108 protein-coding genes (2 of these 108 cut by a window edge) are annotated in these 113,370 nt (G+C 69.5%); 57 read left to right on the top strand and 51 right to left on the bottom strand.

What is annotated here, in order from left to right; translation table 11 throughout:
- The 4 genes from recF to dnaA form a co-directional block, all read right to left on the bottom strand.
- Positions 1–235, bottom strand: partial view of a DNA replication/repair protein RecF gene (recF, locus tag ACWGLC_RS01845; RefSeq protein WP_452098311.1) — the start only. It extends 1,064 nt beyond the left edge of the window; the window shows 235 of its 1,299 coding nt (coding positions 1–235); its start codon is at positions 233–235; its stop codon lies off the left edge, out of view.
- A gap of 18 nt (positions 236–253) precedes the next feature.
- Positions 254–1,429, bottom strand: coding sequence for a DNA polymerase III subunit beta (gene dnaN / locus ACWGLC_RS01840; protein WP_452098310.1), 1,176 nt, complete (start codon positions 1,427–1,429; stop codon positions 254–256).
- A gap of 453 nt (positions 1,430–1,882) precedes the next feature.
- Positions 1,883–2,986 carry an alpha/beta hydrolase gene (locus ACWGLC_RS01835; RefSeq protein ID WP_452098309.1) on the bottom strand — a complete coding sequence of 368 codons (1,104 nt, stop codon included), beginning with the start codon at positions 2,984–2,986 and terminating at the stop codon, positions 1,883–1,885.
- A gap of 124 nt (positions 2,987–3,110) precedes the next feature.
- Positions 3,111–4,616, bottom strand: coding sequence for a chromosomal replication initiator protein DnaA (dnaA, locus tag ACWGLC_RS01830; RefSeq protein ID WP_452098308.1), 1,506 nt, complete (start codon positions 4,614–4,616; stop codon positions 3,111–3,113).
- A gap of 547 nt (positions 4,617–5,163) precedes the next feature.
- Between dnaA and rpmH the strand changes: the two genes are divergently transcribed.
- The 9 genes from rpmH to ACWGLC_RS01785 all read left to right on the top strand — a co-directional run bounded on the left by rpmH (position 5,164) and on the right by ACWGLC_RS01785 (position 11,636).
- On the top strand, positions 5,164–5,307 hold the full coding sequence (rpmH, locus tag ACWGLC_RS01825; RefSeq protein ID WP_230929658.1) for a 50S ribosomal protein L34: 144 nt from the start codon (positions 5,164–5,166) through the stop codon (positions 5,305–5,307).
- An 18-nt stretch (positions 5,308–5,325) separates the two neighbouring features.
- The gene (gene rnpA / locus ACWGLC_RS01820; RefSeq protein WP_452098307.1) at positions 5,326–5,688 is read left to right on the top strand and encodes a ribonuclease P protein component; all 363 of its coding nucleotides are present in this window, start codon (positions 5,326–5,328) and stop codon (positions 5,686–5,688) included.
- Positions 5,688–5,984: a membrane protein insertion efficiency factor YidD gene (gene yidD, locus ACWGLC_RS01815; RefSeq protein WP_344995606.1), complete on the top strand. Its 297-nt coding sequence runs from the start codon at positions 5,688–5,690 to the stop codon at positions 5,982–5,984. The genes rnpA and yidD overlap by 1 nt, the downstream gene beginning before the upstream one ends.
- 12 nt (positions 5,985–5,996) lie before the next feature.
- Positions 5,997–7,205, top strand: coding sequence for a membrane protein insertase YidC (gene yidC / locus ACWGLC_RS01810; RefSeq protein ID WP_452098306.1), 1,209 nt, complete (start codon positions 5,997–5,999; stop codon positions 7,203–7,205).
- Positions 7,206–7,334: 129 nt separating this feature from the next.
- A complete protein-coding gene (locus ACWGLC_RS01805; protein WP_452098305.1) occupies positions 7,335–7,823 on the top strand; it encodes a Jag family protein in 489 nt (162 codons plus the stop codon).
- A 272-nt stretch (positions 7,824–8,095) separates the two neighbouring features.
- Positions 8,096–8,743 carry a 16S rRNA (guanine(527)-N(7))-methyltransferase RsmG gene (gene rsmG, locus ACWGLC_RS01800; RefSeq protein ID WP_452098304.1) on the top strand — a complete coding sequence of 216 codons (648 nt, stop codon included), beginning with the start codon at positions 8,096–8,098 and terminating at the stop codon, positions 8,741–8,743.
- Positions 8,744–8,905: 162 nt separating this feature from the next.
- Positions 8,906–9,874 (top strand): ParA family protein, encoded by a 969-nt coding sequence (locus ACWGLC_RS01795; protein ID WP_452098303.1) that lies wholly within the window; start codon positions 8,906–8,908, stop codon positions 9,872–9,874.
- Positions 9,871–10,968: a ParB/RepB/Spo0J family partition protein gene (locus tag ACWGLC_RS01790; protein ID WP_452098302.1), complete on the top strand. Its 1,098-nt coding sequence runs from the start codon at positions 9,871–9,873 to the stop codon at positions 10,966–10,968. The genes ACWGLC_RS01795 and ACWGLC_RS01790 overlap by 4 nt, the downstream gene beginning before the upstream one ends.
- Positions 10,965–11,636 (top strand): hypothetical protein, encoded by a 672-nt coding sequence (locus ACWGLC_RS01785; RefSeq protein WP_452098301.1) that lies wholly within the window; start codon positions 10,965–10,967, stop codon positions 11,634–11,636. The genes ACWGLC_RS01790 and ACWGLC_RS01785 overlap by 4 nt, the downstream gene beginning before the upstream one ends.
- A 221-nt stretch (positions 11,637–11,857) precedes the next feature.
- On the opposite strand, the gene ACWGLC_RS01780 is transcribed toward ACWGLC_RS01785, so the two are convergent.
- The 9 genes from ACWGLC_RS01780 to ACWGLC_RS01740 all read right to left on the bottom strand — a co-directional run bounded on the left by ACWGLC_RS01780 (position 11,858) and on the right by ACWGLC_RS01740 (position 24,382).
- Positions 11,858–13,048 (bottom strand): peptidoglycan-binding protein, encoded by a 1,191-nt coding sequence (locus tag ACWGLC_RS01780; RefSeq protein WP_452098300.1) that lies wholly within the window; start codon positions 13,046–13,048, stop codon positions 11,858–11,860.
- 142 nt (positions 13,049–13,190) lie between these two features.
- Complete coding sequence (gene trxA, locus ACWGLC_RS01775) at positions 13,191–13,535, bottom strand: thioredoxin (protein WP_230929667.1); 345 nt, start codon at positions 13,533–13,535, stop codon at positions 13,191–13,193.
- 32 nt (positions 13,536–13,567) lie between these two features.
- On the bottom strand, positions 13,568–14,500 hold the full coding sequence (gene trxB / locus ACWGLC_RS01770) for a thioredoxin-disulfide reductase (RefSeq protein ID WP_452098299.1): 933 nt from the start codon (positions 14,498–14,500) through the stop codon (positions 13,568–13,570).
- A gap of 148 nt (positions 14,501–14,648) precedes the next feature.
- Entirely contained in the window at positions 14,649–15,266 is a 618-nt protein-coding gene (gene sigM / locus ACWGLC_RS01765) for an RNA polymerase sigma factor SigM (RefSeq protein ID WP_452098298.1), read from the bottom strand.
- 48 nt (positions 15,267–15,314) lie between these two features.
- Positions 15,315–17,195 (bottom strand): protein kinase family protein, encoded by a 1,881-nt coding sequence (locus ACWGLC_RS01760; protein WP_452098297.1) that lies wholly within the window; start codon positions 17,193–17,195, stop codon positions 15,315–15,317.
- 89 nt (positions 17,196–17,284) lie between these two features.
- Positions 17,285–19,132: a murein biosynthesis integral membrane protein MurJ gene (gene murJ / locus ACWGLC_RS01755; protein ID WP_452098296.1), complete on the bottom strand. Its 1,848-nt coding sequence runs from the start codon at positions 19,130–19,132 to the stop codon at positions 17,285–17,287.
- Positions 19,129–21,825 carry a hypothetical protein gene (locus ACWGLC_RS01750; protein WP_452098295.1) on the bottom strand — a complete coding sequence of 899 codons (2,697 nt, stop codon included), beginning with the start codon at positions 21,823–21,825 and terminating at the stop codon, positions 19,129–19,131. Before ACWGLC_RS01750 ends, murJ begins: the two co-directional genes overlap by 4 nt.
- On the bottom strand, positions 21,822–23,192 hold the full coding sequence (locus tag ACWGLC_RS01745; protein WP_452098294.1) for an NUDIX hydrolase: 1,371 nt from the start codon (positions 23,190–23,192) through the stop codon (positions 21,822–21,824). The genes ACWGLC_RS01750 and ACWGLC_RS01745 overlap by 4 nt, the downstream gene beginning before the upstream one ends.
- Positions 23,193–23,317: 125 nt before the next feature.
- Positions 23,318–24,382, bottom strand: a complete 1,065-nt coding sequence (locus tag ACWGLC_RS01740; protein ID WP_452098293.1) for an alpha/beta hydrolase — start codon at positions 24,380–24,382, stop codon at positions 23,318–23,320.
- Between the two features lie 99 nt (positions 24,383–24,481).
- Here ACWGLC_RS01740 and ACWGLC_RS01735 point away from each other — a divergent pair, with 99 nt between their 5' ends.
- Positions 24,482–24,823 carry a putative quinol monooxygenase gene (locus tag ACWGLC_RS01735; RefSeq protein WP_452098292.1) on the top strand — a complete coding sequence of 114 codons (342 nt, stop codon included), beginning with the start codon at positions 24,482–24,484 and terminating at the stop codon, positions 24,821–24,823.
- A gap of 66 nt (positions 24,824–24,889) precedes the next feature.
- Entirely contained in the window at positions 24,890–25,312 is a 423-nt protein-coding gene (locus tag ACWGLC_RS01730) for a helix-turn-helix domain-containing protein (RefSeq protein WP_452098291.1), read from the top strand.
- A gap of 12 nt (positions 25,313–25,324) precedes the next feature.
- Here ACWGLC_RS01730 and ACWGLC_RS01725 read toward each other — a convergent pair whose 3' ends face one another.
- The gene (locus ACWGLC_RS01725; RefSeq protein WP_452098290.1) at positions 25,325–26,389 is read right to left on the bottom strand and encodes a DUF3039 domain-containing protein; all 1,065 of its coding nucleotides are present in this window, start codon (positions 26,387–26,389) and stop codon (positions 25,325–25,327) included.
- A gap of 177 nt (positions 26,390–26,566) precedes the next feature.
- Between ACWGLC_RS01725 and ACWGLC_RS01720 the strand changes: the two genes are divergently transcribed.
- From ACWGLC_RS01720 to ACWGLC_RS01710, 3 genes are all read left to right on the top strand, one after another.
- Positions 26,567–28,117: a CCA tRNA nucleotidyltransferase gene (locus tag ACWGLC_RS01720; RefSeq protein WP_452098371.1), complete on the top strand. Its 1,551-nt coding sequence runs from the start codon at positions 26,567–26,569 to the stop codon at positions 28,115–28,117.
- Positions 28,114–29,412: a glycosyltransferase 87 family protein gene (locus ACWGLC_RS01715; protein ID WP_452098289.1), complete on the top strand. Its 1,299-nt coding sequence runs from the start codon at positions 28,114–28,116 to the stop codon at positions 29,410–29,412. Before ACWGLC_RS01720 ends, ACWGLC_RS01715 begins: the two co-directional genes overlap by 4 nt.
- A 144-nt stretch (positions 29,413–29,556) precedes the next feature.
- The gene (locus tag ACWGLC_RS01710) at positions 29,557–30,711 is read left to right on the top strand and encodes a hypothetical protein (protein WP_452098288.1); all 1,155 of its coding nucleotides are present in this window, start codon (positions 29,557–29,559) and stop codon (positions 30,709–30,711) included.
- Here ACWGLC_RS01710 and ACWGLC_RS01705 read toward each other — a convergent pair.
- Positions 30,667–32,067 carry an MFS transporter gene (locus ACWGLC_RS01705; RefSeq protein ID WP_452098287.1) on the bottom strand — a complete coding sequence of 467 codons (1,401 nt, stop codon included), beginning with the start codon at positions 32,065–32,067 and terminating at the stop codon, positions 30,667–30,669. The two genes, ACWGLC_RS01710 and ACWGLC_RS01705, sit on opposite strands and share 45 nt — an antisense overlap.
- 86 nt (positions 32,068–32,153) lie before the next feature.
- Between ACWGLC_RS01705 and ACWGLC_RS01700 the strand changes: the two genes are divergently transcribed.
- On the top strand, positions 32,154–32,786 hold the full coding sequence (locus ACWGLC_RS01700) for a YqgE/AlgH family protein (RefSeq protein WP_230929679.1): 633 nt from the start codon (positions 32,154–32,156) through the stop codon (positions 32,784–32,786).
- An 8-nt stretch (positions 32,787–32,794) separates the two neighbouring features.
- On the top strand, positions 32,795–34,060 hold the full coding sequence (locus ACWGLC_RS01695; RefSeq protein ID WP_452098286.1) for an MFS transporter: 1,266 nt from the start codon (positions 32,795–32,797) through the stop codon (positions 34,058–34,060).
- 14 nt (positions 34,061–34,074) lie between these two features.
- On the opposite strand, the gene ACWGLC_RS01690 is transcribed toward ACWGLC_RS01695, so the two are convergent.
- Complete coding sequence (locus ACWGLC_RS01690) at positions 34,075–34,494, bottom strand: VOC family protein (protein WP_452098285.1); 420 nt, start codon at positions 34,492–34,494, stop codon at positions 34,075–34,077.
- A gap of 84 nt (positions 34,495–34,578) precedes the next feature.
- On the opposite strand from ACWGLC_RS01690, the gene ACWGLC_RS01685 reads away from it, so the two are divergent.
- Positions 34,579–35,283, top strand: a complete 705-nt coding sequence (locus ACWGLC_RS01685) for an AzlC family ABC transporter permease (RefSeq protein WP_452098284.1) — start codon at positions 34,579–34,581, stop codon at positions 35,281–35,283.
- Positions 35,280–35,615 (top strand): branched-chain amino acid transporter permease, encoded by a 336-nt coding sequence (locus ACWGLC_RS01680; protein WP_452098283.1) that lies wholly within the window; start codon positions 35,280–35,282, stop codon positions 35,613–35,615. Before ACWGLC_RS01685 ends, ACWGLC_RS01680 begins: the two co-directional genes overlap by 4 nt.
- Positions 35,616–35,636: 21 nt before the next feature.
- Here the strand turns inward: ACWGLC_RS01680 and ACWGLC_RS01675 are convergent, their stop codons facing one another.
- Positions 35,637–36,881, bottom strand: coding sequence for a cytochrome P450 (locus tag ACWGLC_RS01675; protein ID WP_452098282.1), 1,245 nt, complete (start codon positions 36,879–36,881; stop codon positions 35,637–35,639).
- Positions 36,882–36,953: 72 nt separating this feature from the next.
- On the opposite strand from ACWGLC_RS01675, the gene ACWGLC_RS01670 reads away from it, so the two are divergent.
- The gene (locus tag ACWGLC_RS01670; RefSeq protein ID WP_452098281.1) at positions 36,954–37,406 is read left to right on the top strand and encodes a MarR family winged helix-turn-helix transcriptional regulator; all 453 of its coding nucleotides are present in this window, start codon (positions 36,954–36,956) and stop codon (positions 37,404–37,406) included.
- Position 37,407: 1 nt separating this feature from the next.
- On the opposite strand, the gene ACWGLC_RS01665 is transcribed toward ACWGLC_RS01670, so the two are convergent.
- The 4 genes from ACWGLC_RS01665 to ACWGLC_RS01650 all read right to left on the bottom strand — a co-directional run bounded on the left by ACWGLC_RS01665 (position 37,408) and on the right by ACWGLC_RS01650 (position 41,402).
- Complete coding sequence (locus ACWGLC_RS01665; protein ID WP_452098280.1) at positions 37,408–37,965, bottom strand: GNAT family N-acetyltransferase; 558 nt, start codon at positions 37,963–37,965, stop codon at positions 37,408–37,410.
- 74 nt (positions 37,966–38,039) lie between these two features.
- Positions 38,040–38,369: a hypothetical protein gene (locus ACWGLC_RS01660; protein ID WP_295648962.1), complete on the bottom strand. Its 330-nt coding sequence runs from the start codon at positions 38,367–38,369 to the stop codon at positions 38,040–38,042.
- Between the two features lie 895 nt (positions 38,370–39,264).
- Positions 39,265–40,836 (bottom strand): MFS transporter, encoded by a 1,572-nt coding sequence (locus tag ACWGLC_RS01655; RefSeq protein WP_452098279.1) that lies wholly within the window; start codon positions 40,834–40,836, stop codon positions 39,265–39,267.
- Entirely contained in the window at positions 40,833–41,402 is a 570-nt protein-coding gene (locus tag ACWGLC_RS01650; protein WP_452098278.1) for a TetR/AcrR family transcriptional regulator, read from the bottom strand. Before ACWGLC_RS01650 ends, ACWGLC_RS01655 begins: the two co-directional genes overlap by 4 nt.
- Positions 41,403–41,500: 98 nt before the next feature.
- On the opposite strand from ACWGLC_RS01650, the gene ACWGLC_RS01645 reads away from it, so the two are divergent.
- Entirely contained in the window at positions 41,501–42,073 is a 573-nt protein-coding gene (locus ACWGLC_RS01645; RefSeq protein WP_452098277.1) for a VanZ family protein, read from the top strand.
- A gap of 3 nt (positions 42,074–42,076) precedes the next feature.
- Here ACWGLC_RS01645 and ACWGLC_RS01640 read toward each other — a convergent pair whose 3' ends face one another.
- The gene (locus ACWGLC_RS01640) at positions 42,077–43,066 is read right to left on the bottom strand and encodes a bile acid:sodium symporter family protein (protein WP_452098276.1); all 990 of its coding nucleotides are present in this window, start codon (positions 43,064–43,066) and stop codon (positions 42,077–42,079) included.
- Positions 43,067–43,157: 91 nt separating this feature from the next.
- Here ACWGLC_RS01640 and ACWGLC_RS01635 point away from each other — a divergent pair, with 91 nt between their 5' ends.
- On the top strand, positions 43,158–43,541 hold the full coding sequence (locus ACWGLC_RS01635; RefSeq protein ID WP_452098275.1) for a YidH family protein: 384 nt from the start codon (positions 43,158–43,160) through the stop codon (positions 43,539–43,541).
- Positions 43,538–43,927: a DUF202 domain-containing protein gene (locus ACWGLC_RS01630; RefSeq protein ID WP_452098274.1), complete on the top strand. Its 390-nt coding sequence runs from the start codon at positions 43,538–43,540 to the stop codon at positions 43,925–43,927. Before ACWGLC_RS01635 ends, ACWGLC_RS01630 begins: the two co-directional genes overlap by 4 nt.
- 73 nt (positions 43,928–44,000) lie before the next feature.
- Here ACWGLC_RS01630 and ACWGLC_RS01625 read toward each other — a convergent pair whose 3' ends face one another.
- The 4 genes from ACWGLC_RS01625 to ACWGLC_RS01610 all read right to left on the bottom strand — a co-directional run bounded on the left by ACWGLC_RS01625 (position 44,001) and on the right by ACWGLC_RS01610 (position 46,256).
- Complete coding sequence (locus ACWGLC_RS01625) at positions 44,001–44,471, bottom strand: SRPBCC family protein (protein ID WP_452098273.1); 471 nt, start codon at positions 44,469–44,471, stop codon at positions 44,001–44,003.
- Positions 44,472–44,510: 39 nt separating this feature from the next.
- Entirely contained in the window at positions 44,511–45,068 is a 558-nt protein-coding gene (locus ACWGLC_RS01620; protein ID WP_452098272.1) for a hemerythrin domain-containing protein, read from the bottom strand.
- A 79-nt stretch (positions 45,069–45,147) separates the two neighbouring features.
- Positions 45,148–45,747, bottom strand: coding sequence for an SdpI family protein (locus tag ACWGLC_RS01615; protein ID WP_452098271.1), 600 nt, complete (start codon positions 45,745–45,747; stop codon positions 45,148–45,150).
- Positions 45,744–46,256, bottom strand: coding sequence for a MarR family winged helix-turn-helix transcriptional regulator (locus ACWGLC_RS01610; protein WP_452098270.1), 513 nt, complete (start codon positions 46,254–46,256; stop codon positions 45,744–45,746). Before ACWGLC_RS01610 ends, ACWGLC_RS01615 begins: the two co-directional genes overlap by 4 nt.
- 145 nt (positions 46,257–46,401) lie before the next feature.
- On the opposite strand from ACWGLC_RS01610, the gene ACWGLC_RS01605 reads away from it, so the two are divergent.
- Together ACWGLC_RS01605 and ACWGLC_RS01600 are read left to right on the top strand one after the other, a co-directional pair.
- Positions 46,402–46,878 (top strand): DoxX family protein, encoded by a 477-nt coding sequence (locus ACWGLC_RS01605; protein ID WP_452098269.1) that lies wholly within the window; start codon positions 46,402–46,404, stop codon positions 46,876–46,878.
- A gap of 183 nt (positions 46,879–47,061) precedes the next feature.
- Positions 47,062–50,082, top strand: coding sequence for a leucine--tRNA ligase (locus ACWGLC_RS01600; protein ID WP_452098268.1), 3,021 nt, complete (start codon positions 47,062–47,064; stop codon positions 50,080–50,082).
- Positions 50,083–50,307: 225 nt separating this feature from the next.
- Here the strand turns inward: ACWGLC_RS01600 and ACWGLC_RS01595 are convergent, their stop codons facing one another.
- Genes ACWGLC_RS01595 through ACWGLC_RS01585 form a run of 3 tightly spaced genes read right to left on the bottom strand, consistent with a single transcriptional unit; the run spans position 50,308 to position 52,123 of the window.
- On the bottom strand, positions 50,308–50,697 hold the full coding sequence (locus tag ACWGLC_RS01595; RefSeq protein WP_452098267.1) for a hypothetical protein: 390 nt from the start codon (positions 50,695–50,697) through the stop codon (positions 50,308–50,310).
- A gap of 2 nt (positions 50,698–50,699) precedes the next feature.
- On the bottom strand, positions 50,700–51,596 hold the full coding sequence (locus tag ACWGLC_RS01590) for an SDR family NAD(P)-dependent oxidoreductase (protein WP_452098266.1): 897 nt from the start codon (positions 51,594–51,596) through the stop codon (positions 50,700–50,702).
- Complete coding sequence (locus tag ACWGLC_RS01585; protein ID WP_452098265.1) at positions 51,593–52,123, bottom strand: nuclear transport factor 2 family protein; 531 nt, start codon at positions 52,121–52,123, stop codon at positions 51,593–51,595. The genes ACWGLC_RS01590 and ACWGLC_RS01585 overlap by 4 nt, the downstream gene beginning before the upstream one ends.
- A gap of 24 nt (positions 52,124–52,147) precedes the next feature.
- Here ACWGLC_RS01585 and ACWGLC_RS01580 point away from each other — a divergent pair, with 24 nt between their 5' ends.
- On the top strand, positions 52,148–52,582 hold the full coding sequence (locus ACWGLC_RS01580; RefSeq protein ID WP_452098264.1) for a nuclear transport factor 2 family protein: 435 nt from the start codon (positions 52,148–52,150) through the stop codon (positions 52,580–52,582).
- 349 nt (positions 52,583–52,931) lie between these two features.
- Positions 52,932–53,657: a hypothetical protein gene (locus ACWGLC_RS01575; protein WP_452098263.1), complete on the top strand. Its 726-nt coding sequence runs from the start codon at positions 52,932–52,934 to the stop codon at positions 53,655–53,657.
- Between the two features lie 68 nt (positions 53,658–53,725).
- On the opposite strand, the gene ACWGLC_RS01570 is transcribed toward ACWGLC_RS01575, so the two are convergent.
- From ACWGLC_RS01570 to ACWGLC_RS01560, 3 genes are all read right to left on the bottom strand, one after another.
- Positions 53,726–54,673 carry a hypothetical protein gene (locus ACWGLC_RS01570; protein ID WP_452098262.1) on the bottom strand — a complete coding sequence of 316 codons (948 nt, stop codon included), beginning with the start codon at positions 54,671–54,673 and terminating at the stop codon, positions 53,726–53,728.
- Between the two features lie 174 nt (positions 54,674–54,847).
- On the bottom strand, positions 54,848–55,717 hold the full coding sequence (locus tag ACWGLC_RS01565; RefSeq protein ID WP_452098261.1) for an alpha/beta fold hydrolase: 870 nt from the start codon (positions 55,715–55,717) through the stop codon (positions 54,848–54,850).
- A gap of 308 nt (positions 55,718–56,025) precedes the next feature.
- Complete coding sequence (locus ACWGLC_RS01560; protein ID WP_452098260.1) at positions 56,026–57,240, bottom strand: lipase family protein; 1,215 nt, start codon at positions 57,238–57,240, stop codon at positions 56,026–56,028.
- A gap of 102 nt (positions 57,241–57,342) precedes the next feature.
- On the opposite strand from ACWGLC_RS01560, the gene ACWGLC_RS01555 reads away from it, so the two are divergent.
- On the top strand, positions 57,343–58,119 hold the full coding sequence (locus tag ACWGLC_RS01555) for a pyrimidine reductase family protein (protein ID WP_452098259.1): 777 nt from the start codon (positions 57,343–57,345) through the stop codon (positions 58,117–58,119).
- Positions 58,116–58,640, top strand: a complete 525-nt coding sequence (locus tag ACWGLC_RS01550; RefSeq protein WP_452098258.1) for a flavin reductase family protein — start codon at positions 58,116–58,118, stop codon at positions 58,638–58,640. The genes ACWGLC_RS01555 and ACWGLC_RS01550 overlap by 4 nt, the downstream gene beginning before the upstream one ends.
- Before the next feature lie 60 nt (positions 58,641–58,700).
- Here ACWGLC_RS01550 and ACWGLC_RS01545 read toward each other — a convergent pair whose 3' ends face one another.
- The 6 genes from ACWGLC_RS01545 to ACWGLC_RS01520 form a co-directional block, all read right to left on the bottom strand.
- Complete coding sequence (locus ACWGLC_RS01545) at positions 58,701–59,366, bottom strand: hypothetical protein (RefSeq protein WP_452098257.1); 666 nt, start codon at positions 59,364–59,366, stop codon at positions 58,701–58,703.
- A gap of 122 nt (positions 59,367–59,488) precedes the next feature.
- Positions 59,489–65,710 carry a DUF4011 domain-containing protein gene (locus ACWGLC_RS01540; protein ID WP_452098256.1) on the bottom strand — a complete coding sequence of 2,074 codons (6,222 nt, stop codon included), beginning with the start codon at positions 65,708–65,710 and terminating at the stop codon, positions 59,489–59,491.
- A 141-nt stretch (positions 65,711–65,851) separates the two neighbouring features.
- A complete protein-coding gene (locus tag ACWGLC_RS01535; protein ID WP_452098255.1) occupies positions 65,852–67,132 on the bottom strand; it encodes an ABC transporter permease in 1,281 nt (426 codons plus the stop codon).
- Positions 67,129–68,019 (bottom strand): ABC transporter ATP-binding protein, encoded by an 891-nt coding sequence (locus tag ACWGLC_RS01530; protein WP_452098254.1) that lies wholly within the window; start codon positions 68,017–68,019, stop codon positions 67,129–67,131. Before ACWGLC_RS01530 ends, ACWGLC_RS01535 begins: the two co-directional genes overlap by 4 nt.
- A 240-nt stretch (positions 68,020–68,259) precedes the next feature.
- On the bottom strand, positions 68,260–69,087 hold the full coding sequence (locus ACWGLC_RS01525) for a response regulator (protein ID WP_452098253.1): 828 nt from the start codon (positions 69,085–69,087) through the stop codon (positions 68,260–68,262).
- Complete coding sequence (locus ACWGLC_RS01520; RefSeq protein WP_452098252.1) at positions 69,084–70,436, bottom strand: sensor histidine kinase; 1,353 nt, start codon at positions 70,434–70,436, stop codon at positions 69,084–69,086. The genes ACWGLC_RS01525 and ACWGLC_RS01520 overlap by 4 nt, the downstream gene beginning before the upstream one ends.
- A gap of 43 nt (positions 70,437–70,479) precedes the next feature.
- Here ACWGLC_RS01520 and ACWGLC_RS01515 point away from each other — a divergent pair, with 43 nt between their 5' ends.
- Complete coding sequence (locus tag ACWGLC_RS01515; protein ID WP_452098251.1) at positions 70,480–71,433, top strand: SDR family NAD(P)-dependent oxidoreductase; 954 nt, start codon at positions 70,480–70,482, stop codon at positions 71,431–71,433.
- A gap of 106 nt (positions 71,434–71,539) precedes the next feature.
- Here ACWGLC_RS01515 and ACWGLC_RS01510 read toward each other — a convergent pair whose 3' ends face one another.
- Positions 71,540–72,622, bottom strand: coding sequence for a Fic family protein (locus ACWGLC_RS01510; RefSeq protein ID WP_452098250.1), 1,083 nt, complete (start codon positions 72,620–72,622; stop codon positions 71,540–71,542).
- 188 nt (positions 72,623–72,810) lie between these two features.
- Here ACWGLC_RS01510 and ACWGLC_RS01505 point away from each other — a divergent pair, with 188 nt between their 5' ends.
- Entirely contained in the window at positions 72,811–73,287 is a 477-nt protein-coding gene (locus ACWGLC_RS01505; RefSeq protein WP_452098249.1) for an SRPBCC domain-containing protein, read from the top strand.
- A complete protein-coding gene (locus ACWGLC_RS01500) occupies positions 73,284–73,679 on the top strand; it encodes an ArsR/SmtB family transcription factor (RefSeq protein WP_452098248.1) in 396 nt (131 codons plus the stop codon). The genes ACWGLC_RS01505 and ACWGLC_RS01500 overlap by 4 nt, the downstream gene beginning before the upstream one ends.
- A gap of 7 nt (positions 73,680–73,686) precedes the next feature.
- Here ACWGLC_RS01500 and ACWGLC_RS01495 read toward each other — a convergent pair whose 3' ends face one another.
- Entirely contained in the window at positions 73,687–74,592 is a 906-nt protein-coding gene (locus ACWGLC_RS01495) for an MBL fold metallo-hydrolase (protein ID WP_452098247.1), read from the bottom strand.
- Entirely contained in the window at positions 74,589–74,771 is a 183-nt protein-coding gene (locus tag ACWGLC_RS01490; protein WP_452098246.1) for a hypothetical protein, read from the bottom strand. The genes ACWGLC_RS01495 and ACWGLC_RS01490 overlap by 4 nt, the downstream gene beginning before the upstream one ends.
- A 141-nt stretch (positions 74,772–74,912) precedes the next feature.
- On the opposite strand from ACWGLC_RS01490, the gene ACWGLC_RS01485 reads away from it, so the two are divergent.
- Positions 74,913–75,542, top strand: a complete 630-nt coding sequence (locus tag ACWGLC_RS01485) for a GyrI-like domain-containing protein (RefSeq protein WP_452098245.1) — start codon at positions 74,913–74,915, stop codon at positions 75,540–75,542.
- A 10-nt stretch (positions 75,543–75,552) separates the two neighbouring features.
- Here ACWGLC_RS01485 and ACWGLC_RS01480 read toward each other — a convergent pair whose 3' ends face one another.
- Positions 75,553–76,986 carry a sugar porter family MFS transporter gene (locus tag ACWGLC_RS01480; RefSeq protein ID WP_452098244.1) on the bottom strand — a complete coding sequence of 478 codons (1,434 nt, stop codon included), beginning with the start codon at positions 76,984–76,986 and terminating at the stop codon, positions 75,553–75,555.
- Between the two features lie 201 nt (positions 76,987–77,187).
- Here ACWGLC_RS01480 and ACWGLC_RS01475 point away from each other — a divergent pair, with 201 nt between their 5' ends.
- Positions 77,188–77,562 (top strand): nuclear transport factor 2 family protein, encoded by a 375-nt coding sequence (locus ACWGLC_RS01475; protein WP_230929722.1) that lies wholly within the window; start codon positions 77,188–77,190, stop codon positions 77,560–77,562.
- Positions 77,563–77,608: 46 nt separating this feature from the next.
- Positions 77,609–77,890, top strand: a complete 282-nt coding sequence (locus ACWGLC_RS01470; RefSeq protein WP_230929723.1) for an Lrp/AsnC family transcriptional regulator — start codon at positions 77,609–77,611, stop codon at positions 77,888–77,890.
- A gap of 57 nt (positions 77,891–77,947) precedes the next feature.
- On the opposite strand, the gene ACWGLC_RS01465 is transcribed toward ACWGLC_RS01470, so the two are convergent.
- The 3 genes from ACWGLC_RS01465 to ACWGLC_RS01455 form a co-directional block, all read right to left on the bottom strand.
- On the bottom strand, positions 77,948–79,033 hold the full coding sequence (locus tag ACWGLC_RS01465; RefSeq protein ID WP_452098243.1) for a 2-dehydropantoate 2-reductase: 1,086 nt from the start codon (positions 79,031–79,033) through the stop codon (positions 77,948–77,950).
- A 104-nt stretch (positions 79,034–79,137) separates the two neighbouring features.
- The gene (locus ACWGLC_RS01460; RefSeq protein ID WP_452098242.1) at positions 79,138–79,812 is read right to left on the bottom strand and encodes an SDR family oxidoreductase; all 675 of its coding nucleotides are present in this window, start codon (positions 79,810–79,812) and stop codon (positions 79,138–79,140) included.
- A 10-nt stretch (positions 79,813–79,822) separates the two neighbouring features.
- Positions 79,823–80,374, bottom strand: a complete 552-nt coding sequence (locus ACWGLC_RS01455) for a MarR family winged helix-turn-helix transcriptional regulator (protein WP_452098241.1) — start codon at positions 80,372–80,374, stop codon at positions 79,823–79,825.
- A gap of 113 nt (positions 80,375–80,487) precedes the next feature.
- Between ACWGLC_RS01455 and ACWGLC_RS01450 the strand changes: the two genes are divergently transcribed.
- Entirely contained in the window at positions 80,488–81,303 is an 816-nt protein-coding gene (locus ACWGLC_RS01450; protein WP_452098240.1) for an alpha/beta fold hydrolase, read from the top strand.
- Positions 81,304–81,494: 191 nt separating this feature from the next.
- On the opposite strand, the gene ACWGLC_RS01445 is transcribed toward ACWGLC_RS01450, so the two are convergent.
- The gene (locus tag ACWGLC_RS01445; protein ID WP_452098239.1) at positions 81,495–83,618 is read right to left on the bottom strand and encodes a PhoX family protein; all 2,124 of its coding nucleotides are present in this window, start codon (positions 83,616–83,618) and stop codon (positions 81,495–81,497) included.
- A 207-nt stretch (positions 83,619–83,825) separates the two neighbouring features.
- Here ACWGLC_RS01445 and ACWGLC_RS01440 point away from each other — a divergent pair, with 207 nt between their 5' ends.
- Positions 83,826–84,884 carry an ABC transporter ATP-binding protein gene (locus ACWGLC_RS01440; protein ID WP_452098238.1) on the top strand — a complete coding sequence of 353 codons (1,059 nt, stop codon included), beginning with the start codon at positions 83,826–83,828 and terminating at the stop codon, positions 84,882–84,884.
- A gap of 55 nt (positions 84,885–84,939) precedes the next feature.
- On the opposite strand, the gene ACWGLC_RS01435 is transcribed toward ACWGLC_RS01440, so the two are convergent.
- A complete protein-coding gene (locus tag ACWGLC_RS01435) occupies positions 84,940–85,752 on the bottom strand; it encodes a siderophore-interacting protein (RefSeq protein WP_344994272.1) in 813 nt (270 codons plus the stop codon).
- Positions 85,753–85,934: 182 nt separating this feature from the next.
- Here ACWGLC_RS01435 and ACWGLC_RS01430 point away from each other — a divergent pair, with 182 nt between their 5' ends.
- From ACWGLC_RS01430 to ACWGLC_RS01415, 4 genes are all read left to right on the top strand, one after another.
- Positions 85,935–87,215 carry an ABC transporter substrate-binding protein gene (locus tag ACWGLC_RS01430; protein ID WP_452098237.1) on the top strand — a complete coding sequence of 427 codons (1,281 nt, stop codon included), beginning with the start codon at positions 85,935–85,937 and terminating at the stop codon, positions 87,213–87,215.
- A gap of 203 nt (positions 87,216–87,418) precedes the next feature.
- Positions 87,419–88,456, top strand: a complete 1,038-nt coding sequence (locus ACWGLC_RS01425; protein ID WP_452098236.1) for a carbohydrate ABC transporter permease — start codon at positions 87,419–87,421, stop codon at positions 88,454–88,456.
- A gap of 107 nt (positions 88,457–88,563) precedes the next feature.
- On the top strand, positions 88,564–89,376 hold the full coding sequence (locus tag ACWGLC_RS01420) for a carbohydrate ABC transporter permease (RefSeq protein WP_452098370.1): 813 nt from the start codon (positions 88,564–88,566) through the stop codon (positions 89,374–89,376).
- Between the two features lie 7 nt (positions 89,377–89,383).
- Positions 89,384–89,608: a hypothetical protein gene (locus tag ACWGLC_RS01415; RefSeq protein WP_452098235.1), complete on the top strand. Its 225-nt coding sequence runs from the start codon at positions 89,384–89,386 to the stop codon at positions 89,606–89,608.
- 63 nt (positions 89,609–89,671) lie between these two features.
- Here the strand turns inward: ACWGLC_RS01415 and ACWGLC_RS01410 are convergent, their stop codons facing one another.
- The 3 genes from ACWGLC_RS01410 to ACWGLC_RS01400 form a co-directional block, all read right to left on the bottom strand.
- Entirely contained in the window at positions 89,672–90,472 is an 801-nt protein-coding gene (locus tag ACWGLC_RS01410) for an LLM class F420-dependent oxidoreductase (RefSeq protein WP_452098234.1), read from the bottom strand.
- 61 nt (positions 90,473–90,533) lie between these two features.
- On the bottom strand, positions 90,534–91,013 hold the full coding sequence (locus ACWGLC_RS01405; protein ID WP_452098233.1) for a GXWXG domain-containing protein: 480 nt from the start codon (positions 91,011–91,013) through the stop codon (positions 90,534–90,536).
- A complete protein-coding gene (locus ACWGLC_RS01400; protein ID WP_230929735.1) occupies positions 91,010–92,152 on the bottom strand; it encodes an acyl-CoA dehydrogenase family protein in 1,143 nt (380 codons plus the stop codon). The genes ACWGLC_RS01405 and ACWGLC_RS01400 overlap by 4 nt, the downstream gene beginning before the upstream one ends.
- A gap of 113 nt (positions 92,153–92,265) precedes the next feature.
- On the opposite strand from ACWGLC_RS01400, the gene ACWGLC_RS01395 reads away from it, so the two are divergent.
- From ACWGLC_RS01395 to ACWGLC_RS01385, 3 genes are read left to right on the top strand one after another with little or no spacing between them, the layout of a single operon-like run.
- Positions 92,266–93,762 (top strand): aldehyde dehydrogenase family protein, encoded by a 1,497-nt coding sequence (locus tag ACWGLC_RS01395; protein WP_230929736.1) that lies wholly within the window; start codon positions 92,266–92,268, stop codon positions 93,760–93,762.
- 7 nt (positions 93,763–93,769) lie between these two features.
- On the top strand, positions 93,770–94,912 hold the full coding sequence (locus ACWGLC_RS01390; protein WP_452098232.1) for an oxygenase MpaB family protein: 1,143 nt from the start codon (positions 93,770–93,772) through the stop codon (positions 94,910–94,912).
- The gene (locus ACWGLC_RS01385) at positions 94,909–96,126 is read left to right on the top strand and encodes an oxygenase MpaB family protein (protein ID WP_452098231.1); all 1,218 of its coding nucleotides are present in this window, start codon (positions 94,909–94,911) and stop codon (positions 96,124–96,126) included. Before ACWGLC_RS01390 ends, ACWGLC_RS01385 begins: the two co-directional genes overlap by 4 nt.
- Positions 96,127–96,326: 200 nt before the next feature.
- Here the strand turns inward: ACWGLC_RS01385 and ACWGLC_RS01380 are convergent, their stop codons facing one another.
- Positions 96,327–97,694, bottom strand: coding sequence for a TetR/AcrR family transcriptional regulator (locus tag ACWGLC_RS01380; protein ID WP_452098230.1), 1,368 nt, complete (start codon positions 97,692–97,694; stop codon positions 96,327–96,329).
- 166 nt (positions 97,695–97,860) lie between these two features.
- Between ACWGLC_RS01380 and ACWGLC_RS01375 the strand changes: the two genes are divergently transcribed.
- The 14 genes in view from ACWGLC_RS01375 to ACWGLC_RS01310 are tightly spaced (at most 50 nt apart) and all read left to right on the top strand, a layout consistent with a single transcriptional unit that may run on beyond the window.
- Entirely contained in the window at positions 97,861–99,078 is a 1,218-nt protein-coding gene (locus tag ACWGLC_RS01375; RefSeq protein ID WP_452098229.1) for an acetyl-CoA C-acetyltransferase, read from the top strand.
- 44 nt (positions 99,079–99,122) lie between these two features.
- Positions 99,123–101,333 (top strand): 3-hydroxyacyl-CoA dehydrogenase NAD-binding domain-containing protein, encoded by a 2,211-nt coding sequence (locus ACWGLC_RS01370; RefSeq protein WP_452098228.1) that lies wholly within the window; start codon positions 99,123–99,125, stop codon positions 101,331–101,333.
- Positions 101,333–102,319: an NAD(P)H-dependent flavin oxidoreductase gene (locus tag ACWGLC_RS01365; RefSeq protein WP_452098369.1), complete on the top strand. Its 987-nt coding sequence runs from the start codon at positions 101,333–101,335 to the stop codon at positions 102,317–102,319. The genes ACWGLC_RS01370 and ACWGLC_RS01365 overlap by 1 nt, the downstream gene beginning before the upstream one ends.
- Positions 102,316–103,107 carry an enoyl-CoA hydratase gene (locus ACWGLC_RS01360; protein WP_452098227.1) on the top strand — a complete coding sequence of 264 codons (792 nt, stop codon included), beginning with the start codon at positions 102,316–102,318 and terminating at the stop codon, positions 103,105–103,107. Before ACWGLC_RS01365 ends, ACWGLC_RS01360 begins: the two co-directional genes overlap by 4 nt.
- A 48-nt stretch (positions 103,108–103,155) precedes the next feature.
- Positions 103,156–104,745, top strand: a complete 1,590-nt coding sequence (gene fadD5 / locus ACWGLC_RS01355; RefSeq protein ID WP_452098226.1) for a fatty-acid--CoA ligase FadD5 — start codon at positions 103,156–103,158, stop codon at positions 104,743–104,745.
- A 15-nt stretch (positions 104,746–104,760) separates the two neighbouring features.
- A complete protein-coding gene (locus ACWGLC_RS01350; RefSeq protein WP_452098225.1) occupies positions 104,761–105,570 on the top strand; it encodes an MlaE family ABC transporter permease in 810 nt (269 codons plus the stop codon).
- A gap of 15 nt (positions 105,571–105,585) precedes the next feature.
- Positions 105,586–106,467 carry an MlaE family ABC transporter permease gene (locus ACWGLC_RS01345; protein ID WP_452098224.1) on the top strand — a complete coding sequence of 294 codons (882 nt, stop codon included), beginning with the start codon at positions 105,586–105,588 and terminating at the stop codon, positions 106,465–106,467.
- 50 nt (positions 106,468–106,517) lie between these two features.
- Positions 106,518–107,813, top strand: coding sequence for an MCE family protein (locus ACWGLC_RS01340; protein WP_452098223.1), 1,296 nt, complete (start codon positions 106,518–106,520; stop codon positions 107,811–107,813).
- A complete protein-coding gene (locus ACWGLC_RS01335) occupies positions 107,810–108,856 on the top strand; it encodes an MlaD family protein (protein WP_452098222.1) in 1,047 nt (348 codons plus the stop codon). Before ACWGLC_RS01340 ends, ACWGLC_RS01335 begins: the two co-directional genes overlap by 4 nt.
- On the top strand, positions 108,853–109,896 hold the full coding sequence (locus ACWGLC_RS01330; protein ID WP_452098221.1) for an MCE family protein: 1,044 nt from the start codon (positions 108,853–108,855) through the stop codon (positions 109,894–109,896). The genes ACWGLC_RS01335 and ACWGLC_RS01330 overlap by 4 nt, the downstream gene beginning before the upstream one ends.
- Positions 109,887–110,993, top strand: a complete 1,107-nt coding sequence (locus ACWGLC_RS01325) for an MCE family protein (RefSeq protein ID WP_452098220.1) — start codon at positions 109,887–109,889, stop codon at positions 110,991–110,993. The genes ACWGLC_RS01330 and ACWGLC_RS01325 overlap by 10 nt, the downstream gene beginning before the upstream one ends.
- A 2-nt stretch (positions 110,994–110,995) precedes the next feature.
- The gene (locus ACWGLC_RS01320; protein WP_452098219.1) at positions 110,996–112,042 is read left to right on the top strand and encodes an MlaD family protein; all 1,047 of its coding nucleotides are present in this window, start codon (positions 110,996–110,998) and stop codon (positions 112,040–112,042) included.
- Positions 112,039–113,256: an MlaD family protein gene (locus ACWGLC_RS01315; protein WP_452098218.1), complete on the top strand. Its 1,218-nt coding sequence runs from the start codon at positions 112,039–112,041 to the stop codon at positions 113,254–113,256. Before ACWGLC_RS01320 ends, ACWGLC_RS01315 begins: the two co-directional genes overlap by 4 nt.
- Positions 113,246–113,370, top strand: the 5' end (the start) of a protein-coding gene (locus ACWGLC_RS01310; protein ID WP_452098217.1) for a hypothetical protein. The gene runs 394 nt beyond the window's last position; 125 of the gene's 519 nt are visible here — the first part of the coding sequence; its start codon is at positions 113,246–113,248; its stop codon lies off the right edge, out of view. The genes ACWGLC_RS01315 and ACWGLC_RS01310 overlap by 11 nt, the downstream gene beginning before the upstream one ends.

Genomic DNA, 113,370 nt, shown 5'->3' with positions numbered 1-113,370 from the left:
GTCCGGCATTGTGGGCCAGTGCCCCGACGAGGGCGGTCTCCGCTCCCGTCCTGATCATCGGCGCGTCGGCGGCGACCCGGTGCGAACGCAGGGTGGCCAGCACGCCGATCGCCTCGAGGACGTTGGTCTTGCCGTGTCCGTTGCGCCCGATGAGGGTGGTCACCCCCGGCTCCAACTCGAGCTCGAGCAGCGGCCAGGAGCGGAAATCCAGAAGTCTCAGATGACGCAGGTGCATGCCGGCTCGCGGCTGACGTCAGCCCGGCAGGCGCACGGGCATGAGGAGGTAGGTGTGGTTCGAGTCGACGGGGGCGATCGCACCGTCCGCGTCGGGCTCCGGGAGCGTCTCGGGCGCGGGGCGCAGAACGGCCGGCCGGCTGGCCTGGGTGAACCCGAACGCCACGCGCGAGGAGTGGACGCTGCCCAGACCGTCGAGCAGGTAGCCCGGGTTGAAGGCGATGGTCAGCGGCTCCCCGACGAAGTCGACCGGGAGCGTCTCGTTGGCCTGCGCGGCGTCGTCGCCACCGGCGGAGAGCGCGAGCTCACCCTCGCTGAACGCGAGCCGGACCTGAACACCGCGGTCCGCCACCAGGGCGACACGCTTGATGGCCTGGATCAGGGCGTCGACCTCGACCACCGCGATCGAGTTGTGCTGCGGCGGCAGAAGCTGACGGACCTTGGGGAACTCCGCGTCGAGAAGGCGGGTGGTGGTGCGCTGGCCCGAGACCAGGACCCCCAGGATTCCCTCGGCGCCCACCTCGGACCCGGCCCCCAGGCTCAGGTCGACGCGGCCGCCGGCACCGGCCGAACGCGTGACCTCCGAGAGCGCCTTGGCCGGGATGAGCACCTCCACCGCGACGTCATCGCGCGCCGGCTCCCACTCGAACTCGCGGATGGCGAGGCGAAAGCGGTCGGTGGCGATGAGCGTGACCCGCGGGCCCTCGATCTCCATCCGGATTCCGGTCAGCATCGGCAGCGTGTCGTCCTTGCCGGCCGCGACGACGACCTGCGAGACCGCTTCGGAGAACGCGTCGACCTGCGCCGAACCGGTGACCTCCGGCATGGTCGGCAACTGCGGGTAGTCCTCGACCGGCATGGTCGGCAGCGTGAACTTGGCGGACCCGCAGGTGATGTACATCTTCTGCGCGGTCACGGTCACCTCGACAGGGCGATCCGGCAGTGCCCGCGCGATGTCGGCCAGCAGTCGACCGGAGACGAGCGTGCTACCCGGCTCGGAGACCTCGGCCGGAACCGAGACCTGGGCCGACGTCTCGTAGTCGAACCCCGAGATGGTCAGTCCCGAATCTGCTTCGAGCAGCACCCCGCCGAGGATCGGCACCGACGGGCGCGACGGCAGCGTGCGCGCCACCCAGGCCACGGAATCCGCGAAGTCCTCGCGGGTGACGCGGAACGTCGGATCCGTGATCTCCATCGATGACCTCTTTCAGGCAGGGCTGACACCGCTTCGGGTATCTGGACGAGTGGTCTTGTGGGGCGGTCGTGCGGCGCGTCCCGTCGCCGGGCGGCGAGACGTCTCCATGAGAGTAACCGCTCGCACCGACACGGGTCACACGGAAGGGGTGTAACCCGGTCAAGCGGACTCGCCGTTCCACATCCCTACTTCTAACAAGAACTATCTAAAGAGATAAGAGGTAGTAGTAGGTCCTGTGAAATTGTGAGCCGAGACTTGTCATTACAGGTCCAGCGCGATTTCGTGGTGTGGACGCATCCGTTGATTCTTGTGATTTGGTTCGGAGCCCCGGTGGAATCACAAGACCCGGTCCACCCCTTGTCCACCGTTGGTCCACAAGATCCCACAGCTTTGTCCACAGCTGTGAAAGGTGTGGTTGGTGGTCAAGAATGCGTGATTCGGGGCGCGGGTGAGTCAGTCCTCGTCGCTGCCGATGTCGATATACCGCCGTGACCGGACGTGCGAGTCGACGAATTCGTCCAGTTCCTCGAAGACCCGGCGGGACACCTCGAGCCACGGCATGAGGATCGGGAAGACGTGGAACATGCCCTCGGCCTCGATCGCGTGGACCTCGATGTCCGCGTCCCGCAGATGGGCCACGAGCTCCCGGATCCCGTCCCGGAACATCTCGTTCCCGCCCGAGGTGACGAAGGTGGGTGGGAACCAGTCAGGGCTCAGCGCCGCGTTGACGGTCGAGACCAGTGGATCACCCGGGGCGATTCCCTGCAGATAGGGGGCCGTGGGCACGTTCCACGGCAGGATGTCGTACCGCGCGTTGTCCGAGACGGACGGCTGGTCCAGTTCGAGATCTGTCTCCGGGGAGAACAGGGCCAGCGCCGCCGGCACGGGCATGCCGGAGACGTTCAGGTGCGAGATCAGGGAGGCGGCCAGCCCGCCGCCTCCGGAGTCCCCGGCGATGATGAGGTTCTCGGGCCTGATCCCCTGCTCCAGGAGCGCCGCGTACACGCTCGCGGCATCGAGGACGCCGGCCGGGAACGGGAATTCCGGGGCCATGCGGTAGTCGGCGATGAAGATGTCGCAGCCGGTCCGCTTGGCGGTGGCCGAGGCGAAGGCCGCGTACATCATGGGCGAGGTTCCGATGTAGCCACCGCCGTGCAGGTAGAGGATGGTGCCGTCGACCTGTTCCTGCGCGTTCTTGCCGTCGCTGCGGCGGCACCACAGGCCGGGGACCCCCCCGATGACCTCGCGGGTGATCGTCACGCCGTCGATCCCGCGGACATACGGTGGCAGGACGACGGAACAGATCCCGTCGATCACCTGCTCCATGGACCGGAACTCCTCGATCGGGAGTCCGAGTGAGTAGCCCATGAACGACCGGATGGTCTGGCGGGTCACGGACTGGCCTAGGTTGTCGACGATGTTCCCCGGGCCCTGCCACGGCCGGACGAACGGGACGCGGGCGAGTCCGGTCAGGAGATTCTGACCCAGACCCACCATCGTGATCGCGGCGACAGCCGGCGACGCGGTCTGAACTTCTGGACGATCGGCCATGACCATTGTTGCCGGGGAGTCGCGGAGCCCGAGATCACGGCCCTGACACCCCTTCCCCCCTCGGGTGAAAGAACGGGCGCGGGCCACCCCGCGCGGAACATATGCCGTCGAGGTTAGCGAAAAAACTTCTTCACATCGCGCGGGAGCGTTCGCGGATGCGAGCGGTCAGTTCCTGGATCTGGTCGTAGGTACGCCGATCGTCCTTGATCTCCTTGAGGATCTTGCGCTGGGCGTACATGACGGTGGTGTGGTCCTTGCCGCCGAACGTCACGCCGATCTTGGGCAACGACAGGTCGGTGAGCTCGCGGCACAGGTACATCGCGATCTGACGGGCCCGGGACAGCGACCGCGTCTTGGACGATCCGCACAGCTCGTCGATGCTCGTCGAGAAGAACTCCGCGGTCACCGCCATGATCGTCGCGGCCGAGATCTGGAGCGAGTCGTCGTCCGAGACGACGTCACGCAGGACGACCTCGGCGAGCGGGACGTCGATCTCGTGACCGTTGAGCGAGGCGAATGCGACCACACGGATCAGCGCGCCCTCGAGCTCGCGGATGTTGCGCTGGACACGCGTCGCGATCAGCTCGAGGACATCGCGGGGAACCTCGTACCCCTCGGATTTGGCCTTCTTGTCGAGAATCGCGATCCGCGTCTCGAGCTCGGGTGGCTGGATGTCGGTGATCAGACCCCACTCGAACCGCGTGCGCAGCCGGTCCTCGAGAGGTTGCAGCTGCTTGGGCGGGCGGTCCGAGGAGATGACGATCTGCTTCTGGGCGTTGTGGATCGTGTTGAAGGTGTGGAAGAACTCCTCCTGCACCTGCTCCTTGCCGATGAGGAACTGGATGTCGTCCACCAGGAGGATGTCCGCCTCGCGGTACCGCTTCTTGAACATGTTCTGGCGGCCGTCACGGACGGAGTTGATGAAATCGTTCGTGAACTCCTCGGTCGAGACGTACTTGACCTTCTGTTCGGAGTACATCCGCAGGGAGTAATGACCGATCGCGTGCAGCAGGTGGGTCTTGCCCAGCCCGGATTCGCCCCAGATGAACAGTGGGTTGTAGGCGCGGGCCGGCGCTTCGGCAACGGCCAGGGCCGCCGCGCGGGCGAACCGGTTGGAGTTGCCCTGGACGAACGCGCTGAAGGTGTACCGCTCGTTGAGGCCCGGAGCGGTCGCGGCGGACAGCGCCTCGTCGCGATCGCTCCCGTGGAGCAACCGCTCGGCGGCGATCTGCTCCTCGGTCATGCGGGTGGGCCGCGGCGCCGAGGGGGTCACCTCGTCCTCGGGCTCGGGGCGGTGGATCTCGTCCACATCGATGTCCGGTTCGCCCGCGTCATCCGTCGGCTGTTGGGCGCCGGCGAGCGACGTGTCCACCTTGACCGCGAGATCGACGGGTTCGCCCAACTGCGAGCTGAGCGCCCGGGTGATGGGGCCGCGGAGCACTGATTCGATGTTGTCGCGCGCGAATGCCGACGGTGCCGCGAGCATCGCGAACCCGTTGACCACGGCGATGGGCTGGACCAGCCGGAGCCAGGCCTGTTGTTGGCGGGACAGGGCCGGGTTGTCGTCGCTCGCGAGGTCCGGATCCGTCAGTCTGTCGAGAACGGCGCTCCACACGTGTTCGAGCTCAGGAGACACGGTGAGCGGTCTCCTCTCGTTTGGTGTCGATGATCGTCGGGTCCGGCGGATCGTTGTCCGTCTCGTGCGGGAACCACACTCTATCCACAGGCGTGATCCCAGGTCCACTGGGATATCCACACGGTTGTCCACAGCTGTGGGTAAATAGACCTCTCCCTTGCAGGGCCAGAGGTTGTGATTCGTCGACGACCGGGTGGGGTGGGATCTGGGACGCCTGAGTTCTCGGTTGCGCGACCCTGTAGGGCTCGATGATGAACGACGGTAACAACACTGTGAACGACTGGGCAACCCTCAAGATCAAGTGGAGACCGGAAGTCAAGCATCATCGCCGTTGGCGTGTCGCGATGGCCTGCGAAGTGGTACGGGAGATACGAATGTGATCACACGGTTTGGTGGCGGGCGGCTACTGCGCGTAATCTTGAACAGTCTGTCGCGCGCCTGAAGAGCGTGCGGCGCGTCGTGGTGCCGCCGTCATCGGTGTTTCGACGACGTCTCGAACTCGATCGCGTGCCGGTTTCGGCGCCGACATCAATGTGAGGAGCCAACCATGGCCAAGGGCAAGCGGACCTTCCAGCCGAACAACCGTCGTCGTGCCAAGGTGCACGGCTTCCGTCTGCGTATGCGGACCCGTGCCGGTCGCGGCATCGTCGCGGCTCGCCGTCGCAAGGGCCGTTCCGCGCTGACGGCCTGATTCCGGCCGGGTCGGCGGGTGCTCCCCGGGCGGCACCGGCTCCACCGTTCCGCTGATGTCGCGACGGTGGTGCGTCGGGGTGCCAGGAAGGGCCGCCGGACCATGGTCGTACACGCCCACGTGGACTCCTCGGAGATCCGCGTGGGCGGTCCCCGTTTCGGGCTCGTCGTGAGTAAGGCCGTCGGCGACTCGGTGACCCGTCACCGCGTCAGCCGGCGGCTTCGTCATATCGCGGCCGATCTCATCGACGGGCTCGAGCCCGATCTCATGGTCGTCATCCGCGCCAACCCGGCATCGGCCACCGCGACGCACGAGGATCTCGTGCGCGATCTGCGCTCCGGCCTGGAGACGGCGTCCGCCCGGGCGAGAGGCTCGCGGTGATGGCCGGACCCCGCCCCGGACCCGTTGCCCGGGTCCTTCTGTGGATGCTGGACTTTTACCAGAAGGGCATCTCACCGCTGACGCCCCCGAGTTGTCGGTTCGTTCCGTCCTGCAGCAGCTATGCGGTGGAGGCGGTCCGGGTCCACGGTGCCTGGTACGGAACATGGCTTTCGGTCTGGCGCATCCTTCGTTGTGGCCCGTGGACCCCGGGCGGCTGGGATCCTGTCCCCGAGCCACGCGCGCCCGATCCCGGCTCCGCGCCCCCCGAGCATCCGACTTCTTCCGAACGTAGCTAGGACTCCCCACCCATGTCGTTCATCACGGACCCTCTGGTCTATTACCCGATCTCCGGGATCCTCTGGTTCTGGCACAAGATCTTCGCGTTCCTCGGCGGACTCCTGCCGTGGGTGAACAACGCCGACTCCAACGGCATCATCTGGGCGCTGTCGGTGATCTTCCTCGTCGTCACGCTGCGAATCATGCTGTTCTGGCCGGCGGCCAAGCAGATCCGCTTCTCCCGCAAAATGCAGGAGATGCAGCCCAGGATGAAGGAGCTGCAGAAGCGGTATAAGAACGACCGCGAGAAACTGGCCGTCGAGACCCGCAAGCTGCAGAAGTCCGAAGGGTTCAACCCGCTTCTCGGCTGCCTGCCGATGTTCATCCAGATCCCCGTGTTCCTCGGGCTGTTCCACGTGCTGCGGTCGTTCAACCGGATGGGCACCCAGTTCAACGCGCTGGGGATGACGGCCGAGGAAACCCGTAACACCGGCAACTACGTCTTCAGTGCGGACGAGGTCCAGAGCTTCCTCGACGCGCGTCTGTTCGGTGCGCCGCTCTCGTCCTTCATCTCGCAGCCGGTCGAGCAGTTCCAGGCCTTCGTGGAGCCGGGGGCGATGCTGGACTTCGCCCGCTGGAACATCCTCCTCGTGGCCATCCCGCTGATGGTCGTCTCGGCGGTGACCACGCACCTGAACGCGCGAGTGTCGCTGTCCCACCAGTCGCCGCAGGCCGCCGCCAATCCGCAGGCCAAGATCATGAACCAGCTGATGCTGTGGGCGTTCCCCATCGGCATTCTGGTGACCGGTGCTTTCTGGCCGATGGCGATCCTCGTCTACATGGTCACCAACAACCTGTGGACCCTCGCGCAGCAGTACTACCTGTACGAGAAGATGGCCAAGGAGGACGACGCCGCTGCGCTGCAGCGTCGCGAGGAGCAGAAGTCGCTCGCGCCGAAGGTCGGTGTCAAGCCGGTCAAGGCCAAGAACGCCCGTCCGGCCGGATCCGCCCAGGGGTCGGCGTCGCGTGCTCAGGAGGGCGCGACCTCCACGATCGATGTGGAGACCGATGTGGCTTCCGCAGCCGACGGGGAGGCGACGCCTGCGGGCGCGGCGTCGACGCCGGGGGCCAAACCCCGACCCGGCCAGAAGCCGCACGCGCCGGGTGGGCAACGTAGCAGGCCGGCTCAGAAGGCCTCCGGTTCCAAACCGAAGAGCAAGAAAAAGAAGAAGAAGCGCTGACCCGATCGGACTGCGCACACGGACAAGGTCCCCGATGCCCCGGCATCCGGGACCTTGTCCCATACTTGGGGTAGGTACTCGCCGCTCGGAGCATGTGCGGCGATCGGCGTTCACGACGGAGGCAGGTCCATGTCGAAGAGAAACATCGAGGTGTCCGAGGAGCGTTTGGTCGAGGAGGGCGAGGTCGCCGGCGACTACCTTGAACAGTTCCTCGACATTCTTGACTTCGATGGGGACATCGATCTGGACGTCGAGGGTGATCGTGCCATGGTGAGTATCGATGGCGGCGAGGATCTCGACTCTCTCGTCGGTGCGGATGGCGCTGTGCTCGATGCTCTTCAGGAGTTGACCCGACTCGCCGTGCAACAGGAGCTCGGGGACCGGAGCCGTCTGATGCTGGATATCGCAGGCTGGCGTGCGAACAAGCGGGAGGCGCTCTCCGAAACCGGCCGCGCGGTGGCGCAACGTGTTCTCGAGGCCGGTGATTCCGAGGAGATGGAGCCGATGAGTCCGTTCGAGCGGAAGATCATCCACGATGCGATCGCCGAGATCGAGGGTGTCTCCTCTGATTCGACCGGTGTCGAGCCGAATCGTCGGGTCGTCGTTCTTCCGGCGTAGCGATGGACGATGACGTTCCGGGGGTGCGGGGTGACACCCGCACCCCTGAGCTATTTGGCCGGTATCCAGCGCTGTGGTGCGAACTAGGCCGTTAGTCACAGCTGTGTAATTCCCTGTGGAGTTTCACGTGAAACACCACTCCCCCGACCCGATTGTGAGGCGTACCGACCATGTCCGAACCCACAGGTGCTGAAGCGTCACGTGACGACTTCGAGTCGAATGGTCCCGGCGACGACGACGCGACCCCTCCCCCGCCACCCAGTGTCGAGACGGTGTTCGGCGACAGGTCGGGTCTGGCACAGCAGTACGTCGACTTCCTCTCCACCGCCGGGCTCGAGCGGGGGCTGATGGGTCCACGCGAGCGGCCACGGCTGTGGGATCGTCACGTACTCAACAGTGCGGCCGCCGCGTCCCACCTCGCCGACGGCGAGTCGGTGGTCGATATCGGCAGCGGTGCCGGTCTGCCCGGCATTCCTCTCGCACTGGCCCGGCCGGATCTTCAGATGACGCTCGTCGAGCCGCTACTGCGGAGGGTCACGTTCTTGGAAGAGATCATCGGCAGTCTTGGTCTTGACGTTCGGGTGATCCGCGGCAGGGCTGAGGAGAAAGTAGTCATTGCTGAAGCGGGAGAATCGGACGTCGTGACCTCTCGCGCTGTTGCCCCGCTGGCCAAGCTTGCCGGTTGGTCCGCCCCGCTTCTCCGAGTGGGTGGCCGGATGGTCGCGCTCAAGGGATCCTCGGCAGTGGAGGAGATCGAACGGGACCGGGCCGCTCTGACGCGGTTGGGCTTCACCGACGTCCGGGTCGAAGTCGTCTCGGCTCCGGATGCCGAAGAGACGAGGCTGGTTATCGCCACACTGGGGACTAAGATGGGGGGCCGGGGCGCTCGCTCGCGAGGCTCTGCCAAGCGTCGGCGGTGAGTTGGGCGCGGGGCCGTGTTGGACCATGCCCCGAATGAAATCCTGCCGACCAGACAATGTCGGTTTCACGTGAAACACTGGGCTCGCCGAGTCGGGTGGGGCGCAGAGCGGCCAAACGATCGGGAATAGCACCCGCTGATTGAGAGACTTGAAAGGTGACGGATGTCCGACCACGAGACCCCGATCTTCGCCGCCGCAAGGCAGGCGAGCGAGGTGCTCCGCGGGGACGCGCCTGCGTTGCCGCGCCCGACCGAGACCAGGATCATCACCATCGCCAACCAGAAGGGCGGCGTCGGTAAGACCACCTCGACCGTCAATCTCGCGGCCGCTCTCGCGATGCGTGGCCTGGGGGTGCTGGTGATCGATATGGATCCTCAGGGCAACGCGAGCACGGCTTTGGCCGTAGATCACCGTGAGGGAACGCCGTCCAGCTACGAGCTCCTCATGTGGGAACAGGCTGCGGAGGACTTGATGCAGAAGAGCCCCCACGCGGAGCGACTCTTCTGCATTCCCGCCACGATAGATCTGGCGGGCTCGGAGATCGAGCTCGTCGGTCTCGACTACCGTGAGCGTCGGCTTGCCGAGGTCCTGGACAAGGACGACCTGGCGTCCCTGGGGATCGACTACGTCTTCATCGACTGCCCCCCGTCACTCGGGTTGTTGACCGTCAACGCCATGGTGGCCGCCCACGAGGTGCTGATTCCTATTCAGTGTGAGTACTACGCGCTCGAGGGCGTCGGTCAGTTGCTTCGGAACGTCGAGCTGATTCAGCAGCACCTCAACCCGAGCCTCGACATTTCCACCATCATGCTGACGATGTACGACGGCCGCACCAAGCTCGCGGAGCAGGTTGCCGGTGAGGTTCGAAACCACTTCGGAGACCGCGTTCTCAAGACCGTGATCCCACGAAGCGTCAAGGTGTCGGAGGCCCCGGGCTTTGGAATGACCATCCTCCAGTACGACGCCGGCTCACGTGGAGCGCTCGCGTACCTCGACGCGGCGAGAGAGCTCAATGGTCGGGATCCACGATTCGGGGGCGACGAGGATCAGACACCGGACGCCGACCCTGACCGGGACGCTACGGTCGCTTCGGCGAGCGACGGCGAGAGCAACGTGGAGGATGGCCGATGAGTCAGCAGCGTAAGGGCGGACTGGGCCGTGGTCTTGCCGCGCTCATCCCCACCGGCCCGGACGAAGGCCCCCGACTCGGGGACGACGCAGCGGACCTCATTCTCGGACCGCGGTCCGGTGGTCCGCGCACCACTCCCCCGCGTCCGCGTTCTGCAGGCGGGTCTCCTGGTCGTGGGGAGTCCGGGGCGAAGACAGGCCAGCGGGGCTCTGCCACCGATGCCGGGACCGAGTCGAGCGTTTCACGTGAAACAGCGGATCTCGTCGACCCGGGTGCGGTGTACCGAGAGATCTCTCCCGCAGCCATTGAGCCGAACCCCAAGCAGCCGCGCACCTACTTTGACGAGGAGGCGCTCGCCGAGCTGTCCCACTCGGTCAAGGAGTTCGGGCTGCTACAGCCGATCGTCGTCCGTGAACTGGGCGACGATCGCTATCAGCTCATCATGGGTGAGCGACGTTGGCGAGCGAGCCAGCGGGCTGAACTCCCCACCATCCCCGCTATCGTCCGCCAGACCGAGGACGAAGATCTCCTCCGGGATGCACTTCTCGAGAACATCCACCGGGTGCAGCTCAACCCGCTCGAAGAGGCGGCGGCGTATCAGCAACTGCTCGACGAGTTCAAGGTGACGCAGTCCGAGCTCGCTTCGAGGATCGGCCGGTCGCGTCCCGCGATCACGAACAGCATCCGGCTCCTGCAACTCCCCACCGCCGTGCAGCGTCGCGTCGCAGCCGGGGTCCTCTCTGCCGGCCACGCGCGTGCCCTTCTGGGGCTCGAGGCCGGAGCCGCAGTGCAGGATGAGCTGGCGGCTCGTATCGTGGCCGAGGGGCTCTCTGTCCGGGCCACCGAAGAGATCGTCACGATCGCCAACCGCGAGGGCGACAGCTCGGAGAAGAAGCCCCGTCCGGAGCCCCGGGGTCGTCAGCGGAATCCGGAGCTGGAGGCCGTCGCCGGCCGGCTCTCGGACCGCTTCGAGACCACGGTCTCCGTCTCGATGGGTCGCCGGAAGGGTCGGATCACGATCGACGTGGGCGACACCGATGATCTCGAGCGCGTCCTCGGACTACTCGAGGGTGGGTCGGCCGGAACCTCGCGATGATCTCCCTCCGCACACTCAGTCTCTCCGCAGTGGACCAACTCGGGCCGAGGAGCCGACGCTGTGTCTACTGGCAGACCGACGGGCTCGACGCCACCGCGACGCCCGGCGATCCGCAGTTCGAGAAGGAGGCATGGATCTCCCATGTCAGTCTCGAATGGGGGGCGTGCGGACAGATCGCGAGCGAGGAGGACCATGCGGCAGGCGCCGTCTTCTACGCGCCGCCGGGCATGGTGCCCCGCGCGGCCTGCTTCCCCACCGGGCCCGTAGGCGCCGATGCCATTCTCCTGGCCGGAATGACAGTCGAGTCCGGAGCGCCCGCGGGTGCTCTCACTGCCCTGCTGGATTCCGTCGTGGTGGACCTACGCAGTCGCGGAATCAAGGCGATCGAGGCCTTCGGGGTCACGAACGAGAACCCGGACCCGGAAGCGTCACGTGACGGGTGCGGCGCAGACGCATGCGTTCCACCCGCGAGCTTCCTGGTCGAGCACGGGTTCACCGTGGTCGCCGACCACGAGACGTACCCCCGACTGCGCCTGGACATCGACAGTGAGCATCAGTGGAAGGCCGACGTCGAGCACGCGTTGGACAAGCTCTTCGCCGAACGCGGAATCGTCACCCGAGAGCTCGGAGTCCTCTCCGGTGCCTCGGCGATGATCCGGAGCCGCTGAGGGCCGCACAGAGAAGCGGCAGGACGCCGGGGTAGCCCGGGCACCGATCCGCGCGCTCACGCCCGGAGCGAGCCAATCCGGCCTGTTATGCGCGAGCCGGCCCGGGCGGCCATACGCGTGGCAATCCGGGTTCCGGGTGATGAAGAGCCGGCAGGCGAGGTGAACAGGAGCGGATCAGCCCTGGAGATCGGGACCGGCCGGAACGAGCGAGCAGGAGCCGGTCAGCCCCGCTGGCCCTGCTCGTAGTTGATGAGGTCGTCGACGGACATCGACCCGGTCGTGTGATCGTCCTCGTCGAGGAGGTACAGGCGCTTGACGCCCACCAGGATCGAGTCAATGATCGTGTCCTGCGCGGCCCGGTCCCCGAGGATCTCCAGGTCGCCGGCGCTGTTGGCGTAGCCGAGGTAGATCTGCACTGACGGCATGCGGGTCATCCTCAGCAGTTGCCAGCTCCGGCCGTGCGTGCGGCAGTCCCGCAGGCTTGTCCGGCTCACGATCTCCCGCTGCACGAAACCCGACAGTGCCTCACCGAGCATCGACTCGGAGCCGAGTGAGTTACCGAAGTAGAACGTGGCCACGCCGTTGCCGACGGGATTCGGGTGCCGGTCCAGGCGCAGCGAGATGATGAGATCCGCGTTGAAGGCGTTGGCGATCTCGGCGCGCTCGGGATCGGTGGGGATCATCGCCTCGGGGCGGGAGAGGAACACCTCGACGCCCGCCTGGTTCATCCGCTCCGACAGCCGCTGGGTGATGTCCCACAGCAGTTCCGCGTCGGTGATGGTCCCGTAGGGGGTGTCGATCCGGATCGGGTTCTCCGAACCGCTCGGGCCGGGGTCCAGGACGATGCGCTTGCCGGCGAGCATGGGGCCGGAGGTCCGTGCCCGCTCCTTCTCCACGAGCGATGCCACGTCGCCGCCCTTGAACAGGGTGGAGAAACGTCCGAGGGTGTCGAGGGTCTCGACCTCGACGACGCCGTCCGCGGACAGCCCACAGTCCCGCTGGAAGTCGGTGACTGCCCCATGGGTGAGGGCACCGAAGGTGCCGTCGACGAGCCCGGCGTAGAACCCGAGCTCACCGAGCCGCCGCTGGAGCTGGGCGACGTCGTCCCCGGCCATCGGCTTGGAGACGATGTAGCTGAGATCGCGGGTGCCCAGGACGTAGCTGGCGTCGGCGAGTGCGGCCTGGGTGGCGGGGCCGACGATTCCGTCGGAGATGAGGCCCCGGGCCTGCTGGAAGGCCAGGACCGCGGCCTCCAGGTCGGCGTCGAACACGGCGTCCGTGCGGGCGAGGACGGAGCCGGCCTCGGGCTCGGTCAGGCCGACGGATTCGATGTTGTGCAGCAGTCCCATGCCCGCGAGCGTGGCCCGGATAGCGGCCACCTCGGGCCCGCGGTCACCACGTCGCCACGCCATGGGGGTCCTCCTGCACGTCTACTGATGGGTACCAGGACGAACCTACCGGTTCAGGCGCCCGGATGCCGGGGCCGCACCGGTCGGGTGGGGACACCCGGCCGATGCGGCCCCGAAGTGCTCGCAGACGCGAAAGACGCGCTGATCAGCTACCGAGAACGTCCCCGAGCTCGGTGCGCAGAGCGGACTTGGACTTGGCGCCCGTGATGCGCTTCACGACCTCGCCCCCGGAGAAGAGCAGCATCGCCGGGATGGCGGTGATCTGATACTCGGCGGCCAGTTCCTGGTTGGCCTCGACGTCCACCTTGGCCACCGTCAGCTTGTCGGCCTCGGCCCCGGCGAGCTCGTCCAGAACCGGCGCCATCATGGTGCACGGGCGGCACCAGGTCGCCCAGAAGTCCACCAGCACGGGCTTGGAGCCGCTGGCGGTGAGCACGGAGTCGGCGAAGTCCGCCTCGGTCACGTCGACGATGTTGGGGGTGGCGGCCATGGTGGTGGTCCTTTCGGGGATGCGGTGGGTGGTCAGGCCTGCTCGGCGAGCCAGCGCTCGGCGTCGATGGACGCGGAGCAGCCGGAGCCGGCTGCGGTGATCGCCTGGCGGTAGCGGTGGTCGACGAGGTCGCCACACGCGAAGACGCCGGGGATGGAGGTGACGGTGGTCTCGCCGGTGAGGACGTAGCCGTCCTGGTCGATCTCGACCTGGTCGCGGACCAGTTCGGAGCGCGGATCGTGACCAATGGCCACGAACATGGCGGCGGTCTCCAGCTCACGGGTCTCGCCGGTCACGGTGTCGCGGAGTCGCAGCTTCTCGACCGAGCCGTTCTGGCCCGCGATGACCTCGTCGACGGCCGCGTTGAGGATGAAGTCGATCTTCTCGTTCTCGCGGGCGCGTTCGAGCATGATCTTGGAGGCGCGGAACTCCTCGCGGCGGTGGACGATCGTCACCGACGAGCCGAACTTGGTGAGGAAGGTGGCCTCCTCCATCGCGGAGTCTCCGCCACCGACCACGACGATCGGCTTGTCGCGGAAGAAGAATCCGTCACACGTGGCGCAGGAACTGACGCCGCGCCCGAGGTACTCCTGCTCCCCCGGGATGCCGAGGTAGCGGGCGGCGGCGCCCATCGCGAGGATCACGGAGCGGGTGCGGTACTCGTCCTCGCCCACGCGCACGATCTTGACGTTACCGGCCAGGTCCATGCCGGTCACGTCCTCCATGCGCAGGTCGGCGCCGAACCTCTCGGCCTGCTCGCGCATCTGCATCATGAGGTCGGGGCCCATCATGCCCTCGGCGAAACCGGGGAAGTTCTCGACGTCCGTCGTGGTCATGAGCGCGCCACCGAACTGCGAACCCTCGAACACCAGCGGCTTGAGCTCGGCGCGCGCGGAGTAGATGGCGGCGGTGTAGCCGGCCGGGCCGGATCCGACGATGATCACGTCGTGGATGGTCTCGCTCATTGCTTCTTCTGACTCCTTCGGGGCGGCGGTCGGGCGCACGGTGATCAGACGGTCGGAGTCAGAATCACCGCGTCTGAACTCCACCCGGCATAACACCGGGCGCGTTCGGCTTGTTCCCGCCGGGGGTGGCGGCGGCGGCGCCTCGCGCTCAGCGCGTGACCGCGACACCCTCGAGGAGCACGCTGAGCTTGGTGCGCCCCCGCGAGCAGCGGCTCTTGACGGTGCCTGGGGGGACGTTGAGGAGATGGCTGGCCTCGGCGACGGAGCACCGCAGCATGTCGACGACGACGACGGCGTCGCGCTGATCGCCCGGCAACGCGGAGAGCGCCTCGGCCACGATGATCGCGTACGCCGGATCCTGATGGAAGTGGTCGCGCAGGGAGACCTGCTCGTGCAGTGCCGGCGTGAGCTGGCTGTGGGTGCGCAGCCGCTGGGCCCGCATCTTGTCCAGGCAGGCGTTGACGACGATCCGGTACAGCCAGCCCTGCACCGGGCAGGCGTGCCGGAACGAGTCGGCGCGGCGATAGGCCGAGACGAGCGCCTCCTGCAGTGCCTCCGCGGCGTCATCGCGGTTGAAGGACGTCCGGATCGCCAGCCGCCACAGGTAGTCGTAGTGTCGGCGGACGAGGGCGGAGAACGCGTCCGGGTCGCCGGTGACGTGGGCGTCCAGCAACTCGGCGTCGGTCAGCGGGGAGTCGGCGGCCAGTGGGGTGCGGGTGGTGCGCACACCAGGGGCGACGACGGCACCAGTGTTCACGGGCGTCACGATATTCCGCCCCCGCGGCGTATGGGGAGGTCACGTCCCCGCCGCCGGTCAGCCCAGCACGTCGACCTCGGTGACGGCGGCCTGGTACGCCTGCGGTCCCACGGTCCCGAGTCGGGTGATCCACAGGAGCAGGTATTCGGTCTCGTCGGCGTCCTCGATGGTCACGGTCGCCTTCCCGTCCTCGACCCGGCCGGAGCCCAGGCGCGTGGTGTCGTCGAGGGAGGTGGGCGAGGCGCTCTCGGCGGCCCGGATCTCGAAGCGGATGTCCTCGTCGGCGGAGATCTCGAGCTCCCGCACCTTCTCGGCGCTGTCGAGCGTGAACATCAGGCCGATGCCCGCCTTGTACGACGACGCCGAGTTGCCGAACTGGTTGCGGTAGGTGTCGGTCGACCACGAGGTCGAGGGGTTGCCGTCGATCACGTTCGGGGCGCTCGACGAGTTCTCCGCGGTGCCGTTGGATGACGCCGGCTGCCACGAGGTGACGGTCGTGACCGGGAGGGGACTCAGGGATGCCTCGTCCTGCTTCTCGGCGCTGTCGGCCCCGGAGCCACCGGTCCCCTCGTCCTCGGCGGGCGGCGCCGCGGCCTCGGAGGAACGGCTGGCCTGAGCGGCGCGTTCGATCGCGTCGAGTTGCTGCGAGAGCGGCGTGTTGTTCCGGTCGTTGCCGAGGGCGCCGAGCATCCAGACCGACAGCAGCACGATGGCCACCACGGCCACCGCGCCGGCACCGGCCATGATCTGCCAGCGGCGTCGCAGCACATCCGGATCCGGCTCGTCGGCCGTGTCGGACCAGGACCGCTCAGAGGTGTCCGCGGGGAAACCCAGGTCCGGATCCTGCGGCGAGGAGGATCCGGCCCCCGGGGGGTAGGACGACGACGACGAGGCCGCCGCCGCGTCCCCGCCCACTCCCCCGGCACCCGCCGAGGACCCGGGGTACGCGCCCGCGGACCCTCCGGACGCGGATGCGGATGTGGCGGCCGGCGTCGTCGCCCCGGCGTGGCCCCCGAGGCCCGCGGCGCGCGCACCGGCCGCGACACCAGTGACACCCGCGACACTCGCGACTCCGGCGACACCTGCGGCCCCGGCGGCCGCGGAGCGGTGGGCCCGAACCGGCCCGCCGGTGCGGTCGGTGACCATCGACCGCACGGTGGCCGCCGAGCTCACCGCCGACCCGTCGAGCGAGCGCATGGCCAGCACCGCCGACTCGGGCGGCACATCCGGGTTGACGACTGTCGGGTCGACGAGCTCGTCGTCGTCGTCCCGTGGGGCGGCCTCCGGCCGACCGTCGACGTGCTCGTGCCCGTCGGTGCCCTCCGGAAGTTCCACGGGCCACGCCCCGGTGAGCAGTGCGTACAGCACGGCGCCCAATCCGCGGACGTCGCTGCGTGCGTCGACGTCGGCGGTCACGCCGGGGAAGGCCAGGACGGCGCGCCCGTCCTCGGTGAGGCGCACCCGGTCCGGGGAGTCCAGGCCCAGGGCCAGGTTCGCCTCCTCGGTGTGCGTCGCGGCATCGGACAGCCCCCACACCGCGCCGACGGCGGAGCCGGGGTCAGGGTTCGCGACGGCGGCGGCCAGGCTCGTGCCGGGGATCCACTCGGTCACCACGATGCCCCCGGCGCGGCCGCGGATCACGTCGAGCACCCGCGAGAGACCATCGGAGTAGACGGCGGTCAGCGCGACCGTCCGGTCCAGCACACCGGTCGCCGAGCCCGGCGGGGTCTCCCCCGGCAGCGGATCGACGAACGTCAGGGCGACCGTCCGGCCCAGGCGCTTGTCCCGCGCCTTCCAGAACGACTGACCGGCCACCCCGCCGTGGCGCTCCAGCAGCTCGTAGCGGCCGCCCGCGACGAGCCCCCCGACCGTCAGTCGCGGCGGGGTGGGGACGTCGCCGCGCGTGCCGCGCGCCGGACCCTCTGTGTTCTCGCCCACCCGGAGCCCTCCTCGCCTGGCGTGGCCGCCCGCCCGCCGCTACCGCTTATGACGTCCCGAGTGTACGTACCGCCCGGCCCCCTAATCGACTATCGCCGCAGACGTCCCACCAGTCCGCGCACGATGGGGGCGACGGTGTCGAGCTCGGGAAGTCGGGAGCGGGACAGGATCAGTCCGGTCACGACCAGAGTCACCACGCCGGCCACCCCCGCGCGGATCACGAAGCCGATGCTGCCCATCGCGTCGGTGAGGGCGTCCATCGGCAGTATCCGGTCGACCAGGAGCGCCACCAGGGCACCGGCGATCGAGGCGCCCAGCGTCCAGGCCGCCGAGCGCAGGGTCTCGCGGCCCCGCAGCGGGCCCAGGCCGCGGCGCAGCAGGATGTAGCCCGCCGCCGCGCCCACGACCCAGCCGATGCCGTTGGCCAGGGCCAGACCGACCACGACGTGCGAGCGCTCGTCGGCCACCATCGGCACGATCAACGACAGCACCACGCGTACGACGGTGATCGCCAGGATCATGATCGTGGGCGTCCAGTAGTCCTCGCGGGCGTAGAACACGCGTTGCTGCAGCAGGACCACCGCGTACGGGATGAGGGTGAACGCGCCGAAGGCCAGGGTGAGGCCGAGGATGTCGGCACTCTGGGAGTCGAAGTTGCCGTAGCGGAACAAACCGGTGGCGACGACGGGACCGAACGCGGTCATGAACGCGATGATCGGCAGCAGACCGAACATGGACAGGCGGGTGCCGAGGGAGATGTCCCGGACCACCGCGTCGTCGCGGCCGGCCACGCCGTTGTCCGCGAGCCGCGGGTTGATCGCGGTTAGCAGGGTGACGCCGATGATCCCGTACGGCACCTGCAGCAGGAGCCAGTAGGTCTGATAGATCGCGATGGCGGCCTCGTCCGCGGCCGCCCCGATGCGGTTGGTCATGACCAGACCGACCTGCGAGACGAGCACGTACGTCACGCCGGCCAGGGCGTGCCCGCCGAACTGCTTCATGCGGGGGTCCAGGCCCCACTGGGGACGCAGGTCGACACCCGCGCGGCGCAGGGCGGGGACGAGCACCAGGGCCTGGATGACCACACCGAGGGTGGTGCCCAGACCGAGTAGCAGGATGGGCCGACTGAGCAGGTTCACCGGTGCGTTCGCGTCGATGCCGGTGCCGACCACGGCGAACAGGGCGAGCGTGGCGATGGCCACGAGGTTGTTCCACACCGGCGCCCACGCCCCGGGCTTGAACACGCCGTTGTAGTTGAGGACCGCGAGCATCACGGAGAACACGCCGTAGAAGAAGATCTGCGGCAGCAGCAGGAAGGCGAACGCGGTGGCGAGGGAGGTGTTGACCTCGCCGTCGCCGAGGTTCAGTTCGGTGAGCAGGGGCGCGCACGCCACCGCGATCACCGTCACCACCAGCGCCAACACCGACGTGACGGTGAGTAGTCGTCTGATGAACGACACTCCCCCGTCCGGGTCCTCCTGGGCGGATCTGGCCAGCAGCGGCATGAACATGGCGGTGAGCACGGAGCCCAGGACGAGCTCGGTGATCATGTTCGGAAGCGTGTTGGCGGTGTTGAACGCCGAGGCGATGGCCGGGCCGAGCACCGTCAGGATGAGGATCATCCGCACGAAGCCGGTGACGCGGCTGGCGAGGTTGGCCACGGCCATCGAGCCGGTGGACCGCATCAGGGAGGCGTCGGAGGAGTCGCGTGTCCGACGGCCGATCCCGCCGCCGGGGGGCTCGGAGGGATCCGCGGCCTCGCGGGCCGGGGCCATTCGTTGCGCCGAGAAGGCGTCCGGGGAGAACGAGTCGGCGACGGGCGGCGGGGCCAGGGGGCGCGAAGGCACCACACTGCTGCCCGCCTCGCGCCGCCGGCCCCGGAGGCCGGGGTCGGGTCTGCGCAGTCCGGGCTCGGGGGGACCCTGCTCGTCGTTCACGGTCGGTGCCCTTCATCCGCGGGATCGAGGATCCCCCGACGGTAGCGCAGGTACCGACGGCCTCCGAGGACGAGGGCGAGCGTCGCCGCGGCGAGGGCGAACCCCTGGGCCACCGGGTAGCCGCCGGTCTGCACGGACAGCTCAACCGGCTGCGACAGCGGCCGGCCGTCGGGGGTGGTGAGGGCGAAGGACACGGCGCGGCGGGCGCCACCGCCGGCATCGGACTGGGTGGGCGCCTGGAGGGTCCGCGACCCGGCGGCCGGCAGCTGGACCGTGCCCACGGGGTCCACGTGCAGGTCCTCCGGCGCGGCGACGTCGACATCGACTCGCACCGGGAACGGCAGTCCGTTGCGGATCACCAGCAGCAGCGGGCTGTTGGGGCTGGCCATGGTGAACACGCTGCCCGGCGGCAGCAGGTCCACGCGGGCGAGCGAGGCGTCGATGGTGTCGCGCAGGCGGTCGAGCCGGTTCACGATACGCAGCCGCGCCGCGGAGCCGGTCCCGGATTCGACGGTCACACCGTCTCCCCCGGCCCGCCGACCCGTCGCCGAGATCGCGCGCAGGGCGTCGCCCAGGAGGGGGTCGAGGTGGTCGGCGGCACCCGACGAGGTGGGATCCGAGGTGTCGACCAGCGAGCGCAGCGTGCCGATCCCGTCGAGCGCCGCGGTCAGCCGCTGCGCGGTCGATCCGCCCGGGTCCTGGGCGAACGGGTCCACCTCGCCGGGGTCCGTGGCGCCGGTCGGGTCCGGGGCCAGCGAGCCGTCCGGCACGGTGACGGGGCCGCTCAGCCGGTCGGACAGTGGCGTCGCGCGCATGCGGCCCGCGCTGAGTTGCTCGCCGAGCGTCTCCAGCAGTGAGCCGGCGGAATCGCGGTCGATCGACCACACCTGCGGCGGCACCGCCAGCACCCCCTGCTCGACCGCCTCGGCGGCGGGGGTACCGGGGACGAACGTCGTCGGCTCGGAGGTGTCCGACGCATCCTCACCGGCTGCCGGGGCGGCCCCGGCGGCGTCGGCCAGTGTCCCGGCGGGGCTAGCGGCGGAGTCCCCCGCGGACCCGGCGTCGCTCGGGGTGGCATCGGCCACGTCCACAAGCGGCGCCAACAGGCTGGCGCGAGCGTCCTGCAGGCGGGCCTGCGCGGAGTCGGCGGTCAGCCAGTACCGCGTGGTGGGATCCGAGTAGCGGGGGTTCTCCGGCACCTCGCCGGTCGCGGCCAGCGCCGAACCGACGGTGTCCGAGTACGTCAACGCCCGCTGCCCGGGCGTCCCGGCCAGGCTGACCATCCCCGGCGGCGGCATCAGCCCGGTGTCGGTGCGGGTCGAAGCCGCTGCCACGATCGCGGTGGACCCCTGGCCCGTCAGCGCGGTGGCCGCCCCCGGCGTGAGGGTTCCCGAGGCCGGGACCACGACGTTCGACAGGGGCTCTACCCCGATGATCCGTTCGATCACCTCCCCGCGGTCGAGAGCGGCCCGGGTCAGCTCGGGCGAGCCGACCTGCGCCACGGTCTCGAGATCGGCCTGCGCGGTGGGCAGCGCCACCACGCAGCCGCCGTCCGCGAGCGCCCGCAGCTCGTCGAGCCAGCGCCCGGCGTCGGCGGCGACGGTTCCGGGATCAGCCGGGGTCGAGGGGCGGCGCTCGCCCTCCCTGCCGGAGCGGGACCGCTCCTCCTCGGGCACGACGGGTCCGTTGCCGTCGTCGATCAGTACCGTCCGCCCGTCCGCGATCTGCGACACGGTGCCCACCAGGTCCGGGTCCACCGCCAGGCAGGTCGCGCGCCGGAGCTCCTGGCCGCCCGGCCCGGAGAACGCCTCGTCGGCCGCCCGGACCAGACCCGTGAGCCGGCCCGTGTCGGACAGCTCGTCGAGTAGCGAACCGTTGGTGAGCATCACCACCGGGTCCGGCCCGTCCGCCCCCGGCACCGCGGCGATCCGGGTCGGTGCCGAGGCCAGCGGCCAGAGGAGGGTCAGCGGGACCGACGCGGGGGCCGGTCCGGGAGTCACCGCGGGTGGGGCGGGGGCGATCTCGTCGTCGTCGTCGACCCCTGACAGCCCCGAGGGACGTGGGGCCTCGAGCACCGGGAGGAGGGTGCGGGCGTCGTCGAGGCGCGCCGGGGCGGCGCCCTGCGGTGTGCCGTTGAGATTGACGAGAAGCGGATAGACGCCCGGCTCCGTGAGCTGCAGATCGGGGTCTGTTCCGCCCGGGACGGCACTGGCCGGCATGGACAGGGAGAACGGCACCGACTCCCCCGGGGCCAGCGACTCCGACACCCGCTCGAACTCGCCACGCACCCCGAACGACGGCTCGGACCACACGAGCGCATCGCGCGCCGCCGACGCGTCGGTGGCGCGGGGGCCACGCTGGAGCCGCACGTCCACGGCCTCGAGAGGAGTGTCACCGACATTGGTCACCGTGCCGGACACCGTCACCACCGGCACGCCGGATTCCGTGCCGGCCGCCATGCCGCCGCCGGAGGTGTTGCCGGCCAGCACGCGCGGGGTGATCTCGTCGATCGCGATGCGCGCGAACGCGGGGGCCGGGTTGGGGATGTAGCCCGCGGCCGTCGCCTGTTCCGGGGTGATCGCCTGCGCGGAGGGGATCGGCGACACGCCCCACAGGGGCGCCGCGGCCAGGGCGGCGCTGAGCGTCACCGGGACGAGCGCCCGGACGACGCGCGCTCCCGGACTGCGGGTCACGGCGTCGACTCCTCCGGCGCGTCGTCGCGGGAGGCGGACGGTCGGGGCACCCGGGGGTGCGGCTTACCGCGGCGCCCGCCGCCGCCACCGCCACCGCCGTCGTGCCGGGCGTTGTTGCGGTTGTTCTGGGCGCCGGCGGGACTGCCGTGGCCGCGTCCGGAGTGCCGCACCGGCTCGGGTCCGTCGGCGCGACGCGACGGATCGACCACCTGCGCGGCCCCGGCCCCGGGGTTCCGCCCGGCGAGTTCGGCGCGGGCGAGGTCCGGCAGCAGCGTCCGCGCGGTCTCCACCAGGCGACGCTCGTCCGGGTAGGCCAGCCGCCGCGGCAGATCCTCGAACGGCACCCACGCGACCTCGGTGATCTCCGGGTCCTCGTCGCACAGCTCGCCGTGGTCGAACCGGATGAGGTGGTGGTGGACCGTCTTGTGGATGCGGCGGCCCTCGGCCACGAACCAGTAGTCGATCGTGCCGAGCGGAGCCAGGACCGTTCCGTCAACGCCCGTCTCCTCGAGCACCTCGCGCCGGGCAGTCTCCGCCACGGTCTCGTCCGGCTCGATATGCCCCTTGGGCATCGACCACAGCATGCGGCCGCGCCGGTCGAGCCGACCGATGAGCGCGACCTCCAGCAGCGACAGATCCGGATCGGGCTCGACGCCCCCGGCCCGCGCGAGGCCGCGCACGACGAGGCCGCCGGCCGAGGTCTCCAGGACCGTGCGCAGGCGCTGGCCGCTGCGCGGGTGCCGCCCTCCCCCACGCCCGCCGCGGGGATTCTTGCCGGTGTTCTTACCACCGGGCTTGGCGCCGGCCTTGGCGCCGGAGCGCGCGGGCGGACCCGACCGGGTGGTGCTGGCGGAGGCGGCTTGGGCTGAGCCCGAGCCCGAGCCAGCCTTGGGCCGGTTGGAGTTGCGGGGGTGCCGGCCGCTCTGGCGGGAGGTCGCGCCCGCGGTGCCGTCGCCGGATTTCACCGTGTGGGTACTGTCGCCACCCTGCTGCTTCTGGGTGTCGAGCGGGCGGTTCTGGCCGCGGCCACCGCGACGGCCCCGACCGCCGCGCCGACGCCGCCGCCCCTGTCGTGGCTGTCCGTCCGCGCCCGCGCCGGACGAGGCGCCCTTGCCGGACTGGCCGCCCTTGCCCGGCTGGTCACCCTTGCCGGACTGCTGCGCGGAACCGCCGGAGGAGTTCTGTGCGGACGGGTTCTTCTTCTCGCCTTGGTGCGGACGCTGGCCCCCGCCGCCCGAACCGGAGCCGCGATCGGTGCGCTGAACTGCGGAATTACCGCCGCCCGTTCCCGGACCTGCGGGCCGACGGGCACGGCGCCGCCGCGACGCGTTGGCACGCGGTTCGGAGGGATGATCGGCTTCGGACACCCATCGATGCTACCGGCCACGGTCTGAGGTTCGGCAATCCCGGCCGGTGGGTCACACGAACGCATCATCCGCGCGCGCGGATGCCCGATACGCTCGCCGGTTCGGCCGCGGCCCGGGCCGGGATCTCAGGCGCCCAGCGCCGGCCCGACCACCCGCCACGAATCCCGCAGCTCCCGATTGAACAGGGCGAACGTGTGGGCGCCGTTGTCGTATCGGTCGTAGGTGAACGGCACGCCGCCCGTCCGCAGCGCCTCGGCCATGTGGCGGGTCCCCAGGTCGGAGGCGAGCTCGGTCCCGGCGCCGATGGAGAAGGTCGCCGAGCCGATCTCCGGCTGGTCGTTGGGGCCGGGGTTACCGGGCGCGGACGCCAGGTACAGCGCGGTGCCGCGGAGTCGTTCGACGTCGTGGGACGGGTCGTTGATCACCCACGCCGGGTCGCCGGGCGGGCCCCACGCGTTGAGGACGTTGCCGCCGCCGCGGCCGACCATCGCGGTCATGGCGGCGCGGCCGAACGGGGTGGAGACCTCCGGGAACCCGGAGAGCGAGGCCGCCGCCGCGTAGTGGTGCCGGCTGGTCGCGGCGAGCGTCAGCGCGGGCCCGCCCGACATGGACACGCCGATCACCCCGCGGGTGCCGTTCAGGGCGTATCCGCTGGCGAGGGCGGCGGGCAGCTCGTCGTCGAGGAAGGTGTGCCACCGGTTCACGCCGAGCACCGGGTCGGGCCGCTGCCAGTCGGTGTAGAGGCTGAAGCGCCCGCCCTCGGGGCTGGCCACGAGGACCTGCTTGTCGGCGAAGAAGTCCTGGTAATCCGTGTGATAGGCCCAGCCGACGTGATCCTCGCCGCCGCCGACGCCGTTGAGTAGGAGCAGGAGCGGCGCCGGCCCGGGGTTCGGCGGGAGTACCAGGAAGGTGGGCACGGCCTTGTTCATGGACGGCGACCACACGTCGGCGAGAACCTTGCGGCCCTCGATCGGCTGGACGCGCAGGAGCTGCGGCCGGGAGGTGTCGGCCGGCGGCGCCGCGGTGGGGCGCGGTGAGGTGGTGAAGCCGAGCGCCGTCGAAGTGTCGACGCCGCGGGCGGACTGCGCGCCGGCGGCGGGCAGACCTGCGCCGGTCAGGGCGAGGGACGCCGCCACGGTGACCGCGACGGTGGTGGGAACCGGGAGGAGAGAAGTACGACGACGAGACACACCCGTCACTCTAGTTGCAGACCCCTGGGGGTCGTACCCCGTCTCGTCATGGCGAACGGCGACACAACGTCCGTGGTCAGTACGGCTAGAGTCCGAAGTATGAGTTCCGCTCCCCCGGCGCACGCCCTGGTCCTTCGCCACCGCGCCATTTCGGGCAAGCGGAACGAATTGATCGAGGCGTGGCGCAGGAACATGCCGGAGGCGGTGACCGAGAACGACGGTCATGTGGCCTACGTGCTGTGTGCCTCGTACTCGGATCCTGACGAGCTGCTGATCTTCCAGCACTACCGGGACGCCGCGGCGGCCCAGCAGTTCCTCGGGAACCCGGCCTACCTGCGGTACCTCGAGGAGTCCCGGCATCTGTTGAGCGGGCCGCCGGAGGTCGAGCCGGTCGAGCCGCTGTGGTCCAAGGAGCCCGGGCCGGGGAGCGGCGCCGACTGAGGACACTTGCCAGGCCTTCCCCCGGAAGTTACAGTTATTACACTTAATACCGTTGGAGAGTTCCTCATGTCACTGACAGCTGCCACCATTTCCGCCACCTCGATCTCTGATGACGATCGTCGGCGTGCGGAGAAGTTCATCGCGGCCGACCAGGACTCTCCGCTGTCGGTGTTCTTGCAGAACGTTCTCGCGGCGACTGCGCGCGGGGCGGACATCGGCTTGGTGGCCGACGATGCGGAACTCAGTCCCAATCAGGCGGCAGAGCTTCTCAAGATGAGTCGTCCGCACCTGTTGTCGTTCATGGATCGCGGGGACCTGCGGTTCTACCGCGTCGGAACGCACCGGCGGATCAAGATGACGGATCTCCGAGAGTTCATGGCTGCACGTGAGGCCGGTGCGGAGCTCGTCGCCAATGCGATCAGTGGAGGCGGAGTTGCGCAGGACCTGCCGCTGTCGGGGACCGAGCAGGAGGAGCTGGACGCGCTTTGATCTGGACTATCTCTAGTCCTTGCCGAGGCGGAGAATGAGATCCCGTGCCGTTTGTGCGAACGGGGTTTCCTGCTCGCACTCGGGGCACAGCGGAAGGGCCGCGTGGGTGGACTCGTCACCGACAGGCACCCACCACTGACCGCACACCGCGCGGACGGCCCGTCCTGTGACAAAGGCTTCCGTCAGGCTCCACTTAGCCGTGTAATGCAGTGTCGTCGGCGGGGGTGGCTTGCGGTCTTCGACCGGGAGTAGTGGCCGCTCGGTCGCAAGGAGCTGCATGAGGCTGGCCCGGGTCACGAGGATTTGGACTATCAACTCGTCGCGGATGATTGACTCCCGCATTGAACTGTCCGGCTGGAGAAAGGGCACACAGGTCCGGATGAGCTCGTCGCGGATGGCGCTCCCGCTCGATCCGAACCCGATCCGCACTACGAGATCGCCCACCTGTTCATGGGCGTCGACGGGATCCCACTCCGGGTCCAGAGCCTCGGTCACCTGGACAGACAGGGGTGCGCTGGCAAATCGGGTCGGCGTCTCGACAACCACACGGGCGGTCGTGTGGGACGAGGCGATCAGTGAATCGACGAGAGCGCCGAGCAGGTCGGCGCGCGCCTGGGATGACTGGCGGATATCGCGCTCGAGGCCGCGGATCCGGCGGTCGAGTGCGCTGGGCCCGAGTTTATTGTTCTTGGACTTAGTGTTGATCGTGGTGGGCCCCGCGCTGTGATAGCGGTCATGGGCATCGAAGTAGACGAGCCAGGCGCAGTCGTCGTCAGGAGCTACCACCGCACCTCGCCACCCCGCGGAGCTGTGGTCGCGGACCTCGTAGATCGTCTGCCCGGCCTTGGCGGTCATCTCGTCTTGGCGGTCGGGGCGTCCGGTAGAGAACCGCGACCGTGCATCACGCAGAAGCGGGATGTCGAGGGACGACAATTCGAGCTCGGCCAACAGTCGCATCTTGGCTGCGGGGTCCTCGACCTTCCGGGCGTGCCGCAGCGCCTTGGCCGTGGTCGGCGGAAGGAGCTCTCTCTTCTCCAGCTCTTTCAGCACCTCGAGCGTCGGTCGAACTTCGGTCATAAAGAAACGGTACCCACTGTCCATGGCGGCTAGTGCACCCATGCGACTACCGCTGCTTCAGGCACGGAACGGGAGCTGGCGGGGTGACTCGGTAAAGTCTGCGCTGTGACAGCCCGAGATCCTTCCCCCGACCGCCGCGCCCTCTCCGACCGACATGACGCCGCGGTGTTCTCGGGCTTGCAGGACGGGCCGGGTGCTGCGGCTGATCCCACCAATGCGGAGGAGCTCGAGGCCCGCCGCCTGCGGCTCCTGGCCGGTGCCCAGAGCACGATCAATGACCTGACCGACGTGGTGTCGCCACTCGCGAAGGCGTTCGGTGAGGCCGGGCACGACCTGTACCTGGTCGGCGGCAGCGTCCGGGACGCGGTGCTGGGTCGGCTGGGCGCGGACCTGGACTTCACCACCGATGCCCGTCCGGATGTGGTCCGCACGATCCTCGACGAGTACGCCGACGCGGTCTGGGACACCGGCATAGAGTTCGGGACCCTGTCGGCGGTGAAGCGGGACGAGTCCGGGATCGAGCAGCAGATCGAGATCACCACCTACCGTGCCGATACCTATGACGGCGTGAGCCGCAATCCCGAGGTCGTGTTCGGTGACACGCTCGAGGGCGACCTGGTCCGGCGCGACTTCACGGTCAACGCCATGGCGGTGCGGCTGTTCCCCGACGGGCGACACGAGTTCGTCGACCCGCTGGGCGGGATGGACGCCCTCCTGGTGGGTGTGCTCGACACCCCGGCCACCCCGGAGCAGTCGTTCGCCGACGACCCGCTGCGCATGCTGCGGGCCTGTCGATTCGTCTCCCAGCTGGGCTTCACCCTCGCGCCGCGCGTCTTCCGGGCCATGACCGAGATGACGGCGGAGATCGACAGGATCACCGTCGAGCGGGTGCGGGTCGAGCTCGACAAGATGATCCTCGGCGACTACCCGGTCGACGGGATCAACATGCTGTGCGAGACCGGGCTGGCCGACCATGTGCTGCCCGAGGTCCCTGGTATGAAACTCGAGCGCGACGAGCACATGCAGCACAAGGACGTGTACTGGCATTCGCTGACCGTGCTCAAGCAGGCGATCGACCTCGAGCCGGAGGGCCCGGACCTGGTGTTGCGCTGGGCCGCCCTGCTGCATGACATAGGAAAGCCGGCCACCCGCGCGGCCAAGCCGGGCGGCGGCGTGACGTTCCATCACCACGAGGTGGTGGGCGCCAAGATGGTCCGCAAGCGGATGCGCACGCTCAAGTACTCGCGGCAGATGGTCGAGGACGTCTCCGGCCTGGTGTTTCTGCACCTGCGGTTCCACGGTTACGGCGACGGCCAGTGGACGGACTCGGCGGTGCGGCGCTACGTCTCGGATGCCGGCGATCTGCTTCCCCGCCTGCACCGGCTCGTGCGCGCCGACTGCACGACGCGCAACAAGCGGCGCGCGGCCAAGCTGCAGGCCACCTACGACTCTCTGGAGAACCGGATCTCGGAGATCGAGGAGAAGGAGGATCTGGCCAGGGTGCGCCCGGACCTCGACGGCAACGAGATCATGGAACTCCTCGATCTGGGACCGGGACCGGACGTCGGCCGCGCCTGGGGGTTCCTCAAGGAACTGCGGCTGGACCGCGGACCGCTCGACCGGGACGAGGCCGAGGCCGAACTCCTGCGCTGGTGGGCGGAACAGAACGGCGGAGCAGACGCGGGCGGGGCGGATGCCGCCGACCGTCAGAAGGGTGACTCGGAATGATCGGCAACGCGGTCGACCGCTACCTCTCGTCGACGGTGGCGCGGGCGATCGTCGTCGTCGTCGCCCTCCTGGGCACTTTCGTGCACACCATCGGCATCCCGGGCCTGCAGAAACTCCCGCCCTACCGCATCGACCTGGACGTCTACCGCGTCGGCGGGCAGGTCTTCCGCGATGGTGGTGACCTGTACGGCGAACTGCCGCAGCTGGGGGAGGGCGCGCACCTGCCCTTCACCTATCCCCCGCTGTCCGCGCAGATCTTCTCCCTGCTCACGCTGGTGCCGCTGCCCGTGGCATCGGTGCTCATCACGCTCGCGACGCTGATCGTGCTGGCGTTCGTCGTGCAACTGGTCCTCACCCGCACCTGCGACCGGCCGGTCGCCCAGCTGTGGTGGATCACGCTCGCCGTGATGGCGGTCGCGATGTGGTTCGGACCGGTGCGCGAGACCATCGGGTTCGGGCAGGTCAACGTCTTTCTGATGGCACTGGTGCTGGTCGACGTGATCCGCGGCCGCGGGCGCTGGTGGTCAGGCACGCTGGTCGGGTTGGCGATGGCCATCAAGCTCACGCCGGCGGTCTTCCTGCTCTATTTCTTCCTACGGCGAGACTGGCGGGGGCTGGCCACCGCGATCGTGTCCGCGCTGGCGTTCACCGGCATCGGGCACCTGTTGGCCCCCGACGACTCGGTCCGCTACTGGACGTTCGCGATCCGCGATCCGGGCCGGATCGGCGGGTTGGCGTTCACGTCAAACCAGTCGGTCAACGGATTCGTGCACCGGATCGGTCTCGAGGACACCGCTGCGTCCGTGGTGTGGTTCGGAGTCTCGTGCGTGATCGGGCTCGGTATCGCGTGGGTCGCGTGGCGGTTGCTGCGGGCCGGCCAGGAGGTCGCGGCGGCGATCGCGGTGGGCACCGTGGCGCTCTTCTGCTCGCCGGTGTCGTGGGGCCACCACTGGGTGTGGGCCGTGCCGGCGGTGGTGCTCACCCTGGTGTGGGCGGATCGTGCGGCCCGCGGTAGTGCCGGGGACGGCGGCGATCGCAACGGTGAGCGGATCTGGCTGGCGTTGGGCATCAGTGGACTTCTGATCTTCCTGACCACCCCGCAGTGGTGGTTCCCCAACCACGCCGACGCCGAGCTCGGCTGGGGTCCGATCGCGCATCTGATCGGCAACTCGTATCTGATCTGGGGGCTGATCCTGCTCGTCGTCATGGGCGTCCGGGCGTTCCGGCTCGGCCGGCCGGACCTGGGCGGGGATCCCGCCAGGTCGGCGCTGCTCGACCACGCCGTCGCGCGCTGACCCACCGGGCACCGATCCTCTCGGTCCCGACCCCGCCCGGTCGTCTGTCAAGGGGTGCCGCGCATCTGTGGATAACCGCTCCGCATTCCACAGATCCAGAATCGGGGCTGGTCCGGAGCTTGCGGCCGCGACACGATTCGGGACATGGATTACTTCTTCGGAGATGGCGTCGCTGAGCCGACGCAGTGGCAGAGCGAGCCCGACTTCACCCTCGGCACCGGTGCCGCGGACGCCCTGTGGTTGGACTTCGACGGCGACGGTCACTCGGACGATGCCCTGTGGGATCCGGATCTCGACGGTATCGCCGATCGGGTGGTGACGGACGTCGGCGCCGAGGTCCAGGCGGTCTACGCCGATGACGGCGGCCGGGGCGTGTGGAACGCCTACGCGGGCGGGGCCGGTGCGCTCGCCGCGGGCTCGGTCGGGGCCGGCTCTGCCGGTGCGGGTTCGCTGGGCGCCGGCTCTGTCGGCGGTGGCTCGGTGGGTGGTGGTTCGGTAGGTGGTGGCTCGGTCGGCGTGGGGTCCGTGGGCGGCGGGTCCGTCGGTCTGGGCTCGGTGGGGGCCGGCTCGCTGGCAGCAGGTTCGATGGCGGCCGGGTCCGCACTCGCCGATGCCGGAGGGGGCGGCTTCGAGGGCGCGCTGGCCACGGGATCCGAGTCGCTCGGGCACCTGCCGGACTGGGGATCACTCCTCGCGGATGCGATCGGCGGATTGGAGAGCGGATCGGCGGCGATCGGCGACTCGTCCCGCTGGTTCGCTCCCCCGGTGGTCGAGCCCGAGCCGGGCCCGCCCCCTGCGGCCCACACCCCGCCGCCGGTCCAGGGAGGCACGGTCTCCGAGCCCGCTGAGCCGGTCATCGAGGACGACGGCTCGATCACCGTGGACAGTGATGACGGCTGGATGTCGGTGACGGACATCGACGGCGACGGCCTCCTCGACGCGGCCCTGCCCTTCGATCCGCCCGCCCTGGAGCTGCCGAACATCGAGCTCCCCCACGTCGAACTCCCGCATGTAGAGGTGGGCTCCCTCGACGCGGGCGCACTCGGCGGCATCGACCACGGTGCGGTCGCGGGTTCCGCCGCGGCCGGTTCGGCTGCCGCCGGCTCCGCCGCTGCGGGCTCGGCTGCGGCCGGCTCAGTGGGTGCGGGCTCGGTCGGTGGCGGCTCTGTTGCCGGTGGCTCGGTCGGTGGAGGGTCTGTCGGCGGCGGATCCGTGGGCGTGGGCTCGGTGGGTGGCGGCTCTGTCGGGGGCGGTTCAGTGGGCGGTGGCTCGCTGGCCGCCGGATCGCTCGGCCTCTGAGCGCGTGGCAACCACTACCGCGATCGTCGCGGAGACCCCGTACAGCACCGCCGGGACCAGCATCAACGACACCGAACGCCCGTCCGCCGGCACCACTGGCAGCACCGCGACCATTCCCACGACGAACGCCGAGTTGAACAACGCATCCTGCAACGCGAAGATCCCGCCGCGCCGGGTATCGGGCACGTCGGTCTGCATCGCGTTGTCGGCGACGAGCTTGACCACCTGCGTCCCCAGTCCGATCGCGATCGCGCCGAGCACGAGTGCGGTGGGGTTCAGTGTCGGGCCCACCACGGCCTGGGCGCTCGCGGCCAGAACGGCCCCTGCGGCCACGACGAGGATCCGGCGGGCGCGGGCCATGGCCCACGGGGCCACGGCCGCGGCCACGCCCATTCCGGCCGCCACCGTGGCGGACATCAGTCCGAAGCCGCCCATTCCGGCGATGACCGGGCCACCACCCGCGCTGGCGGATTCCACGTCACGCAGGAGCAGGATCGCCAGCATCGTGGTGATACCGAATGCGGCCCGGCCGAGTGTCACCCCGGTCAACGACACCCACACGAGCGGCGAGGACCGCGCCGCCCGGACGCCCTCGGCAAGTCCGCCGCCGAATGCCCGGACAGCATCGCGGGCCGTGCGGGCATCGTCGTGTCGGCCGATCTCGTCGTCGTCGGGTCCCAGGTGGCGGCGTGGCAGCGCCAGGATCGCCCACACCCCCACCAGCGCCGTGATCACCGACGGCGCCAGTGTCCAAGACACGGCGGCGTCGCCGGCGCCCAGTACGGCGAGCACGGCGAACGCGGCGACGGCACCGACCGCCGTGATCACCGACCCCGCGGTGACCAGAACCGAATTGGTGGCGGCGAGAATGCGATCGGGCACCACCTTGGGCATGGCCGCGGTCATCCCCGTGTTGATGAGGCGGCCGAGGCCGATCGCGACCAGCGAGAGTCCGAACAGTGCTGCGAGACCCGTGCCGGTCCGCACCGCTCCGGCGGCGATGAGGACGATGGTCGCGACGATCGCCAGGGTCCTGACCAGGGCCGCGACGGCCACGACCACCCGTCGGTCCCATCGATCCAGGGCGGCGGCCGCGAACGGGCCGACGATCGAGTACGGCAGCAGCATCACCGCGAACCCGCCGGCGATCGCGGCCGGCGTGGTCGCGGCCTCCGGGCTGAACAGCACGACCCCGCCGAGAGCGGCCTGGTGGATTCCCTCGCTGAGCAGGGCGGCCAGCCGCGCGGTGGACAACCGGCCCAGGCCGTCGGATTCACGAAGGCCTGCGGACAGGCGGCCGCGCGGAGGCTCGACCGATTCCGAGGGCTCGGCCGGATCGGCGGACAGGGAGGTCACCCACTCACGGTATCCAGGAACCCGCGGCGAGACCCGTTCGAGGGGACGCGGGTGTGGGAGCGCGGTCGCAGGGGCATCATGGGGGCATGGACACGGGACCGGACGATCTGGGCGGCGGTGGCCTCTTCGGCGACCGCCTCTACGACGCGCTGGACAAACGCGACCCGATGGCCGGATCACTGCTCATCGCCGCGCCCGACATGCCCGACCCCAACTTCCGGCGGGCCATCATCTACGTGATCGAGCACGACCATTCCGGCTCGCTCGGCGTGGTGATCACCCGGGCCAGCGAGACCGATGTCGAGACGATCCTGCCCGGGTGGGCCGACCTGTGCGCGGCGCCGCCGGTCTTCCACGTCGGCGGGCCCGTCAAACCCGACACCGGGATCGCGCTGGTCGTGCTCTCCGCGGGCGTCGACCTCTCGCGTAACCCCGGGCTGCAACAGATCGAGGGTCGGGTGCACGTGGTGGACCTGGACAGCGACCCCGACCTGCTGCGCGATCGGATCGACGGGATGCGCGTGTTCGTCGGCTACACCGGCTGGGCACCGGGACAGCTGCAGGACGAGCTCGACCGCGGCGACTGGTACGTGGCGCCCAGTCTCCCCAGCGACCTGCTGGCCCCCGCGCGGGTCGACGTGTGGGGCGCGGTACTCCGGCGTCAGGACATGCCGCTGCCGCTGTACGCGACATACGTGGACGACGGAGACGTGAACTGAACGCGACCGTGAGCACCGAAGCGGCGCCGGTGACGGCTCGGACCTGGCTGATCCTGGCGGTCGCGACGTTCGTCGCCGCGTCCGGGTCGGCGTTCGTGGTGGGCGTCGGCTTCCTGCTCCCCCACCTCAACACCGACATGGGAATGTCGTTGTCCCGGGCCGGCGTGCTTGTGGCGATGCCGTCCGTGGGCATGGCGTTGGCGCTGATCGCGTGGGGCTGGCTCGTCGACCGCGCCGGTGAGAAAGTGGTGCTGGTCTCCGGCTCGGTCGCCGCCGCCGCGGCACTCACCGCTCTCCTGTTCACCCATTCGTTCGGAGCGATGGCGGTGTTCCTCCTGCTCGCCGGAGCGGCGACCGCCTCCGGGAACTCCGCGAGCGGACGTCTGGTGGTGGGGTGGTTCCCACCGCACCGTCGTGGGCTCGCCATGGGCATCCGGCAGATGTCGCAGCCGGTAGGGGCCGCCATCGCCGCGATGACCATGCCGCTGCTGGCGCAGTCGTACGGCCTGGCGGCGGCCTTCGCGATGCCCCTGGCGATGGCGGTCGTCTCGGCGGTGGCGGCCTTCGTCGTCGTCACCGACCCGCCTGCCGCCCCGACCTCGCCTCGCCTGCCCACCGACCTCGACCCCGCCGGGGTGTCGCCTGGCCGCGCATCGGGCGCCCCGGCGAGTGGTGCGACCGCGACGGCCGACCGCTCGCCCTATCGCGGCGCGGACTACCTGCAGCGCGTACACGGCGTCTCGGTGCTGCTGGTGTTGCCACAGGGGATGCTGCAGTCGTTCCTGCTGGCGTGGCTCGTGCTCGGGCACGGGTGGTCAGCGGTGTCCGCGGGTGTCGTGGTGACCGTGAGCCAGATCCTCGGGGCCGCCGCCCGGATCGTGGCCGGAGCTGTGTCGGACAGGGTCGGATCACGGATGAGACCCATTCGTGGCGTGGCTATCTCGGTGACCGCCGGCCTTGCGGCGCTCGCCGTGGCCGAGGCGCTCGGCGCGCCCGGTGCGGTGGCCGTGACGCTCGGCGTGGTGGCCACCGTCCTGTCCGTCTCGGACAACGGCCTGGCCTTCACCGCCGTGGCCGAGTACGCCGGGCCGCGGTGGGCCGGGCGCGCGCTCGGGGTGCAGAACACCTCGCAGTTCGTGACGATGTCGCTGGCGACTCCCCTGATCGCTGCCGTGATCGAGGCGTTCGGTTACTGGCCGGTGTTCGCCGGCGCGGCCGTGATCGCGGCGGTGGCGATCCCGCTCGTGCCGCGTGCGGACCAGCGCAGGGACTGACCGGCGCCCGGTGGTCAGGGAGCGGGTTCGCCCCGGTACTGCCCCACCGACCACACGTTGCCCTCCGGATCGCGGGCGGAGAAGGTGTGGTCGCCGTAGTCCGTGTCGTGCATGGCCATGACGATCTCGGCGCCGGCGGTGTTCGCCCGCGCGTAGACGGCGTCGGCGTCCGCGGTCACCACGTACGCCAGACCCGACCCCGGGGGCGCGGCGTGCGGATCAGCGGAGCCGCGGCCGGAATCGCCGAGCATGACCCCACCGCCCTCGGGCCAGAGCAGCTCGGCGTGGACAATCCTCCCGTCGTCGGTGTGGCAGGCGGTTTCGACGAATCCCAGCGCCTCGACCAGCCAGTCGATCACCCGGCGCGAGTCCGAGCACCGCAGACAGTGCCAGACTGACGGGACGGGTGGAGAGCCGACTTCGTGTGCGCTCATTGACCAAGTGTGCGCCGGTACGGCCGCCGACGGAAGACCCTTGACGGGGGTGATCGCGAGTCGCCGCTGGATAGACTGCCGGGCGTGTCGACCGCCCCCTCCACCAGCGCAGAGATCCGCAAGGGACTCGTCGACGCCGCGCCGGTGGGCCTCGGGTTAATCCCGCTGGGCCTGGCGTTCGGGGTGCTGATCACCCAGGCCGGGTTCGACTGGTGGTGGGCGCCGATCTTCTCGATCGTGATCTATGCCGGGTCGATGGAGTTCCTGGCGATCGGTCTGCTCACCGCGGTCTCCCCTCTGTACTCGTTGGCGGCCGCGACGTTCCTGGTGAACTTCCGGCACGTCTTCTACGGGCTCGGCTTTCCCATCGAGTCGATCCGATCCCGCCTGGCCCGCCTGTACGCCGTGTACGCATTGACCGACGAGGTGTACGCGATCACCGCGACCAAGCGGCACAGCGAGATGACCGGCGCGCGCACGATGACCATCGCGGTCACGTGTCAGTCGCTGTGGGTGCTGCCGGGAATCGTCGGTGGGTTGATCGGTGCCGCGCTGCCGCCCGGGCTGGACGGGCTGCAGTTCGCGTTGACCGCACTGTTCGCGGTCCTCGCCGTGGACGCGTGGCGCGCTTCCGGCGATCTGCCCGCGCCGGTGATCGCGCTGCTCTGCGGTCTGGCAGCGGCGTGGCTGGCTCCCGACCAGATGCTGCTGGTGGGGCTCGTGGCCTACGTGGTGCTGCTCTTGGTTCGGTTCGCGTGGGCAACACGATCCGGGCAGGAGGCGGCGTGAGCGCCACGGTGCCGCCGACCGGCTACCTGCTGGCCGGACTCGCCGTGATGTTCCTGGTGACGGTCGCTCTGCGTGCGGCTCCGTTCGTGGCCCTGACCCGGCTTCGGGACTCGCAGGTGGTCCGCTACCTGGGTCGCACCATGCCCGCAGGCGTGATGGTGGTGCTGGTGGTCTACACACTGCGCGACACCACGACCGAGTTCGGATCGTGGGTGCCGGCTTCGGCCGCGCTGGCACTCACCCTCGGCGTGCACCTGGCATTCCGACGCGCGGCTATCAGCATCGTGGTGGGCACCGCCGCATTCATGCTTCTGCAGGCCTGGCTGGGCTGAGCTGAGTGCCAGCTTCCCGCCTCAGCTCGCGACGGGACAGGTCCCCAGATCGACCTTCCACTCGGTGAGCCCGTTGAGCCACCCCGAGCGCAGCCGCTTGGGGTCGCCGAGCGAGGAGAGGTCCGGCAGGTGGTCGGCGATCGCGTTGAAGATCAGCTCCAGCTGCATCTTCGCCAGGTTGGCGCCGATGCAGTAGTGCGGGCCCTGGCCACCGAAGGTCACGTGCGGGTTCGGGTCGCGCAGGATGTTGAAGGTGAACGGGTCCTCGAACACCTCCTCGTCGAAGTTCGCGGAGCCGTAGCAGAGCAGCACGCGGTCTCCCTTGGGGATGGCGACTCCCCCGATCTCCACGTCTTCCATGGCGGTGCGCTGGAACTGCGTGATCGGCGAGGCCCACCGCAGGATCTCGTCGTAGGCCGTCTCCGGGCGCTCGGCCTTGAACAACTCCCACTGGTCAGGGTTCTCGAGCATCGCGACCATGCCGTGGGTGGTGGCGTTGCGGGTGGTCTCGTTGCCGGCCACGGCCAGCAGGGTGACGAACCAGCCGAACTCCTCGGGCGAGAGGTGTTCACCGTCGATGTCGGCCTGGACGAGCTTGGAGACGATGTCGTCCTGCGGGTTCTCGGCGCGGTCCACGGCCATCGTGTGGAAGTACTCGATGAGCTGCATGGACGCCACGGCGGCGAGGTCCATGCCGCCGGGCGCGTCGTAGCTGGTCATGGTGTTGGACCACTCGAAGATCTTGTGCCGGTCCTCCTGCGGCACGCCCAGCAGATCGGCGATCGCCTGGAGCGGCAGCTCGGAGGCGACGGCCGTCACGAAGTCGTCCGCGTTGTTCTCGGCGGCCTCGGTGACGATCTTGCGCGCGCGTTCGGAGAGTTCGTCGCGCATGCCGGCCACTCCGCGCGGGGTGAATCCGCGCGAGATGATCCGGCGGTGCTTCTTGTGGATCTCGCCGTCCTCGTTGACCAGCATTTCGCGCTGGGCCTCGATGATCGAGCGGTCGGTGCCCTCGGCGAAGCGCGGGATCATGGTGTTCTCGCCGGCGGAGAAGGTCTCTCCCGTGACGCGGGAGATCTCCTTGACGTCCGCGTGCTTGGTGGCCAGCCAGTAGTGGTCGTCGTCGAACCCGTCGATGCCGCGGCGCTTGTCGACGCGGCGGATCGGCTCGGATTGGCGCAGCTGGCGCCACTCGTCGTGCGGGAGTCGCTTCTCGAAGAGCTCGGGATCGGTGAAGTCGAACCCCGCGGGGATGGTCACGTCCATGGTGTCTCCTGCGCCTCGTAGCCCGCCGGGTCCGACGGGACTGAAACCGTGAATAGTGGTAACTATATACACGTGGCACTATCTGCGAGTGAGATTCTCGACCGCGCTCTGATGCTGTCGGAGGAGATGTCCGGCTCGATCGAGCGCGCGGCGGCGAATTACGGGCTCACCGTGCCTCGCCTGGAGCTGCTGTTCGTCCTGGGCCTGCAGGGCCAGTGCAAGCAGGTCGAATTGGCCGCCTACCTGGACTGTTCCCCGCGCCAGGTGACCGCGCTCGTGGATGGCCTGGAGGCGAGTGGGCACGTGGAGCGCACCATGTCGCCGGAGGACCGGCGGGTTCGCCTGATCGATCTCACCGCCGAGTCGCGTCGGATCGTGGATGAGGTGGTGTCGGCGCGCGTCGCCCTGGCGGAGTGGCTGTTCGAGGGGCTCGACGACGACGAGCTGCAGACGTTCGGAGCCATGTCGGAACGCCTCATCTCCCGGATGAGTGGCCGTTCCCTGGTCCGGCTGCCCGAGCAGTAAGTCAGACGCTACAGGCGGCGCAACCGGAGCTCTCGCGGGCGAACTCCATGAAGCCGCGCGCCTCGTAATTGGGGATCGCGGCAGGGGAGTCGTCATCACACGTGTGTAGCCAGACACGGCGGCAGCCCGGCACGTTCCAGGCGATGCGGCAGACCTCGGACAGGAACCATCCGCCCAGGCCATGGCCGGCGAACTCGGGGAGTATGCCGAAGTAGACGATCTCCACGTCGACCCCGTCGTCCGTGGTCTCATTCGCGCCCGTGGCGAAGGTGTCGACGGCCGGGTCGCAGGGGCTCATACGCAGTTCGGTGAATCCGACGACCTCACCGTCGACCGCGGCCCGGAGGGTGCTGATGCACGGGTCCGAGGCGTACGACGCCCAGTGCCCGTCGGACCACGCGAGGCGGTCGATCCAGTTCCAGTCGGCGCCGATCTCCCGGTACATCCGGGCGTTGAACGCGGGGTCGGCGGGGAAGACGCGGCTGATCGTGAGATTTGCAGGGGCAGCGGGCCGGAGCTGGTCGGCGGCGGTCTGCTGCAGGTAGGTCACGCTGGTCATCGCGCTATTCAAGCACCGAACCCTCCCGTGCCCAAGACCTACGGCGCGGGAGGGCTCGAGTGCAAGTGGCCGAGTCAGTTCACGTTGATACGGATGCCGGGGATGTTCAGGTCGTTGACAGCACCAGCGACCGAGCCGACTGCGTCGTTGTACATCGCTGCGCCGGCATTGTTGACGCCACCTGCTACATGCGGGTTCGCACCCGCAGCAGCTGCTCCGGACCCCAGCGCACCGACAGCACCCGCGCCCCCGAGTGCGGCGGCGGTCGTTCCGACCACGGCCACGGGGCTGGCAGCGCCTGCAGCGGTGGCAAGAGAAGCAGCGCCGGGCCCAAGGACGCCGAGTCCGCCGGTAATGGCGGCGGCGAGGGTGCCGATGATGCCAACGAAAGCGGCAGGGATCATGATTTCTCCTTGATGGTGTATCGAGGTAGTCGCCATCAGCCGATGGTGACCTGCTTGGGTTGGATGGGCGATATTGGATTCAGGGGCATCAGCGGGATGTCAATCGCTGGTGGCGGGACCGGTAGTGGCGCGACGGCTGGAGCCGGAGCAGGAGCTGGCGCCGGTGCGGGCCGGTATGGAGCCGGTACACGTTGGGGAACCGGCGCTGAAAGTCCGCGGGCTCCGGGCTGCCCGGCCGCCGCGGCCGGGTTTGATCCACGGATGGAAGAACCTGTCGATTCCCTTGGTGCCGGCACCTCGCTGCTGACCGGGGCGGTTGATGTCGCCACCTCTCCAGCCGGCCGTGAAGTGGAGACCAGAGATGCCGCGGTCGGCGGGAGGGTCAGCCCTGCCTGATGGACTGGGGCGGAACGATCCGCTTGGTCCGGGCTTCCGCCGCTGGCGTCAGTGGAGTACCAGCCGACACTTGCGCCCCCCGCGAAACCGACTACTGCGAGAAGGATGACGGCGAACCCGGCGTCGCGTATGGGCGACAGAAATGGGCGTGTGCGATCTCTGGCCACGATTGCCCCTCCCGGTCTGTGCATTGCGGTCGGGCCACGTCGCGGTGCCCGCCTGCACAGGCCGCCTCAGCCCGTGCGGCGGGAACATTAAGGAACCTTGGGCGGCCCATCAATTGCTTGGGTTGCTAACGGATTCGATAGCCGAGACCCGCTCTCAACTGGGCTGATTGCCGCCGAATGATAATTTCCTGATACGCACAGGCAGGGGCGTCGACAAAGTGAATTGCTGTCACATCAGGTGCAAATGAACATATATTAGGTGCAGCGGTTACTGAGAGCTAAATCACAGTAGGGCCGCGCGGAATCGCAGCGGATGGCCATGCACTTTCCGTTCAGTGCTCCAGGTCAGCGAGCATCGTGCCCTTCGGCGTCAGGTAGAACACCACGAACGCGAACACCAGCAGGATGAGCCCGCCGATCAGTCCGGCCATGCCCAGGCCGGAGGTGAAGGCCTCTCCGGCTCGCGCGGCCAGGTCCGGAAGCTGCGCGGCGTCGGCCACCGCCATGGCCCCGCCGAGCGAGTCGCGGGCCGCTTCCGTGGCCTCCTCGCCCAGCATCAGCGCCTCGGCCGGGGTGCCGAGGTTCCGCCGGTAGAGGAACGAGGCCAACGATCCCAGGATCGCGATACCCAACACGGCGCCGAATTCATACGAGGTGTCCTCCATGGCGGCCGCATTGCCGGCCTTGGAACGCGGGACGCCGCCCATGATCATCGAGGAGGCCAGGGCCAGCGCGCCGATGCCTGCGCCGATCAGGGCGAGTGCGATGAACACCGAGGTCAGCTCCAGATCCTCACCCCGGATGCCCAGGAAGAGCATGCCGGCGCCGGCGACGAAGAGCGCTAAGAAGATCGTCGCGCGCATCCCGATCCGCTCCGAGGCGACGGGCGCGAGTAGAGAGGTCACGGCGGCGGCGAGCGCCAGCGGCATGAGCTGGAGCCCGGACTCGAACGCGGACGCGCCGTTGACCAGCTGCAACCACTGCGCGAGCAACAGCAGCCCGGCGGACATGGAGAAGCTCGCGATGAGAGCGGCCAGGACGCCCGCGGAGAAGATGCGGTGGCGGAACATCGTCACATCGAGCAGGGGAGAGGTAGACTTCAGGCAGCGCCGGACGAACCAGACCAGGGCTGCCACTCCCACGACGAAGGCGATCCACGCCGGGAGGTAGGTCATCGAGGCCTCTTCGCTGAACTTCTTGATGGCCCAGATGGTTGTCGACATTCCGACGAGCGTGAGAGCGGCGGCGAAGGGGTCCCACGGCCCGGGCTCGGGCACTCGTGACTCGGGAACGGTGAAGATGGCGCTGACAAACGCGATGACCATCATCGGCACGCTGACCAGGAACGCGGACTGCCAGTGGAACGTCTCGAGCAGGAAACCGCCCAGCAGTGGCCCGACGGCCGCACCGATGCCGGCGACCGCGGCCCACACGGCCAGGGCGGTCGCGCGCTCACGGGTGTCGGTGAAGGTGACCCGCAGCAGCGACAGGGTGGACGGCATGACCATCGCCGCGCCGATTCCGAGCAGGATGCGCAGCGCGATCACGAAGCCGGGGGAGTGCGCGAGGAGCACGAGGACCGAGGCGAGCGCGATGAGAATGTAGCCCAGCATGAGCATTCGTTTGCGGCCCCAGCGGTCGGCAATCGACGACATGGAGATGAGCAGTCCGGCCATGACCAGCGAGTACGCATCGATGATCCACAGCTGCTGGGAGGCGGTGGGCTGCAGGTCCGCCGACATCTGCGGGATCGCCACGTTGAGGATCGTCATGTCCGTGGTGATGGCCAGCAGGGAGAACGTCAGCGTGACCAGACCGAGCCAGCGGCGCGCCGGATCGTACGAGCCCACGATGTGCGGGTCGGCCCGCAGCTCACTCCGGGCGGGTGCGGTGGTGTCGCTCATGCGGTGGTGTCCTCATCGGGCATGGTCGAGATCGCCCGGATGACGGCCTCGAGTCGGGCGGTGGTGGGTGCGGTACCTGTGAGCGCGGTGTTGATGCCGGCCCCGTCCAGGCACATGGCCAGCACTTCCGAGCGGACCTTCCCGAAGTAGGGGGACAGTATCTCGGTGAGTCCGGTGAACCAGCGCAGGCTCAGCTCGCGCAGGTCCTCCTCAAACAGTCCCGCGTAGGCGAGGGAGCATTCGGCGAGCACCGCGCCCCGGTCCTCGAAGCCGGCGGCCGCGGCGGTGGCCAGGTAGGCGATCGGGTCGGGGGCGCCAGCGAGGTCGCGCCGGATCTTGTCCAGGTCGCTCTCGACCGCGGCGGCCAGGTGCTCGAGCGCGTGCCTGCGCAGGTCGTCGATCGTCGAGAAGTACCGGGTGGTGGTCCCGACGGCGACGCCGGCGCGCGCCGCGACCGCACGATGGGTCAGCGCGGCGGGCCCGGCCTCGGCGATCAGTTCGGCCGCGGCCTGCCCGATGTCACGGATCCGCTGCTCGGGATCGCGGGTGCGTCCGGCGCTCGTCACAGGTGCTCCTCACGTTGCTGTACAAACGTACGCGTACAAATGTACAACAACGCCATGCGAGCGCGGAATCGGCGCGATCACCTGGTAAGACTGTGCCCGTGACGGAACCGACGAGTACGCGGGTCAGGGCCTGGGCGGCAGTGGCGCTGGTCGCCTACGGGGCTGTGGTCGCGGCACTGACCATGCTCAAGGCCTTCTTCGTGATCGGCATGCTGTGGCGACCCGAGGCGCAACGGAACCGCTCGATGGAATGGGAGCCGTTCGCCCTCTATCGGAACTCGACGACCTGGTTCGGGCCGCTGTTCGACTACCTCGGCAATATGGCCTTCTTCATCCCGCTCGGAGTCCTGCTGTTCATCGTGCTGGAGCATCACAGGCGGGCGACGGCCCACGTCGTCGTCGTCGGAGCGCTGACCAGCGCCACCGTCGAGACCCTCCAGTACGTCTTCGCCCTGGGCCATTCGGACGTCTCCGACCTGATGTTCAACGTCCTCGGCGCCCTCGTCGGCGCGACGGTCGCCCGGCTGGGAGGCCGGCGCCTGTACCCGGTGTGGATCGGGCTCGCGTTGACGGCCGCGCTCGTGTTCGCCGTCCTGGTGATCCTCGGCCCGCGGCTCGGCGACCCGGACAGGGTCGTGGAGACGTCCATGGCGATGGGGTTGCCGGGGTAGAACTCAGGAGGCGGCCGGCGCGACCGGGGTCTCCTCGGCGCGGCCGTAGCGGCCCGCCAGCCACGCGCAGACGATGAGCTGGATCTGGTGGAAGATCATCAGCGGCAGCACCAGCAGGCCGAGCGGCTGGCCCACGAACAGCACCGCCGCCATCGGCAGGCCGGTGGCCAGGGATTTCTTGGAGCCGCAGAACTGCACCACGCGCTTGTCCCGGTCCTCGAAGCCGAGCGCGCGGGAGACGAGCTCCGTCAGACCAAGGACCACAGCAAGTAGGACGCAGCACGCCACCACCAGGCCCGCCAGCTGGGGCACGCCGACCATCGTCCAGATCCCCTCGGCCACGCCCTCGGAGAACGCGGCGTAGACCACGAGCACGATCACGGTCTTGTCGAACAGGGCCAGACGCTTGATCCTGTTGGTGATCGGCAGGATGCGGTCCCGGAAGATCTGGCCCAGCACGAACGGCAGCAGCAGCTGCAGTGCGATCGTGCCGACCGAATCCCACGTGATCTTCACCGAGCCGTCGGTGGTCATGAGCGCGAACACCAGCAGCGGCGTGAGGAACACGCCCAGCAGATTCGATACCGATGCCGACACCACCGCGGCGCTGACATGCCCGCGCGCGATCGCCACGAACGTGATCGACGACTGCACGGTCGAGGGCACCAGCGTCGTGAAGAGGAAGCCGGCGGCCAGAGACGCGCCGAGCACGGGGGTCAGCACCCACTGGCCGAGCAGGCCGAGCAGCGGGAACACCACGAACGTCGCCACGAGCACCACCGAGTGCAGCCGCCAGTGCCGCAGGCCCGCCCGCAGCTCCCGCGGCTCGAGCCGGGCGCCGTAGAGGAAGAACAACACGGCGATGCCGATGGTCGTGACCCAGCCCAGCGTCGTGGCGGCGCCGCCGGTCGCGGGGAGGAAGGCGGCGACGACCACCGCGGCCAGAATCGCCACGATGAACGGTTCGATCCTCAGCCGGCGCAGAATCTCCATCCGCCCATTCCATCACTTCGGCGCCCGCCGTCGTCGCTCGCCCGAGGCCGGATCGGGCGGCCGGTTCGGCCCGCCCGATAGGCTCGGACCCATGACGGGCGATGGCGGGTCGGGCTGGCGGCCCAGAGCACTCAGAGATGGTCAGGAGCCGGATCCACGGTTCACGCTCGCCAACGAGCGCACCTTCCTGGCCTGGATCCGCACGAGCCTCGGACTGACCGCCGGCGCGGTGGCTCTCGAGGCGTTCGCCGGCGACGAGATCCCGGAGATCATCCGCACCCCGCTCGCCTGCATCCTGTTGGTGCTGGCGGCGGTGCTGGCGATCGTGGCATTCCGCCGCTGGATCCGGATCGAGTTCGCCATGCGGCACAAGCAGCCGTTGCCGATGCCCCAGGCGTCGATCCTGCTGGCGCTGGGGATCTCGATCGGCGCCGTGGTCCTCATCGTCGCGATCCTCAGCGGAACGTTCACATGACCGACCCCCGGCCACAGCCGCGCCGACGCCCGCGGGTGATCGGTGTCTCGCCCACGGCGGTCCCGCCGGATGCGGGCCTGCAGGCCGAGCGCACCAGCCTGTCCTGGGCCCGTACCTGGGCCGTGGTGGGGGTCAACATCACGCTCGTGGCCAAGCTGGTGGGCGAGCTCTCGTGGCTATGGGCGTCGGCGTTCTCCCTGCTCACGGTGGTCCCGCTACTCGCGTTGCTCCGGGTGCAGCGCGGGCACGAGCGGCGCGTGGGCCGGTTCGTCCGTGCCGGTGAGGTCCAGCAGACGCAGGCGCTCTACAACGTGGGCCTGGTGGCGATGATCATCGTGATCTCCGCGTGTGGGCTCGCCGCGGTGCTGGTCCAGGCGCTGGGCTGAGAGTCCGTGCCGGGCTGGATCTCGGGGCCGGGCCGGGGGCTGGGTCTCGAGGCCGTCCGGAGTCCGGGCCGGTCTAGCCCTCCGCGGCGGCCGCGCGCCCCAGCGCCTCGAGCCCCTCGTCGATCTGCCGCGCCAACACGTCGTCCATCTTCACCAGGCGCGTCAACGCCCGCATCACCGGGCCGCGGGTCCCCGTCATCTGCCACGTGACCTCGGTGCGCTCTGGCCCGAGCGGCTCGAGCGTGATCACCGTGGGGTTGGTGGCCTTGAACGGCTTGAGGAACCGGAGCTCGATCAGGACCTGCCGCCCCGCCGATGCCCCGGTGATCTCCATGGACCCCGCGCCGGCCTTGGCGTTGCCCGACCACTCGTAGCGCGCCCCGACGCCCCGCTCGGCGCCGGTGAACGTCCGCTCCATCGACGGGTCGGTCTTCTCCCAGAAGGACCAGTTCCGCCACTTGCGGAAGTCCTCGAGCTGGGCGAACACGGCCGGCGCGGGGGCATCGAGGATGGCGGTGCGGGTGATCGAGAACTCAGCGCTCATGCGGGGATTTTACAGCGCGGACGCCCCACGACCGCGCACTCAGGTGTTCTCGATGCGACCGCTCAGCGCGTCCCGCAGCCGGTCGACCATCCCGACGCCCAGGCCCACCGTCATGTGGAACAGCTCGGAGTGGGGTGAGTCGGGGTGCGGCCGGGTCGGCGCGACCTTCTTGGCGGCCTCCACCTTGCGGCCCAGATCCACCAGCTCCTCGGCGGACACGGCCCGCCGCAGCTTGGGGAACTGGTCGGACTCCTCGTCGTCGACGTGGTGGTCGAGCTGGCCCTTGAGCTCGCGGACCAGGCGCAGGAAGTCAGCGTCCTCCGAGTCGACGCCCTCGAGCTTGACGAGCGTCTCCTCGAGCTCCTGGTGCTCTTCCTTGTCGTGCTCGACCTCATCCGCGCCGTCGGTGACCTCCCGCGTGTACACGGGGTAGACGAACAGCTCCTCGGCCACGGAGTGCCGCACGATCTCGGCGGTCGCGGCATCGGCGAGTGCGCGCCGTTCGGCGGGGTCGGTGGTCTCCTCGATCAGTTCGAGGAGTCCGATCATCTCGCGGTGGTCGGCGGTGAGGATGTCAACGACGTCCTTCTGGGCCATGGCGAACTCCTTCACGGTCTGGTGCGATGAGGATTCACACCGTAGGGGCGCGCGCTGGTGGCGGCCACCGGAGGGCCCCTCAGCGGCCGGCGGTCTCCGTTTCGCACATGCCCTGCAGGGCGCACGATCCGCAGCCGCCGGTCACGCCGCAGTCGTCCGCGGGGTCGGCGCCGCCGTCCGTGCCCCCGGCCGTGGCGGGGGAGCAGCCGCCGGAGCCGGAGTCACCGGTTTCGTCCGACTCGCCGGCGGAGGAGCAGCCCCCGGCCTCCGAGGCGCCGGAGTGGCCGCCGCAGCCCTCGGGGCCGCAACCGCACCCGCCCTCGTCGCCGTGGTCGGCCTGCCAGATGGCCGCCGCGCGTGCCCCGGCCATGCCGGCCACGTTGAGCAGGGCGAGGGAGACCACGAGGGCCACGACGACGACGAGAACGCCGATCCAGCCGCCGATCAGTCCCAGGGCGAGCGTACCGAGCAGGAGCGTCAGGCCCGAGCCGAGGAACGCGGGCGCGGCGGCCCGGTTGGCCAGCGTCCACGCCTCCAGCGAGCGCCGGGTCTCCGGGGTGCGGACCCCCAGCACGCCGTTGCCGGGCAGCTTGCCGGTCAGCGCGAGAAGGCCGGTGCCCCCGACCAGGAGGGCGAGCCCGGCGAGGAGCACCACGACCACCACGAGCACTGCGTTCACGCCTTAGAGGTTACGCCCGTGGCCGCGGAAGTCCGAGTCGCGTCAGCCTGCTGCGTGCCCCCGCCGCCGCCCTCGACCAGTGCGAGGATTCGACCGAGTTCGCGCTTGTCGTCGTCGTCCAATCGATCCAGGAAGACCCGCCGCACGGTTCGCACGTGGTCCGGCGCGGCCTTCTCGATCTCGCGCAAGCCCTCGTCGGTGGTGGAGACGAACGCGCCGCGCCCGTCCTCGGGGCAGCTCGTGCGCTGCACGAGCCCGCGTTTGGCCATCCGGGTCACCTGATGGGAGACGCGGCTGCGCTCCCACTGCAGGGCGTCGGCGAGGGCGGTCATGCGCAGCGGCCCGTCGGCCTCGCTGAGATGGACCAAGACTTCGAACTCGGGCTCGGTCAGGTCGGAGGACATCTTGAGGTCGCGCTGGATCTCCAGGTGGAGGCGACCTTCAAGGGCGAGGTAGGTGCGCCAGAGGGCCGTCTCCTCGTCGTTGAGCCAATTCACCTGTTCAGTCATGGGTCCATAATAGCCCTTAGTTGACATGCCACGTAGTCGATCAGTAGAACTATGTGACGTATCATGTATGGCTCGCCGACCCGCGCGGACCGCCACGACGAGGTTGCTCCGGCACAGACCGGAGAACCCAACGGAAGGAACCACAGTGACCACCACTGCTACTCGCCCCGCCGCCCTCGAGACCTCGAGCAACCTCGTGCCCGTCTCCGCGGCCGTCCGCGGCATCGGCCTGCTGCTGGCCCGCGTCCTGCTCGGCGCGGTGCTGATCGTGCACGGCGGTCAGAAGCTGTTCAGCAACGGCGTCGAGGGCACCGGCGCCTTCTTCGAGTCGATGGGCGTCCCCGCCGCCCAGGCCGCGGCCGCGTTCGCCGGCACGGTCGAGCTGGTCGGCGGCATCCTGCTCGTCCTGGGGCTGCTGACCCAGCTCGTGGCGGTCCTGGTCGTCGTCGTCATGGTCGGCGCCTACTTCTACGTCCACCAGGCCGCCGGCATCTACGCCGCTGACGGTGGCTGGGAGCTGGTCGCCGTGATCGGCCTCGCCACGGCAGTGTTCGGCCTGGTCGGCCCCGGCCGCTTCAGCCTCGACGCGCTGATCGCCGGCCGCCGCGCCGCCAGGGCCTGACCCGGCAGGGGTACGGGCGCCGGCTGCCGCGGCGGTTGCTGGCTGCCCGGTGCCTCATGCCCCGCCGGTCCTCACGCCCCCGCAGTCCCGTCTCCCCACGCTGACGTGGCCCGGCCCGGCCCAGGGTTTAGGCTGGACACGGCCTGCGTGTGGGCACCGGCGAGACCAGGGAGAGCAGACAACGTGAGCAGCAGCGACCAGACCGTCACCGGCGATCAGTCCGAGACCGGACCGACCCACCGCTACGGAGCGGCACTCGCCGGCGAGATCGAGTCGCGCTGGCAGGCCGAATGGGCGCAGCGTGGCACTTTCGAGGCGCCCAATCCCGTCGGTCCGCTCGCCGCGACCGACGGCTCCGCACTGCCGGAGGACAAGCTGTTCGTCCAGGACATGTTCCCGTACCCCTCGGGCGCGGGCCTGCACGTCGGCCACCCGCTGGGGTACATCGCGACCGACGTGTTCGCGCGCTACAACCGCATGCTCGGTACCAACGTGCTGCACACGCTCGGCTATGACGCCTTCGGCCTGCCCGCCGAGCAGTACGCCGTGCAAACCGGCCAGCACCCGCGCGTGACCACCGAGGCCAACATCGCCAACATGGAGCGCCAGCTCGGCCGCCTCGGACTGGGTCATGACCGCCGCCGGGTGTTCGCCACCACCGACACCGACTTCTACCGCTGGACCCAGTGGATCTTCCTGCAGATCCACGGCTCCTGGTACGACCCCGAGGCGCCGGCCCGCACCACCGACGGCGGCGAGCATCCCGAGCGCACCGGCCGCGCCCGCCCCATCGCCGAGCTGCGCGAGCAGTTCGTCTCCGGCTCCCGCCCGCTGCCCGCCGAGTTCGCCGACCGCGCATGGGGTGACCTGAGCGCGGCCGAGCAGGAGAAGGTCCTCGACGCCCACCGGCTCGTCTACCTGTCCGATTCGATGGTCAACTGGTGCCCGGGGCTGGGCACCGTGCTGGCCAACGAGGAGGTCACCGCCGAGGGCCGATCCGAGCGCGGCAACTTTCCCGTCTTCCGCAAGAACCTCTCGCAGTGGATGATGCGGATCACCGCCTACGCCGACCGGCTGGTCGATGACCTGGACCGGCTCGACTGGACCGACAAGGTCAAGTCCATGCAGCGCAACTGGATCGGCCGCTCGCAGGGCGCCCGCGTCCGCTTCGCCGTGGCCGAGCAGTCCATCGAGGTGTTCACCACCCGCCCCGACACGCTGTTCGGCGCGACCTACATGGTGCTCTCGCCCGAGCACCCCCTGGTCGACGAGCTGGCCGGGCCGTTCTGGCCCGAGGCGCCGTCCGGCGCCCACGGTGCCGCGGGAGCGGACAGCGCCACAGGAGCGGGTGCAGCCGCCGAGCTCGATCCGCGCTGGACCGGCGGGCACTCCTCGCCGGTTGAGGCCGTGCGGGAGTACCGCCGCCAGGCCGCTCGCAAGTCCGACCTGGAGCGTCAGGAGAACAAGGACAAGACCGGCGTGTTCACCGGCGCCTACGCCGTCAACCCGGTCAACGGCGAGCAGGTCCCGGTGTTCGTGGCCGACTACGTCCTCATGGGCTACGGCACCGGCGCGATCATGGCCGTGCCCGGGCACGACGCGCGCGACCACGAGTTCGCCGCCGCGTTCGGACTGCCGATCGTTCAGGTCGTCGCGCCGGCCGACGGCTCCCGGATCGACGTGCAGGCCGAGGCGTACTCCGGTGACGGCGTGGCCGTGAACTCCACCAACGACGAGGGTCTGGCGCTCGACGGACTGGGCGTCGACGAGGCCAAGGCCGCCACCATCGCCTGGCTCGAGGGCGAGGGGACCGGCGAGGGCACCGTCCAGTACAAGCTCCGCGACTGGCTGTTCGCGCGTCAGCGCTACTGGGGCGAGCCGTTCCCGGTGGTCTACGACTCCGACGGCGTCCCCCACGCCCTGCCCGACGAGCTGCTGCCCGTCGAGCTGCCCGAGGTCGAGGACTACCAGCCCGTCTCCTTCGACCCGGATGACGCCGACTCGGTGCCGTCCCCGCCGTTGGCCAAGGCCACCGACTGGATGACCGTCGAGCTGGACCTGGGGGATGGGCTGCAGACCTACACCCGAGACGCCAACGTCATGCCCAACTGGGCCGGCTCCAGCTGGTACCAGCTGCGCTACATCGACCCCACCAACTCCGAGGAGCTGTGCTCGCTGGAGAACGAGCGCTACTGGACCGGGCCGCGCCCCGAGATCCACGGCCCCGAGGACCCCGGTGGCGTGGACCTCTACGTCGGTGGAGTCGAGCACGCCGTGCTGCACCTGCTCTACTCGCGCTTCTGGCACAAGGTGCTCTTCGACCTGGGCCACGTGACCAGCGAGGAGCCCTATCGTCGCCTGTTCAACCAGGGCTACATCCAGGCCTTCGCCTACACCGACGCCCGCGGCGTCTACGTTCCGGCCGCCGATGTGGTGGAGCGGGACGGGAAGTTCTATCTCGACGCCTCGCCCGACGCCCCCGAGGTGTTCCAGGAGTACGGCAAGATGGGCAAGTCCCTCAAGAACGCCGTCTCCCCGGACGAGATCTGCGACACCTACGGCGCCGACACCCTGCGCGTCTACGAGATGTCCATGGGCCCGCTCGACACCTCCCGCCCCTGGGCCACCAAGGACGTGGTGGGCGCACACCGATTCCTGCAGCGGCTGTGGCGGGTGGCGATCGAGGAGAGCACCGGGCAGGCCCGCGTCACCGGCGCCGAGCCGACCGAGGACGTGCTCAAAGCCCTGCACAAGACCATCGCCGGGGTCCGCGACGACTACGCCGGGCTCCGCGACAACACCGCGATCGCCAAGCTCATCGAGTACGTCAATACCCTCACCAAGGCCTACCCGACCGCCGGCCCGGGCGCTCCGCGCTCCGTGGTGGAGCCGCTCGTGCTGATGGCCGCGCCCGTCGCCCCGCACCTGGCCGAGGAACTCTGGTCGCGGCTCGGCCACACCGGTTCCCTGGCGCACGGCCCCTTCCCCGAGCACGACGAGTTCTACCTGGTCGAGGACTCGGTGGAGTACCCGGTGCAGATCAAGGGCAAGGTGCGCTCGCGCATCACCGTCCCCGCGGACGCCTCGCCGGCCGACGTCGAGTCCGCCGCGCTGGCCGACGCGAAGGTGCAGGAGAACCTCGGTGGCGCGGCGCCGAAGAAGGTCATCGTGGTGCCCGGGAAGATGGTCAACATCGTCCCCTGATCTCGACAACGCGGGCCTACGCTCACGCGGGCCGGCGCTGGCTGGCGCTGGCCGGCGCCCGCCGGGCAGAGAGGCAGCGCATCCAACGGCGGATACGCTGCCTCTCTGTCTTGCGCTGGCCGAGTGCACGCCAGAAGGCAGGTTGCGCTGGGAGATCGGACCATTTCGCCAGCGCAGAGCACAGCGGCAGCGCAACTGGGGCCGGATACGCTGGCGAGGCGCCCGTCAGCCGATCTCGACGAACGCCACCGACGAGGTGAGCAGCAGGCACGCGGTCGTGAGCATCCACATGGCGTAGGTCGCGAACAGCCACGGCCGCCAGCGGATGTGCCGCGACCACGTCTGGTAGGTCTTCCACGCCGAGAACACCGACAGCAGCAGCGACAGCAGCGTGGGGATCACCACCACCTCGATGCGGCCCGCCGTCAGACACAGCCCGTCGGCGCCGCCGCACTCGTCCTGGATCCCGCCGACGAGCGTGATGACCAGCGCCGCCACCGCCACCACCACGACCGTCGACACCAAAAAGAAGCGGAAGGCCAGGGTGCCCTGCCGCTCGTTCCGCTCCAGCCGTTCGAGCGGATCCTCCACCTCGTCGAATTCCTTGGCGCCCATGGCTACTCTCCGGCGAACCCGTTGTGGCCGCCCGCCGCGGCGACCTCGTCGACGGTCTCGAGACCCAACTGCTCGTCGGTGACCGGCGGGAACAGCGGGCCGCCGCCGAAGGCTCCCCGGTGGGAGAGGGGCACGGCGTCGTCGTCGTTCCTGATCCCGTGCTTACGCCCGTACTCGGCGGTGACGACCGTGGCCCCGCTCATCGACGCGAGCTCGGGGTCCTCGGCGAGGGCGGCGATGACGCGACCGACGAATGTTGGGTCCTCCGCGCGGTCGAGCGGGAAGCCGTTGAAGTCGTCCATCCCCAGCGACAGGATGAGCTCTGTGCGGATGAGGCCGAGCCACAGCGAGAGCGTGGAGACTCCCGTACCGGCCAGATCGTGCGCCATGTCGGAGGCCATCTTGTCCAGGGCGGTCTTGCTCATGCCGTAGAGGACGGTGTGGAACGGCGCGCGCGAGCCGAACGAGGAGATGTTGACGATCAGGCCCGAGCCCTGCGGAACCATCACCTTGGCGGCCTCGCAGGAGGCGACGTAGTGGGCGCGCAGGCCGATGCCCATGAGCGCGTCCCAGTCGTCGGTGGGCCGCTCCCAGAACTTCCCGTCGAACCCCATGAAGCCCTTGGGATTGGTCCAGACGTTGTTGACCAGGAGGTCCAGGCGGCCGGTGTCGGCGACGATCTTCTCGACGACGACGACGATCTCCTCGTCCCGCCCGTGGTCGCATTCCAGGGCCCGGATCTCGCCGGGGGCGCCTGAGGCGGTGTCGACGGTCGGCTGCAGGCGCTCGGCGGAGCGCCCGGTGACGTAGACGGTCCAGCCGGCGGCGGCGAGCGCGGTGGCCACGCCCTTGCCGACGCCGCGGCTGCCGCCGGTGACCAGCGCGACCCGGGCGGTCACGAGTCGGCTCCGGCGGTGGCGGCTCCCGGGACCGTGTCGACCTCGGGGTAGGTCACGGTGGCCCCGGTGAGTTCGCGTGTGACGGACCAGCCCGGCGTGAACAGACACTCGGCCATGACCCAGCGGCCGCCCTCGACCACGTAGACGTCCGAGTACTCGCCGGTGGACTGGGTCTCGGTGCCCTTGTCGCGGTCGACCTGTCGGAACTGCAGGGTCCAGGTCCCGGTGGCGCGGGTCGGCTCTCCGCCGTCCGCGGGTGCCTCTACATCGATCGAGGGCATGAAGCCGTGGTGCATGTCGAGGATCCGGGGGCCGCCGTCCGCCGCGGTGGACAGGGCGATCTTCTTGAAGATCCCGACCATGGTGTCCGGGTCGGTCCGTCCGAGGGGGCCGAAGTCCAGCACGCCGCCGGAGGCCACGAAGCACTCGCGGAAGCCCTCGGGATCCTTGCCGTCACAGGCCCGCCAGTAGCGGTACTTGAGCTGCTCGATCGCCGCGTGGGCGCGGGCTTCCACCTCGTAGTCCATGCAGGCCACGTTAGCGTAGGGCGTATGAGCCGAACACTGGTCGAGCTTTCCGACCGCTGGGACCTGCAGGACCTCATGACCCGCTACGCGACCTGCATCGATTCGCGGGACTTCGACGGGCTGGACCGCGTGTTCACGCCGGACGCGCGGGTGAGCTTCGTGGCGTCCGGCGGGCCCGACGACGTCTACCCGGCGATCCGCGCCTGGCTGGCCGAGATGTTGCCGATCTTCGCCGCGACGCAGCACCTCATGGGCAACCTGGCCGTGGAGCTGGACGGGGACTCCGCCTCCGGCCGGTGCATGTGTTTCAACCCCATGGCGCTGAAGCCCACCACGGAGAAGGACCAGCAGGTGTTCTTCTACGGGCTCTGGTACGTGCTGCGCTTCGTCCGCACAGCCGAGGGCTGGCGCATCGCCACACTGACGCAGGAGCAGGCGTACCACCACAACCTGCCCTGAGCGGCAGCGCTGTGTGACACCACAATGCCGCGGCGCTGAGCGGCGGCTCTGACAGGCGCCCCCCGGTCGCGTCAGCGCCGTGAACTTCAGGTGGCCGGTGTCGTAGGTCACTGCTACGGTTGTTCCGTGCCGAAAAACGTACTGATGTGTTGGCGACGCGAACCCGTGTGGACCCGCGCCGCCCGCTGCGCCTCGGCGTAGCAACGAGCACTGCGACGGGCCCGCCGGGGGACGGGTGGGCCGCGCATTCACTCCAGGAGGGCCGGCCCGCGCCGGAACCCGGGTCCATCTCGTCGCGACCCGTGGCCACGACAACAGTCGGGCCGCCCAACTTCAGGAGAGATCTCAGGTGACCGCAAGTCCCCGCACCATCCACCCGCCGACGCTTCGCGACGCGGACGTCCTCGTCAGCGCTCGTTCGCTGGGCGAGTACGTGGACATGTTCGGCCTGGACGAGGCCGATCTGCGGCGACGGATCGTGGACTGCCCCGGCGGCGCCGCCAGCGCGGTGGCGGAGATCTGCGCGGCCGGAGGCGACGCGGTCGCGGTGGACCCGCAGTACGCCCGCGGAGCGGAGGAACTGCGCGCCCGGATCCATGAGGACGTGGATCGTGCGGTGGCGCATCTGCAGCGGCGGGAGCTCCACTACGACTGGGACGTCCGCGGCGGGCTGGCGGGCCACGAGGAGATCCGGCGCACGGCCGCCGAGCAGATGCTCGACCATATGGCCGTCGCCCCCGAGCGTTATATTGCCGGTGCGCTCCCGGGGCTGCCGCTGGCCGATGACTCCGCCGACCTGGTGCTCTGCTCGCATCTGTTGTTCACCTACGCGGACAGACTCGACACGGCCGACCACGTGGCGGCGATCGTCGAGATGGCGCGTGTGGCCCCGGAGGTCCGGATCTATCCGTTGGTCGACCACGCCGGCAACCCGTTGCCCGAGCTGGTGCGCAGCGTGATCGCCAAGCTCAAGAAGGAGCGACTGACAAGCCGGATCGAGCCCGTCGTGCGGCCCTTCCAGCTGGCCGCCACCACCCAGTTGGTGGTGGAGCGCACCGGGAATTGCCGCCCGTAGGAGCCTTGGCGGGTTTCAACCCGCGGGCTCGCGCGGGCCGGCCTGCTCGACCGTCCTACTCGACCGTCCTATTCGGTCGGCGCGCCGGGCTCCAGCCGCAGCGCCTCCTGGCCCGTGAACGGCGAGACCGCGGCCTCGGCGACCAGCGGCTCGGGTCCGCCCACCTCGAGCGCCTGACCAGGTAGGAAGATCGTGCCGCTGGCCAGCGCGAACGCCACGATGTCGCACATCTGACCGTAGACCGCGTTGGGCGGAGCGGTCACGTCCAGCCGTTCGAGATCCATCCGCCCGAACCTGCCCAGGCCCGTGGTGTACGCGCACGACGTGGACTCGGACTGCATCCCCGCGCGGATCCCGACCAGCGCCGGGGCGGGGACGGGGTTCGCGGTCACGAGCTCGCGGTAGGGGCCGGCGGGCAGGGTCGTCGCCGCGCCGCCCACGGTCACGGCCACCGAGCCCGGCAGCGCGGTCAGTGCTGCGGCGACGTTCGCGACCGCCAACTCACAGCGCAGCGTCTCCAGGCGGGGGTCCATGTATTCGGGAGCGGTGGGCTCGTCGTCGTCGCCCGGCGGTCCCCACCGGAACGCCGCCACCACGACCTGCGAACGGTGCGTGTCCACCACGGCCTCCTGCCCGTTCCACATCGCCAGGTCGGCGGTGTAGCGGGAGGCCTCGCCGTCGGGGACGGGCGAATCGACCGTGGAGACGATCACGGTGGCGTCCTCGATGTGGACAGCGGTGGCCGGGTCCTCGTCGGTGCCGGGCTCGACCTCGTAGGCGCCCTCGAAGATCTCTGCGAGCAGCTCACCCACTTCGCGGTGGCCGGGTGCCGGGCGGTCGAGCAGGACCAGCGCCACGGGGGTCTGCTTCCAGGACAGGTCCTCGCCGGTCTGGGGATCGACGGGCGCTTGCACGGGGGCGGCAGGCTGGCCAGGCTCGGCGGGCTGACCCGCTGGGTTGGGCCGGCCAGGTTCGGCGGGCTGCTCGGGCTGGCCGCTGTTGGGCGTCTGGCTCATGCGAGTGAGGCTAACGCCTGCGACGCCCGGGGCCCCCGCCGCCTGGTCACAGCCACTCACGTTCTCCCAAGAGCCAGGCCGCCGGAAACGCGACTTGCGACCACTCGCCGAGGGTGCCCGACGGAGTAGCGGATCCCGGGAGAGAGCGCGGCGGTACGCCCGCGACCCGCCGGCTCAGTGCGTGAAGAAGTCGATCACCAGACGCTCGAACTTGTCCTTCTGCTCGATCATGGCCCAGTGGCCACAGCGGGAGAAGGAGTGCAGCTCGGCCTTGGGCAGCTGGCGGAATGCGAAATGGGCCTGCTCGTAGGGGAGCATGCGGTCATCGCGGCCCCAGATGAGCAGGGTCTCCTGGCGGATCTGCGAGGCGCGCGCGTACAGCGGGGTGTAGGCGTTCTCGGGCTTGAGGATCGAGCCGAAGATCGAGTACATACGCTCCACCGCACCAGGCGCGGTGGCGGCCTCTGTGCGGGCGCGGATGAGTTCGTCGGAGACGACCTTCTTGTTGCCGACCATCGTGTCGACCCAGGCGGCCATCTTCTCTTCGGTCGGCTCGGCGAGGAACTCGAACAGGCGGCGCGAGCCCTCGCTGGGCTCCGGGGTGAACAGCGGCGCGGCGAGTCCGCCGGGTCCCATGAGCGCCATCTTGCGGACGCGGTCCGGGTAGGCGAGCGCGGCCTCGCAGGCGACGTTGCCGCCCATCGAGTTGCCCACGATGTCGACCTTCTCGATGCCCTTGGCCTCGCAGAACGCGTCGACTGCCTCCGCCGCGATCTTCGGGTACGCCTTCTCCCATTCCAGGTCGCCGCTCTTCCCGAAGCCGGGCATGTCCAGCAGGATGGTGTGGAAACGCTCGGCGAAGACCGGGAAGTTGCCGGCGAAGTTCGACCAGGCTGTGACGCCGGGGCCGGACCCGTGGAGGAACAGGACGGGCACCGAGTTCTCGGGCTCGGCGACGCTGTTCTCGCCCGCCTCGTGGTAGTGCAGCTCGAAGCGGCCGGCGGTGATGGTCTTGCTGGTGGACTCGAAGTCGAGGGCGCTCATACGCCCAGGGTACTAGAACACGTTCTAGGCGACTGTCGGATGTCCCGAGCCGGCCGGCGACGGGGCCGGACCTGAGAAAAGGCTCCGAAATGACGTCAGCCGCGCGGGGAGTCCCTGAAACATCCCCGCGCGGCGATGCCGTGGACATTACTAGAAAATCCTCAGGTGACAAGTACGTAACAATTATGATTCGTGTCACATCCGTGACATGTCAGCCGTGCGCCTACCCGCAGCGGCGCGGCCGGGCCCAATTGGACGTCTGTTTCGGACCGCGCCACTGCTGTTCACCTCCCGGATGCCGGGGAGGATCAGCCCATCACGCGCGCGAGGAACGCGGTGGCGTCCGGCGTCGCGGCGTACACGGTCCCGCTGTGATCCTGGTCGGAGTATACCCGCAGCTCGAGCGGCTGGCGGTTCAGCGTCATCTCGGCCGCGAGCGACAGCGCGGCCGGCGCCGGCACGTCGAGATCGAGCAGCCCCTGGCCGAGGAACACCGGCCGGTCGTAGCCGACGGCCGGGGTGCCCATGTAGCGCTGCAATTTGCCGAACACGTCGGGGATGTCATTGAGCGGGCGCTGGAGCGCCTGCGAGACCTGGAAGCCGCCGACCTTGTCCCTCATCGCGGCGTAGCAGAGGGTTTCGGCGGAGTCGACCATGTCCCGGCCCGCCGGGGTGAGCAGCGAGTTGACGTCCAGCTCGGGGTGCTGGTCGCGGAACCCGGCGAGGATGTAGAACGCGTACAGGTTGAGCCCGGTGGGCAGTTTGACCGGCGGGAAACCGGGCCCGCCCCACTGGAAGATGTGCTCGATGTTGGCCGGCGCGCCGGTGGCCACCACGCCGCGGTAGTCCAGTCCGGCGGGCGCACCGAGCTCTGTCGCGCGGACCGCGGTGTTGAGCGCGGCGCCGGCGCCCTGCGACTGACCCACGAGCGCCCACGTCGGCGAGAGGGGGAGGTCGGAGCTTCGTGCGGCGATCACGGAGTCGACGATCGCCTGCCCGGTGGCCGGCCCGTTGAGGTAGCTGAGCAGGCCGGGGGTGCCCAGCCCCACGTAGTCGGAGGCCACCACGGCGTAGCCCTGGTCGAGCCAGTGGCCGAGGTACTCGGCGTCGCGGTCGGAGCGCGGCTGGGTCGAGGGCGCGCAGTCGTCGCCGAGGCCGGTGGTGCCGTGGGCCCACGCCACGACGGGCCAGCCGCCGTCCGGTGCCTCGCCGTGCGGGAGGAACACCGCGGAGGCGGAGATGGCGGGCTGTCCGTGCTGGTCGATGGTGCCGTAGACCTGTCGCACCGCCCGTCCGGCCTGCGGCAGCGAGAGCGCGGGGTCGAGCGGCATGGTGGCGGCCACGCCGCCGGGCGCGGGGATCGGCGCCGTCCACTGGCGGGTGTCCATGCCGGACCACGTGGGCGCGGGGTTGGGCGAGGCCGCCGGTGCGGCCGCCGCGGGGACGGTGAGAGAGGCGACGACGACGGCAGCCGCAGAAGAACCGAGCAGCTTCCGGGCGCGGCGGAATGTGAGGGAGTTCATAAGCGGAGTGTAGTCCGTCGTTAATTCCGCTCACAGCCTTCTGGCGTCCGGCCCGGAATCGACCGGTGTCCGGCGCTGTGGACAGAACCTAGGATCGCCGCCATGCACGTTCTCGAGATCGGCGCGGATATACCCGACCCACTGGCCCCGTACCTGGAGGTGGATCGGTCCTCGCCCCGGCACGAATGCTGGGTCGCCGGGCACATGGTCGCGGGGTTGGATGGAACTGCTGCGGTCGGCGGCAGGGTCGGTGCCCTGTCCACCCGGCCGGACCAGGCGTTGTTCCGCAGCATGCGGCAGATCGCCGACGTCGTTCTGGTCGGAGCCGAGACGGTCCGGCGCGAAGGATATGGGCCGGTGCGGCTGTCCGAGGACGCGCAGGCACGGAGGCGGGAGCTGGGCAAGCCGGCCACTCCGCCGGTCGCCGTGGTCAGCAGGAGCCTGAATCTGGACGGGGCGGCCAGCGTGTTCGCCGATGCTCCCGAGCACGCCCCGACGGTGGTCATCACCTGTGCGGGGGCCGATCCGGGGCGCCGCGCGGAGGTCGAGGAGTTCGCCGAGGTCATCCTGGCCGGCGACGAGCGTGTGGAGCCGGAGAAGGCTATGCGTGCGCTCTCCGGCCGCGGGCACGGCGTCGTGCTCTGCGAGGGCGGCCCCACCTGGCTGGGCGAACTCGTGGCGGCGGACCGGCTCGACGAGTTGCTGCTGTCCATCTCCCCGATGATGGGCGGCGACCCGTTGCCCGTGTCCGTGACACCTCCCGGAACCGGCATCGCCAGGTTCGACCTGAAGGGCGTCATGGCCGAGGACGGCACAATCTTCCTCCGGTACGAGGCTGCGGCAGACCAGGCGGAGACTGACGAGAGGTCCGACCGATGAGTGCGGACGCCTTCGGCCGGCTGATGGCGTCGGCGGATCCGGCGATGATCGTGGTCACCACGGTCGCGGAGAACGAGCCTGCGGGATGCCTCGTCGGTTTCCATGCCCAGTCGAGTATCTCCGCCGAGCACTATTGCCTGTGGCTGTCCAAGGCCAATCACACCTACCGGACCGGGCTGCGTGCCACGCACTTTGCAGTCCATTTCCTCACTGAAGCCGATCTCGCGGTCGCCGAGTGGTTCGGGACCCGGACGGGGGAGACGACCGACAAGTTCGCGGGTCGCGGTTCCGACGGACGCGTGACGGACACCGACGAGCACGGCCTGCCGCTGCTCAGGGACTGCCCCAACCGGATGGTGGTCGAGAGAATCGCGATGCTTGACGACGGGGGCGACCACGCCTGCTTCACCACTCGGGTGCTCTCGGCGAACACCGAGGGGACGTTCACGCCCCTGCGACTGAGCGACGTGGCGCACTTAGACGCCGGCCGATCGAGCGAGTCCCGGGCGGTGCATCCCTGACCGGAACCCGCTCGAGTGCGGACGAGTTGGTTGACCCAGGTGATTACGCTGCTGATTCGATCACGATCCGAGCAATGACCCCAGCGAGCCCATCGGTGAATCATCGTCCGACGGGATGGTGGGCTTGACCGGAGCCGGCGCGCCTTCCGGGAAGGTGTCCGGCGTTGTGGTCTCGGGTTCACCCTCGTCCGGGAAGTGAGTCCACCGCACGGAAGGGCAGTCGTTGCTTCCGACCATCACCTCACCGAGCACGATGTCACCGTCAGCGAATCCCAACGTCAGTTCCGCGCCGTTGCTGACCATGTCACGATTCGGGTACCACCAGTGGTAGGCCTGACTGTTCGCCGGATTGTCGTCGTATTCCTCGACCTTGGCCAGGGTCTCGGCGGGGGTCTCCTCGGAGTACTGGGCATCGATGTAGGTCAGGCCGCCGTAGCTCTCGCTGTCGAGGCGGATGGGGCGCTGCTCGGTGTACTGGCCGTCCCAGTTGATCTCCCACATGTTGTAAGGATCGTCGAAGTAGTTCGCCTCAGTGCACTCCGGCACGTCGGCGAGGGTGTACGGGGACGTGAATCCGGGAGCCAGCGAGCCGAGTGAACCGGTACCGATCGAACCCGAGCTGAATGAGTCGCTTCCGGGGGCGGCGGAGGCCACCCCGCTCAAACTAGAGCCGAGGAGCAGGGCGAACGCCGATCCAGCGGCAACTTTCTGTGCAATACGGTTCATGCAGGGACCTTCCAGTGTGGAGAACGCGAGACGTAACAGACAATCTCACGGTGACGTAGATCACACAAGGGTGTTGATTCAGGCGACGGTGTAGAGCAGCTCGGACATATCGGCCGCAGCGGCTACCTCGACCGCGCCAGCATCCAGGCTTGGGCGAGACGGTCCTGGACTCCAGGCGTCAGTCGCTTCATCCCGAACCGATCCAGCACGTGTCGGAAGCGCTCCTCGTCCGAGTCGAACCGGGCCAGATCGGAATCGATCATGACATTGACGATCTCCTCGAGCGGCAGGTCCGTCAGCGCTCGCTCGGTATCGAGACGGAAGGTGTCCAGATTCTCCGGCTGCACGCTGTCGGGCCACACGAACTCCTCGCCGTGCGTTGTATGGCGCCACTGCGAGGGCAGGTCGGCGAACAGGACCTCCCGAATCTTCGAAGACACCCTTCGTACGTCAAAGCAGGTTCCCACTCGTCGCGCGAGCTCTTCCGGCGTCATCGGAGCCTCCGCGGCCACCACTTCTCGAAGCCTAGTTTCGATCCGCGCCCGGACCTCAGGCGAGACCGGCGCCACCAGATCCTCCTTGGCCCCCAACATCTCGTCGGCGACGCGGACGAATCCGACCTGACGGACGTGCTCCGGGACGCGGGCAGGTGCCGGGTCGGGCGCGGGAGCCGGTTCCGCGACCACTGCCGACCGGACGGACGGCTCCGGCGCGGAGCCCGGCTGCGGCACCGGCGGCTGCTCTGACGCGGCCGCAGCATCAACGCGCTGGTGCTCCTGGTGCCGCTCGATGTACTGCTCGACCGCGATGTCGTCGGCCTCAGCCCACTCCACGGGCTCGACCTCCTCAGGCTCTTCCGCTTCCGCCGCTTCCGCCGCGGTCGCAGCTGCCTCAGCGGCGAGGCGCGCGGCTTCCCGCTCGCGGTCCGCGACCAGTCGCTCTTCGGCGATCCGGCGCGCATTCTCGAACTCCCGATCCCGCTCGGCCAGCACCGCGGCGGCGCTACGAACGGCCCTGGTGATCTTCTGCACCACGTCCTCCGGATGCGCGTGCCACTCGGGCAGCCACACCCGCTCTACCGAGCCCCAGCGCATCATCCCGCCGAGCAGGCCGGGAGTCATCTCTCTGTCAGCCACGGTCGGCATGTCGGCCCACCGCCTGCTGTCCAACAGCACCGCGCATTCCCAGCGCTCGGAATCACGGTGGCGCACGGCGAGGTCCACTGTGAATTCGGAGAGGCCGTACTCACAGCTCACCTCAAATCCTTCTCGCCGAAGTCGCTCGGCGAGATCGTCACGGATCGAGTTCTTGATCCGCGCTGCGGAACGTTCGTCGGCGGCGTCTACGTGCGCGGACTCGAGATATCCGCGAAGGTCGGCGAGACCCTTGGAGGACGTACGGGCAAGGTCGATGTCGGCGGCGTCGAACGAGGAGAACACCACCACTTTTCGCCTGGCCCGCGTCACGGCGACGTTGAGTCGCTTCTCGCCGCCGGTCCTGCTCAACGGGCCGAAGTTCATCGGCAGTCGGTCGCCGGGCGACTTTGCGGAGAACGCGGTGGAGAACAGGATCACGTCCCGCTCATCGCCCTGGACGTTCTCCAGGTTCTTGACCACCAGCGGGTCCTCGTCGTCACTCAGTCTGGCGCTGACCAGTGGGTCGTCGCTGGCTTCCAGCGCGTCCAGGATGAGATCACGCTGCTGGATGTTGAAGGTCACCACGGCGATCGACTGCGCGGACAACACCGGATCGTTCACCCGCTCGACGATGTGGTCGACGATCGCCTCGGCTTCGATGGGGTTGGTGCGCAGTCGGGGCGTGATGCCGTGGCGGAACCTTGGCGCCTCTCCGTCCGGCCACTGTCGGGGAATCGAGCGATAAAAGTGCCCGGCGACGCGTCGGAGCTCGATTCCGGCATCGGGCTCCCCACCGGGCGAAGGCAGGCTGGACAGCTCTCCTTCGTAGTACTGGGCGTTGGAGAACGCGATCAGCCGCTCGTCCTGAGAGCGGTAGTGCCATGACAGCCAGAGACGCGGCAGCCCGGATTCCACACATTCGGTGAGGATGCTGTCCAGATCGGCCGGCACCACCTCGGCGTCCGCGTCGATGTCGAAGTCATCGTCGGACCCGCCCGAGGAGGAGCCGAACTTGCTGGGAGGCATTTGCTGGCTGTCGCCGACGATCACAGCAGAACGTGCCCGCCCCAATGCGCCGACGGCCTGGTCGACGGTCACCTGCGAGGCTTCGTCGAAGATCACCAGGTCGAACAAGGGGCCGTCGGCGGGGACGAACGTGGCCAACGAGGTCGGGGAGACGAACAAGCACGGAGTGGCGGAAGTGATGGCGTCGCCGTATCGCTCCACGAGGCGCCGGAAGCTCAGCCCACCGCGCTTGGCGTTGAGCTGGCGACTCAGCTCGGCAACCTCGCCGGAGAGTCGGTCGGCACGGAAGGGCCGGGCGTCGAGGAGACGCGCGGCCAGGGCATTGGGTGCTTCCTCCCGGATTCTGAGCGCAGCGCGGTCGAACTCCTCGACATCGCCGTCTCGGAGGATCGGATCAAAGCCGGCCAGGCCGAACACGGCGGAACGCTCGGACACCGACGCCTCGGCGAGCCCCCGGCGTAGCGCCACTGTCGTCTCCACCGGATCGATTGCTCCGGACAGAAGGACGTCGACAGCTTTGCCCAATCCAGCCTGCACGAGCGGGGTGAGCGACCGCATCATCTCCGCGGTCCGCCGCACCACACCGCCGCCGCCGGCGGCGAGCTCGTCCGCCCACCGGGGAGCCGCCTCGCGCACCCGGCTCACCCACGGCGTACCGGTGGCCCAGCGTCCCAGTCGCTCCGGTGAGATGTCCAGGACCGTTCGCACCTGCACCCAGGCCTGATCGAACTCGCGGATCGCGGCGATGTCCGAGTAGCACACGCCGTCCCGCGCGATCATTTCCCGGAGAGGTGCATGGTCCCGGGCGAACCGGGCCTGTGCCTCGATAGAGTCCGCGATGGCGTCGAGCGTGGACGCCTCCTTGTGCAGGTCCATGGGAAGTGCCTCGTCCAGGCAACCGCGGCCGAAATGCGGACTGGAGACGAGGAGACTGTTTAGCTGGCCGGTGAGATCGTTCATCTCCTGCCGCGCCCGGGCGACGTCGGCAGCGAGGTCGGCGAACCGTTCCGGAGCCACTAGCGATGGATTCACGACGAGGTCGGTCAGGGCCGCGTCGAAGGCGGCGCGACGCTTCTTCTTGCCGAACATCTTGTCGTCGATCGCTGCGGCGAGCTGGGCGGCTGCGCCGAAGTCGCCCTCGATCAACGCGCGATCGGGAACGAGTGCTCGAACTGGCGTGATGCGCTGGGTGAACGACTGGACCGCTACCGCGAGTTCCCGGTAGCGACCCGCCAACTCACGGCTAGGACCCGAGTCGAGATCTCGTGCAGGGACCTCGCCGTGCTCGTGTAGCTCGGTCAGGTGCGCGACCAGCGGGGTGAGGACGTCCGTGGGGGACGCGCCTGACTCGCGTACCCCGTCGGTGCCCGGGAGGGCCGAGGCGGCCTCGATCGCGACCCGGACCGGCTCAGGCAGCGCCTCAAGTGCTGACCGAAGCCGCGTGACGGCCGCGGTCAACTCCTCGTCGGTGGCTGTGGCGGCACCGGGCCCGACGAGGTCCCAATCAGGGTTCGCCCCGGGGGTGGTGCTTCGTGCAAGACGCTCGAAGTCTCGCAACGCGTCCTCGAGAAGCAGTTCGTCGATCTGCCCGTCTCCGACGAGCCGCGGATCCACGGGCAGGGCCGCGCCCGGGCCACATTCGTCCAGTGTGGTGACCGCGCTCCACAGCGAGTAACCCGCGGCGTTCGCGGTGTGGATCTTGCCCGGATACTCCTCGAGTGGGGCGAGGCGAGCACGGTACCGATCCACGACGGTGCGCCACGATCGGTCGTCGTAGTCCACCCTCAGGTCGATCGATGCCTTGAGCTGTCGGCGGATACTCGCCGGCTTCTGCTCCACTCCGTGGAGGTCCAGGGTGAAATCGGCGAGCCCCACCTTCTGCAGGCGGGACTTCACCACGTCGAGGGCCGCCTGCTTCTCGGCCACGAACAGGATGGTCTTGCCCTCGAGGAGGCTGTGAGTGATGAGATTGGTGATGGTCTGGGATTTGCCGGTTCCGGGTGGGCCCTCGAGAACGAACGTGCGGCCTTGCCCGGCGGCGACGACGGCCCTCATCTGAGCACCGTCGGCCGCGATGGGCAGCGTCAGCCGATCTTCGCGTACCTCGATGTCGCGCAGATCCGTGTCACCGACCGGATCGCTGAACGACGTTCCGGACTTCTCAACGAGATGCCGGAACACGGGAGACCTGTTGAAGGATGTCCAATGTAGATCGAGGTCGCGCCACATCCCGTATGTCGAGAACTTGCAGATACCCACGTAGGCGCTCTCTCGCACCTCGTACGGCAGAGAGTGCGAGGCCAGGGACCGGCTGATCTCGGCCAGCGCCCGATGGATGTCCAGGCCACTGGAGTCCAGCGGTGGTTCGTTGAGCGCCGGGATCACGGCATCGTGCTTGGCACGTAGCCATTCCACGAGGGTGTAGTTGGGCGTGGCCTGGGTGGAGGTGTCGACAATGATCGAGAACCGCGAATGACCGGATCCTCCGGTGATCTTGACCGGGATGAGGAAGAGCGGTGCCTGTGCGGGCTTACCGGTGGAGGTGGTGATCTCCATGCTGCCCAGGGTCAGGTACAGGTTGGCGCTGCCGGTTTCCTCGAACAGCGTGCGGACGTTCCGCGCCAGGCCGCGGAGCCGATTCCGGTACGCGGCTTCGGTGACCTCGATATGCACTCGGCGACGAGAGGTCAGCTCGTCCATCAGCTGCTCACGGGGGAGTTCTGTGACATCCGAGATCCCCTGCAGCCGACGCAGGTCGGTGACCGCGTCCTTGCCGAGAAGTTCCACCGATGCGCCCGCGTGGATGAGGTCATCCAGCTCCGCCAGCCCCTCGGAGGGCACGATCAGCTCCAGTACATCCGCGCCGGGCTTGATGTTGAGCAGCCGGTTCCGCAGGGTGAGGTCGAGCAGCGATTGCTTCCAGTTCCGCACACGAGCCGGGGAATCGTCCGAGCGTATGGCGCGGCCCACGTCGTCGTCCTCCCCGGGCCCGCCGACGGCCGGCAGCACCCAATCGTCGGCCTTGCTGCGCTTCTGCGATCCCATGGAGTCTGCGTCGACGTCGAGCTCCGCGGTGGAATCCGTGGGGAGCGGACGCATGCCGTCACGACGGCTCGCGGCGACGTCGATGAGCCCGCGGACGGAGGTGTTCGACAGGATCTCGCGCCCGCGTGTGCTGGCCTCGGCAAAGCTCACATCGTCGTAGAACACGGCATCTACCGGCAATAGGGCGTCCGACGTCACCAGGTTGCGGATCGCCCCGGCTTCCAGCAGAACCGGGCCGGTCAGGGTCTGCTCGGCGAGCATGATCCCGGTCAGGGCGTGTCCCTCCACCATTGCCACCACGGGATGCAGGCCGGCAGCCTCGCAGACTGCGCTGTACGTCACGGCCAGATCGACGCAGGTGCCGAAGCGCGTACTCAGCACTTCGGAGGTCGACCGGATGCGTTGCCCGGTGTTCTCGAACGAAGCAGGCGGGTTGATGTATCGGATCCCCTCGGCTTTGAGCGCTTCGTAGATCGCCAACGCAATGGTCGCGGCGCGTTTCGCACCCGCTTGGTATCCCTGGAGTGACGAGTCGCCCGTCCGTTCCTGGAGCAACCGCGACGCACCTGCGAGGATTTTCCGGACCTCAGGAGTGTTGGGCTGGACGAACGCCGTGAGTGATTCGAAGAACGCGGGGGCGTTGAACCACTCGTTCTCGGCGAGGATGCGGAACGGTGGGCGCACAACGGTCACTTCGGCCAGGTCGACATCCCGGCCCGTGAGGTCCGCTTCTTCTGCCAGGTCGTCAGCGCTGATGGTGTCGATTCCCACGCCCGGGTCGCCCTCGAGTCGAAACTCCAGATCGGCCGGATAGCTCTCAGTCTGACCGACGATCTTGGAGAGGTGAGGACGTATCAACCCACGGTCTGGTGAGTAGTATCCGGAGTGCGGCTCCACCGCGGGAATTTCGATCGTTGCGCTGTGTCCGAGCTCGCGGCCGTCGACGGCCGTCAGAGTAGCGACGACGGTGACGCGGCCCGTGCGCTCGCTCGAGCTCCTGTTGATCGCCTCGACGTCGTGGATCACCGGGTTCGAGTTGTGTGCCAGGGCGTAGTTGGTGGCGGGGAAATGCCGGACCGTCACCTCCAGCGAACCTCTCCTGAGGATTGATTCGGTGAATATCGATGACGAAGACATGCGGACTCCTCGTGGAACTGTCACCCGGTACGCGATAGGTGAGGACAACTTTAACGATGTGGTCAGACAAGCCGACCGCCGGTGGACTTCCACCGACGGCCGACCTCGTGCTCATCCGCCCGGGACGGGAGCTCGTCTCATTCACTCACTCAGCTTGAGCGCCTCGCGGTAGGTGAGCTTGCGCCCGGTCTGCATGATCGAACGGCGGTAGATCCGCTCGGCCACGCCGATCACCAGGGCGGCGGCCACCAGCGAGACGATCATCGCGACGATCGGCTCCCACCAGGCCGCGGAGCCCTCGACGAGTCGGATCGGCATGGTGACCGTCGACATGATCGGGATGTACGAGGCCACGACCTGCCAGGTGCCGGAGACGAACAGCCCGCCGAAGGTGGCGATCATGATGAGCGTCAGCACGGGGGAGGCGGTGGACTGCACGTCCTCGGCGCGGGTGGCCAGCGCCCCGGCCACGGCGAACAGGCAGGCCAGCGCCACGAACCCGATCACGAACAGGGCCAGGTACCAGGCGGCGGCCCCGGCCATCGCCGGCAGGAGCGCGGTGTACTCGGTGAAGGACAGACCGATCAGGCCGATGCCCACGAACAGCACCATCTGCCCCATCGCGAGCACGGTGGCGCCCACAACCTTGCCCACCAGCAACTGCCGCAGCGGGATGGCGGCGGCGAGGATCTCCACGATCCGCGACTGCTTCTCCTCCACCACGCTGTTGGCGATCGCGTATCCGAACAGGATCGCGGCCAGGTAGAACAGGAACACAAAGACGAATCCGGCGATGAACTGCACGCCCTCATCGGCGGCGCCGTCGGGGTCGAGGAGCCGTTCGCCCACCTCGGAGCCGGCGGTGAGGTCGCCGACCGTGGTGCCGGCAGCGGCCGCGTTGGTCTCCAGGGCGTCGGCGGCCACGGTGGCGCCGATCAACCCGGCCAGCGAGCTGTCGACGGAGTCGGTGCCGACGAGGGTCCACTCACCGGGCGCACCGATCAGGGCGGCGTCGGCGTCACCGTCGCTCACGGCCTGTTCGGCCGCGGCGACGTCCGGGTACTCGTTGATGGTGACCTCGAGGTCCCCCGGGGCGAACGGCCCGGACATCGCAGCGCCCTCGTCGGCGGTCGCCTGCTCGGCGACCGCCACCGCCTCGGGGGAGGCCACCGCGAGGGTCTTGGACTCGGTCTGGCCACCGACGAAGAACGACACCGCGAACGCGACCACCATGATCGCGAGCGTGGTCAGCGTGGAGATGATGAAGTTGCGGTCCCGCAGCTTGACCATGATCTCGCGGCCGGCGACGATCCGCCACGCCGACTGCGTCTCGGGGGCCGCAGCGCCTGCGCCAGGGCCGGCCCCGGCGCCGCTGTCGGTGGTTGTATCGGACGGGAAAGGGAACTGGTCGGTGGTGGTCATACCGTCACCTCGCGGTAGATATCGGACAGGGTGGGGACGACCTCGGCGAACTCGCGGACGCTGCCGCGGGCCATGGCCTCGCGCAGGACGGCGTCGGCGCCGTCGGGGCTGCCGCCGCCGCTGAGGTCGAGCAGGGCGATGGGGCCGTCGACGTCCACCACGTGGACGCCGGGCAGATCGCGCACCCAGCCCGCGTCGCCGCCCACCACCAGGCGATGCAGGACGCGCCCGCGTCGCCGGAGGTCCTCGACGGTGCCCTGGGCGACGACGCGGCCGCGCGAGAGCACCACGAGCTGGTCGCAGAGTCGCTCGACCAGATCGAGCTGATGGGAGGAGAACAGCACCGGCACGCCGCGGGTGGTGTGCTCGCGCAGCAGGTCGACCATCGAGTCCACGGCCACAGGGTCCAGACCGGAAAACGGCTCATCGAGCACGAGCAGCTCGGGACCGCCGATCACGGCGGCGGCGATCTGCACGCGCTGCTGGTTGCCCAGCGAGAGCGACTCGAGCTTGTCGTTCAGCCGCTCACCCAGGCCGAACCGGTCGAGCAGGTCCGTGGCGGTGCGGCGGGCGTCGGCGGCGGAGCGGCCCTGGAGTCGTCCCAGGTAGACGAGCTGGTCGAGGATCGCCTGCTTGGGGTAGAGCCCACGCTCCTCGGGCATGTAGCCGAACGTGCGGCGGTCGGCGACGGTGGCCTCGTGGCCGTTCCACAGCACGCGACCGGCGGTGGGCTGCAGGACGCCCATGATCATGCGCATGGTGGTGGTCTTGCCGGCGCCGTTGCCGCCTACGAAGCCGGTCATGGTTCCACGTGGAACCATGAACTCGACGTCGTTCACGGCGACGGTGTCGCCGAAGCGTCTGGTCAGTCCGTCGATGCGGAGCATGGTGTCCTTCCCTGACCCGCCGTCCCTTCCGGGGCCGCCGGTCGATTGTCCTGATGACACCCTTGACGTTATGGCGCGGCGCGGCGAAGCGGATCAGCCGTGAGGGGGAAATCGGTGCAGGGCAGCGGTACTCGTCTCCCCCTCAAGGTGGAGAGCCGGCACTCCGGTACGCATTCTCGGCCGTCGACCAGGGAGTTTGCTGACCGAAGTGACGGCTCGGCTCTTAGCGACGCGGGACGGTCAATCACCTGGCCGGACGAGTCCGGCCTCGTACGCCAGGACCACGGCCTGCACACGGTCGCGAAGGTGCAGCTTGGACAGGCACGCCGAGACGTGGGATTTGACGGTCGCCTCGCCCACCACGAGTTCGGCGGCGATCTCCGCGTTGGACAGCCCCCGCGCGACGTGCCGCAGGACCTCGCGTTCGCGCGCGGTCAGCGCGTCGAGCGTGGGGGAGGACGCGGCCGGGGCGCGGTGCGTGGTCGGGACGCCGGGGTCGACGACGAGGCCGTCGCCCGCGATGCCTTCACCGGCAACATCGCCGAGACCCGCGTCGCCGGAATCAGCCGGCAAGGCGGTCATCTTCTCGATTACCCGGCGGGTCACCTCGGGTGCGAGCAGGGCGTGCCCGAGGGCGACGGCCCGGATGCCGTCCACCAGGTCGTCGGGGTCGGAGTTCTTGAGCAGGAAGCCGCCGGCGCCGGCGCGGAGGGCATCGAAGAGGTAGTCGTCGCGGTCGAAGGTGGTGAGGATGAGCACGCTGGACAGGCCTTCGTCCACGATCCGGGTGGTCGCCTCGATGCCGTCCATCCCGGGCATCTGCACGTCCATGAGCACCACGTCGGGTCGGAGTTCGCGGCACGCCTCGATCGCGGCCGCACCGTCGGCGGCGTCGCCGATCACCTCGATGTCGTCCTCGGCGCTGAGCATCATCGAGAACCCGGATCGCATCAGCGGCTGGTCGTCCACCACGAGCACTCGCAGTACCCCGGGGCAGGCCTGGTCGGACTCCGGGCCGCTGCCGTCGTTCTCGGGTGGAGGCGGTGGCGGTGGTGGTGTCGTCGTCATCGCTCCTCCTCATCGCCGGCGCCGTACGGCAGGCGGACCCGCACGCGGTAACCCCCGGTCACCCGGGGGCCGATCTGGCATTCACCATGGTGGGAGCGGACGCGCTCGCGCATCCCGAGCAGGCCCAGGCCGCTGCCGGAGGTGCCGGGGCGCGGCCGGCCCTCGTCGAGGATCTCGACCTCCACGTAGGGAGTATGGTCGGGGCGCTCGCCGGTGCGCAGGACCACGCTCGCGCGGGTCGCGGTGGAGTGCCGGCGGACGTTGGCCAGCGCCTCCTGCACCGTGCGGTACAGCGACGAGCCGGTCAGCGGTGGGACCTCGGCGACCGGATGGGAGGGGTCGACGGCGACGTCAAAGCTGGTCGCGAAGCCGGCGGTGTCGTGGGAGGCCACCAGTGTGGCCAGCTCGTCGAGGCCGTGGCCGGCGGAGCGCGACCCGGTGTCCGCCGCCGGGACGGGGGCGGCCTCCTCCGAGCGCAGCGCGCCGAGCAGCGCCCGCATCTCGCCGACCGCCGACCGCGAGGAGCCCTCGATCGTGCGCAGCGCCTCGGCGGCGGCCTCCGGGTTGCGGTCCATCACCCGGCGCGCGGCGGCGGCCTGGACCCCGATCGCCGCGATGTGGTGGGCCACCACGTCATGCAGCTCGCGCGCGATCCGCAGCCGCTCCTCGGTGACCGCGGCATCACGCAGGGCCTCGGCCTGGCGCTCGATGGTCAGCGCCTGCTCCTGGAGCGCGAACTGACGGTGCGCCGACCGCCACGCGCTGATGCCGAGCGCGGCGGCGCCGCCGAAATACACGACGTTGATCAGGGCGGTGTAGACGAGATAGGAGGGCACGGCGGGGAACAGGCCGCCGGCGTGGTCGGTCTCCGACACCGCATCGAGGATCTGCTGCATGCCCGAGCCCAGGGCCAGGTACCAGGCCATCCACACGCCCAGTGCCGCCGCGATTCCGGCCGCGACCCCCACCAGCGCACGGCGGTCCCTCGCCCAGGCCACGCACGAGTAGACCGCAACGAAGTACAGCACCTGTTGGGACAACTGGCCCATGACGATCGGCATCACGCTGCCCAGAATCAACAGATGTAGCGTCGCCGCGATCCCGGTCGTCAGCGGGAGGCGGCGGCGGATCGCCAGGAGCGCGGCCGCGGTGGCCATCGACAGGTACTGGCCCCAGATCGGAGCGGTCTCCCCTTCCAGGACGCCCATGCTGCGCAGGATCTCGATGCCCAGCGCCGAGCACGCGAACATCACCACGGCGAGAGTGATGTCGGCGCGGAGGTAACCGGGAGGTAGCGGACGGATCCACGGGTCCTCGGCGTCGAAGAGGCGGTTCAGGCGGGACCACACGGATACGAGCCTATCGGCACGCCGCGCTACGTATCGTGGGCGCGTGCCTGCCAAGAGCATCGACATCCCAGACCTGTCCGGCCAGACGTGGCTGATCACCGGCGCGACCAGCGGGGTCGGCCTCGAGACCGCGCGGTCCGCATCACGGCACGGCGCCCGGGTGATCCTTGCCGTCCGCGACACCGCGCGCGGGCGTGAGGTGGCCGCCGCGCTGCCCGGGCCATCCCGCGTGGTGGAGTTGGACCTCGCGTCACTGGCGAGCGTGCGGCGCGCGGCCTCCGAGCTGCTGGGGGATAGGGGCGACGACGACGAGGTCGGCCGCAACGGCGATGTTCACGGCGGCGAGGAGTTCGGACCGGAGCGGATCGACGTGTTGGTCAACAACGCCGGGGCCATCACGCCGCGCCGCCGCGAGACCGCTGACGGGTTCGAGATGCTTCTCGGGGTCAATGTCCTGGGACCGTTCCTGTTCACCGACCTCGTGCTCCCGCTCGTGCAGCGGCGGGTGGTGATCGTGGGCTCGAACGCACACAAGGCGGCGTCGTTCGACTTCGGCGACCCGCACTTCCGCCATCGGCGCTGGACTCCCGCGAGCAGCTACGCCCAGTCCAAGCTCGGGGACATGCTGTGGGGGCTCGCGCTGGACCAGCGCCTGCGGGACGGGCGGGTCGAGGCCGGCGCCGCCGGGGTGGATGTGCAGGTCACGCACCCGGGGTGGGCTGCCACGGGTATCTCCAACGCCACCGGCAACGCGGCGCTCGACAGCGTGATCACCCGCGTGTGCTCGGTGTTCGCCCAGCCTGCGGCCCAGGCGGCGCTCACCACGATGTACGCCGCGACCCGGCCGCTGCCGCCGTGCAGCTACACCGGGCCGGACGCGATGCGGCACCTACGGGGCATGCCGACGCTCATCGGCCGCAGCGCCGAGGCGTCGGACCCGGCGCTCGCCGAACGACTCTGGGACTTCGCCGAGAAGGAGACCGCAAAGTCCCGATAGCAGCCGGTGAACGTGTACACGAATCGCGGTTTCGTGTACACGTTTCTTGGACGTGTCGAAGGCGCGTACATGTCCGGGTCGCGCAGGATCTGCATGGGCGAGGCGCCTACTCGACAGGCGCTGTCAGGAGTAGTTGGAGGAGATGGTGGTTGATGAAGATCTTCTCGCGGCCGAGTTGTGTCTCGGTAATGAAGTCGGAGTTCACGAGCTTGGAAAGCCAGCGGGAGGCGGTCTGTCGCTTGGCCAATCCGGCCTCTACGACATTGGAGATTCGGATGTACGGCTGTGTGAACAGCAAGCTCACGAGATCTCCCAATGGCAACGATCTGAGATCTTCGTCGGCTCGCATGCGGGCGTCTATGTCTCGTTTGAGTGCTTCGATTTGATCGATGAATCCGCGCGTCCACGCGGCCGTAGATTTGACGGCCTCGGCCATGAAGAGGATCCACTGTTCCCACTCGGCATGCTCAGTGACGCCGCGCAGGCGGGTGTAGTAGTCGTTCTTGTTCCGGACGATGAACCCGGAGAGGTAAAGCACCGGTTCATCGAGAAGGCCAGCCTCGATCAAGTGCAGGATGTTGAGAATCCTGCCGGTGCGTCCGTTGCCATCGGGGAACGGGTGGATCGCTTCGAACTGGTAATGGGACAACGCCATCGCCGTTATCGGGTCGAGGCGGTGGCCCGAGTGGATGAACCGCTCCCAAGCGTCTAGGTGCCTGGTGATGGTGTTGGCTCCACTCGGGGGCGTATAGACCGGCCGACCGCGCACGGGATCTCCGATGTAGGTACCTCCGTGGCCGCGGACCGACACCTCGTGTCCGAGGATTGATGAGCACAACAGCCTGGCGGTGCCCGTGCAGACGGGTCGTCGGTGGAGATCGTCGACTCCGGCCAGTAGCGCGGCTCGGTAGCGAAGAGCTTCCTTTGCCGCGGGGGACACCTCAAATCCCTCGAAGAGACTGTTGGCCTTGAACAGTTCGTCGTTGGTGGTGACGATGTTCTCGATCTCGCTTGATGCCTGGGCTTCGAGGAGTGGGATCGCATTGATGAGAATGCTCGGGTCCGGAAGGCGGCGGCAGGACTCCTGGAGTGCACTCAATTCACGGTGTGCCTCAATCAAGAGTCGGAATACTGCAGGCGTTTCAATTTCCACCCGCGGTGGTAGTTCCGGAAGATCGTTGAACGGCACGTCGGGTCCTGGCCACATGCCTAAAACCTTACGCGATGTGTACACGAATCGTGGTTTCGTGTACACGTTTCTTGGACGTGTCGAAGGCGTGTACATGTCCGGCGGGCGCGCGGGACGACAGATACTGCAACCAAAGGATTGCAGTAGGGCGCAGGGTATGCGACTGTTTTCCTCGGGAGGTGCGTGACATGACCGAGCCAGACGCACAGACGACCACCGACGACGTGCCGGACGAGATCCGCCGCAGCATCCACATCGAGGCCTCCGCCCGGGTGGTGTGGGAGATCATCGCCGAGCCCGGGTGGTTCATCAACGAGGGGTCCTGGACCGAGCACGAGATCACCACCGACGGCGACACCGCGCGAGTGGTCGATCCCGCCCTTGGCGAGTTCGGCATCCGAACCGTGGCACTCGATCCGCCGCACCGCGCGGTGTTCGAGTGGCTGTGCGGACAAGCGGGCGAGATCGTCACCGGTGACCCCGTGAACACAGTCGAGTTCACCGTCGAGCCCGACGGCACCGGTGTCCTGCTGACCGTCCGCGAGACGGGGTTCGCGGGACTCCACGACGACGCGGTCGTCCGGCGCCGCCGATTCGAGGAGAACTCCGAGGGCTGGGTGATCGAACTCGGGCTCGCACGGGATCGGGCCGAGGCTCGGATGTGAGCGGAGTCCCACCCGGCCCGGGCGGCCCGGATGCCGGGCCGGTTGCTGCTCTCGCCGGCCTTCTCGCTCCCGACGCCGACGACGTCTTCACGGCGCTCGGCGATCGGACCCGCAGGCAGATCATCGTCCGGCTGGCCGATCAACCTGACGACGCCGGTGCGGTCGCGCGCGACCTGGGGATCAGCCGCCAGGCCGTCGCCAAGCATCTTCGGATCCTGGCGGGCGCCGACATGGTCCTCGCCAGGGCCGAAGGGCGACGACAGGTCCACGCAGTACACCCCGGCCGCATCCGCGAGATCTCGGACCTCCTCGGAACCGTGGCGGACGGTTGGGACCGGCGGCTCGAGCAGGTCCGCCGACTGGCGGAACGCGATAACCGGCGCGCCCAGTAAGTACAGCTCAGGTGAGGTGGTCGTACTCGCCGTCGACCCAGGCGGCGTAGCGCTCGGCAGACCGCAGGACCGCGGCCCGGGCGTCGCGCGGGACACAGCCGCCGAAGTTGCCGTAGATCCGGTCGAAGTCGTAGCGGCCCACATGGTCGGCGATCCGTCGGACCACCGCCGCGGAAAGCGGCATCCAGTTGGGGAACGAGCGCATGAACGTCACCCAGGCGGGATCGGCGACGGTGCCGATCGTGTCCCCGGTGAACAGCACGCCCTCGCCGTCGGGCGCGGTCCAGTGCACGACCGCGCTGCCCGGGAAGTGTCCACCGGGCTGGGAGGCGCGTACCCCGGGAAGTAGGTCGATCTCGGCATCCCGGTCCGGGGCCACCGAGCCATCGTCACCGACCGTCCCGTCGTTCCGTCCGCCCCACACCACGGTGTTGCGTGGCCGAAGTCCCAGCCACTGCTCATCGGCCGCGGAGACGTAGACCGGGCAGTTGTCGAACGCCTCCGACCACAGCGACTGCACCCCGTACATGTGCGGATGCGAGGCGATGATCGCCGCCAGCCCGCCCCAGCCGCGGACCGCCGCCACGGCCTCGTCGGTGATGACGTTGGGCACCTCCACCAGGACGTTGCCGCTATCCGTGCGGAAGAGAGCGGGCTTCTGGCCGATCCCGGGGCAGTTCTTCTGCACGAGCATGATGACGTCCGGTTCGCGTTCGACGAATTCGATCGCCGCGCCACCCGCCCGCGACTGCTCGGGCGTGGTCCACCGCTGACCGTCCGACGGCACGAACTGGCGCTCGTCAGCGCAGATCGGGCACACCTCCGGCAGCGGCGCGGAACGCTCGACACCGCACGTCGCGCACTGCGTGACCGACCCCTGGCCGAAGGACGTCTCCCCGCTCGGCCCCGTCACGAGATATCTCCCTCGGTGTCGACCGGATGCCATTCACCACCCACCTCCACCTCCAGGACACCGTCGGAGGGGCGGTCCTCGCGTTGGCGGTCGGCGGCGGACTCGAGCGCTTCCTGAGCATTGTCGAATTCACCGAGGTCGATCATGCGGTCGGGGGTGCGGAGGCGGAACATCGACATGTCTTCAAGTGTCCTCCTCGCGAACCGCCACCGCACCCGGCCCGGGCACATCGCGATCTCCCGATGATCGGTATTCCCTCCCTCCGACACGGCGCGAGAGCACACTGGGGAGCGGCATCGCCCCACAGAGGAAGGCACACCATGTCGTCGTCGTCATCCACTCCGTCACACGACGGTTCACCCGCGGTCCCGGAGGCCCCCGCCGCCCGCGAGGACGCACCCCACGGTTACCCGGGGCTGGGCGACGAGCCCGTCAGCGGCATCCGGCTCCTGCGCGCCCCGGCCGTGCCGACGGCCGTCGTGCGCGCCGCAGACGTGCCCATGGCCACCATCGCCGGCCTGTTCGACGCGGTGTTCGGCACGGCGTTTCCCGCCGCGTTCGCGCGCGGACTCACCCCGGCGGGCCCGGCGTTCGCGCTGTACACGCGACTGACCGACGGCGCCGACGCCGTGGCCGACGTGGAGATCGGGTTCCCGCTGGACGGGCCGCTGCTCGCCCAGATCGACGCCGAGCTCGTGGAGGTCGACGGCCTCCGCGTGGTCGCCTCGGTCCTGCCCGCCGCCGACGTCGCGGTGACCAGCCACCTCGGCGGGTTCGACGGTCTCGGGCGGGCCTGGGGCGAGTTCCTGGGCGAGATCGGGGCGATGGGCTGGGCGCCGGGCGTCCCGTTCTGGGAGGCCTACGTGACCGAGCCGTCGCCCGATATGGACCCGGCGGACCTGCGAACCGACCTGTACTGCGTGGTTCGCACGCCCGACGACGCCGCCTGACCGCGGCCGGTTACTCGATGTCTTCCAGCGACCGGCCGTTCGTCTCCGGGATGAATCGGGCCACGAAGAGCAGCGACAGCAGCGCCGCCACCGCGTAGAAGCCGTAGGTGAACGTGAGACTGAGCTCGGCCATCGGTGGGAAGGCCGTCGACACGGCGAAGTTCGCGCCCCACTGCGCGGCCGCGGCCAGCCCCAACGCGGTGGTGCGGATGCGGTTGTTGAACATCTCGCCGAGCAGCACCCACACCGCCGGGCCCCACGACATCCCGAAGAACACCACGAAACCGTTGGCCGCGATCAGCGCGATCAGGCCCTGGACGTCGCCGAGCTGCGGGGCGAGCTCGCCGTCCGCGCCCGGGGCCATGGTGGCCTGACTGAACATCGCGGCCATCAACGCCAGCGACACCGTCATGCCCACCGAGCCGATCATGAGCAGTCGCCGCCGCCCGATCCGGTCGATGAGCGCGATAGCCACCACCGTCACGACGATGTTCGTGACCGACGTGATGACCGTCTGCGTGAGCGCATCCGCCTCCGTGAACCCGACCGACTGCCACAGCGACGTGGAGTAGTAGAAGATCACGTTGATGCCCACGGCCTGCTGGAAGACCGACAGCACGATGCCGATCCACACGATGGGCAGCAGGTTCCTCCCGCCCGGGGTGACGAGGTCGCGCCACGTGCGCTTGCGGTCCTCGCGCAGGGTGCCGCGGATCTCCCGGATCCGGTCGTCGACCCCGCCGTCCTGGAGGGAGCGCAGCACGGCCTTCGCGCGGTCCAGCTGCCCCCGGCCCACCAGATAGCGCGGCGACTCGGGGATGGTCAGCGCCAGCACCCCGTACGCCACCGCCGGGATGAGCTCGGCCCAGAACATCCACCGCCACGCCGCCGCGCCGAGCCACAGCTGCTCGATCGCGCCCCCGGCCACCCCGGCCAGCCACGCGTCCGAGAGCAGGGCCACGAAGATCCCGGAGACGATCGCCAACTGTTGCAGCGAACCGAGCCGGCCGCGGATCGCCGGTGGGGCGACCTCCGCGATGTACGCGGGCGCGATCACCGACGCCGCGCCGACGCCCAGTCCGCCGATGACCCGCCAGACGATGAGGTCCCACGGGCTCACGGCCAGGCCCGACCCCAGCGCGCTCACGGTGAATAGCACCGACGCCAGGACCATCACCCGGGTGCGTCCCCACCGGTCGGCGAGACGGCCCGCGAGGAACGCGCCGGCGATACACCCGAGCAACGCAGAGGAGACGGCGAACCCGGTCAGCCCGGCCCCCATGCCGAAGCTCTCCTGCACGGCGTCGACGGCGCCGTTGATGACCGCGGTGTCGAAGCCGAACAGGAAGCCGCCCAGCGCCGCGACCAGGGAGATGATCACCACCCGGCCGGTGTGGAACGACTCCTCCCCGGGCCGCGGCCCGGCGGTGTTCTGAGTGGACATGCGTACCCCGCTCCCCGGCCCGGTGAACCGGGGCCGCGCCGACTGGCTCTGCTACAGGTGGTGAGAGGAGGGTAGGCACGGGGTGGAAGTGTCGCAAGTCACACCATGGTCGGCTGTGGTCCGAGCTGTACGAGCCCGCGCGACGAGAACGCGTTCTAGGCTGAGGGGCACTTCGTCGTCGTCATCGAAAGGGCACCCACCGTGAGCGTCACCCCCGAGCAGATCCGCGCCACCGCCGACTCTTACATCGCCGCGCTCACTGCCGGCGACCTCGAGGCGGTCATGGCGCTCTACGCAGAGAACGCCACCGTCGAGGACCCGGTCGGCGGCGGCACCGTCCACGAGGGCGCCGCCGCGATCCGCGAGTTCTACGCCTCCGTGGTGGCACTGAAGATCGACGGCCGGGTGCTCGAGGCCCGGGCCTGCGGCAACGACCTGCTGTTCAACTTCGAGATCACCACGCACTTCGGCGAGGGCTCCAAGGCCACCATCAACGTGTGGGACCTGATGACCCACGACGAGCAGGGCAAGGTCGTGTCCATGCGCGCCTACTGGACCCCGGAGAACATGAGCTGACGGTTCCCCCCGTGCGCGATCGGCCTGCTCGACTAGCCTGGATCGCATGATTACCGCAATCGTCTTCGTCCACGCCGAGACGGCGCGGATCCCCGAGGTGGCCTCCGCGATCGCCGAGATCGACGGTGTGTCCGAGGTCTACTCGGTCACCGGGACCATCGACCTGATCGTGCTTGTGCGCGCGCGTCGCAACGAGGAGATCGCGGATGTCGTGTCGGACCGCCTCAACAAGGTCCCGGGCGTGCTGGACACGGAGACCCACATCGCGTTCCGGACCCAGTCCAAGCACGATCTCGAGGCGGCGTTCTCGCTCGGCTACGACGACTGAGAGCTGCCCGCCGGCCGCTCGATCCGGTCGGCCGACGCGCACGCGGAGCGTTCGGGGCTAGATTCCGCCGCCGGTCTCCCGGGCCCGCGACAGGCGGTGCGCGCGCCTACGGGCGCCCTGCAGTTCCGCCAGCAGCTGGCGGCCGGTCCACTGCCTCCTGTCGGGCCCGGCCCTTTCGGCCTCGTGCACCAATTCGACGATGCGGGCACAGGCCGGCGCCTCCACGCCGAGCCGCCGACCCATGCGCACCACCTCGCCCTGCAGGATCCCGATCTCGGTGGGCCGACCGCGCTCGAGGTCGTCGTGCATCGACGAGGTCCCGTCGGGGTCGACGCGGAGCACCGCGCGCGCCAGCCGACGGAACGCGGGCGTCGGCAGCCGCATGATCGTCGGCAGCATCCCGGCCGGGACCGGGAGCGGAACCCGCGGCACCACGCCGGCCGCGGTGAACACCCGGCTGGCCTCCGCCTGGCACAGCGCCACGCATCGTCGGAACTCCCGGTTGAGAAGCTCGGTGCGCAGCGGCAACCCCGACAGCGCCTGCACGGCGTTGTTCATGTTGAGCAGCACCTTGCCGTGCAGGACGGCCTGGATGTCGTCGGTGGGGCGCGCGGCCAGGCCGGCGGTGGCGAACACCTCCAGCAGCGGCGCCGCGGCCGCATGGTCGGCGATCCGGATCTCCCCGCGCGAGGTGCGTCGGTAGGTCGTGGGCCCGGTCCGCACCACGTTGAACGGCACGGTGCCCGCGATCACGGGCGCCACGTCCACGTCGTCACGGATCCGGTCGGCCGAGTGCAGCCCGTTCTGCAGCCCCACGATCAGCGAACCTGGTCGCAGGAACGGCAGGAACGCCGCGGTGGCCTCCCCGGTCTGCGCGGCCTTGGTGGTCACCAGGATCACGTCGGAGCGCCGAACCGCCTCGGGGGACTCGGTCAGGGTGAGCGAGTCGGGCGGCAGATGCAGGCGATCCCCTTGGCCGTCGCCGGACTCCACTGTCAGCCCCACAGCGCGGATCGGATCGAGCACGTGCGCGCGCCCGACGAGCGTCACGTCGGCGTGGCGGGCGAGCCGGCCGCCGAGGTAGCAGCCGACGACCCCCGCACCGATCACGGTGACGCGCAGAGGGCTGTCCGGGCTGGTCATGATGATGTTGACGGTACGACACGCGCGGGACTTCGGCAGCCGGAACGGGGGACCTTTCCCTCGGCGCCGCCTCGGTTCCGGATGGGTGTCGCGTCAGCGTCGGGTCAGTGCGGGCGGGGCCGCAGGACGACCTCGGTGGGGTGCGCGTCGGGTGTCGCGTCCAACGCCTGCCGGATCGCCGCGGCCACCGACTCGGGTGTGAGGAACGCGCCCGGGTCGTAGGTGCCGCCCTCGTCGGCGACGATCGCGCGCTGCATGTCGGTGTCGACGCGCCCGGGGTGGACGGACGTGACGCGCAGGTCCGGCTCCTCCTGACGGAGCACGTCGGAGAAGGCGCGCAGGGCGAACTTGGAAGCCGCGTAGGAGCCCCAGCCGGCCTTGGCGGTGTACCCCGCGCCGGAGTTGACGACGACGACGTGGCCCCGAGCCGTACGCAGCGACGGGAGGAGAGCCCGCGTCAGCTCGAGGACCGCGACCACATTGACCTCGAAGGCGCGGCGCCACTGGTCGGCCTCCGTGTCGGCGATCCGGCCCAGCTCGGCGATGCCCGCGCAATGGACGAGCCCGTCGAGGGTGTCGATCCCGGCCGCGGCCAGTGCGGGCCCGTCGGCGGACGAGAGGTCGGCGGTCACGACCCTGGCCGACCGGCAGTCGCCGGCGACCGCGTTCAGCGCGTCGGTGTCGCGTCCCACCAGGACGAGGTCGTGCGATTCGGACAGGGCGCGGGCGGTGGCGGCCCCGATCCCGCGGGAGGCGCCGGTGACGAGGACAGTGCTCATGCCGCCGAGGCTAGTCGGCGTCGAAGGCGTCCAGCAGTGAAGTGAGGGCGGGGACGGCGTCGGCGAGCACGGCGCGATGCTCCGGGGAGAGTCGGGACAGCTGCTCGGCGAAGTCCCGGTCCCGGTCCATGAGGACCTGCTTGATGCGGTCCCGGCCCAGGTCGGTCAGCGCGACGCTGACCCCGCGACGATCCGCCTCGTCCGGGATCCGCGTGACGTAGCCCATCGACTCGATCACGCTCACCGAGTTGCTGGTGGTGGGGACGCGGACGTTCTCCAGGCGGGCCAGGTAGGACATGCGCAGCGGTCCGTGGTTGGCCAACGTGTGCAGGATCGAGGTCTGTGCCCGGCTCAACTCGTACTGGGTGTTCTGCCGGCGGACCAGTAGGTCCAGGCGCAGCATGATGGGCCGGAACAGAGTCGCCAGCTCGAGCGCCGGCCCGTCGTGTGCGGCAGGCGGCGCCGGGTCCGCAGCCGACGGCTCCCCGTCCGTCACGGCGGTCCCCGGGGAGGGCTGAGGCTCACCGCCCGTGGTGGCTACGGGCTCTCTCGTCGTCTCCATCTACACCAGCCCCCTCGACACCGACTTCCCCCGAAGCCCCGTCGACCGGAATGTAAACATGATTTTTTGCCGTCATGGGGCATCACCCCGGCCTCCCGGGTGATACTTGACGAATGGATCTGTATCACCGCGTCACGGGCACCGGGCCGACCGTCGTTCTCATCCACGGGGTCTGCCACCGTGGGCACGCCTGGGACCCCGTCGTCCCGCTGCTGGAGGACCGGTACCGGCTGGTGATCGTGGACCTGCCGAGCCACGGCCTCTCCCCGGACCTGCCGACCGAGGGCGACCCGCTGGAGTACATGGTCGATCAGCTCACCACCATGCTGGAGGACATCGTCCCGCCCGGCGAGCGCGCGCACTTCGCCGGAAACTCCCTCGGCGGCTTCCTCGCGCTGGAGATGGCGGCCCGCGGGCACGCGCACAGCGCCACGGCCCTCTCACCTGCGGGATTCTTCAGATCTGACGCCGACTGGCGCTACACGATCACCGTGTTCCACAGCCTCCAGCGCGTCGCCGGCAAGCTCGGCCGTCACATCCCCGCGGTGTCGCAGCGGGCGGCGGGGCGCGCGGTGATGATGGGTGCCTTCTGCGCGCGGCCGTGGCGCTACCCGGCCGAGGCAGCGGCGATCGACGGCGAGGCGATCATCACCAACACGGTGCTCGACCGGGCCGACCGGCGCGCGTTCGTGTTCACCGCGCCCGTCGACGAGGACGTGCCGTTGACCATCCGCTGGGGCCGGTTCGACCTGGTGCTCCCCGCGGCGCAGCGACGGCTCGCGGCGCGGCTGTTCCCGCGGGCGCGGATCGAGTCCTCCGCCGACGGGCACGTGCCGATGTCCGACGATCCGGAGGGCGTCGCCGCATCGATCGCGGCCACAGTCGAGCGCGGCCTGGCCCGCGACCGCGAGCTCGCCCCCGCCCGGTAACCCGCGCATGCGCGTCCTCTTTGCTCATGGCCGGCGGGGTTACGCGTCGGCTTTGCTTCATTCCGGACGCGTAACCCCAGCGTATGGGCACAGTCTGGGCGCGCAAGCCCAGAGACTGGGTAGCTGACCGACGCCCCGCCTCCTCGGGAGGAAGCGGGGCGTCATGTCGTGCGCGTGAGGCGCGGGGTCGGTCAGGAGCCCAGCAGGTCCGCCGGCAGCAGGCCGCCCAGTGACCCGGCTCCGCCGCCGAAGCCGTTCTTCCACGCCACCACGGTCGAGGGCCGCGGCTGCGAGGCGCCGCCGTCGGGCCAGTGCGAGGCCGGGTTCTCGATCGAGGAACCGTCCTTCTCGCCCGGGTGCTGGACGTTGACGATCGCGCGGTTCTCGAAAACCAGCGGGCCGCACGTCTCGGCGCCGATCGGCACGGTGAGGAACAGCTTGGTCTCGCCGCGGTTCGGACCTGACGTGGCGACGGAGTAGAGGCCGTCGTTGAAGCCGAGTGCGTTGCCGTCGGTGGAGACCCACAGGCCGCCGTCCGGGCCGAACGCCACGTTGTCCGGGCAGGAAATCGGGCTGACCTTGGACTTGTCGAAGCCGCCGAAGTAGGTGTCGGCCTCCTTCGGGTCGCCGCAGACGAGCAGCAGGTTCCAGCCGAAGGTGGTGCCCGCGTGGTCGTCGGTGATCTCCACGACCTGGCCGTGCTTGTTGTTGTGCCGCGGGTTGGCCTCGTCGGCGGCGGCCTTGCCGGCGGTGCCGCGCTGCGAGTTGTTGGTCAGCGCCATGTAGACCTTGCCGGTGGTCGGGCTGGGCTCGACGTCCTCGGGACGGTCCATCTTGGTGGCGCCCACCGCGTCACCGGCCATGCGGGTGTGCACCGCGACCTGCTCGGGGGTCATGCCGTCCACATGCGAGACGGCCGCGCCGTCGGCGGTGACCGTCATCAGCGGGATCCAGGTGCCGGTGCCGTCGAACCGGCCGTCGGCGGGCAGGGCGCCGGTGCCGTCGATCTCGGCGGCCGGGGAGTTGCCGGAGAAGGTGGCCACGTAGAGGGTGCCCTCGTCGAGGATCTTCATGTTCTCGGCGCGCGCGGTGGCGGTCTGGCCCGGGTTGATCTTGCGGCTCGAGACGAACTTGTAGAGATAGTCGAAGCGCTCGTCGTCGCCGGAGTAGGCCACCACGGTGCCGCCGGGGGTCACGTGGATGCTGGCGCCCTCATGCTTGAACCGGCCCATGGCGGAGTGCTTGACCGGGGTGGAGGTCGGGTTCCACGGGTCGACCTCGACCACGTAGCCGAAGCGGTTGACCTCGTTCGGCTCCTTGGCCAGATCGAAGCGGTCGTCGAAGTTCTCCCACTTCCGGCCGGACGTCTCGGCGGCGATGCCGTAGCGACGCAGCTGCTCGAGCCTCATGGCATCGGTGATAGCCCCGGCGGTGCCGAAGTACTGGTTGAAGTTCTCCTCGCCGGACAGCACGGTGCCCCACGGGGTGTGGCCGCCGGCGCAGTTGTTCAGGGTGCCCAGCACGCGCGTGCCGGTCGGGTCGGCGTTGGTCCTGGTCAGCGGGCCGACGGCGGGGCCGCGCAGCTCGAACGGGGTCAGCGCGGTGATGCGGCGGTTGTAGGAGCCCAGCACCGGGTCGAGCCCGCCGTCGTTCGGGCGGCTGGCCAGTTCCACCACGGACATGCCGTGCGCGGCCCAGGCGATCTCGACCTGCTCGCGGGTCGGATTCTCCGGGTCGTAGCCGCGGAACATCGAGGGCTCGGTCGTGTACTCGTGGTTCACGGTGAACAGGAAGCGCTCGTCGCGGTCGTCCATGGGGAACATCACGGCGAGGTCGCAGTTGAAGCCGTACTGCCGGGCCTGCGCGGCGGCGGTCTGGTTCTCGAAGTCGAACTCGGGCGCGCCGGCGATCACGGGGTCGCCCCAGCGGATCACCACGTCACTCGAGTACCCCGCCGGGACGGTCACGGCGTCGTCGGTGTTGGGGGAGACCGGGGTGAATGTGGTGTCGATGCCGTTGCCGCCGAGCGATCCCGTGTCGCCGAGCGAGCCGGCGGCCGAACCCTGGGCCGCCGCCACGCCGGGCATCACCTGCGTGGCGCCCACGGCGAGCGCCACCACGCCGGCGGCCTTCAGGGCGCCGCGGCGGCTGATCTCGGTGGCGATGTCCCCGAAGTACGGGTTGCCCGTGGTGTTGGGAACCGGCGCGGCGCACTGGTCACCACACTTGTAGACACAGGTGATGTGCTGGCGGTTCGAGATCCCGGGCGCAGCACCTCCCGAGGTGGTGAGCGGCAGCAGGCGGCGGATCGACATCATTTCTCCCTGAAGACGTTTGCGGCTGAGCGAACCCTGTGACCGTAGGAAGGGCGGACGACCAGCCGGGAGAGAGGCGGCCACGTCCGGATGAACTACGGGCGCAGTGCGGGTGAACTCTCCGCTCGGTCGCTACAGTCACCTGTGTTCACCCTCAATCTCGGATCGTCCGGCACGTTCCTGCCGGTGAAGGGAAAGTGACGCAACGTGTCCGGAGTCAGTTTCGAGAACGTGTCCATCGTCTATCCCGGGGCGACCCGCCCCAGTGTCGACGAGCTGGACCTGCACATCGGGGAGGGCGAGTTCCTGGTCCTCGTCGGCCCGTCGGGGTGCGGCAAGTCCACCATCCTGCGTTCGCTCGCCGGCCTGGAGCCGGTCACGCAGGGCACGATCACCATCGGCGGCAAGGACGTCACCGGACTCGAGCCCAAGGACCGGGACATCGCGATGGTGTTCCAGAACTACGCCCTCTACCCGCACTACACGGTCCGCGAGAACATGGGCTTCGCCCTGAAGCTGGCCAAGAAGTCCAAGGCCGAGATCACCGAGCGGGTCGACAGGGCCGCGGAGATGCTCGACCTGGTGCCCTACCTGGACCGCAAGCCCAAGGAACTCTCGGGCGGCCAGCGTCAGCGTGTGGCGATGGGCCGGGCGATCGTGCGGAGCCCGCAGGTGTTCCTCATGGACGAGCCGCTGTCCAACCTCGACGCCAAACTGCGTGTGGCCACGCGTGCCCAGATCGCCAAGCTGCAACGCGAACTGCACACGACGATGATCTACGTGACCCACGACCAGGTCGAGGCCATGACGATGGGCGACCGGGTGGCGGTCCTGCGCGACGGGCGTCTCCAGCAGGTCGCCGCACCCCGCGAGCTGTATGAGAACCCGATCAACGCGTTCGTGGCCGGCTTCATCGGTTCGCCGGCGATGAACCTCTTCGACGCGCCGGTGGTCGACGGAACCGTCGAACTCGACGGCATGCGGGTCCCCGCCCCGGCCGGCGCGGTCGGCAAGGTCACCATCGGCGTGCGGCCCGAGCATCTGCGCCTGGCCGCGCAGGGCGGGGAGGGAATGCACGCAGTCGTCGACCTGATCGAGGAGCTCGGCGCGGACAGCTTCCTGCACTGCTCGACGCCCGACGGGCACCCGCTCGTCTATCGCGCCGAGTCGACCGACCACCCGCGCAAGGGCGAGGACATCCGCCTGGCCGCGCACGAGGGGCAGGTTCGGTTCTTCGACGCCGAGACGGGTGACCGCCTGCGCTGAGTATCAGCTGCGCAGGGGTCTCACCGCGCGGATGGGCTGAGTGCGTTCTCCGGTGTCACCGCCAGTAGCCGGTGAACGTCACGATGTCCTTGGCGACGCCGCATTCCCTGACCAGGAACCGGCGGAGGCCGGTCACCATGGACGACGGGCCGGCGAGATAGGCATAGGTGAGGTCGACCGGGGCGCCGCGCCGCCGGACCTCATCGGTCGCGCGGGCGCCGGGCTCGTCGTCGTCGCCCCGTTGTTTCCACACGACCTCGACCCCCACGGGTCGGGGTAGATCGCGGATGTCGCGAGGGTCTCTGACCTCGACGACGACGAGCCCGCTCAGGGCCGGCGGGGCCTGGTCCAGGATGCCGGCGATCGCGGGCAGTGCGGATTCGTCGCCGACCAGTAGTTCGGCCGTGGACCCGACCGGCGGTGCGTAGAGGCGTCCCTCGTCGAGTATCGCGGCAGGGGAGCCGATCGCCGCCTCGCGCGCCCAGGTCAGACCCGGGCCGGAGTGGGAGTCGTCCACATACACGTCGAAGTCGAGCTCGGCGGTGGCCCGTCCCGCTGCCGGGTCGGCGGGTCGGTACCCGGCGGTCGTGTAGTTGCGGATGAGCGGCCGACGCGAGGGCGGGGTGAGCGTGTAGGCGGCCATGCTGCGGATGCTCATGTCCGGCAGCGTCTTCGGTTCAGCGGACCCGCCGGCACCTTCGGTCGGCAGGAACAGGCGGAACCACTGGTCCGCGCCCATGGGGCGGTAGTCGGCCAGGGCCTCGCCGGTCACGGTCAGCCGCACGAAGGACGGACTGATCAGTTCTCGGGCGGTGAGGGTAACGGGGACGGTGACGGCGGCGCCGGGCTTGATCCTTCTGGTTGACATATGGTGAGGCTAACCTAACTAGCTGCGCTTGCCGCGGCGCCGAAGGTCACGTTTAGGTAGCGACCTGATGCGGGTGTGACAAGCGGGGCGAGGTGCGGGCGGCGCTGGGATAGGGTTCCTGAAGACATTGTGAGTGCGGCCACTGGTCGTCCTCGCGCGGGTCGATGACAGGAGTTGGATTCATGGCCGGATTCGGCAGGATTTTCAAGGGTGCTGCGATCGCCTCGATCGTCGCGCTCTCCGTGACCGCATGTTCGAGCGACGACGGCGGCGACACGTCGGCGAGCGAGGACACCACCGCCGGTGTCGAGTCGCGCGGTCCCATCAAGTTCGCGATGGGTAAGAACGACGTCGAGACACTGAAGCCGTTCATCGAGCAGTGGAACGCCGAGCACCCCGACGAGGAGGTCACCCTCCACGAGCTGCCCGGTGACCAGGACGGTCAGCGTGACACGCTGGTCCAGTCCCTTCAGGCCAAGAGCGGCGAGTACGACGTGTTCGCCCTGGACATCACCGACACCGCCCACTTCGCGGCGAACGACTGGATCCAGCCGATCGAGGGCGACACCGCCGTCGACACCTCCGGCCTCCTCCCGGCCGCCGTCGAGTCGGCCACCTACAACGGCACGCTCTACGCGGTCCCGCAGAACACCAACGCGCAGCTGCTGTACTACCGCACCGACATGCAGCCCGAGGCCCCGGCCAACTGGCAGGCCCTGGTCGACTCGTGCATCGCTGCGTTCGAGGCCAACGTCGACTGCCTGCAGATGCCGCTCAATCTCGGCGAGCAGACCACGGTGGCCGCCAGCCAGTTCATCAACAGCTGGGGCGGCGCCATCGTGGGCGAGGACGGTTCGACCCCCGAGGTCGAGTCCGAGCAGTCGCGCGCCGGACTCCAGGCCCTCGTCGACGGCTACCAGTCCGACGTGATCGCCAAGAAGACCGACTCCTTCTCCGAGGAGGAGACCGCTCTCGGCTTCCTCGCCGGCGAGACCATGTACTCCTACAACTGGCCGTACATGTACGACAAGGCGCTGACCGAGGGGCAGCCCGAGGTCGCCGAGAACTTCGACGTCGCGCCGATCCTCGGCCCGGACGGCGCAGGTGCCTCCACCCTGGGTGGCTACAACAACGCCATCAGCGTCTTCTCGGAGAACAAGGCCACCGCTGTGGACTTCGTCCAGTACATCATCAGCGAAGAGGTCCAGATGGGCTTCGCCCAGGCCTCGTTCCCGCCGGTGCTGGCCTCGATCTATGACAATGCGGACCTGCAGGCCGAGTTCCCGTACATGACCGCGCTGAAGGTCGCGCTGGAGAACGCCAAGCCCCGCCCCGTGACCCCGTTCTACCCGGCGGTGTCCAAGGCTGTGCAGGACAACACCCACGCAGCACTCAAGAACGAGAAGTCCGTCGACCAGGCAACGACCGATATGGCCGCGGCCATCCAGCAGGCCGGGAACTGAGAGTTCGCGGCTGAGGTGAGGGGGAGACCTTCGAACTCCCGGACTCATCGCCGTACCGCCGTCGACCGGCCGGTGCGCGGGTATACGATCCCGTGTGCCGGCCGGTTCGTCGTCGGGGGCGTCGGCTCCCGCACCTAGTTCCAGGCGCCACAGCCGCACCTTGTGCCGTACCACTCCTCGCACCACCGAAACCAGGAGGGCCGATGACAGCCCAGCGACCGGAGGCCTCGACGGCCCCGGCCTCCCCGCCAGGCGTTGAGCCGAAGGCGGCCGAGCCGCCGGCGCTCGTCAAGAAGAAGTTCGACTGGCGCCCACTGTGGATGGTCGGGCCGCCGCTGGTCATCCTCGCCGTCATCATCGGCTACCCGATCGTGCGGGCCGTCTATCTGTCGTTCGTCGGCGATGCCGGTCTCAATCCCGCGACCGGCAAGTTCGAGGCGGGGACGTTCGGCACTCTCCAGCACTACATCTACTGGCTCACCCAGACGTGCACCAGCAACAGTGGCGACTCCGTCCCGTGCGCCCCCGGCAACATCGCCACCGACTTCTGGCCCGCCATGCGCAACACGGCGATGTTCACCGTGGTGACCGTGTCGATCGAGACGGCGCTCGGCTTCTGGATGGCCGTGGTCATGGGTCGCAACATCTGGGGCCGCGCCCTGTTGCGGGCCGCGGTGCTGGTGCCCTGGGCCATCCCCACCGCAGTCACGGCCAAGCTGTGGGCGTTCATCTTCTCGCCCAACGGGATCGTCAACTCGATTCTCGGCCGCGACATCGCCTGGACCACCGACCCCTTCTACTCGAAGGTCGCCGTGATCGTCGCCGACGTGTGGAAGACCACGCCGTTCATGGCGCTGCTCATCCTCGCCGGCCTGCAGATGATCCCCCGCGACGTCTACGAGGCGGCCCGCGTGGACGGCGCCTCCAAGTGGCAGCAGTTCACCAGGATCACCCTGCCGCTGGTCCGGCCGGCGCTCATGGTGGCGGTCCTGTTCCGCACCCTCGATGCGCTGCGCATGTACGACCTGCCGGTGATCCTCATCAGCGCCAACTCGAGCTCGCCCACGGCCACCATCTCGCAGCTCGTGGTCAATCAGATGAGAACCGGCGCATTCAACAGCGCGTCCGCGTTGTCCACCTTGGTGTTCCTGCTCATCTTCGCGGTGGCGTTCGTCATGGTGAAGTGGCTCGGGGCGAACGTGGTCGAAGACCGCACCGGCAAGAAGGAGGAGATCCGGTGAGCGCACCCACCGCCCCGGCCGGTTCCGGTCCGGGATCCCGACCCGGCGGCCGGCCCGACTCCGCCCGCCCGTCCCTCAAGGCGCCCAGGCCCCCGCTCTGGCCGCAGATCCGCACCTACCTGGGTGCACTGTTCATCCTGGTCTGGGGTCTCGCGCCGTTCTACTGGATGGTCGTCACCGCATTCCGGGACAACGTGCACACGTTCTCGCAGAACCCGCTGCCGACGCACCTGACGCTCGACAACTTCAAGCAGGCCCTCGACACGAGCGGTGGCAACGATTTCCTGGCGGCGATCGGCAACTCGGTCCTCATCAGTGTCGTCACCACGGCCGCGGCGATCACCTTCGGCGTGTTCGCCGCCTACGCGCTGGCCCGCGTGGATTTCCGCGGCAAGTTCATGGTGACCGGCGTGATTCTCGCGGCGTCGATGTTCCCGGGCGTCGCCCTGGTGACCCCGCTGTTCCAGCTGTTCACAGATATCGGCTGGATCGGCAGCTACCAGGCGATGATCATCCCCAACATCTCGTTCGCGCTCCCGCTCACGATCTACACGCTCACGTCGTTCTTCAACGACCTGCCGTGGGAGCTCGAGGAGGCCGCGCGCGTCGACGGTGCCACCCGCGGGCAGGCGTTCGTCAAGATCATCCTGCCGCTGGCCGCGCCGGCCCTGTTCACCACAGCGATCCTCGCGTTCATCATGACGTGGAACGAGTTCATGCTGTCGAGCCAGCTGTCGAACCAGTCGACCGAGCCGGTGACCGTGGCGATCGCCCGCTTCGCGGGCAACGACCCGTTCACCCAGCCGTACGCGGCGATCATGGCGGCCGGCGCCCTGGTGACCGTCCCGCTGGTGATCATGGTGCTGATCTTCCAGCGGCGCATCGTCTCCGGTCTCACCGCCGGCGGCCTGAAGAGCTGACCCGGCGGTGGCCCGTTCCGGATCGGACGCGCTGGGCACCCGTCAGCGGCTGGAGGTGCTCGGCGGGTTCGTCGGCTTCTTCACCGTGCTGGCGGTGGTCAACGCCGTCGGGCTGATCGTCACCGGAAGGCCGTCAGCACTGGCCTCGTTCGTGCTCGTGCTGATGCTCGTCCTGTCGTGGCTCAACTTCCGCGCGTGGCGTCGGGCGGACCGCGCGGTCAAGGGCCCCTGAGCCGCGGCCGGCGGGCGCCCTCCTCCCGGGCGAGCCCCGCAGGAGTGTTCTTCAGCGTCCGCCTCAGCGCCCGTCGCGCCAGGCCACCAGTGACTCGACCAGCTCGAGCGGGTAGTCGGGCCCGTCGACGCCCACGGTGAACAACGTGATGCCCTCGGCATGCAGCGCCTCCGCCGTCCGTCGCGCCGCATCCGGTGACTCGGCACCGCCGATCTCGGTGGAGCGTTCGATCTCGGCTGGGTCGCGGCCCACGTCAGCGCAGTGCGCGGCGAGTACCGCGGACTTGTGGCGGTAGGTCTCCACGTCCACGAACGAGTGCCAGATGTCGGCGTGCCGCGCGACGTGCCGGAGCGTCTTGCGCTCCCCGCCGCCGCCGAGCAGCACCGGGATGTCGCGCGTGGGCGCGGGGGTCAGCCGGGCCAGTCGGTTCTCGATGCGCTCCAGCGAGTCGCCGAGCGCGTCCAGCCGCGAGCCCTTCGTGCCGAACTCGTACCCGTACTCGGTGTAGTCGCGCTCGAACCATCCGCTGCCGAGCCCCAGGATGAGCCGCCCGCCCGAGATGTGGTCGACGGTGCGGGCCATGTCGGCGAGCAGGTCGGGATTGCGGTAGCTGTTGCAGGTCACCAGGGCGCCGATCTCGACCCGCTCGGTCTGCTCCGCCCAGGCGGCGAGCATGGTCCAGCACTCGAAGTGGGCGCCGTCGGGGTCGCCGTACAGCGGGTAGAAGTGGTCCCAGTTGAACACCACGTCCACACCCGCGTCCTCGGACCTGCGGACGGCGTCGCGCAGCAGGCGATAGTCGGGGGCGTGCTGCGGTTGGAGCTGGACGGCGATGCGGACCGGGCGTTCGGCGGTGGCGCTCATGGTCCCATTGTGCGGGCGGTGGGCGGAGCGCGCATCCGTGCTCCGCACCACGCGCCCGGGTTCAGCCCTCGCGGTCGAGGACAAACCAGAAGTGCTCGCCGTCGGAGACGGTGCCGCGCCCGTTCATCACGGCCAGGAGGGTGGTGGGTCGCCCGGAGGCGTCGGTGTCGACGACGACGAAGTGGTCGATCACCGGCAGCCGGTCGTACACCATGGAGGCGGTCGGCCGTCCGCGGAACGAGACCTCCCACAGCGAGGCCCCGCCGCCGCCTGTCGCCGACGTATCGGGAACGACGTCCCCGGAGTCGTCGGTCACGAGGATGGGGTCGACCTTGCGTGCGTCGGTGAAGTCCTTGCCCCACCAGCGCATCTGGCCGAGCATGCTGAACATCTGGTGCCCGGTGTCCAGGCCGGTGCCGCGCCAGCGGCTGCCGGCGATCTCCTCGACGCGGGCCGGCTCGAGGGCGTCCCACAGGGCGGAGACCCGCTCGGAGGGGACGGTCTCGAGGTTGCGGATCTCGGTGAGCTCGGCCGCGCTCACAGGCCGTACGTCTTTCCGATGATGTCGCGCTGGACCTCATTGGTGCCGCCGTAGATCGGCGAGACCACGGCCTGGCGGACGAGACGCTCCATGCCGTACTCGGTGGCGTAGCCGTAGCCGCCCATCGACTGCATGCACTCGAGGGTGACGCGCTTGCTCAGCTCGGTGGCCTTGAGCTTGACCATGGACGCCTCGCGCGGGAAGAGGGCGTCGGGGTCCGACTCGTCGACCTTCCTGGCCACCGCGTAGACGAGCAGGCGGGTGGCCTCGATCTCGGTGGCCAGGTCGGCCATGCGGTGGCGGATCACCTGGAAGGAGCCGACGGGGCGGCCGAACTGCTCGCGCTCCTTGATGAAGTTCAGGCAGTCGTCGAACGCACGCTGGGCCACGCCGAGCTGCATGGCGGCCAGGATGAGGCGCTCGGTGTTGAGGCCGGTCATGAGCTGCTGCCAGCCGCCGCCGACCTCGCCGACCACCGCGTCGGCCGGCAGGCGGACGTCGGTGAAGTAGAGGTCGTTGACCTCCTTGCCGCCCATGGTGTCGATGCCGGTGATCTGCAGGCCCTCGATGTCGGCCGGCACGTCGAACATCGTGATTCCCTCGTGCTTCCTGCCCGACGAGTCGGTGCGGGCGACCAGCAGGATGCGGTCGGCGAAGTGGGCGTTGGAGCACCAGGTCTTCTGGCCGTTGATCACCCACTCGTCGCCGTCGCGCTCGGCCTTGCAGCGCAGCGCGGCCACGTCGGAGCCGGCGCCGGGCTCGGACATCGAGATCGACAGGGTGCCGCCGCCCACTGTGAGCTCGAGGGCGCGCTTGCGCTGTTCTTCGTTACCGAACTTCTCGTAGGCGGCGGCGGTGATCAGGGTGGGGCCGATGCCGCCGATGGGGGCCAGGCCCTTGAGCGAGTGCTCGAGGAGGAGGCAGAGTTCGACCGCGCCGGCGGCGGAGCCGCCGTACTCCTCGGGGATGGTCAGGCCGAGCCAGCCGAGTTCGGCCATCTTGGCGTAGATCTCGGGAGAGTGGGTGCCACCCTCCATGGTCAGCTCGGCACGCTTCTCGACGCTGCCGACCTCGCGGGCACAGAAGTCGTCGATCGACTTGGCGAAGTCACGCTGCTCTTCGGTGAGGATGTCGAACACGTCGAGCCTCTTTCCTTGCTGTAGGGGTGTCGGGAACGGTCGCAGTCGACTACTGTGGCCGGTATCACCGTACGCTACATCAAATATATGTGATCTGAAACGGGAGGCTTCCGATGACCACCACCGAGCCGAGCAAGACCGGCCCCACCTTCGCCAGCCTGGACCCGCGCGACGGCACGGTCCTCGCGGAATACCCGATCGCCGGCCCGGAGGAGGTCGCCCTCGCCGTGGAGCGAGCCCGCGCCGCCGCCGCGTGGTGGGCGACGCAGGGGCCGCGTGGTCGGCGAGAATGGTTGCTGGAGTACAAGCGTGCGATCTCCTCTCGCGCGGCCGAGCTGGCCGCGCTGATCTCCGCCGAGACCGGGAAGCCGGACGAGGACGCGACCCTCGAGGTGTTGCTCGCGGTCGGCCACCTGGAGTGGGCCGCCAAGAACGCCAACAAGGTCCTTCGTCGTCGCTCCGTCTCGGCCGGTCTGCTCATGAGCAACCAGTCCGCGTACGTCGAGTACCAGCCGTTCGGCGTGGTGGGGGCGATCGGCCCGTGGAATTACCCGGTCTTCACCCCGATGGGCACGCTGTCCTACGCCATGGCCGCCGGTAACGCGGTCGTGTTCAAGCCCAGCGAGTTCACGCCGGGTGTCGGCGTGTGGCTCGCCGAGGTCTGGGATTCTCTCGGCGCCTCCCAGCCGCTCATCCAGACCATCACCGGTGACGGCTCGACCGGCGCCGCACTGTGCAGGGCGGGCGTCGACAAGCTGGCCTTCACCGGTTCCGCCGCGACGGGCCGCAAGGTCATGGCCGCGTGCGCCGAGACCCTCACCCCGGTCGTCATCGAGGGCGGCGGCAAGGACGCGGTACTCATCGACAAGGACGCGAATCTCGACGCCGCTGTGGATCAGACCGTCTTCGGCGCCATGGGCAACGCGGGCCAGACCTGCGCCGGCGTCGAGCGGATCTACGTGCACGAGGACGTCCACGAGGCGTTCGTCCACAAGTTCGCCGCGAAGGTCCGCGCCCTGTCGCCCGGCACCTCGATCAGCTCGAGCTACGGTCCCATGACCATGCCCTCGCAGGTCGACATCATCCGCCGCCACGTCAAGGACGCGATCGCCCGCGGCGGCAGGGCCGTGGTCGGTGGCGAGGAGTCGGTGGGCGACCGGATCGTCGAGCCGGTCGTGCTGGTCGACGTGCCGGAGGACTCGACCGCCATCACCGAGGAGACCTTCGGCCCGACCGTGACCATCAACAAGGTGCGCGACCTGGAGGAGGGCGTCGAGAAGGCCAACGCCGTCAACTACGGCCTGGGCAGCGCGATCTTCACCAAGGACCGCAAGCGTGGACTCGCACTCGCGGAGAAGGTCGATGCCGGCATGGTCTCGATCAACTCGTTCCTCGCGTTCGCCGGCATCGCGGCCCTGCCGTTCGGTGGCTCGGGCGAGTCGGGCTTCGGCCGGATCCACGGCGCCGACGGGTTGCGGGAGTTCTCCCGCCCGCGCTCGATCACGGTCGAGAAGTTCGCCGCCCCGCTCAATCTCATGACGATGACCCGCAAGCCGCGGGACATCAAGATCGTCAAGTGGATGCTCACCAACGTCCAGGGAAAGATGTGATCCAGGCATGACCGCGACCACGCCAGGTACGACCGGGGATGTGTCGACGACGACGAAGCCGTCGCCGTCGTCGGCCGACACCCGGCAGCAGACGGTCCCCGGGGTGTTCGGTCCGATCCCGGTGGACATGGTCCCCGACGCGGACAGGGCGCATCCGCTCACGGCCAGCGTGCCGTTCAAGCCGGGCCGCTGGTACTGGCGCGATCTCATCGCGTCGCTCGACCCGGTGACGGACGCGGCCGAGATCCACCGCATCACCGCCGCATACGAGTTCCCGTGGGACTACCAGCGGGCGCTCGAGCTGGCGCTGTACCGCACGTACTGCGTGCCGTCGGTCTCGGCGGTGCTGGCCGCGGCGGGCAACTTCCGGGAGGCACCGCAGCAGCGGTACGACGACACGGCGCTGCTCATGGCCGAACTCGTGGAGCACGGTGTCGATTCGACGCGCGGCAGGGAGTCGCTGCGGGTGATCAACCGGCAGCACGCGATGTACGACATCACGAACGACGACATGCTGTACGTCCTGTCGACGTTCATCTACGAGCCGCTCGAGTGGATCGACGCCAACGGCTGGCGCCGGCTGCACCCGAACGAGCGGCTGGCCGCGTTCCACTTCTATCGCGGGGTCGGGCAGCGGATGAACATCGCCGACATCCCGGAGGACATGGGCGAGTTCCGGCGCTGGCGGGACGCCTACGAGGCCCGGGTGTTCCGCTACGCGGACACCAACAACGAGATCGGCAACTACACGCTCGACCTCATGTGCGCGTGGTACCCGCAATCGGTGCGGCCCCTGGTCCGCAAGGCCGTGCAGTCGCTCATCGACGACGACATGGCGCGGGCGTTCGGCTTCCCGGCGCCGGCGCCGCGGCTACGTGGAGCCGCCTACGCGGCGATCCGCCTGCGGTCGCGCCTCATCCGCTGGTTCCCGGTCCGCCGTAAGGCGTACGGCACGGAGGGCACGGAGAACCGGACCTATCCCGGTTACCCGACCGGATACCGGCCTGCGGACCTCGGGGCGCACCCCATCACGCCCCGGGATCGGATGGCGGGCGGCGGGTGCCCGGTCCCCCACGGGATGGCGGCCGACCGAAACGATACTTCGGTGGACGGATCCGGGGGAGGAGCGCCCGAGGGGGAGGTGGCGTGACCACGGACGCGGCGCCGGCCCGGCCGCTCGGTGCTCCGGACCGGTTCGCCGCCGACGAGCGGTGGGGCGCCCGGGCGGCGCTGCTGCTCCGGCCGTTCGCCGACGTGCGATCGGGGCCCACGCCGGCCGAGCGGGCCCGGATCGCCGAGGCGCTGGGCTCCGGTGATCCGGTGGCCGATGCGGTGCTCGAGTCGATCTCCCGTGGTGACACCACGATGGCCCGGGTGCGGGCGGCTCTGCACGCGGCGGTGTCCGGCGAGGCGGCGCCGGCGGGGGAGCCGGACGAGGTCGCGGTCTTCGTGCGCGCGGTCACCGAGCTGCCGGACTGGCTGGACCCCGAGCTCGCCGACCGGGGGGCTCGGGTCTGCCTCCGGGCCGGGCTGACCGGTCAGGACGTGCTGGGCGACCTGGCCTTGCTGGGCGGCTACCGGCCGGCGGCGACCACCGAGGTGCTCGCCTCGACGGGGCGCCTCACGGGGGAGGGCACCGCGAAGCGGGTCGCAGAGACCATGGCCTGGTGGCACGCGGTCGTGGCGCCCGACGGCTGGCGGCCGGGCAGTCCCGGCTGGGAGACCACCGTGCACGTGCGTCTCATGCACGCGCGCGTCAATCGGGCGATGCTCGACAAGGGATGGGACGTGGCGGCCAAGGGCCAGCCCATCAACCAGGCCGACATGGCGGCCACCAACGGTCTGTTCTCAGCCACGTTCCTGCTGGGCACGCTCGTGCTGGGCATCCCGCACACGCCGTCCGACGCCCGCGCGGTCCTGCACCTGTGGCGCTGGATGGGGTGGGTCATGGGGGTCGATGAGGACTTCCTGCATGACACTCCCCGGCGTGCGTTGCGGGACATGTACCACTTCCTGCGCACGTCCCCGCCGCCCGACCAGAATTCGGTGATCCTGGGCCGGGCGCTGCTGGACTCGTACGGGCACACGGATTTCCCGCGCCTGCCGACGCTTCGTCGGCGGCTGGACGTGGCCCGCCACCGGGCCACGGCGACCTACCTCAACGGCCCCGCCGGGATGCGTGAGTTGGGGCAGCGGCCGGCCGTGCCGTGGTATCCGGCGCTGCTCATCCCGGCCAACCTGGCCGCCCACGGGGCCGCGCTGGTGTCGCCGAAGGCGCGGCATGCCCTGGAGCGCCGCGGCTACCACCGGATCCGCCGGCAGATCACCCGCTACTCACGCGGGGCCGTCACGCCCCTCGCCTGATCGCCCGTCGGCCGGCGTGGCGCGCCGCTGCCGGTGAGAAGCAGGCTTCGGTCCGAAGCCGCCCCGGCCGCCGCCCCGGCCGCCGGCCCGGCCGCCGGCCCGGCGGTCACATCGACAAGAGGGTTCCGCACACGACGTCCGAGAGAATGGTGTGCGGAACCCTCTTCTCGTTGCGCCGGTCAGGAGTTCGGCGTGGGTGATCAACGGGGGAGGAGCACGGTTCCGGCGAGTTGGCCGAATCGTGGTGCGGCAGCCGGATCGAAACCGGTTCCCTGGCCGCCGTCGAGCACCACCGCGAGGGCCGCGTGGACCCGCACGCGGGCCGTCGCGTCGTCACGCGCATCCACCGGGACGCTGCTGCCGGGTGTCCCCGCGTCGCGGACGAGCCGCGCCCACCGGTCGAGCTGCCGACGTTGGGAGCGGCGCAGTTGATGCCGGTCCTCGGCGTCGATCGCCCCCAGCTCCGAGTGGTAGAGCATCAGGTCGGGCCCGTGGGAGAACGCGATCGACACGTACGCGTCGAGCATGTCGGTGAGGGCGTCGGCGGGGTCGGTCTCGGCACTGTTCAGCGCGGCGTGACTGTCCAGCAGCCCCTCCACCAGCGTGGCGGTCCGGTTCACGGCAGCGGTCAACAGCGCCGACTTACCGGGGAAATGTCGGTAGAGCGCGGACGCGGCGACGCCGACATCGGCGCCGATCGACTCCATCGACACACTGTCGTAGCCCGACGAATGGAACCTGGCGATCGCGGCGGTGATGGCACCTTCGCGGGTCGCCGCGCCCCCGCGAAGACGAGGGACACTGCCGCCGCCGGAGCGCAGACCGGTGCTCCCGCCGCTGCCGCTGCTGGAGCGCAGACCGCTGCTCCCGCCGCTGCTCCCGCTGCTGCCGCCGCTGGTGCTGCGGGTGCTGGCACTGCCGCCCCCGTTGCTGCCGGGGCGCTGCGGCGGGGCCACCGTCGCGAGGTCGTCGGCGATCGAGGTCATGAGCGCGACCGCGTCGGCGTCGGCCAGCTCGATCCGATGATGGCCGAGCGAGGCGATACACGAGAGGATCGCCGCAGCTGCCGAGCTCGCGCCGGCCGGGTGGCCGTCTCGTCGTCGTCCCCGAACGGCGTCGGCGAGCCGGCGCCGCACGTGGGCGTCGACCTCGAGCACCGCGGCGCGATCCTCGGGCGTGAGGTAGCGCCCCTGCCAGCGATACAGCGCCGCCCGCGACCGGTGGCCCAGCGTGGTGCGCGTGATGGACGCGACCATCTCCTCGAGGGTCGGTGGCGTGTCGGGGCCGGATACGGCTGCCGCGACCGTGGGTTCGGAGGCCGCCTCGAGTGCCAGGGCCAGGGTGGCGACGGCATCGCGGAACATCTCGTACTTCCCCGGCACGTGCCGGTAGAGCGCGCCGGGAGTGACCGCGAGTCGCTCGGCGATGTGCTCGACCCGCGTGGAGTGATACCCGCGACGGGTGAACTCGTCGGCAGCCACCAGCGCTATATCCGCACGTCGAGAGCCCTCATCGGGCGCACAGAGCGACGCGATCGGCGTCTCGGGATGCGTGGGCGAGGAGGTCACGAAGGCTCGGCTCTCGGGTTGGTCGGAAGCGGGGTGTGATCTTGACAACAGCGGTTACAGTGGCCATAGTAAACCCCAATTCACAGATATATGTGATCGAATCTACGTAGTCGGTGCTCCGGCGACAGTTAATTCCACAAGCAAACGCGGAAGGGAACTCCCACCCATGTCAGTGCCCGAGGCCTTCATCTACGACGCGGTGCGCACGCCCCGCGGACGGGGCAAGTCCAGCGGTTCGCTCCACAGCGTCGCGCCGATCGATCTCGCGGTCGGAGTGCTGCAGTCCCTGGTGGAGCGCAACGCCAGCCTTGATCCGGCGCAGATCGAGGACGTGGTCATGGGCATCGTCGGCCCGGTCGGTGAGCAGGGTGCGGTGCTGCCGCGGATCGCGGCGATCGCCGCCGGGCTGCCGGAGACCGTGGCCGGCGTCCAGGAGAACCGCTTCTGTGCCTCGGGCCTGGAGGCGGTCAACCTGGCCGCGCAGAAGGTCCGCGCCGGTTGGGAGGACCTGGTGATCGCCGGCGGCGTCGAGTCGATGTCGCGCGTGCCGATGGGTTCCGACGGTGGCGCGTGGGCGCAGAACCCGCGCGTCAACTACTCCACGTCGTTCGTCCCGCAGGGCATCGGCGCCGACTTGATCGCCACGATCGAGGGTTTCGGCCGCCGTGACGTGGACGAGTTCGCCGCCCGCTCGCAAGAGCTCGCCTCCGCGGCCTGGGACGACGGCCGGTTCGCGCGCTCGGTGATCCCCGTGGTGGACCTGGCCGGGCAGGTCATGCTCGACCATGACGAGCACATCCGCCGCGGTACCACCGCGGACGACCTGGCGTCCCTGAAGCCCTCGTTCGCCGCGCTCGGTGAGCAGGCGGGGTTCGACGCCGTGGCGCTGCAGAAGTACCACGCGGTGGAGAAGATCGACCACGTCCACCACGCCGGTAACTCGTCGGGCATCGTCGACGGCGCCACGGCGATGCTGATCGGCAACGCCGCCGCCGGCGAGCGCAACGGCCTGACCCCGCGCGCCCGGATCATCTCGGCGGCCGTGATCGGCTCGGAGCCGACCATCATGCTGACCGGGCCGACGCCGGCCGCGCGCAAGGCGTTGGCCAAGGCGGGTCTGACGATCGACGACATCGACCTGTTCGAGGTCAACGAGGCGTTCGCCGCGGTCCCGATGAAGTTCGCCAAGGACCTCGATGTCCCGATGGAGAAGATCAACGTCAACGGCGGCGCGATCGCCATGGGCCACCCGCTCGGCGCCACTGGCGCGATGATCCTCGGCACCGCGCTGGACGAGCTCGAACGCCGCGATGCCCGTTACGCCCTGGCGACCCTGTGCGTGGGCGCCGGTATGGGCATCGCCACTGTCATCGAACGTCTCTAGACCCCGCGCCGGCCGCATACCTGACAAGGACGAGAAAACCTCTCATGAGCAGCGATTTCACCAACACCATCCAGTATGAGCGCGACGCCGATGGCGTCGTCGTCCTGACCATGGACGACCCGGACCAGAGCGCCAACACCATGAACGCCGACTACCTGGCCTCCATGGAGGCCGCCGTCGACCGACTCGAGTCCGAGTCCGACGACATCACCGGGGTCGTGCTCACCTCGGCCAAGAAGACCTTCTTCGCCGGGGGCGACCTCGGCGACATCCTGTCGATCCCCGCTGACGGCGCGGACGCGGCGATCGAGACCGTCGAGCGGGCCAAGGCCCCGCTTCGGCGCCTGGAGACCCTGGGCAAGCCGGTGGTGGCCGCCATCAACGGCGCCGCGTTGGGCGGGGGCCTGGAGATCGCGCTGGCCTCGCACCACCGCATCGTCGTGGACTCCCCGGCCGTGCAGCTCGGCCTGCCCGAGGTGGGCCTGGGCCTGCTGCCCGGCGGCGGCGGGATCGTCCGCACCGTCCGCATGCTGGGCGTGGCCAATGCGCTCATGGGAGTTCTGCTGGAGGGCAAGCGCATGCGGCCCGGCCAGGCCTTGGAGATGGGCCTGGTCGACGAGCTCGTCGCGGGCCCCGGGGATCTGGTGCCGGCCGCCAAGGCGTGGATCGCCGCCAACGCAGACGATGCGGAGGCCGCGACCCAGCCCTGGGACCGCAAGGGTTACCGCATGCCCGGCGGAACTCCGTCGAGCCCGGCGCTCGCGGCCAACCTGCCCGCCTTCCCGGCGATGCTGCGTAAGCAGCTCAAGGGCGCGCCGTACCCCGCGCCGGTGGCCATCATGTCGGCGGCCGTCGAGGGTGCCGGCCTGGATTTCGACACCGCGTCCAAGGTCGAGGCCCGCTACTTCGCCGAGCTGGCCACCGGGCAGACCGCCAAGAACATGATCCGGGCGTTCTTCTTCGACCTGCAGAAGGCCAACGGCCTGGCCAAGAAATACGGCTCTGCCGACCGTGCGCCCATCGACAAGGTCGTGGTGTTGGGCGCGGGCATGATGGGCGCCGCGATCGCCTACGTGTGCGCCAAGGCCGGCATCCAGGTGGTCCTCAAGGACATCGACCAGTCCGCCGCCGAGCGCGGTAAGGGCTACTCCGAGAAGCTCGTGGCCAAGACGGTCTCCCGCGCCGCCGAGGGACAGGCCCGGGAGAAGGCGCAGGCCAAGGGCGACGCCCTGCTGGCCCGCATCACGCCCACCACCGACCCGGCCGCGGCCGATGGTGCGCAGGCCGTGATCGAGGCGGTGTTCGAGGACCCGAAGGTCAAGGAGCAGGTGTTCGCGGAGATCGCACCGCACATCGCGCCGGACGCGCTCCTGTGCTCGAACACCTCGACCCTGCCCATCACCCTGCTCGCGAAGGGCGTGGACCGGCCGGCCGACTTCATCGGACTGCACTTCTTCTCACCCGTCGACAAGATGCCGCTGGTCGAGATCATCAAGGGCGCCGAGACTTCCGAGGACACCCTCGGGCGGGCCCTGGCCCTGGTCGCCGCGATCTCCAAGACCCCGATCGTCGTCAACGACTCGCGTGGCTTCTTCACCTCCCGCGTGATCGGCACCTTCACAGGCGAGGGCATGGCGCTGCTGGCCGAGGGCGTTCCCGCCTCCACCATCGAGCAGGCCTCCTCGCAGGCCGGCTACCCGGCACCCGTCCTGGCCCTGATGGACGAGCTCACCCTGACCCTGCCCCGCAAGATCCGGGACGAGACCCGGCAGGCCGCCGAGGCCGAGGGCACACCGCTTCCGGCCCACCCTGCCGACCAGGTGCTCGACCGGATGATCGACGAGTACGACCGCAAGGGCCGCTCGTCCGGGGCCGGGTTCTACGAGTACTCCGACGGCAAGCGCGCCGGACTGTGGCCAGGTCTGGCCGAGGCGTTCGGCGGCGACGCCGAGATTCCGCTGCAGGACGCGATCGACCGCATGCTGTTCGCCGAGGCGATCGAGACGGTCAAGTGCCTGGACGAGGGCGTGCTCGAGACCACGACCGACGCCAACGTCGGCTCGATCCTCGGCATCGGTTTTCCTGGCTGGACCGGCGGCGTCGTCCGCTACATGGACCAGTACCCCGGCGGCCTGCCCGGATTCGTCGCCCGCGCCGAGGAACTCACCGCGAGGTACGGCGAGCGGTTCACCCCGCCCGCCTCGCTGCGCTCCAAAGCCGCCTCCGGCGGCACGTACGAGGAGGTCCAGCCGTGATCCGCACCCGCTTCACCGAGGAGTTCGGGGTCCGTCATCCGATTGTCCAGGGCGGGATGATGTGGGTCGGCCGCGCCGAGCTCGCGGCCGCGGTGTCCAACGCCGGCGCGCTGGGCATCATCACCGGGCTCACGCAGCCCACCCCGGAGGACCTGGTTCGCGAGATCGCCCGGTGCCGGGAGATGACCGACCAGCCGTTCGGTGTGAACCTGACGATCCTGCCCGCGATCACTCCGCCGCCCTACGCCGAGTACCGGCAGGCCATCGTGGAATCGGGCGTGAAGATCGTCGAGACCGCCGGATCCAATCCGAAGGACCACCTGCCGGTGTTCCACGAGGCCGGCATCAAGGTGATCCACAAGTGCACCTCGGTGCGGCACGCGGTCAAGGCCGAGCAGCTCGGCGTGGACGCGGTGTCGATCGACGGCTTCGAGTGCGCCGGCCACCCCGGCGAGGACGACGTGCCGGGCCTGGTCCTCATCCCGGCCGCCGCGGCCAAGCTGACCATCCCGATCCTGGCCTCCGGCGGTATCGCCGACGCCCGGGGAATGGTCGCGGCGCTGGCCCTGGGCGCGGACGGCGCCAACATGGGCACCCGGTTCATGTGCACGGCCGAGTCCCCGGTCGACGAGGCGGTCAAACAGCAGATCGTCGCCAACACCGAGCTCGACACCAAGCTCATCTTCCGCACGCTGCGCAACACCGCACGAGTGGCGGCCAACGCGATCTCCGCAGAGGTCGTGGCCAAGGAGGCCGAGGGTGCGGAGTTCTCCGACATTCAGCACCTGGTGGCCGGCGCCCGCGGGCGCAAGGTCTTCGAGGACGGCGATCTCGACGCCGGTATATGGACCGCCGGACAATGCCAGGGCCTGATCGACGACATCCCCACCGCGGCCGAACTCGTCGACCGCATGATGAGCGAGGCCGAGGAGATCATCACCTCCCGCCTGGCCGGGATGGTCGAGGCCACGGAGGCAGCGCGATGACCGTCACCGGACACGACGCCGTCAAGGTCGAGCGGGACGACCTGGGCGTGGTCACCATCAGCATCAACCGGCCCGACCGCATGAACGCGCTCGACCACCACACGGTCACCGCGCTGACCGAACTCATCACCGAACACTCCTCGGTTCCCGCGACCCGTGTGATCATCTTGGCCGGCGAGGGCGCCGCCTTCACCACCGGCGCCGATCTGCAGGCCATCAAGGAGGCCGGCGCCGACGCCCCCACGCCCGAGGTGACCATGGACAGTGCCGCCGCACTCGTGCGGGCGGTGCTGACCGCGCCGGTGCCGGTGATCGCGGCGGTCAACGGCCCCGCGGCCGGCGTCGGGGTCTCACTCGCGTTGGCCTCGGACCTGATGCTCATGGCGGACGACGCCTACCTGCTGCTGGCGTTCACCAACATCGGCCTGATGCCCGACGGCGGTGCGAGCGTGCTCCTGCCGGCGTCGGTCGGCCGGGCGGTCGCCTCCCGGATGCTCCTGCGCGGCGACGCCGTGTCGGCGGCGGAGGCGAAAGACGTCGGGCTGGCCGTCGAGGTGCTGCCCGCCGCGGACCTGCGCGCCGCGGCCACCAAGGTCGCCCGCCGCCTGGCCCGCGGCCCGCGCCGTGCCCTGGAGCTGACCAAGCGGTCCGTCACCGGCGCGACCCTGGCCGAGCTCGACGCCGCACTGGCCCGCGAGCACGAGGGCCAGTGCGAGCTGCTGGTGTCCGCCGACTTCGCCGAGGGCGTCTCCTCGATCCTCGAGAAACGACGCCCCGACTTCTCCTGACCGCACGACCGTTCCGCCCTCCCACCGCACCGACGAAAGGCCGAGACCATGACCACCGCCACGGACCCCATCGCGGACCTCCACGCCGCCCGGCGCAACACCTGGAACACGTGGGTGGGCACCCACGCCGAGATGAACCCCGACGGGGAGGCCCTGCGGTTCATGGGCCAGACCACCACGTGGAAGCAGCTGGACGAGCGCAGCGGTCGCTTCGCCGACGCGCTCGCGCGACGCGGGGTCGGCAAGGGCGACCGGGTCATGCTCATCACGCTCAACAACCCCGAGTTCATCGAGGCGGTTCTGGGCATCAACGAACTCGGCGCCATCGCGGTGCCGGTGAACTTCCGGCTCACCCCGGTCGAGCTCGCCTACCTGGTCAGCGACTGCACGCCGAAGGTCGTCGTCACCGACGCCATGCTCGCCCCGCTGGTCGGCGCCATCCGCGCCCAGGGCGAGGAGCCGGGTGAGCACATCGTGATCGGGGGCGAGCGCGGTGTGGACGCCCAGACCACCTACGCGGACGCGATCGCCGAGGAGGGCGCGCCCCACGAGCCGGTCGACGTCCCCGAGGACGCGACCTCGCTGATCATGTACACCTCCGGCACCACGGGTCGACCCAAGGGCGCGATGCTCTCCTACGAGAACATGACGGCCCAGGCGCTCACGTGCATCCGCGTGTTCCGTCTCTTCGACGAGGAGGGGCGGGCGCTGTGCGCCGCCCCGATGTTCCACATCGCGGCGCTCGGCTCGATCGCCCCGAGTCTCCAGCTCGGCGGGACCACCGTGATCCACCCGCTGCAGGCGTTCGACCCGGCCGCACTCCTCGACACACTCGAGGCGGAGCAGATCACCAGCATCTTCCTGGTGCCGGTGCAGTGGCAGGCCGTCTGCGCCGAGCAGCAGGCCCGCCCGAGGAACCTGGTCTTGCGCAACATCTCCTGGGGCGCCGCGCCGTCGACCGACACGATCCTGCGCGCGATGTCGGAGACGTTCCCGGACGCCCTCAACTGCGCTGTCTTCGGCCAGACCGAGATGAGCCCCATCACCTGCGCCCTCGACGGCGACGACGCGATCCGCAAACTCGGCTCCGTCGGCAAGGTCATCCCCACGATCCAGGCCCGGGTCGTCGACGGCTTCGGTGAGCCCGTCGCCCCCGGCGAGGTCGGGGAGATCGTCTACCGCGGCCCCACCACCATGTCCGGCTACTGGAACAAGCCGTCCGAGACCGCCGAGGCCTTCGACGGCGGCTGGTTCCACTCCGGCGACCTGGTCCGCATGGACCCCGAGGGCTTCGTCTACGTGGTGGACCGCAAGAAGGACATGCTGATCTCCGGCGGTGAGAACATCTACTGCGCCGAGGTGGAGAACGTCATCGCCGGCCACGAGCGCATCCGTGAGGTCGCCGTGATCGGCCGCAAGGACGACAAGTGGGGCGAGGTCCCGGTCGCGGTGGTCGCGCTCAACGACTCGGAGGGCCCGGACCTGCGACTGGAGGAGCTCACCGAGTGGCTGCGCGACAAGCTCGCCGGCTTCAAGCTCCCCAAGCACCTGGTGGTCATCGACGAGCTGCCCCGCAACGCCAGCGGCAAGGTCGTCAAGGGCACGCTCCGGTCCGATCACGGCACCGTCGGCGTCTGACCCGGCTGTAGACCCATGACCTTCCACCTGCCCACCGGCCGCGGCCCGGTCACCGACCTGTCGGGCCAGGTCGGCTCGCTCGTCGGGTTCTCGGTGTTCACGCTGCTGGCGTGCGTGAAGACGGTGGCGCGCGGACGGCTCTCGTTGACCGAGACCCGTGACCAGGCACTGTTCATCGCGCGCGTCTGCTCGATCCCGGCACTGCTGCTCATGCTGCCGGTGGGCGTGCTCGTCGCGGTGTCGGTGGGGGAGATGGCCGGCCGACTGGGGGCGGCCGGCTATGCGGGGGCCGTGGTGGCGTTCGTGGTGGTGGGCCAGGCCTCGGCCCTGGTGTGTGCGCTCATGCTCGCCGGGGTCGGGGGCTCGGCGATCTGCGCGGACCTGGGGTCGCGGACCATCCGCGAGGAGGTCGAGGCGATGGAGGTCATGGGACTCGACGTGGTGGAGCGGCTGGTCGTGCCGCGGGTGATCGCCACGATCCTGGTGGCGGTGGTGATGTGTGCGTTGGTCACCGCCATGGGCGTGGTCGCCTGCCTGATCTACCAGGTGTACGGCCAGGGGGAGTCGGCCGGCGCGTTCCTACAGACGTTGAGCGCGTACGGCCGACCGTCCGATCTGTGGATGGCGATGATCAAGTCGATCGCCTTCGCGATCGTCTCCGCACTCATCGCCACGTTCAAGGGGCTGCACGCGAGCGGGGGCTCGAGTGGTGTCGCGGACGCGGTCAACGAGACGGTCGTGCTGGCGTTCGTCACGGTCTTCGTCATCAACACGGTCTTCTCCGCGGTCTACGGTCTCGTGGTGCCCTCGGTCGGAAAGTACTAGAGGGGCGCGGGGGCCATGGGGGGATTCGGGGTAGCGCAGACCACGGCGTGGCAGCGTGCACGCGCGACGCGCGTCGCCGGGCGCGTGGGCCGTGTCGGCACGGCGATGGCCGAGGTCGGCCGGCATGTGACGTTCGCGGGCAAGGTCCTGGTGTCCCTGCCCACGGCGCTCGTGCGTTACCGCGGTCAGGTTGTCCGCGAGGTCGTGGACGTGGGCTTCGGTTCCAAGTCGCTGGTCGCGGGCGGCGGCACGGTGGGGATCGTGCTGGCGATGTCGGCGGTCGCGGCGATCATGGTCGGCGTCGAGACCTACCGCGGCCTCGACCTGATCGGCATGACCACCCTGTCGGGGATGCTCTCGGCGATGGCCAACACGCGCGAGCTCGCGCCGGTGGTGGCCTCGATCGCGCTCGCGGCGAAGGTCGGCACGGGCTTCACCGCGAGACTCGGCTCGATGCGGATCTCGGATGAGATCGACGCGCTCGACTCAATGTCCGTGCCCACGATCCCGTATCTGGCGGGCACGCGCCTGATCGCCACGATGATCTGCATCGTGCCGCTGTACGCGATCGGCCTGGTCGCCACCTACATCGCGACCCGGGTGGTGGTCGTCTACGTCAACGGCGGCTCGGCCGGCACGTACGACCACTTCTTCAACATCACGCTCGGCCCCGAGGACGTGCTCTATTCGCTCGTCAAGGCGGTGGTGTTCGCGGCGGTGATCGTGCTGGTGCACTGCAGCTACGGCTACTACGCCACGGGCGGTCCGGAGGGGGTCGGCCGCGCGGCGGGACGGGCGCTGCGGACGTCCATCCTGGCGATCGGCTTCCTCGACATCGTCCTGACCTTCGCGCTCTGGGGCCTGGTGCCCGAGGTGCCGGCGCTGGGGATCACGTGAGGCGGCGGGTGGCGGGGCCGACCCCGCAGAGGACGTTGATCCTGCGCGGCGTGGTGTTCACGATCGTGGCGGTGGTGGTCGGGGTGCTGCTCGTGGGCCGCGGGGCGGGGATGTTCGACTCCGGGACCAGGGTGTGGTCGGTGCTGCCGGCCGACGCGGGCCGGATCGCGGTGAACGCGCCGGTCTACCACCTGGGAGTGAAGGTGGGCGACGTCCGGGCGTCGGAGGGGACCAGGGGCGGTGCCGTCGTCGACGGCCGGGCCGCCGGCGGCGGCGCTGCAGCTAACGACAAGAATTACGACGACGACGTCGCCGAGCCCGGCACCCGCATCGAGATGCTCATCGGCGACGAGTTCGCCGACCGCATTCCCTCGAACGTGCTGGTGCGGGCCGTGCCGCGGACGCTGTTCGGGGACATCCGGCTGGATCTGGTATCGCCTCCGGTGCCGGAAGGCGCCACCTCGCGAGCCTTCGCGACCGGCGCCACGGTGACCGACGGCGAGCAGATTCCGGCCGACGGTTCCGATGAGGCGGTGCTGCTCTACGACGTGTTCACCCGCGCGAGCGACCTGCTGGTCGCGATCGAGCCGGAGAAGATGCAGATCACGCTCACCGCGCTCGCCCGCGCGCTGGACGGCCGCGGCGAGATGCTGGGTCGCACCATCGAGGACGCTGACCGTGCAGGTGCCGAACTGGCGCCGGCGCTGGAGAATGCGGCCGCGGCCTCGCCCGCACTGGCCGCACTCGCCGAGGACCTGGCCGGCGCGACGCCGCAGATCCTCGAGACACTGCAGGAGGCCACGCGGTTGTCGCAGATCGTCCTCGACCGGCCGGGTTCGCTGCGCCGACTGCTCGACGCCGGGCTCGCGGCCGCCGGGTCGGGTGCGGCCATGGCGGACCGGACCGTCCCCGGCGCGATCCGGCTCGTGGGCGACACCGGGGTGGTGTTCGACCACACCGCACGCAATCCGCACGGGGTGATCAACACCCTGTACGCGATGCGGCCGATGGGCGAGGCCGGCGCGGCCGCCTTCTCTACCGGGCGGTTCAACATCACCGCCGTGCCGTCGTTCGCCGACCCGATGCCCTACGGCCCGCAGGACTGCCCGCGTCACCACGGCCTGGCCGGGTCGACGTGTACCGGCGCGCCAACGACCGAGCACGATCCCGGTCTCACGGTCAACGCCGCCGGCGAGCGCGAGGTCCTCCGCGAACTCCAGGCAGCCGCGGCGACGGACCCCGGGACGCCGGTGCCGCCGCCCGCCGATCCGGCCGCGGATCCGGCGGCCGCGGCGTGGACGATGCTGGGTCCTCTCGTCCGGGGGACTGAGGTGGCGATCCGATGACCTCACGCAAGGGCCTGTGGCCCGCCCTGAAACTGTTCGCCTACTGCCTGATCGGTGTGCTGTGCACCATTCTCGTGGTCAACACGCTGCGCGTTCCCGTGGGCTGGGGCGCCCGCTCCTACAGCGCCGAGTTCACCGACGTCGGTGGCCTGGGCGACGGCTCGGAGGTCACGGTGGCCGGCGTGCGCGTGGGTCAGGTGCTGGGCGTCAAGCGCGAGATCGGGCCGGACGGTGATGTGATCGCGGTGGTCGACTTCGAGGTCGAGCGCTCGCACCCCGTCACCGACGGGGCGCAGGCCTCGGTCCGTTACGGCGACATGCTGGGGATCCGGTACCTGTCGCTGGACCCCACCGCGGACGGGGCGCCGGCGGTGGGCGGCGCGGCCGAGCTCGCCGAGGACTCCGTGATCCCGTTGTACGCGACCACTGACCCGGTGGATCTGACCGCGCTGGTCAACGGGTTCAAGCCGCTGTTCGAGGCGGTGAGCCCGGAGGAGGTCAACACCCTGTCGACCACAGTCGTGGCCGCGTTCCAGGGCGAGCCCGGGGCGATGGACGTCCTGCTCGCGCGGCTCGCGCTGCTGAGCCGGGACATCGTGGGCCGCGAAGACGTGTACGTCCGTCTGGCCGACAACATCGAGGAGCTCAATTCCACGCTCGTCGACCGAGGGGCGGACCTCCAGGAGCTCATCCGCGGCCTCGACACGGTCTCCGGCGCTCTCGCCGACGGGGACGGCCGGGAGCTGGCACTACTCCTCGACCGCGGCGGCAGCTCCGTGGCGACACTCGCCGCGATGCTGGACGAGACCGACGCCGACCTGCAGGCGAGCATCGAGGCGGCCCGCCACACCACTGATGGCTGGATCCCCAACACCCCCGCGTTCGATGCCGCGCTGCGGCAGGCCCCGGTGTTCGCCCGTGAGGTCAACACGATCGGTCAGAAGGGCGGGTTCCTCTCGCTCTACATGTGCAACTTCACGGTGAAGCAGGGCGACTGGGAGGCCAGCCTGTTCGGCTACCGGAACTCGGAGGCCTGCCGATGAGACCCCTCGCCCTGCTCCGGGAGAGCCTGCTGGACCTGTTCCGCGACCCGCGCCACGAGCGTCGCGGGAACACCGTGCTGGTCGGTGCCGCGTCGATCCTGCTGGTCGTCGCCCTGTTCGCAGCCAGTATGGCCCTGCCCCGTCTCTGGTACGTTTTGCGCACCGAGTACTACTCGGCCGAGTTCCACAACGCCGGTGGCCTCCGGGCCGGCGACCCGGTCCTGGTGGCCGGGGTGCCGAGCGGCCGGGTGGACTCGCTGTCGACCGACGGCAGCCTGGCCGTGGTGGGGTTCCGCCTCGACCGCGGGCAGGACCTCGGCGAGGCCAGCACCGCGACGGTCGGCTTCAAGTCGATTCTCGGCAACCGTTTCCTCGAGGTGGTCCCCGCCGGCGGTGGCGACCTGGGGTCGGACAGGCGCATCGGGGTCGCCCGGACCACATCGCCCTACATGATCGACGACATGGGCGGCGCGGTGACCGAGCTCGCCGACGGGATCGACGTCGACGCGGTGAGCGCACTCATCGACAACCTGGACAGCATCCTGCCCCAGGACGCCGAGGCGACCGGCGAGGCGATCGACGACATCTCCGCCGCGCTCGGCCTGATGGCGCGCGACGACGACCGCATGTCCCGGGTGATCGCCACGACCCGCGAACTCACCGGGGTGCTGGTGTCCCAGGAGCAGAGCATCAACGCACTCACCGACCAGTCGCTCGTGCTGGTCACCGTGCTCACCCAGCGCCGCGAGGCCCTCAGCGCGATGGTCGCCTCGCTGGAGGACCTGGCCGACCGGGTCAGCGCACTGCTCCAGGAGGAGTCCGACGACGTGAACCAGCTGCTGGTGAACATGCGCTCGATCAGTGAGACCTATCAGCGCAACATCGAGGTGATGGACGAGGTCCTCACCCGCATGCCGCCCGGCCTCCGCGCCGTCACCGACGCGTCCGGAAACGGCCCGTGGACCGACGTCGCGACGCCCACCGGGCCGATCCCGGACTCCGCGCTCTGTGCACTGGGGGTGATGGACGGATGCAACTGACACGTAGACGAGTCCTTACCGTGCTGACGGTCGTCGTCGTCGTCGTCGTCGCCGTCGTCGTCCTCATCTACCTCCTGTCCGGAGCGCGCACCGACGATCGCGTCCGCCTCTCGGCGGATTTCGCCTCGGCCGACGGCGTCTACGTCGGCTCCCAGGTGCGCATCGTCGGCGTCGAGGTGGGGCTGGTCGAGAAGGTCGAACCGAGGGGCGACGTGGTGCGCGTCCACCTCACGCTCGACCCCGGCACCGAGCTGCCCGAGGACGTCGGCGCGCTGGTCATGAACCCGGCGGTCATCGCGGACCGGTTCGTCGAGCTGACCCCGGCGTACCAGGGCGGACCCACGTTCGGGGAGGGCGGCACCATCCCGGCGGACCGCACCCGCGCCCCGCTCGACTTCGACGAGTTCGTCTCCAGCCTCGACACGCTGAGTTCGGCGTTCGCGCCGGGCGCCGAGGAGATCGCCGAGGGCCTCGACCGGGGCGCCGAGGCGCTCGACGGGCGCGGCGGCACCCTGAACCGGGCGATCCGGAACCTGTCCACGGTCTCGGCCGTGGGCGGCGACCGTGCCGAGGACCTCGACGCGATCATCACCGAACTCGCCGTGCTCATGGACGCCGCCGGGGGACGCGACCAGACCATGCGGGATCTCGTCCTGGGACTCGACGACCTCGGCCGACAGATCAGGCAGGACCAGATCGACGTGGCCGCCCCGGCCGACGATCTGCGCGTGATCCTCGACCAGCTGGACACGATCGTCGCCGAGCGCGGCGAGGACATCACCGCCACCACCGACGCGACCCGTGAGGTCACCGCGATGTACGCCGAGCACCGCGAGGACTTCGCCGAGTTCCTCGACCTGTACCCGGTCATGATGGAGAACCTCGCGATGGGCGTCGGGACGGACGGTCGCGCCCGGATCCGGCTCAACGTCTCCTCCAACATCACGCACTTCGCGCGCGGCCGCGAGCTGTGTGCCCGCGAACCGCTGCCGCTCTGCACCGGCGCCGGGCTGACCAATCCGCTGATGTTTCCCGTGGAACAGAGCGATCCGATCGGGCTGGTCGGCGCGTTCGAACGGATCACGGGGGGTGGATGAGCATGCGTGAGACCAGGACCGGACCGCACCTGGTACACGGGGTCGTCGTGCTCGCGGGGGTGCTGCTGCTCGTTGCGGCGACGGTGATCGCCCTCAACTCGGCGCGGCTCTCGCTCCAGGCGTGGCCACTGGGCATGGACACCGGGAGCGACTCTTCAGACGTAGAGATGCGTTTCGAGCGGGCCGACCGGCTCGCCCCCGGCGCCGAGGTCCGCTACGGGGAGAGCCTCGTCGGGCGCGTCCGTTCCGTCGACACCGACGGCTCCGATGCCGTGATCGGCGTGCGGCTCGAGGGCGACTCCGGCGTGCCGGCGGATGTGTTCGCCGAGATCCGCCTGCCCACCGCCCTGGGCAGCCCGTTCATCGCGCTCACGCCGCCGCGGGGCGACCGGTCGACGGAGCTCCTCGAGGACACCCGGCTCCTCCCGCTCGCCCGCACCGGCGTGGGGCCCGACCTGGAGTCGAGCCTGGCCTCGCTCGGCCTGCTGCTCAACGGCAGCGGCATCGACCAGCTGGGCACGGTGATGGAGGAGCTCACGATCGCGCTCGACGGGCGTAGCGACGAGATCGCCCGTATCCGCGACCGGGGCGACCGCGCGCTCGAACTCTACGAACTGCACCGCGACGACATCGATCGCACGATCGTCGCCCTCGACCGGGTCAACTCCGCGCTGGCGGCCCGGCGGGACCTCATCGACCGCGGCATGCAGGTCTCGGCCGACCTCGTCTCCGAGGCCGCGGCCAGCCGCGAGACGATCCTCGCGCTCATGGACACCACCGCCGCGCTGACGGTGCAGGTCGAGGAGTTCACCACGGGTACCGACGGACGGATCGCTCCCTCGCTGGCCACCCTGAAGCTCCTCCTGCAGGACATGGAGGGCTTCGGCGGGGAGGTGGCCCCGACGCTGGACGCGCTGCAGCGCTTCGTCGTCCTGTTCGACGAGGCGATCCGCGGCGACCACATGATGTTCGACGGTGCCCTCGACCTTCCCGGCTCGCTGGATTCACTCGGCACCGGCGGCGAGGCCCGCATGGGAGGCACCCCGTGAACCGCCATATCGCCGCGCAGGCGGTGCTCTTCGCGATCATCTCCGTCGTCGCGATCGCCTTCGGCGTCCGCTACATCACCGAGGACGCGGACGTCTCCCACGGATTCCGGGTGGTGGCGCACATGGAGGATGCCCGCGGGATGGGGCCCGGCGTGCGGGTCACGTACCGCGGCGTGGACGTGGGCGTGATCCAGGACGCGATCCTGGACGGCTCGGGCGGGGTCGAGCTCCGGCTGCGCATCCTCGACGGGACGCAGATCCCGGTCGATGCGCCTGCGCGGGTCGTCACGAGCACCGCGCTCGGTGACAACCGGCTCGACGTTCGCCCGGCCGACGACGCCGGGCCGTATCTGCAGGACGGGGACACGCTGCTGGTCCGTCCGGAGGATCAGCCGGCGAAGCTGGAGAATCTCATCGCGGACATCGAGACCTCCCTGCTGGCGCTCGATCCGGAATCCCTGGCCACGATCGGAGACAGCAACGCCGAGGCGCTCGAGGGCAACGGTGAGCGGCTCGGGGCGATCATCGAGGACACCGCGACCCTGACCGCGATGCTCGCCGACACCGCCCCGACCCTGCGGGGGCTCGTCGACGACGGGTTGGTCACCGTGCGTGCACTCGCCGAGCGGGACGCCCCGATCTCCGGGGCCGCGACGGTGGCCCGGGACGTGACGGGGCAGCTGGCCCGTCGCGAGGACACCCTGGTTCACCTTCTCGACCGCTCGCCCGAGGCGATGCTGCGAGCACAGCAACTGCTGGATGCCAATCGGGAGAACGCTGCCGGCCTGCTGGCCAACACCCTGGTCGTGACTCCGGTGTTCCGCGATCGCGGGCCGGCCTGGGAGGCGGGACTGACGCAGGGTGAGCGCGGTCTGCGGGCGCTCGCGGGCACGGTGCGTGACGGCCGGGCCGACTTCCAGCTGGTCGCCACCCAGGGGCCGGTGTGCGTGTACCCGTACGAGCCGCGCGACATCCACGACGAGTCGTGGCGGGAGCCGAACCTGCGGCTGTACTGCCCGCCCGCCGAGGACCTCGAACAGCGCGGGTCGCGGGCGGCGCCCCGACCGAACGACGAGGGCCTGGCCGGCGCGACCGAACCCGGCACCCGGATCGGACCGGACATGGCCGAGGACCCGGCGATCATCCCCACCGGCAAGGAGATCGCCGCGTACTGGGCGACGATGATGGAAGGACTGCAGAGCAATGACGGTTGACAACGAGGCCGTGGCCCCGGAGAACACGAGGACGAAGCCCCGCGCGGGTCGGGCGATCGCGGGTCTGGTGATCGTCGTGCTGCTGGTCGGGGTCGGTGTGCTCGGTTATCTGCT

The sequence above is a fragment of the Dietzia sp. NPDC055877 genome, from assembly GCF_053615975.1.
This window is presented reverse-complemented; position numbering and strand designations above follow the sequence as displayed.

Excerpts from the sequence above, each read along its gene's own strand:
- ACWGLC_RS01675 (WP_452098282.1), bottom strand. The coding sequence starts at position 36,881 with ATGGACGTGACCATCCCCGCGGGGTTCGACTTCACCGATCCCGAGCTC.
- ACWGLC_RS01350 (WP_452098225.1), top strand. The coding sequence starts at position 104,761 with ATGACCTTCCACCTGCCCACCGGCCGCGGCCCGGTCACCGACCTGTCG.
- ACWGLC_RS01455 (WP_452098241.1), bottom strand. The coding sequence starts at position 80,374 with ATGGAGACGACGAGAGAGCCCGTAGCCACCACGGGCGGTGAGCCTCAG.
- ACWGLC_RS01320 (WP_452098219.1), top strand. The coding sequence starts at position 110,996 with ATGCGTGAGACCAGGACCGGACCGCACCTGGTACACGGGGTCGTCGTG.
- ACWGLC_RS01660 (WP_295648962.1), bottom strand. The coding sequence starts at position 38,369 with ATGATCCCTGCCGCTTTCGTTGGCATCATCGGCACCCTCGCCGCCGCC.
- ACWGLC_RS01595 (WP_452098267.1), bottom strand. The coding sequence starts at position 50,697 with ATGGGCGCCAAGGAATTCGACGAGGTGGAGGATCCGCTCGAACGGCTG.
- yidC (WP_452098306.1), top strand. The coding sequence starts at position 5,997 with ATGTCGTTCATCACGGACCCTCTGGTCTATTACCCGATCTCCGGGATC.
- ACWGLC_RS01335 (WP_452098222.1), top strand. The coding sequence starts at position 107,810 with ATGACCTCACGCAAGGGCCTGTGGCCCGCCCTGAAACTGTTCGCCTAC.
- ACWGLC_RS01555 (WP_452098259.1), top strand. The coding sequence starts at position 57,343 with ATGCACGTTCTCGAGATCGGCGCGGATATACCCGACCCACTGGCCCCG.
- ACWGLC_RS01390 (WP_452098232.1), top strand. The coding sequence starts at position 93,770 with ATGACCGCGACCACGCCAGGTACGACCGGGGATGTGTCGACGACGACG.
- ACWGLC_RS01360 (WP_452098227.1), top strand. The coding sequence starts at position 102,316 with ATGACCGTCACCGGACACGACGCCGTCAAGGTCGAGCGGGACGACCTG.
- trxA (WP_230929667.1), bottom strand. The coding sequence starts at position 13,535 with ATGGCCGCCACCCCCAACATCGTCGACGTGACCGAGGCGGACTTCGCC.
- ACWGLC_RS01700 (WP_230929679.1), top strand. The coding sequence starts at position 32,154 with ATGGACACGGGACCGGACGATCTGGGCGGCGGTGGCCTCTTCGGCGAC.
- ACWGLC_RS01395 (WP_230929736.1), top strand. The coding sequence starts at position 92,266 with ATGACCACCACCGAGCCGAGCAAGACCGGCCCCACCTTCGCCAGCCTG.
- ACWGLC_RS01450 (WP_452098240.1), top strand. The coding sequence starts at position 80,488 with ATGGATCTGTATCACCGCGTCACGGGCACCGGGCCGACCGTCGTTCTC.
- ACWGLC_RS01560 (WP_452098260.1), bottom strand. The coding sequence starts at position 57,240 with ATGAACTCCCTCACATTCCGCCGCGCCCGGAAGCTGCTCGGTTCTTCT.
- ACWGLC_RS01640 (WP_452098276.1), bottom strand. The coding sequence starts at position 43,066 with ATGGAGATTCTGCGCCGGCTGAGGATCGAACCGTTCATCGTGGCGATT.
- ACWGLC_RS01425 (WP_452098236.1), top strand. The coding sequence starts at position 87,419 with ATGACAGCCCAGCGACCGGAGGCCTCGACGGCCCCGGCCTCCCCGCCA.
- ACWGLC_RS01540 (WP_452098256.1), bottom strand. The coding sequence starts at position 65,710 with ATGTCTTCGTCATCGATATTCACCGAATCAATCCTCAGGAGAGGTTCG.
- ACWGLC_RS01785 (WP_452098301.1), top strand. The coding sequence starts at position 10,965 with ATGATCTCCCTCCGCACACTCAGTCTCTCCGCAGTGGACCAACTCGGG.
- ACWGLC_RS01465 (WP_452098243.1), bottom strand. The coding sequence starts at position 79,033 with ATGACCAGCCCGGACAGCCCTCTGCGCGTCACCGTGATCGGTGCGGGG.
- ACWGLC_RS01530 (WP_452098254.1), bottom strand. The coding sequence starts at position 68,019 with ATGCTCCGCATCGACGGACTGACCAGACGCTTCGGCGACACCGTCGCC.
- ACWGLC_RS01585 (WP_452098265.1), bottom strand. The coding sequence starts at position 52,123 with ATGGACTACGAGGTGGAAGCCCGCGCCCACGCGGCGATCGAGCAGCTC.
- ACWGLC_RS01525 (WP_452098253.1), bottom strand. The coding sequence starts at position 69,087 with ATGACGACGACACCACCACCGCCACCGCCTCCACCCGAGAACGACGGC.
- ACWGLC_RS01665 (WP_452098280.1), bottom strand. The coding sequence starts at position 37,965 with ATGACCAGCGTGACCTACCTGCAGCAGACCGCCGCCGACCAGCTCCGG.
- ACWGLC_RS01535 (WP_452098255.1), bottom strand. The coding sequence starts at position 67,132 with ATGACCACCACCGACCAGTTCCCTTTCCCGTCCGATACAACCACCGAC.
- ACWGLC_RS01375 (WP_452098229.1), top strand. The coding sequence starts at position 97,861 with ATGTCAGTGCCCGAGGCCTTCATCTACGACGCGGTGCGCACGCCCCGC.
- ACWGLC_RS01625 (WP_452098273.1), bottom strand. The coding sequence starts at position 44,471 with ATGAGCGCTGAGTTCTCGATCACCCGCACCGCCATCCTCGATGCCCCC.
- ACWGLC_RS01730 (WP_452098291.1), top strand. The coding sequence starts at position 24,890 with ATGTCACTGACAGCTGCCACCATTTCCGCCACCTCGATCTCTGATGAC.
- ACWGLC_RS01630 (WP_452098274.1), top strand. The coding sequence starts at position 43,538 with ATGACCGACCCCCGGCCACAGCCGCGCCGACGCCCGCGGGTGATCGGT.
- ACWGLC_RS01570 (WP_452098262.1), bottom strand. The coding sequence starts at position 54,673 with ATGAGCCAGACGCCCAACAGCGGCCAGCCCGAGCAGCCCGCCGAACCT.
- ACWGLC_RS01735 (WP_452098292.1), top strand. The coding sequence starts at position 24,482 with ATGAGTTCCGCTCCCCCGGCGCACGCCCTGGTCCTTCGCCACCGCGCC.
- ACWGLC_RS01430 (WP_452098237.1), top strand. The coding sequence starts at position 85,935 with ATGGCCGGATTCGGCAGGATTTTCAAGGGTGCTGCGATCGCCTCGATC.
- ACWGLC_RS01835 (WP_452098309.1), bottom strand. The coding sequence starts at position 2,986 with ATGGTCATGGCCGATCGTCCAGAAGTTCAGACCGCGTCGCCGGCTGTC.
- ACWGLC_RS01460 (WP_452098242.1), bottom strand. The coding sequence starts at position 79,812 with ATGAGCACTGTCCTCGTCACCGGCGCCTCCCGCGGGATCGGGGCCGCC.
- ACWGLC_RS01790 (WP_452098302.1), top strand. The coding sequence starts at position 9,871 with ATGAGTCAGCAGCGTAAGGGCGGACTGGGCCGTGGTCTTGCCGCGCTC.
- rpmH (WP_230929658.1), top strand. The coding sequence starts at position 5,164 with ATGGCCAAGGGCAAGCGGACCTTCCAGCCGAACAACCGTCGTCGTGCC.
- ACWGLC_RS01710 (WP_452098288.1), top strand. The coding sequence starts at position 29,557 with ATGGATTACTTCTTCGGAGATGGCGTCGCTGAGCCGACGCAGTGGCAG.
- ACWGLC_RS01370 (WP_452098228.1), top strand. The coding sequence starts at position 99,123 with ATGAGCAGCGATTTCACCAACACCATCCAGTATGAGCGCGACGCCGAT.
- fadD5 (WP_452098226.1), top strand. The coding sequence starts at position 103,156 with ATGACCACCGCCACGGACCCCATCGCGGACCTCCACGCCGCCCGGCGC.
- ACWGLC_RS01805 (WP_452098305.1), top strand. The coding sequence starts at position 7,335 with ATGTCGAAGAGAAACATCGAGGTGTCCGAGGAGCGTTTGGTCGAGGAG.
- ACWGLC_RS01620 (WP_452098272.1), bottom strand. The coding sequence starts at position 45,068 with ATGGCCCAGAAGGACGTCGTTGACATCCTCACCGCCGACCACCGCGAG.
- ACWGLC_RS01725 (WP_452098290.1), bottom strand. The coding sequence starts at position 26,389 with ATGACCGAAGTTCGACCGACGCTCGAGGTGCTGAAAGAGCTGGAGAAG.
- ACWGLC_RS01795 (WP_452098303.1), top strand. The coding sequence starts at position 8,906 with ATGTCCGACCACGAGACCCCGATCTTCGCCGCCGCAAGGCAGGCGAGC.
- ACWGLC_RS01655 (WP_452098279.1), bottom strand. The coding sequence starts at position 40,836 with ATGAGCGACACCACCGCACCCGCCCGGAGTGAGCTGCGGGCCGACCCG.
- ACWGLC_RS01780 (WP_452098300.1), bottom strand. The coding sequence starts at position 13,048 with ATGGCGTGGCGACGTGGTGACCGCGGGCCCGAGGTGGCCGCTATCCGG.
- ACWGLC_RS01325 (WP_452098220.1), top strand. The coding sequence starts at position 109,887 with ATGCAACTGACACGTAGACGAGTCCTTACCGTGCTGACGGTCGTCGTC.
- ACWGLC_RS01635 (WP_452098275.1), top strand. The coding sequence starts at position 43,158 with ATGACGGGCGATGGCGGGTCGGGCTGGCGGCCCAGAGCACTCAGAGAT.
- ACWGLC_RS01580 (WP_452098264.1), top strand. The coding sequence starts at position 52,148 with ATGAGCCGAACACTGGTCGAGCTTTCCGACCGCTGGGACCTGCAGGAC.
- dnaN (WP_452098310.1), bottom strand. The coding sequence starts at position 1,429 with ATGGAGATCACGGATCCGACGTTCCGCGTCACCCGCGAGGACTTCGCG.
- ACWGLC_RS01480 (WP_452098244.1), bottom strand. The coding sequence starts at position 76,986 with ATGTCCACTCAGAACACCGCCGGGCCGCGGCCCGGGGAGGAGTCGTTC.
- yidD (WP_344995606.1), top strand. The coding sequence starts at position 5,688 with ATGGCCGGACCCCGCCCCGGACCCGTTGCCCGGGTCCTTCTGTGGATG.
- ACWGLC_RS01470 (WP_230929723.1), top strand. The coding sequence starts at position 77,609 with ATGATTACCGCAATCGTCTTCGTCCACGCCGAGACGGCGCGGATCCCC.
- ACWGLC_RS01345 (WP_452098224.1), top strand. The coding sequence starts at position 105,586 with ATGGGGGGATTCGGGGTAGCGCAGACCACGGCGTGGCAGCGTGCACGC.
- ACWGLC_RS01330 (WP_452098221.1), top strand. The coding sequence starts at position 108,853 with ATGAGACCCCTCGCCCTGCTCCGGGAGAGCCTGCTGGACCTGTTCCGC.
- ACWGLC_RS01505 (WP_452098249.1), top strand. The coding sequence starts at position 72,811 with ATGACCGAGCCAGACGCACAGACGACCACCGACGACGTGCCGGACGAG.
- ACWGLC_RS01445 (WP_452098239.1), bottom strand. The coding sequence starts at position 83,618 with ATGTCGATCCGCCGCCTGCTGCCGCTCACCACCTCGGGAGGTGCTGCG.
- ACWGLC_RS01715 (WP_452098289.1), top strand. The coding sequence starts at position 28,114 with ATGATCGGCAACGCGGTCGACCGCTACCTCTCGTCGACGGTGGCGCGG.
- ACWGLC_RS01565 (WP_452098261.1), bottom strand. The coding sequence starts at position 55,717 with ATGAGCGCCCTCGACTTCGAGTCCACCAGCAAGACCATCACCGCCGGC.
- ACWGLC_RS01490 (WP_452098246.1), bottom strand. The coding sequence starts at position 74,771 with ATGTCGATGTTCCGCCTCCGCACCCCCGACCGCATGATCGACCTCGGT.
- ACWGLC_RS01610 (WP_452098270.1), bottom strand. The coding sequence starts at position 46,256 with ATGACTGAACAGGTGAATTGGCTCAACGACGAGGAGACGGCCCTCTGG.
- trxB (WP_452098299.1), bottom strand. The coding sequence starts at position 14,500 with ATGAGCGAGACCATCCACGACGTGATCATCGTCGGATCCGGCCCGGCC.
- ACWGLC_RS01550 (WP_452098258.1), top strand. The coding sequence starts at position 58,116 with ATGAGTGCGGACGCCTTCGGCCGGCTGATGGCGTCGGCGGATCCGGCG.
- ACWGLC_RS01410 (WP_452098234.1), bottom strand. The coding sequence starts at position 90,472 with ATGAGCGCCACCGCCGAACGCCCGGTCCGCATCGCCGTCCAGCTCCAA.
- ACWGLC_RS01545 (WP_452098257.1), bottom strand. The coding sequence starts at position 59,366 with ATGAACCGTATTGCACAGAAAGTTGCCGCTGGATCGGCGTTCGCCCTG.
- ACWGLC_RS01690 (WP_452098285.1), bottom strand. The coding sequence starts at position 34,494 with ATGAGCGCACACGAAGTCGGCTCTCCACCCGTCCCGTCAGTCTGGCAC.
- ACWGLC_RS01485 (WP_452098245.1), top strand. The coding sequence starts at position 74,913 with ATGTCGTCGTCGTCATCCACTCCGTCACACGACGGTTCACCCGCGGTC.
- ACWGLC_RS01435 (WP_344994272.1), bottom strand. The coding sequence starts at position 85,752 with ATGTCAACCAGAAGGATCAAGCCCGGCGCCGCCGTCACCGTCCCCGTT.